The sequence below is a fragment of the uncultured Ruegeria sp. genome (genome assembly GCF_947504215.1).
In the GTDB taxonomy this organism is placed as follows: domain Bacteria; phylum Pseudomonadota; class Alphaproteobacteria; order Rhodobacterales; family Rhodobacteraceae; genus Ruegeria.
Genome location: NZ_CANNGO010000002.1, coordinates 112,610 through 225,717, shown reverse-complemented (window position 1 = coordinate 225,717; position 113,108 = coordinate 112,610). Strand labels below are relative to the sequence as shown.

117 protein-coding genes (2 of these 117 running past the window's edge) are annotated in these 113,108 nt (G+C 56.9%); 47 read left to right on the top strand and 70 right to left on the bottom strand.

The window, feature by feature from the left end:
* Nucleotides 1-61, top strand: the 3' end of a protein-coding gene (gene aqpZ, locus Q1B21_RS06430) for an aquaporin Z (RefSeq protein WP_299887296.1). Its footprint begins 629 nt before the window's first position; 61 of the gene's 690 nt are visible here — the last part of the coding sequence; its start codon lies beyond the left edge, outside the window; its stop codon occupies nt 59-61.
* A 208-nt stretch (nt 62-269) separates the two neighbouring features.
* Nucleotides 270-1,559, top strand: coding sequence for a hypothetical protein (locus Q1B21_RS06425; RefSeq protein ID WP_299887293.1), 1,290 nt, complete (start codon nt 270-272; stop codon nt 1,557-1,559).
* Between the two features lie 123 nt (nt 1,560-1,682).
* On the opposite strand, the gene Q1B21_RS06420 is transcribed toward Q1B21_RS06425, so the two are convergent.
* Together Q1B21_RS06420 and Q1B21_RS06415 are read right to left on the bottom strand one after the other, a co-directional pair.
* A complete protein-coding gene (locus tag Q1B21_RS06420; RefSeq protein WP_299887290.1) occupies nt 1,683-2,240 on the bottom strand; it encodes a peptidylprolyl isomerase in 558 nt (185 codons plus the stop codon).
* Nucleotides 2,233-2,739 (bottom strand): peptidylprolyl isomerase, encoded by a 507-nt coding sequence (locus tag Q1B21_RS06415; RefSeq protein WP_299887287.1) that lies wholly within the window; start codon nt 2,737-2,739, stop codon nt 2,233-2,235. The genes Q1B21_RS06420 and Q1B21_RS06415 overlap by 8 nt, the downstream gene beginning before the upstream one ends.
* 134 nt (nt 2,740-2,873) lie before the next feature.
* Here Q1B21_RS06415 and pgk point away from each other — a divergent pair, with 134 nt between their 5' ends.
* The 5 genes from pgk to Q1B21_RS06390 all read left to right on the top strand — a co-directional run bounded on the left by pgk (nt 2,874) and on the right by Q1B21_RS06390 (nt 8,396).
* The gene (pgk, locus tag Q1B21_RS06410; RefSeq protein ID WP_299076072.1) at nt 2,874-4,064 is read left to right on the top strand and encodes a phosphoglycerate kinase; all 1,191 of its coding nucleotides are present in this window, start codon (nt 2,874-2,876) and stop codon (nt 4,062-4,064) included.
* A 162-nt stretch (nt 4,065-4,226) separates the two neighbouring features.
* Entirely contained in the window at nt 4,227-4,526 is a 300-nt protein-coding gene (locus Q1B21_RS06405; RefSeq protein WP_299887283.1) for a septum formation initiator family protein, read from the top strand.
* Between the two features lie 175 nt (nt 4,527-4,701).
* Nucleotides 4,702-5,691: a pyruvate dehydrogenase (acetyl-transferring) E1 component subunit alpha gene (pdhA, locus tag Q1B21_RS06400; protein ID WP_299887280.1), complete on the top strand. Its 990-nt coding sequence runs from the start codon at nt 4,702-4,704 to the stop codon at nt 5,689-5,691.
* 15 nt (nt 5,692-5,706) lie between these two features.
* Nucleotides 5,707-7,077 carry a pyruvate dehydrogenase complex E1 component subunit beta gene (locus tag Q1B21_RS06395; RefSeq protein WP_299887277.1) on the top strand — a complete coding sequence of 457 codons (1,371 nt, stop codon included), beginning with the start codon at nt 5,707-5,709 and terminating at the stop codon, nt 7,075-7,077.
* Between the two features lie 14 nt (nt 7,078-7,091).
* Nucleotides 7,092-8,396 carry a pyruvate dehydrogenase complex dihydrolipoamide acetyltransferase gene (locus Q1B21_RS06390; RefSeq protein ID WP_299887274.1) on the top strand — a complete coding sequence of 435 codons (1,305 nt, stop codon included), beginning with the start codon at nt 7,092-7,094 and terminating at the stop codon, nt 8,394-8,396.
* Nucleotides 8,397-8,463: 67 nt separating this feature from the next.
* Here Q1B21_RS06390 and cysE read toward each other — a convergent pair whose 3' ends face one another.
* A complete protein-coding gene (cysE, locus tag Q1B21_RS06385; RefSeq protein WP_299076084.1) occupies nt 8,464-9,273 on the bottom strand; it encodes a serine O-acetyltransferase in 810 nt (269 codons plus the stop codon).
* Between the two features lie 84 nt (nt 9,274-9,357).
* Here cysE and Q1B21_RS06380 point away from each other — a divergent pair, with 84 nt between their 5' ends.
* On the top strand, nt 9,358-9,696 hold the full coding sequence (locus Q1B21_RS06380; protein WP_299887270.1) for a TraR/DksA C4-type zinc finger protein: 339 nt from the start codon (nt 9,358-9,360) through the stop codon (nt 9,694-9,696).
* Here Q1B21_RS06380 and Q1B21_RS06375 read toward each other — a convergent pair.
* The 16 genes from Q1B21_RS06375 to Q1B21_RS06300 form a co-directional block, all read right to left on the bottom strand.
* Nucleotides 9,677-9,973 (bottom strand): hypothetical protein, encoded by a 297-nt coding sequence (locus Q1B21_RS06375; RefSeq protein WP_298936067.1) that lies wholly within the window; start codon nt 9,971-9,973, stop codon nt 9,677-9,679. The genes Q1B21_RS06380 and Q1B21_RS06375 overlap by 20 nt on opposite strands.
* Before the next feature lie 8 nt (nt 9,974-9,981).
* Nucleotides 9,982-13,929, bottom strand: coding sequence for a glycoside hydrolase/phage tail family protein (locus Q1B21_RS06370; RefSeq protein ID WP_299887267.1), 3,948 nt, complete (start codon nt 13,927-13,929; stop codon nt 9,982-9,984).
* The gene (locus tag Q1B21_RS06365; protein WP_299887264.1) at nt 13,929-14,375 is read right to left on the bottom strand and encodes a peptidase; all 447 of its coding nucleotides are present in this window, start codon (nt 14,373-14,375) and stop codon (nt 13,929-13,931) included. The genes Q1B21_RS06370 and Q1B21_RS06365 overlap by 1 nt, the downstream gene beginning before the upstream one ends.
* On the bottom strand, nt 14,372-15,259 hold the full coding sequence (locus Q1B21_RS06360; protein ID WP_299887261.1) for a DUF2163 domain-containing protein: 888 nt from the start codon (nt 15,257-15,259) through the stop codon (nt 14,372-14,374). Before Q1B21_RS06360 ends, Q1B21_RS06365 begins: the two co-directional genes overlap by 4 nt.
* Complete coding sequence (locus Q1B21_RS06355) at nt 15,259-15,891, bottom strand: DUF2460 domain-containing protein (RefSeq protein WP_299887258.1); 633 nt, start codon at nt 15,889-15,891, stop codon at nt 15,259-15,261. Before Q1B21_RS06355 ends, Q1B21_RS06360 begins: the two co-directional genes overlap by 1 nt.
* 15 nt (nt 15,892-15,906) lie before the next feature.
* Nucleotides 15,907-16,569 (bottom strand): phage tail tape measure protein, encoded by a 663-nt coding sequence (locus Q1B21_RS06350; protein ID WP_299887255.1) that lies wholly within the window; start codon nt 16,567-16,569, stop codon nt 15,907-15,909.
* On the bottom strand, nt 16,556-16,765 hold the full coding sequence (locus Q1B21_RS06345) for a rcc01693 family protein (protein ID WP_299887252.1): 210 nt from the start codon (nt 16,763-16,765) through the stop codon (nt 16,556-16,558). Before Q1B21_RS06345 ends, Q1B21_RS06350 begins: the two co-directional genes overlap by 14 nt.
* Entirely contained in the window at nt 16,762-17,082 is a 321-nt protein-coding gene (locus Q1B21_RS06340; RefSeq protein WP_299076109.1) for a gene transfer agent family protein, read from the bottom strand. The genes Q1B21_RS06345 and Q1B21_RS06340 overlap by 4 nt, the downstream gene beginning before the upstream one ends.
* Nucleotides 17,083-17,087: 5 nt before the next feature.
* Nucleotides 17,088-17,501 (bottom strand): phage major tail protein, TP901-1 family, encoded by a 414-nt coding sequence (locus Q1B21_RS06335; protein ID WP_299887249.1) that lies wholly within the window; start codon nt 17,499-17,501, stop codon nt 17,088-17,090.
* A 20-nt stretch (nt 17,502-17,521) separates the two neighbouring features.
* Nucleotides 17,522-17,935, bottom strand: a complete 414-nt coding sequence (locus tag Q1B21_RS06330) for a DUF3168 domain-containing protein (RefSeq protein ID WP_299887246.1) — start codon at nt 17,933-17,935, stop codon at nt 17,522-17,524.
* Nucleotides 17,932-18,270 carry a phage head closure protein gene (locus tag Q1B21_RS06325; protein ID WP_299887243.1) on the bottom strand — a complete coding sequence of 113 codons (339 nt, stop codon included), beginning with the start codon at nt 18,268-18,270 and terminating at the stop codon, nt 17,932-17,934. The genes Q1B21_RS06330 and Q1B21_RS06325 overlap by 4 nt, the downstream gene beginning before the upstream one ends.
* A complete protein-coding gene (locus Q1B21_RS06320) occupies nt 18,267-18,866 on the bottom strand; it encodes a head-tail connector protein (RefSeq protein ID WP_299887241.1) in 600 nt (199 codons plus the stop codon). Before Q1B21_RS06320 ends, Q1B21_RS06325 begins: the two co-directional genes overlap by 4 nt.
* Before the next feature lie 170 nt (nt 18,867-19,036).
* On the bottom strand, nt 19,037-20,215 hold the full coding sequence (locus tag Q1B21_RS06315; RefSeq protein ID WP_299887238.1) for a phage major capsid protein: 1,179 nt from the start codon (nt 20,213-20,215) through the stop codon (nt 19,037-19,039).
* A gap of 35 nt (nt 20,216-20,250) precedes the next feature.
* Nucleotides 20,251-20,796 carry an HK97 family phage prohead protease gene (locus tag Q1B21_RS06310; RefSeq protein ID WP_299887235.1) on the bottom strand — a complete coding sequence of 182 codons (546 nt, stop codon included), beginning with the start codon at nt 20,794-20,796 and terminating at the stop codon, nt 20,251-20,253.
* A 26-nt stretch (nt 20,797-20,822) separates the two neighbouring features.
* Nucleotides 20,823-21,041, bottom strand: a complete 219-nt coding sequence (locus tag Q1B21_RS06305; RefSeq protein ID WP_299887232.1) for a hypothetical protein — start codon at nt 21,039-21,041, stop codon at nt 20,823-20,825.
* Complete coding sequence (locus Q1B21_RS06300) at nt 21,034-22,197, bottom strand: phage portal protein (RefSeq protein WP_299887229.1); 1,164 nt, start codon at nt 22,195-22,197, stop codon at nt 21,034-21,036. The genes Q1B21_RS06305 and Q1B21_RS06300 overlap by 8 nt, the downstream gene beginning before the upstream one ends.
* 227 nt (nt 22,198-22,424) lie before the next feature.
* On the opposite strand from Q1B21_RS06300, the gene Q1B21_RS06295 reads away from it, so the two are divergent.
* Entirely contained in the window at nt 22,425-23,453 is a 1,029-nt protein-coding gene (locus Q1B21_RS06295) for an adenylate/guanylate cyclase domain-containing protein (protein WP_299887226.1), read from the top strand.
* Between the two features lie 63 nt (nt 23,454-23,516).
* Here the strand turns inward: Q1B21_RS06295 and Q1B21_RS06290 are convergent, their stop codons facing one another.
* Nucleotides 23,517-24,860 carry a terminase family protein gene (locus Q1B21_RS06290; RefSeq protein ID WP_299887574.1) on the bottom strand — a complete coding sequence of 448 codons (1,344 nt, stop codon included), beginning with the start codon at nt 24,858-24,860 and terminating at the stop codon, nt 23,517-23,519.
* A gap of 495 nt (nt 24,861-25,355) precedes the next feature.
* On the bottom strand, nt 25,356-25,733 hold the full coding sequence (locus Q1B21_RS06285; protein WP_299076133.1) for a VOC family protein: 378 nt from the start codon (nt 25,731-25,733) through the stop codon (nt 25,356-25,358).
* 40 nt (nt 25,734-25,773) lie between these two features.
* Between Q1B21_RS06285 and Q1B21_RS06280 the strand changes: the two genes are divergently transcribed.
* Nucleotides 25,774-26,310 carry a winged helix-turn-helix transcriptional regulator gene (locus tag Q1B21_RS06280; RefSeq protein WP_299887222.1) on the top strand — a complete coding sequence of 179 codons (537 nt, stop codon included), beginning with the start codon at nt 25,774-25,776 and terminating at the stop codon, nt 26,308-26,310.
* A gap of 325 nt (nt 26,311-26,635) precedes the next feature.
* Entirely contained in the window at nt 26,636-27,898 is a 1,263-nt protein-coding gene (locus tag Q1B21_RS06275) for a DEAD/DEAH box helicase (RefSeq protein WP_299887219.1), read from the top strand.
* A gap of 85 nt (nt 27,899-27,983) precedes the next feature.
* Here the strand turns inward: Q1B21_RS06275 and mltG are convergent, their stop codons facing one another.
* The 7 genes from mltG to fabD all read right to left on the bottom strand — a co-directional run bounded on the left by mltG (nt 27,984) and on the right by fabD (nt 34,323).
* Nucleotides 27,984-29,144: an endolytic transglycosylase MltG gene (gene mltG / locus Q1B21_RS06270; RefSeq protein WP_299076142.1), complete on the bottom strand. Its 1,161-nt coding sequence runs from the start codon at nt 29,142-29,144 to the stop codon at nt 27,984-27,986.
* Nucleotides 29,145-30,410, bottom strand: coding sequence for a beta-ketoacyl-ACP synthase II (gene fabF, locus Q1B21_RS06265; protein ID WP_299887215.1), 1,266 nt, complete (start codon nt 30,408-30,410; stop codon nt 29,145-29,147). It lies immediately after the preceding gene.
* Nucleotides 30,411-30,616: 206 nt separating this feature from the next.
* Nucleotides 30,617-31,360, bottom strand: a complete 744-nt coding sequence (locus Q1B21_RS06260; protein WP_298936096.1) for a 1-(5-phosphoribosyl)-5-[(5-phosphoribosylamino)methylideneamino] imidazole-4-carboxamide isomerase — start codon at nt 31,358-31,360, stop codon at nt 30,617-30,619.
* A 122-nt stretch (nt 31,361-31,482) separates the two neighbouring features.
* Nucleotides 31,483-32,022 carry a GNAT family N-acetyltransferase gene (locus Q1B21_RS06255; RefSeq protein WP_299076150.1) on the bottom strand — a complete coding sequence of 180 codons (540 nt, stop codon included), beginning with the start codon at nt 32,020-32,022 and terminating at the stop codon, nt 31,483-31,485.
* A 138-nt stretch (nt 32,023-32,160) separates the two neighbouring features.
* Nucleotides 32,161-32,394, bottom strand: coding sequence for an acyl carrier protein (locus Q1B21_RS06250; protein WP_008756330.1), 234 nt, complete (start codon nt 32,392-32,394; stop codon nt 32,161-32,163).
* Nucleotides 32,395-32,604: 210 nt separating this feature from the next.
* Nucleotides 32,605-33,342, bottom strand: coding sequence for a 3-oxoacyl-[acyl-carrier-protein] reductase (fabG, locus tag Q1B21_RS06245; RefSeq protein WP_299887211.1), 738 nt, complete (start codon nt 33,340-33,342; stop codon nt 32,605-32,607).
* Nucleotides 33,343-33,384: 42 nt separating this feature from the next.
* Nucleotides 33,385-34,323 carry an ACP S-malonyltransferase gene (fabD, locus tag Q1B21_RS06240; protein ID WP_299887208.1) on the bottom strand — a complete coding sequence of 313 codons (939 nt, stop codon included), beginning with the start codon at nt 34,321-34,323 and terminating at the stop codon, nt 33,385-33,387.
* 175 nt (nt 34,324-34,498) lie between these two features.
* Between fabD and Q1B21_RS06235 the strand changes: the two genes are divergently transcribed.
* Entirely contained in the window at nt 34,499-35,725 is a 1,227-nt protein-coding gene (locus Q1B21_RS06235) for a cytochrome b/b6 domain-containing protein (protein ID WP_299887205.1), read from the top strand.
* A 66-nt stretch (nt 35,726-35,791) separates the two neighbouring features.
* Here the strand turns inward: Q1B21_RS06235 and Q1B21_RS06230 are convergent, their stop codons facing one another.
* Nucleotides 35,792-36,364, bottom strand: a complete 573-nt coding sequence (locus Q1B21_RS06230; RefSeq protein ID WP_298936106.1) for a YceI family protein — start codon at nt 36,362-36,364, stop codon at nt 35,792-35,794.
* A 126-nt stretch (nt 36,365-36,490) separates the two neighbouring features.
* Nucleotides 36,491-37,009 (bottom strand): hypothetical protein, encoded by a 519-nt coding sequence (locus Q1B21_RS06225; protein ID WP_298936107.1) that lies wholly within the window; start codon nt 37,007-37,009, stop codon nt 36,491-36,493.
* A gap of 286 nt (nt 37,010-37,295) precedes the next feature.
* On the opposite strand from Q1B21_RS06225, the gene rpsF reads away from it, so the two are divergent.
* The 6 genes from rpsF (at nt 37,296) to Q1B21_RS06195 (ending at nt 41,079) form a co-directional block, all read left to right on the top strand.
* Nucleotides 37,296-37,649 (top strand): 30S ribosomal protein S6, encoded by a 354-nt coding sequence (gene rpsF / locus Q1B21_RS06220; protein WP_298936108.1) that lies wholly within the window; start codon nt 37,296-37,298, stop codon nt 37,647-37,649.
* A gap of 28 nt (nt 37,650-37,677) precedes the next feature.
* Nucleotides 37,678-37,905 (top strand): 30S ribosomal protein S18, encoded by a 228-nt coding sequence (rpsR, locus tag Q1B21_RS06215; protein ID WP_058310770.1) that lies wholly within the window; start codon nt 37,678-37,680, stop codon nt 37,903-37,905.
* 12 nt (nt 37,906-37,917) lie between these two features.
* The gene (rplI, locus tag Q1B21_RS06210) at nt 37,918-38,538 is read left to right on the top strand and encodes a 50S ribosomal protein L9 (protein WP_299887200.1); all 621 of its coding nucleotides are present in this window, start codon (nt 37,918-37,920) and stop codon (nt 38,536-38,538) included.
* Between the two features lie 195 nt (nt 38,539-38,733).
* The gene (locus Q1B21_RS06205) at nt 38,734-39,177 is read left to right on the top strand and encodes a lytic transglycosylase domain-containing protein (RefSeq protein ID WP_299887571.1); all 444 of its coding nucleotides are present in this window, start codon (nt 38,734-38,736) and stop codon (nt 39,175-39,177) included.
* 237 nt (nt 39,178-39,414) lie between these two features.
* Nucleotides 39,415-40,116, top strand: a complete 702-nt coding sequence (locus Q1B21_RS06200) for a LuxR family transcriptional regulator (RefSeq protein ID WP_298936111.1) — start codon at nt 39,415-39,417, stop codon at nt 40,114-40,116.
* 108 nt (nt 40,117-40,224) lie between these two features.
* Nucleotides 40,225-41,079: an acyl-homoserine-lactone synthase gene (locus Q1B21_RS06195; protein ID WP_298936112.1), complete on the top strand. Its 855-nt coding sequence runs from the start codon at nt 40,225-40,227 to the stop codon at nt 41,077-41,079.
* A 95-nt stretch (nt 41,080-41,174) separates the two neighbouring features.
* Here Q1B21_RS06195 and tig read toward each other — a convergent pair whose 3' ends face one another.
* The 3 genes from tig to Q1B21_RS06180 all read right to left on the bottom strand — a co-directional run bounded on the left by tig (nt 41,175) and on the right by Q1B21_RS06180 (nt 45,736).
* On the bottom strand, nt 41,175-42,506 hold the full coding sequence (gene tig, locus Q1B21_RS06190; protein WP_298936168.1) for a trigger factor: 1,332 nt from the start codon (nt 42,504-42,506) through the stop codon (nt 41,175-41,177).
* A 183-nt stretch (nt 42,507-42,689) separates the two neighbouring features.
* The gene (locus Q1B21_RS06185; protein WP_299076165.1) at nt 42,690-43,814 is read right to left on the bottom strand and encodes a porin; all 1,125 of its coding nucleotides are present in this window, start codon (nt 43,812-43,814) and stop codon (nt 42,690-42,692) included.
* A gap of 305 nt (nt 43,815-44,119) precedes the next feature.
* On the bottom strand, nt 44,120-45,736 hold the full coding sequence (locus Q1B21_RS06180) for an NAD(P)H-hydrate dehydratase (RefSeq protein ID WP_299887194.1): 1,617 nt from the start codon (nt 45,734-45,736) through the stop codon (nt 44,120-44,122).
* Nucleotides 45,737-45,905: 169 nt separating this feature from the next.
* On the opposite strand from Q1B21_RS06180, the gene Q1B21_RS06175 reads away from it, so the two are divergent.
* From Q1B21_RS06175 to Q1B21_RS06155, 5 genes are all read left to right on the top strand, one after another.
* Nucleotides 45,906-46,244, top strand: a complete 339-nt coding sequence (locus tag Q1B21_RS06175; protein WP_050602105.1) for a P-II family nitrogen regulator — start codon at nt 45,906-45,908, stop codon at nt 46,242-46,244.
* A 32-nt stretch (nt 46,245-46,276) separates the two neighbouring features.
* Entirely contained in the window at nt 46,277-47,683 is a 1,407-nt protein-coding gene (glnA, locus tag Q1B21_RS06170; protein ID WP_298936115.1) for a type I glutamate--ammonia ligase, read from the top strand.
* A gap of 150 nt (nt 47,684-47,833) precedes the next feature.
* Nucleotides 47,834-48,112: a hypothetical protein gene (locus tag Q1B21_RS06165; protein ID WP_299076171.1), complete on the top strand. Its 279-nt coding sequence runs from the start codon at nt 47,834-47,836 to the stop codon at nt 48,110-48,112.
* 83 nt (nt 48,113-48,195) lie between these two features.
* Nucleotides 48,196-48,990, top strand: a complete 795-nt coding sequence (locus Q1B21_RS06160; RefSeq protein ID WP_299887189.1) for a lytic transglycosylase domain-containing protein — start codon at nt 48,196-48,198, stop codon at nt 48,988-48,990.
* Between the two features lie 198 nt (nt 48,991-49,188).
* Nucleotides 49,189-50,097 carry a hypothetical protein gene (locus Q1B21_RS06155; RefSeq protein WP_299887186.1) on the top strand — a complete coding sequence of 303 codons (909 nt, stop codon included), beginning with the start codon at nt 49,189-49,191 and terminating at the stop codon, nt 50,095-50,097.
* A gap of 36 nt (nt 50,098-50,133) precedes the next feature.
* On the opposite strand, the gene Q1B21_RS06150 is transcribed toward Q1B21_RS06155, so the two are convergent.
* The gene (locus Q1B21_RS06150) at nt 50,134-50,877 is read right to left on the bottom strand and encodes a DUF3445 domain-containing protein (RefSeq protein WP_299887183.1); all 744 of its coding nucleotides are present in this window, start codon (nt 50,875-50,877) and stop codon (nt 50,134-50,136) included.
* A 123-nt stretch (nt 50,878-51,000) separates the two neighbouring features.
* On the opposite strand from Q1B21_RS06150, the gene dddP reads away from it, so the two are divergent.
* Nucleotides 51,001-52,344, top strand: a complete 1,344-nt coding sequence (dddP, locus tag Q1B21_RS06145) for a dimethylsulfonioproprionate lyase DddP (protein ID WP_299887180.1) — start codon at nt 51,001-51,003, stop codon at nt 52,342-52,344.
* Nucleotides 52,345-52,354: 10 nt separating this feature from the next.
* Here the strand turns inward: dddP and Q1B21_RS06140 are convergent, their stop codons facing one another.
* On the bottom strand, nt 52,355-52,549 hold the full coding sequence (locus tag Q1B21_RS06140; RefSeq protein WP_298936123.1) for a hypothetical protein: 195 nt from the start codon (nt 52,547-52,549) through the stop codon (nt 52,355-52,357).
* A 284-nt stretch (nt 52,550-52,833) separates the two neighbouring features.
* Between Q1B21_RS06140 and Q1B21_RS06135 the strand changes: the two genes are divergently transcribed.
* On the top strand, nt 52,834-54,048 hold the full coding sequence (locus Q1B21_RS06135) for a bifunctional alpha/beta hydrolase/OsmC family protein (RefSeq protein WP_298936124.1): 1,215 nt from the start codon (nt 52,834-52,836) through the stop codon (nt 54,046-54,048).
* A gap of 172 nt (nt 54,049-54,220) precedes the next feature.
* Here Q1B21_RS06135 and Q1B21_RS06130 read toward each other — a convergent pair whose 3' ends face one another.
* The 3 genes from Q1B21_RS06130 to Q1B21_RS06120 all read right to left on the bottom strand — a co-directional run bounded on the left by Q1B21_RS06130 (nt 54,221) and on the right by Q1B21_RS06120 (nt 55,635).
* The gene (locus Q1B21_RS06130) at nt 54,221-54,808 is read right to left on the bottom strand and encodes a biotin transporter BioY (protein WP_298936125.1); all 588 of its coding nucleotides are present in this window, start codon (nt 54,806-54,808) and stop codon (nt 54,221-54,223) included.
* 75 nt (nt 54,809-54,883) lie between these two features.
* Complete coding sequence (locus Q1B21_RS06125; RefSeq protein WP_299887177.1) at nt 54,884-55,288, bottom strand: DUF6314 family protein; 405 nt, start codon at nt 55,286-55,288, stop codon at nt 54,884-54,886.
* 14 nt (nt 55,289-55,302) lie between these two features.
* Complete coding sequence (locus Q1B21_RS06120) at nt 55,303-55,635, bottom strand: hypothetical protein (RefSeq protein ID WP_299887174.1); 333 nt, start codon at nt 55,633-55,635, stop codon at nt 55,303-55,305.
* An 89-nt stretch (nt 55,636-55,724) separates the two neighbouring features.
* On the opposite strand from Q1B21_RS06120, the gene purB reads away from it, so the two are divergent.
* The 4 genes from purB (at nt 55,725) to Q1B21_RS06100 (ending at nt 60,168) form a co-directional block, all read left to right on the top strand.
* Nucleotides 55,725-57,029, top strand: coding sequence for an adenylosuccinate lyase (purB, locus tag Q1B21_RS06115; protein ID WP_299887173.1), 1,305 nt, complete (start codon nt 55,725-55,727; stop codon nt 57,027-57,029).
* Nucleotides 57,030-57,398: 369 nt separating this feature from the next.
* Nucleotides 57,399-57,938 carry a hypothetical protein gene (locus Q1B21_RS06110; protein ID WP_299887171.1) on the top strand — a complete coding sequence of 180 codons (540 nt, stop codon included), beginning with the start codon at nt 57,399-57,401 and terminating at the stop codon, nt 57,936-57,938.
* Nucleotides 57,939-58,005: 67 nt separating this feature from the next.
* On the top strand, nt 58,006-59,106 hold the full coding sequence (locus tag Q1B21_RS06105) for a FliG C-terminal domain-containing protein (protein WP_299887168.1): 1,101 nt from the start codon (nt 58,006-58,008) through the stop codon (nt 59,104-59,106).
* A 138-nt stretch (nt 59,107-59,244) separates the two neighbouring features.
* Nucleotides 59,245-60,168, top strand: coding sequence for a lysophospholipid acyltransferase family protein (locus Q1B21_RS06100; protein WP_299076205.1), 924 nt, complete (start codon nt 59,245-59,247; stop codon nt 60,166-60,168).
* On the opposite strand, the gene Q1B21_RS06095 is transcribed toward Q1B21_RS06100, so the two are convergent.
* Entirely contained in the window at nt 60,169-60,870 is a 702-nt protein-coding gene (locus Q1B21_RS06095; protein ID WP_299887165.1) for a thioredoxin family protein, read from the bottom strand.
* Nucleotides 60,871-61,095: 225 nt separating this feature from the next.
* Between Q1B21_RS06095 and acnA the strand changes: the two genes are divergently transcribed.
* On the top strand, nt 61,096-63,786 hold the full coding sequence (gene acnA, locus Q1B21_RS06090; protein WP_299887162.1) for an aconitate hydratase AcnA: 2,691 nt from the start codon (nt 61,096-61,098) through the stop codon (nt 63,784-63,786).
* Nucleotides 63,787-63,916: 130 nt separating this feature from the next.
* Nucleotides 63,917-64,618: an SDR family oxidoreductase gene (locus tag Q1B21_RS06085; RefSeq protein WP_299887159.1), complete on the top strand. Its 702-nt coding sequence runs from the start codon at nt 63,917-63,919 to the stop codon at nt 64,616-64,618.
* Nucleotides 64,619-64,632: 14 nt separating this feature from the next.
* On the opposite strand, the gene Q1B21_RS06080 is transcribed toward Q1B21_RS06085, so the two are convergent.
* The 10 genes from Q1B21_RS06080 to yajC all read right to left on the bottom strand — a co-directional run bounded on the left by Q1B21_RS06080 (nt 64,633) and on the right by yajC (nt 71,544).
* Nucleotides 64,633-65,172, bottom strand: coding sequence for a DsbE family thiol:disulfide interchange protein (locus Q1B21_RS06080; protein WP_299887156.1), 540 nt, complete (start codon nt 65,170-65,172; stop codon nt 64,633-64,635).
* Nucleotides 65,165-65,323: a heme exporter protein CcmD gene (gene ccmD, locus Q1B21_RS06075; protein ID WP_299887153.1), complete on the bottom strand. Its 159-nt coding sequence runs from the start codon at nt 65,321-65,323 to the stop codon at nt 65,165-65,167. Before ccmD ends, Q1B21_RS06080 begins: the two co-directional genes overlap by 8 nt.
* Nucleotides 65,320-66,093 (bottom strand): heme ABC transporter permease, encoded by a 774-nt coding sequence (locus tag Q1B21_RS06070; RefSeq protein WP_299076220.1) that lies wholly within the window; start codon nt 66,091-66,093, stop codon nt 65,320-65,322. Before Q1B21_RS06070 ends, ccmD begins: the two co-directional genes overlap by 4 nt.
* Before the next feature lie 61 nt (nt 66,094-66,154).
* Nucleotides 66,155-66,811, bottom strand: a complete 657-nt coding sequence (gene ccmB / locus Q1B21_RS06065) for a heme exporter protein CcmB (RefSeq protein WP_299887150.1) — start codon at nt 66,809-66,811, stop codon at nt 66,155-66,157.
* On the bottom strand, nt 66,808-67,422 hold the full coding sequence (ccmA, locus tag Q1B21_RS06060; RefSeq protein ID WP_299887147.1) for a heme ABC exporter ATP-binding protein CcmA: 615 nt from the start codon (nt 67,420-67,422) through the stop codon (nt 66,808-66,810). The genes ccmB and ccmA overlap by 4 nt, the downstream gene beginning before the upstream one ends.
* Before the next feature lie 67 nt (nt 67,423-67,489).
* Complete coding sequence (locus tag Q1B21_RS06055) at nt 67,490-67,843, bottom strand: Mth938-like domain-containing protein (protein ID WP_299076229.1); 354 nt, start codon at nt 67,841-67,843, stop codon at nt 67,490-67,492.
* A 9-nt stretch (nt 67,844-67,852) separates the two neighbouring features.
* Nucleotides 67,853-68,599, bottom strand: coding sequence for a sulfite exporter TauE/SafE family protein (locus tag Q1B21_RS06050; RefSeq protein WP_298936140.1), 747 nt, complete (start codon nt 68,597-68,599; stop codon nt 67,853-67,855).
* Nucleotides 68,592-69,560, bottom strand: a complete 969-nt coding sequence (secF, locus tag Q1B21_RS06045) for a protein translocase subunit SecF (RefSeq protein WP_299887143.1) — start codon at nt 69,558-69,560, stop codon at nt 68,592-68,594. Before secF ends, Q1B21_RS06050 begins: the two co-directional genes overlap by 8 nt.
* Nucleotide 69,561: 1 nt before the next feature.
* Nucleotides 69,562-71,223, bottom strand: coding sequence for a protein translocase subunit SecD (secD, locus tag Q1B21_RS06040; RefSeq protein WP_299887140.1), 1,662 nt, complete (start codon nt 71,221-71,223; stop codon nt 69,562-69,564).
* Between the two features lie 33 nt (nt 71,224-71,256).
* Complete coding sequence (gene yajC, locus Q1B21_RS06035) at nt 71,257-71,544, bottom strand: preprotein translocase subunit YajC (protein WP_298936143.1); 288 nt, start codon at nt 71,542-71,544, stop codon at nt 71,257-71,259.
* 201 nt (nt 71,545-71,745) lie between these two features.
* Here yajC and Q1B21_RS06030 point away from each other — a divergent pair, with 201 nt between their 5' ends.
* Nucleotides 71,746-73,413 carry a mechanosensitive ion channel domain-containing protein gene (locus Q1B21_RS06030; RefSeq protein WP_299887137.1) on the top strand — a complete coding sequence of 556 codons (1,668 nt, stop codon included), beginning with the start codon at nt 71,746-71,748 and terminating at the stop codon, nt 73,411-73,413.
* An 80-nt stretch (nt 73,414-73,493) separates the two neighbouring features.
* Nucleotides 73,494-74,786 carry a serine--tRNA ligase gene (gene serS / locus Q1B21_RS06025; protein WP_299887134.1) on the top strand — a complete coding sequence of 431 codons (1,293 nt, stop codon included), beginning with the start codon at nt 73,494-73,496 and terminating at the stop codon, nt 74,784-74,786.
* Between the two features lie 54 nt (nt 74,787-74,840).
* On the opposite strand, the gene Q1B21_RS06020 is transcribed toward serS, so the two are convergent.
* The 5 genes from Q1B21_RS06020 to Q1B21_RS06000 all read right to left on the bottom strand — a co-directional run bounded on the left by Q1B21_RS06020 (nt 74,841) and on the right by Q1B21_RS06000 (nt 80,230).
* Nucleotides 74,841-75,446 (bottom strand): helix-hairpin-helix domain-containing protein, encoded by a 606-nt coding sequence (locus Q1B21_RS06020; protein ID WP_299887131.1) that lies wholly within the window; start codon nt 75,444-75,446, stop codon nt 74,841-74,843.
* Between the two features lie 84 nt (nt 75,447-75,530).
* Nucleotides 75,531-76,517 (bottom strand): fatty acid desaturase, encoded by a 987-nt coding sequence (locus Q1B21_RS06015; RefSeq protein WP_299887128.1) that lies wholly within the window; start codon nt 76,515-76,517, stop codon nt 75,531-75,533.
* 164 nt (nt 76,518-76,681) lie between these two features.
* Nucleotides 76,682-78,145, bottom strand: coding sequence for a ribosome biogenesis GTPase Der (gene der / locus Q1B21_RS06010; RefSeq protein WP_299887125.1), 1,464 nt, complete (start codon nt 78,143-78,145; stop codon nt 76,682-76,684).
* A gap of 48 nt (nt 78,146-78,193) precedes the next feature.
* Nucleotides 78,194-79,516 (bottom strand): PQQ-like beta-propeller repeat protein, encoded by a 1,323-nt coding sequence (locus tag Q1B21_RS06005; protein ID WP_299076251.1) that lies wholly within the window; start codon nt 79,514-79,516, stop codon nt 78,194-78,196.
* A gap of 42 nt (nt 79,517-79,558) precedes the next feature.
* Entirely contained in the window at nt 79,559-80,230 is a 672-nt protein-coding gene (locus Q1B21_RS06000) for a hypothetical protein (RefSeq protein ID WP_298936150.1), read from the bottom strand.
* A 225-nt stretch (nt 80,231-80,455) separates the two neighbouring features.
* Between Q1B21_RS06000 and Q1B21_RS05995 the strand changes: the two genes are divergently transcribed.
* Nucleotides 80,456-81,688 (top strand): efflux RND transporter periplasmic adaptor subunit, encoded by a 1,233-nt coding sequence (locus Q1B21_RS05995; RefSeq protein ID WP_299887121.1) that lies wholly within the window; start codon nt 80,456-80,458, stop codon nt 81,686-81,688.
* The gene (locus Q1B21_RS05990; RefSeq protein WP_299887119.1) at nt 81,685-85,482 is read left to right on the top strand and encodes an efflux RND transporter permease subunit; all 3,798 of its coding nucleotides are present in this window, start codon (nt 81,685-81,687) and stop codon (nt 85,480-85,482) included. Before Q1B21_RS05995 ends, Q1B21_RS05990 begins: the two co-directional genes overlap by 4 nt.
* 41 nt (nt 85,483-85,523) lie before the next feature.
* Here Q1B21_RS05990 and Q1B21_RS05985 read toward each other — a convergent pair whose 3' ends face one another.
* The 3 genes from Q1B21_RS05985 to Q1B21_RS05975 form a co-directional block, all read right to left on the bottom strand.
* Nucleotides 85,524-85,922, bottom strand: a complete 399-nt coding sequence (locus tag Q1B21_RS05985) for a DUF2147 domain-containing protein (RefSeq protein ID WP_299887117.1) — start codon at nt 85,920-85,922, stop codon at nt 85,524-85,526.
* A 45-nt stretch (nt 85,923-85,967) separates the two neighbouring features.
* Nucleotides 85,968-87,767 carry an ABC transporter ATP-binding protein/permease gene (locus Q1B21_RS05980; protein WP_299887114.1) on the bottom strand — a complete coding sequence of 600 codons (1,800 nt, stop codon included), beginning with the start codon at nt 87,765-87,767 and terminating at the stop codon, nt 85,968-85,970.
* Nucleotides 87,768-87,842: 75 nt separating this feature from the next.
* A complete protein-coding gene (locus tag Q1B21_RS05975) occupies nt 87,843-89,204 on the bottom strand; it encodes a LysM peptidoglycan-binding domain-containing protein (RefSeq protein ID WP_299887112.1) in 1,362 nt (453 codons plus the stop codon).
* A 126-nt stretch (nt 89,205-89,330) separates the two neighbouring features.
* Here Q1B21_RS05975 and Q1B21_RS05970 point away from each other — a divergent pair, with 126 nt between their 5' ends.
* Nucleotides 89,331-89,882, top strand: a complete 552-nt coding sequence (locus Q1B21_RS05970; RefSeq protein ID WP_298936156.1) for a TIGR00730 family Rossman fold protein — start codon at nt 89,331-89,333, stop codon at nt 89,880-89,882.
* 42 nt (nt 89,883-89,924) lie between these two features.
* On the opposite strand, the gene Q1B21_RS05965 is transcribed toward Q1B21_RS05970, so the two are convergent.
* From Q1B21_RS05965 to Q1B21_RS05955, 3 genes are all read right to left on the bottom strand, one after another.
* Nucleotides 89,925-90,386 carry a host attachment family protein gene (locus Q1B21_RS05965; protein ID WP_298936157.1) on the bottom strand — a complete coding sequence of 154 codons (462 nt, stop codon included), beginning with the start codon at nt 90,384-90,386 and terminating at the stop codon, nt 89,925-89,927.
* 221 nt (nt 90,387-90,607) lie between these two features.
* Nucleotides 90,608-91,489 (bottom strand): metallophosphoesterase, encoded by an 882-nt coding sequence (locus Q1B21_RS05960; protein WP_299887107.1) that lies wholly within the window; start codon nt 91,487-91,489, stop codon nt 90,608-90,610.
* 4 nt (nt 91,490-91,493) lie between these two features.
* The gene (locus Q1B21_RS05955) at nt 91,494-92,093 is read right to left on the bottom strand and encodes a superoxide dismutase (RefSeq protein WP_299887104.1); all 600 of its coding nucleotides are present in this window, start codon (nt 92,091-92,093) and stop codon (nt 91,494-91,496) included.
* Nucleotides 92,094-92,190: 97 nt separating this feature from the next.
* On the opposite strand from Q1B21_RS05955, the gene Q1B21_RS05950 reads away from it, so the two are divergent.
* A complete protein-coding gene (locus Q1B21_RS05950) occupies nt 92,191-92,952 on the top strand; it encodes an FkbM family methyltransferase (RefSeq protein WP_299887101.1) in 762 nt (253 codons plus the stop codon).
* A gap of 100 nt (nt 92,953-93,052) precedes the next feature.
* Nucleotides 93,053-93,313 (top strand): hypothetical protein, encoded by a 261-nt coding sequence (locus Q1B21_RS05945; protein ID WP_299887098.1) that lies wholly within the window; start codon nt 93,053-93,055, stop codon nt 93,311-93,313.
* 230 nt (nt 93,314-93,543) lie between these two features.
* Here Q1B21_RS05945 and Q1B21_RS05940 read toward each other — a convergent pair whose 3' ends face one another.
* The 4 genes from Q1B21_RS05940 to Q1B21_RS05925 all read right to left on the bottom strand — a co-directional run bounded on the left by Q1B21_RS05940 (nt 93,544) and on the right by Q1B21_RS05925 (nt 98,683).
* Nucleotides 93,544-93,936, bottom strand: coding sequence for a hypothetical protein (locus tag Q1B21_RS05940; RefSeq protein WP_299887095.1), 393 nt, complete (start codon nt 93,934-93,936; stop codon nt 93,544-93,546).
* Nucleotides 93,937-94,712: 776 nt separating this feature from the next.
* Nucleotides 94,713-95,279 carry a sarcosine oxidase subunit gamma gene (locus tag Q1B21_RS05935; protein WP_299887092.1) on the bottom strand — a complete coding sequence of 189 codons (567 nt, stop codon included), beginning with the start codon at nt 95,277-95,279 and terminating at the stop codon, nt 94,713-94,715.
* Nucleotides 95,272-98,286, bottom strand: a complete 3,015-nt coding sequence (locus Q1B21_RS05930; RefSeq protein ID WP_299887089.1) for a sarcosine oxidase subunit alpha family protein — start codon at nt 98,284-98,286, stop codon at nt 95,272-95,274. The genes Q1B21_RS05935 and Q1B21_RS05930 overlap by 8 nt, the downstream gene beginning before the upstream one ends.
* 67 nt (nt 98,287-98,353) lie before the next feature.
* Nucleotides 98,354-98,683, bottom strand: coding sequence for a sarcosine oxidase subunit delta (locus Q1B21_RS05925; RefSeq protein WP_299887086.1), 330 nt, complete (start codon nt 98,681-98,683; stop codon nt 98,354-98,356).
* Between the two features lie 50 nt (nt 98,684-98,733).
* Between Q1B21_RS05925 and Q1B21_RS05920 the strand changes: the two genes are divergently transcribed.
* The gene (locus Q1B21_RS05920; protein ID WP_299887084.1) at nt 98,734-98,895 is read left to right on the top strand and encodes a hypothetical protein; all 162 of its coding nucleotides are present in this window, start codon (nt 98,734-98,736) and stop codon (nt 98,893-98,895) included.
* Between the two features lie 2 nt (nt 98,896-98,897).
* Here the strand turns inward: Q1B21_RS05920 and Q1B21_RS05915 are convergent, their stop codons facing one another.
* Nucleotides 98,898-100,142: a sarcosine oxidase subunit beta family protein gene (locus Q1B21_RS05915; protein ID WP_299887081.1), complete on the bottom strand. Its 1,245-nt coding sequence runs from the start codon at nt 100,140-100,142 to the stop codon at nt 98,898-98,900.
* Between the two features lie 176 nt (nt 100,143-100,318).
* Between Q1B21_RS05915 and ccmI the strand changes: the two genes are divergently transcribed.
* Genes ccmI through Q1B21_RS05900 form a run of 3 tightly spaced genes read left to right on the top strand, consistent with a single transcriptional unit; the run spans nt 100,319 to nt 102,259 of the window.
* Nucleotides 100,319-101,548 carry a c-type cytochrome biogenesis protein CcmI gene (gene ccmI, locus Q1B21_RS05910; protein ID WP_299887078.1) on the top strand — a complete coding sequence of 410 codons (1,230 nt, stop codon included), beginning with the start codon at nt 100,319-100,321 and terminating at the stop codon, nt 101,546-101,548.
* A complete protein-coding gene (gene ruvX / locus Q1B21_RS05905) occupies nt 101,545-102,009 on the top strand; it encodes a Holliday junction resolvase RuvX (protein WP_299887075.1) in 465 nt (154 codons plus the stop codon). Before ccmI ends, ruvX begins: the two co-directional genes overlap by 4 nt.
* A 16-nt stretch (nt 102,010-102,025) precedes the next feature.
* Nucleotides 102,026-102,259 (top strand): DUF1289 domain-containing protein, encoded by a 234-nt coding sequence (locus tag Q1B21_RS05900; RefSeq protein WP_298936673.1) that lies wholly within the window; start codon nt 102,026-102,028, stop codon nt 102,257-102,259.
* Nucleotides 102,260-102,869: 610 nt separating this feature from the next.
* Here Q1B21_RS05900 and Q1B21_RS05895 read toward each other — a convergent pair.
* The 5 genes from Q1B21_RS05895 to Q1B21_RS05875 form a co-directional block, all read right to left on the bottom strand.
* Nucleotides 102,870-103,598, bottom strand: a complete 729-nt coding sequence (locus Q1B21_RS05895; protein WP_299887072.1) for an STAS/SEC14 domain-containing protein — start codon at nt 103,596-103,598, stop codon at nt 102,870-102,872.
* A 36-nt stretch (nt 103,599-103,634) separates the two neighbouring features.
* Complete coding sequence (locus Q1B21_RS05890) at nt 103,635-104,420, bottom strand: hypothetical protein (protein ID WP_299887069.1); 786 nt, start codon at nt 104,418-104,420, stop codon at nt 103,635-103,637.
* Nucleotides 104,414-105,238, bottom strand: a complete 825-nt coding sequence (locus tag Q1B21_RS05885) for a sulfite exporter TauE/SafE family protein (protein WP_299887568.1) — start codon at nt 105,236-105,238, stop codon at nt 104,414-104,416. Before Q1B21_RS05885 ends, Q1B21_RS05890 begins: the two co-directional genes overlap by 7 nt.
* 39 nt (nt 105,239-105,277) lie before the next feature.
* Nucleotides 105,278-106,294, bottom strand: coding sequence for a tRNA dihydrouridine(20/20a) synthase DusA (gene dusA / locus Q1B21_RS05880; RefSeq protein ID WP_299076316.1), 1,017 nt, complete (start codon nt 106,292-106,294; stop codon nt 105,278-105,280).
* Between the two features lie 105 nt (nt 106,295-106,399).
* Nucleotides 106,400-107,023, bottom strand: a complete 624-nt coding sequence (locus tag Q1B21_RS05875) for a TetR/AcrR family transcriptional regulator (protein WP_299887066.1) — start codon at nt 107,021-107,023, stop codon at nt 106,400-106,402.
* Nucleotides 107,024-107,162: 139 nt separating this feature from the next.
* Here Q1B21_RS05875 and Q1B21_RS05870 point away from each other — a divergent pair, with 139 nt between their 5' ends.
* From Q1B21_RS05870 to Q1B21_RS05850, 5 genes are all read left to right on the top strand, one after another.
* Nucleotides 107,163-107,627, top strand: a complete 465-nt coding sequence (locus Q1B21_RS05870) for a (2Fe-2S)-binding protein (RefSeq protein WP_298936679.1) — start codon at nt 107,163-107,165, stop codon at nt 107,625-107,627.
* 3 nt (nt 107,628-107,630) lie between these two features.
* Nucleotides 107,631-109,817 (top strand): xanthine dehydrogenase family protein molybdopterin-binding subunit, encoded by a 2,187-nt coding sequence (locus Q1B21_RS05865; protein WP_299887062.1) that lies wholly within the window; start codon nt 107,631-107,633, stop codon nt 109,815-109,817.
* A 138-nt stretch (nt 109,818-109,955) separates the two neighbouring features.
* The gene (locus tag Q1B21_RS05860; protein WP_299887059.1) at nt 109,956-111,275 is read left to right on the top strand and encodes a glutamine synthetase family protein; all 1,320 of its coding nucleotides are present in this window, start codon (nt 109,956-109,958) and stop codon (nt 111,273-111,275) included.
* A 59-nt stretch (nt 111,276-111,334) separates the two neighbouring features.
* Nucleotides 111,335-112,015 (top strand): type 1 glutamine amidotransferase, encoded by a 681-nt coding sequence (locus tag Q1B21_RS05855; RefSeq protein WP_299887056.1) that lies wholly within the window; start codon nt 111,335-111,337, stop codon nt 112,013-112,015.
* On the top strand, nt 112,015-113,108 hold the 5' portion of the coding sequence (locus tag Q1B21_RS05850; protein ID WP_299076330.1) for a glutamine synthetase family protein. Its footprint extends 265 nt past the window's final position; 1,094 of the gene's 1,359 nt are visible here — the first part of the coding sequence; its start codon is at nt 112,015-112,017; its stop codon lies beyond the right edge, outside the window. The genes Q1B21_RS05855 and Q1B21_RS05850 overlap by 1 nt, the downstream gene beginning before the upstream one ends.

Sequence of the window (113,108 nt, the reverse complement as noted above, 5' to 3'; positions counted from 1 at the left end):
TCCGCTAATCGGTGGCGCCTTGGGCGCGATGATCTGGAAAATCATATCGGCAGACAAGTAAAACAGCCAATCAAAGGCGCAACTATGTCGGTTGCGTCGACTACCGTGTTTGTATTGCGTCGACCCGGCCGGTCCTTGTGCGGCCAAGGTTGCAACGTTCGAAATTCGCAGGTCACACATCGTGTAAGATTCCGGCACTGCTGAATTGGCCGGTTGAATTCCAGTAAAAAGCCACGAAAATCAGGCCATATGTATACGAGTTCGAATTCATGAAATCCCGCACCGGTTTCAAACGCCCCGCGTCCTCGATCCCGGCAACAACCGGTTTGGTGGCTGTGATCAGCATCCCGGTTCTTCACTACCTGTGGCCGGATATGCCGAGTGTTTCGGACCGGGATCAAACCGTGTTATTTGCCTTGTCGGTCTTCGGGCTGATGGCGTTGTCCGAATTCTACTTTGCCAAACTGCATCGATTGCCGGGCAGCGGTCTGGTCTACAGGTTGCGTAATTTTTCCGACCCCACCTATATTCGGGATTTTCAGATCAAGCTGGTTGGATTGATCACAAGCGCTGCCCTGTTGGCGCTGCTCTACTGGTCGGCTGATCTGTACCGGGGCGACTGGTACACGCCTTTCTTCTCGCTATTGGCAGACTATTGGGGGCTTATCCTGGGCGTCGTTTTGGCCGTTGTGACATCGGTTCATTTCATGATGCGTCACCCACGTGACGGGATGTGGCATCTTGGGCAGGTTGTCCTGACCATGGGCCGCCAATCCACCAAGGCGCGGGGTTTGAAAGTCTATCTGCTGGGCCTTGGCGTCAAAGGGTTCTTTCTGCCGCTGATGTTCTGTTATCTGGTTTATGACTGGACGTTTTTCCAGTCCAGATCGCTTTGGGATGCCTCGGGGTTTCCGGAAGTCTACGAATATCTTTTCAGGTTTTCGTTCTTTCTGGACCTGACCGTTGTTGTCATAGGATATGCAACTGCTACGCGCCTATTGATTTCCCATATCCGCTGGACCGAAACCACGGTTTCAGGGTGGCTGGTTTGCATAATCTGCTATTCCCCATTCTGGCAAGTCCTGTCCCGAGACTACTTCAACTATGTTCAGGACGATTTCGCCTGGGGCGCATGGCTTTGGAATTACCCGGTCGCCTATACGATCTGGGGCAGCACAATCCTGTTCTTTTTGGGGATGTATTGCCTGACGGCAGCTCGTATGGGCCTAAGGTTTTCGAACCTCACATATCGGGGGCTCGCCTGTGACTTCCCCTACAATATCAGCAAACATCCATCTTACATTAGCAAGAACATCAGCTGGTGGCTGGTTTCGATCCCCTTCATCGCGGTGGATTTCTGGGCGGGCGTTGCCAATTGCATCGCTTTGCTGGGTGTGAATGCCATCTATTTCCTGCGCGCGTGGCACGAGGAACGATGCCTGTCACAAGCGCCATCCTACCGCGCCTATCAGCGCTACATTAACGAAAATGGATTGCTGGCACGGATCAAAAACAGCGTGTCCAGATCAGAACCTCGGACATCAGAGAAGGTGAACTGACGCCGGGCTTTGGTCAACGTCGCTGGCTTTGGGTGGATCAATTCTACCGGAAAAGTGCGGTGACCATCAAGCAGGCAGACAAGTTAGAACCCGCCGCATCCATTGGCGCCGGGTTCTTAAAGTTTATTCTGTGACGGTGACCTTTTTCATCACATCCGGCTGACCGACAACCGCGCCGTTCTGACCTTCGCCACGTTTGATTGCGTCAACGACATCCATTCCGTCGGTGACCTGACCAACAACCGTGTATTGGCCGTCCAAGAACGGGCCCGGTTCGAACATGATGAAGAACTGCGAATTGGCGCTGTTGGGATCTTGCGACCGCGCCATCCCGACAACGCCCCGATCAAAGGTGACGTCCGAGAATTCAGCCGGCAAATCTGCACGAGCGGATCCGCCGCGACCAGCGTTGTTAATATTAAAGTTTTCAGCGGATTGATCGCCGAATTCCACATCCCCGGTCTGGGCCATGAAACCTTCGATCACACGGTGAAAGACGACGCCATCATACTGGCCTTCGGTTGCCAATGCCGAGATTTGCTCGACATGTTTCGGGGCGACGTCATCAAACAGGTCGATTGTGATCGTGCCGTTGGCGCCCTCACCCTCGACCTCGATCTGTAGACCCGTGGCCAGCGCGGGGCTGGCCAGCAGGGCAAAAACAGCGGCCAGCTTATGCATCTACGGCCACCTTGACGCTAATCATACGATCCGGGTTCGCTGGTGGCTCACCCTTAACGATGGCATCCACATGCTCCATCCCGTCGATCACACGACCATAGACCGTGTACTGACCATTCAGGAAATGGTTGTCCTTGAAGTTGATAAAGAACTGCGAATTGGCCGAATCCGGGTTTTGCGAGCGTGCGGCGCCCAATGTGCCCCGGTCATGTGGCAGCTTCGAGAACTCGGCCGGAACGTTTGGCAGTGACGATCCACCGGTGCCAGCCATGCGCAGATTGAACCCGTCTTCCATGTCGCCGTGCTGTACGTCACCGGTCTGCGCCATGAACCCGTCAATCACACGGTGAAACGCCACGTTGTCATATTCACCTGCACGTGCCAGCTCTTTCATCCGTGCACTGTGCTGCGGTGCTACATCCGGCAACAGTTCGATGATGACATTGCCACCACTCAGTTCGACGATGATTGTGTTTTCGGGATCCTTGATCTCGGCCATGAGGCCCTCCTGTCGTTTTATCTTGCGCAAATACCTATGACGCACGCGCACGAATGCCAAGTGACGCATTGACCTGAGGGCAAAATGCAGGAAAAGAACCGCCTAAATCAGTTTCAACACTTAAGGATCACGCGATGAGCTGGAAAACGCTGGACGATATCGACCTGAACGGCAAACGCGTGCTGGTGCGCGTCGACATTAATGTGCCGGTCGTGGATGGGGCTGTGACGGACGCCACCCGCATTCAGCGCATCGTGCCAACCGTGCGTGACATTCTTGCGGCGGACGGCAAACCGATCCTGCTGGCCCATTTTGGACGCCCCGGCGGCGAGCGGCGCGAGAGCCTGTCATTGAAGCAACTCGTGCCCACGCTGGAAAACGCCTTCAACGCCCAGGTTCTGTTTGCCGCTGATTGTGTCGGCGTCGAAGCGGAACTGGCAGCAGAAGAACTTCAACCGGGTCAGGTTTTGCTGCTGGAAAACACCCGCTTTCACGCAGCCGAGACGAAAAACGATCCTGATCTTGCCGCTGGCATGGCCCGGTTGGGCGATATCTACTGCAACGACGCCTTCTCGGCCGCGCACCGCGCCCACAGTTCGACCGAAGCCATTGCGCGCCTGTTGCCATCCTGTGCAGGCCGTTTGATGCAGGCCGAGTTGGAGGCGCTGGAAGGTGCGCTGAGTGCCCCTAAACGTCCGGTGACAGCGGTGGTTGGTGGGGCCAAGGTTTCAACCAAGCTGGAACTGCTGGGCAACCTGATCGACAAGGTCGACTATCTGGTGATCGGCGGCGGCATGGCAAACACCTTTCTGGTCGCCAAGGGCATCAACGTCGGCAACTCGCTGGCCGAGACCGCGATGAAAGATACGGCGGCAGATATTCTGACCAAAGCCGACAAAACCGGATGCAAAATCGTTCTGCCAAGTGACATCGTGGTCGCAGAAAAATTCGAGGCCAACGCCCCGCATCAAGTACTGCCTGCCGACCAATGTCCAGATAACGGCATGATCCTGGACGCCGGCCCAGACAGCGTTGCCGAGATCACCGAGGTTTTTGCCCAAAGCCAAACGCTGATTTGGAACGGCCCGCTGGGCGCGTTCGAGTTGGAGCCGTTTGACACCGCCACCAATGCCGCTGCCCTGAAAGCTGCGGCGCTGACCCGGTCCGGTCAACTTGTCTCGGTCGCTGGCGGAGGCGACACGGTCGCTGCCCTGAATGCCTCGGGCGCTGCGCATGATTTTTCCTACATCTCAACCGCCGGTGGCGCGTTTCTGGAATGGATGGAAGGCAAGACACTGCCGGGTGTTGCAGCACTTGAGCACTAACCCGGCCTGCTGATGCTTGCACATCACAACAAAGCGCCAAGACGCATTTCGGCGCTTTTTGCGAATCAGGGGATTCACATAGCGAATCACCTGTGACATAGTGCTGACAGATGCCCGCAAAGGGCACGTTTTTGAGGCAGATTTCATACGGCGGTAAACAGAGTGTCCCGTTCCCATCGGCCCGGTTTGGGCGCAGTTGTCTTTTTCTCGGTGGCTTTCATGCTGGGTGTGTATTTCACCTTTGCCGCCGTGCAGGGCGACTATGGCCTGTTCAGACGGGTCGAGATTGCTGCGGAACGGGATGCCCTGTCGCGCAACCTGGCTCAGCTTGATGCCGAGATCGCCGAAGTGGAAAACCTGACGCGTCGCTTGTCTGACACTTATCTGGATCTCGACCTGCTCGATCAGCAAGCCCGATCGATCCTGGGTATGATCCGCGCGGACGAGATCGTTATCCAATAGCCTCCTCCCGCCTGTTGATCTAAAGACACATCCTTCAAGACTTCCAACACCTTAAGCTCTGCCGGAAACCGCGGGGTTAGACGCTGCGTCACATTTCCACTCGCCAGATTGTCTCAAATACTCTATGAGATAGTTTAAAGCTAAACTATCTGTCCGGAAGGGGGAGATCGCCACGATGGCTGCGCGAAAAACCACAAAGAAACCAAACGTTTCTGCGGAAGAGCTAAAAACTTATTACCGCGAAATGCTACTGATCCGCCGATTCGAGGAGAAGGCAGGTCAGCTATATGGGATGGGTTTGATCGGCGGGTTCTGCCACCTATACATCGGACAGGAGGCAGTTGTTGTTGGCCTCGAGGCGGCCTCCCAGGAAGGCGACAAGCGCATTACGTCTTATCGCGATCATGGTCACATGTTGGCCTGCGGGATGGAGCCGGGCGGCGTTATGGCCGAATTGACCGGGCGCATTGGCGGTCTGTCCAAGGGCAAGGGCGGCTCGATGCACATGTTCTCGAAAGAGAAGCATTTCTACGGTGGCCACGGCATCGTCGGTGCGCAGGTCCCCTTGGGTGCGGGTCTGGCCTTTGCCGACAAATATAAAGAAAACGGTGGCGTTACCTTCACCTATTTCGGTGATGGCGCCGCCAACCAGGGTCAGGTCTATGAGACATTCAACATGGCCGCCCTTTGGCACCTGCCCGTGGTCTTCGTGATCGAAAACAACCAATACGCAATGGGCACGTCGCAGGAACGATCAACTTCGACCAAAGACATCTATCACCGTGGCGAGGCGTTCGGCATCCCGGGTGAGATCGTCAATGGTATGGATGTGCTGGCCGTCAAAGAAGCGGGCCAAAAGGCCGTTGCACATTGCCGCTCTGGCAAGGGCCCTTACATTCTGGAAATCAAAACCTACCGTTATCGCGGTCATTCAATGTCTGACCCGGCCAAGTATCGCACCCGCGAAGAGGTTCAGAAGGTCCGCGAACACAGCGACCCGATCGAACATGTGCGCGAACTGCTGCTGTCCGGCAAACATGCGACCGAGGATGATCTGAAGGCAATCGACAAAGAGATCAAAGAGGTCGTGAACCAGGCCGCCGAATTCTCGAAAGAAAGCCCCGAGCCGTCATTGGATGAGCTCTGGACAGATATCTACGCCTGAGAGGACGAATAAGACATGGCAACCGAAATTCTCATGCCCGCACTCTCACCCACTATGGAAGAGGGAACATTGGCCAAATGGCTGGTCAAAGAGGGCGACACCGTATCCTCGGGCGACATCATGGCCGAGATCGAAACCGACAAAGCCACGATGGAGTTCGAAGCGGTCGATGAAGGCATCGTTGGCAAAATCCTGATCGCCGAAGGCACCGAAGGGGTCAAGGTCAACACGCCCATCGCGGTTCTGGTTGAAGAAGGCGAAGACGCCTCGGCTCTGCCCGCGGCTGCACCCGCAGCCGCAGCGGTTGCCGATGCCGCCCCTGTGGCGGCTGAGGCCACCGCTCCTGCGTCGGCCCCTGCCGCGCCGGTCGTTGATCTGTCGCCCGATTGGCCTGCAGATGCCGAGATGGCTCAGCAGACCGTCCGCGAAGCCCTGCGCGACGCCATGGCCGAGGAAATGCGCAGTGACGAAGATGTCTACCTGATGGGTGAAGAAGTCGCCGAATATCAAGGTGCTTATAAAATCTCGCAAGGCTTGCTGGACGAATTCGGTGCAAAGCGCGTGATCGACACCCCGATTACCGAGCACGGCTTTACCGGCATCGCAGTTGGATCCGCAATGGCGGGGCTGAAACCGATTGTCGAGTTTATGACCTTCAACTTCGCCATGCAGGCGATGGACCAGATCATCAACTCAGCCGCCAAAACATTGTATATGTCCGGTGGTCAGATGGGCTGCCCGATCGTTTTCCGTGGCCCCAACGGTGCAGCGGCGCGCGTGGCGGCCCAGCATTCTCAGGATTACACCGCATGGTATATGCAGGTGCCAGGCCTCAAGGTGATATCGCCGTACTCGGCCGCTGACGCCAAAGGTCTTTTGAAATCTGCCATTCGTGACCCCAACCCGGTCATCTTTCTGGAAAATGAAATCCTATATGGCCGGTCTTTCGACATGCCACAGGTGGATGACTTGACGATCCCGCTGGGCAAGGCCCGCATCTGGCGCGAAGGGTCGGACGTGACTATTGTCAGCTTTGGCATCGGCATGCAGTTCGCTCTTGAGGCTGCCGACAAACTGGCCGAAGACGGGATCAGTGCCGAGGTGATCGACCTGCGCACCATCCGTCCGATGGATACCGGCGCGATCATCAGTTCGGTGATGAAAACCAACCGTCTGGTGACGGTCGAAGAAGGCTGGCCGCAAGGCTCGGTCGGCAGTTATATCTCATCCGTGGTGATGCAGGAAGCGTTTGACTATCTCGATGCCCCCGTCATCAACTGCACCGGCAAGGACGTGCCAATGCCCTATGCCGCAAACCTGGAAAAACTGGCTCTGGTGACCACTGATGAGGTGATCGCCGCAGTCAAACAAGTGACCTACCGGTAAGGAGCGACAGACAGATGCCTACTGAAATTCTGATGCCCGCACTGTCACCGACAATGGAAGAAGGCACGCTTGCCAAATGGCTGGTCAAGGAGGGCGACACCGTCTCGTCCGGTGACCTTCTGGCCGAGATCGAAACCGACAAGGCCACGATGGAGTTCGAGGCGGTTGACGAAGGCGTCGTCGGCAAGATCCTGATCCCCGAAGGTTCTGAAGGGGTCAAGGTCAACACTGCCATCGCAATCCTTCTGGAAGACGGCGAAAGCGCTGATGATATTGGCGCCGCACCTGCCAAAGCCCCTGCGGCTGCACCCGCAGCCGCCGCGGGCAACGAGGCTGCCGCGCCAGCGGTGTCCGAGGCGCCCGCCCCTGCCCCCGCCGCTCCGGTCAAAGCCGATGGCGGCCGTATCTTTGCTTCGCCTCTGGCGCGCCGAATTGCTGCCCAGAAAGGTCTCGACCTTGCTCAGATTGCTGGTTCGGGCCCACATGGCCGGATCGTCAAGGCCGATGTAGAGGGTGCAACAGCAACGACACCTGTTGCCACGCCTACACCCGTGGCAGCAGCACCCGCCGCGGCCGCGGCCCCGACTGGTCCTTCGGCGGATATGGTCGCGCGGATGTACGAAGGCCGAGAGTACGAAGAGGTCAAGCTGGACGGGATGCGCAAAACCATCGCCGCCCGTCTGGCCGAAGCCAAGCAAACCATCCCGCATTTCTACCTGCGCCGAGATATCAAGCTGGACGCGTTGCTGAAGTTCCGCAGCCAGTTGAACAAACAACTCGAAGCCCGCGGCGTGAAGCTGAGCGTCAATGACTTCATCATCAAGGCCGTCGCCAACGCGCTGCAACAGGTGCCCGAATGCAATGCCGTTTGGGCAGGCGACCGGGTGCTGCAACTGAAGCCCTCGGATGTGGCCGTCGCTGTAGCAATCGAGGGCGGTCTGTTCACTCCGGTCTTGCAGGACGCCGACACAAAATCGCTGTCTGCACTCTCAACCGAGATGAAAGACCTCGCAGGTCGCGCGCGCGAACGCAAACTGGCGCCGCATGAATATCAGGGCGGCACTTTCGCGATCTCAAACCTGGGCATGTTCGGCATCGACAATTTCGACGCCATTGTGAACCCACCACATGCGGGGATTCTGGCGGTCGGTACTGGCGCAAAGAAACCCGTTGTTGGCGACGATGGAGAATTGACTGTTGCAACCATCATGTCCGTGACAATGTCGGTCGATCACAGGGTCATCGACGGCGCGCTTGGCGCACAGCTTTTGCAGGCCATAGTCGACAATCTGGAAAACCCGATGGTCATGCTGGCCTAACCCGGCGAACACACACAAAAAAGCCGCCTCAAATTTCGAGGCGGCTTTTTTGTTCATTCAACTCAGGCTATTGGTCCTTGCCCAGCATATGATCCATAGAAATGGATGGCTGATCGCACCCCGCTTCCCCCACGATCTTGGCAGGGATACCAGCCACCGTCTTACAGGCCGGAACCTCTTGCAACACCACTGATCCGGCAGCGATACGGCTGCAGTGACCCACTTCGATATTGCCCAAAACCTTGGCCCCGGCCCCGATCAGAACACCGTCACCTATCGTCGGATGGCGCTGTTCCTCTTCCTTGCCGGTTCCGCCCAGCGTGACCGAATGCAGCATCGAGACATTGTCGCCCACCACAGCGGTCTCACCAATGACGATGGAATGAGCATGGTCGATCATGATGCCCTTGCCAATTTTCGCGGCCGGATGAATGTCGATCCCGAAGATCTCGGAGGACCGCATCTGGAAGAAATACGCGAGATCATAACGCCCTTTGCGCCACAGCCAATGCGCGACACGATAGGCCTGCATGGCCTGATAGCCTTTGAAATACAGGATCGGCTGTAGCAGTCGATGGCAGGCCGGATCGCGCTCATAGACGGCCATCAGGTCGGCACGAGCGGCTTCAAGCAAGCTGTGGTCGTCGACATAGGCTTCATCGACAATCTCGCGCAGAACCATCATCGACATCTCGTTCGAGCATAGCTTTGCCGCCACCCTGTAGGACAGGGCACGCTCCAAACTCCGGTGATGCAAGATACAGGCGTGCACCAAGCCACCCATCAGGGGTTCTTTCTCGACCGCTGCGTGGGCCTCAGAAGTGATACGATCCCAGACCGGGTCAACATTCGTCACTTGTCTGCGCGTTTCAAACATAGCTTTTGTTCCTTTGCTGCGCCTAGAATGCCATCTAGTGACAAAAACACCAAACGCAAACCTGTGAACGGCGATGCAACAAGAATGAATGAGTTAAAACGCGCCCATTTCGAAACAAAAATCCGCGCGCGTTTGGCGGAACTGGTACAGCTGTCCGCGTCAGGCCAGACGGCGCAGGCCGTTGTAGAACTAGACCAGCAGGCCGTTGGCCGCCTCAGCCGCATGGATGCATTACAAAATCAGGCGATGGCGAAGGCACAACAGGCCAACCGTGACCTCGAGACCTTTCGCCTCAGGGCTGCGTTAATCCGCATTCAACAGGACGAGTATGGGTATTGCGAGGATTGCGGTGATGATATTCTGGATGGGCGGCTGAACTTGGATCTGGCGGCGAGCAAATGCGTCAGCTGTGCCGCTGGCTGATTTGAAATCGGACAAGATGGCGCAGAACCGTTTCAAAACATTGACAATATCGCACGTCGTCAAAATCAGGCTCATCCGGCAACGACCTGTTTCGCGCAACCGCCATGAGCGAGCCATTACCATAGATCGGATGAAGTCGACCGGTTCTAAGGACATGCGCGTCGGCCAATTCAGCCTCAGCAATCATCCGAATGCAAAGACGCTCTCGGTCAATCTGCGGCACAGATAACAAAGCCCGTGCCGCAGAACTGACATCACCATGAAGAACAGGGCGCATCAAACAGCCTACCCGACAATCAGACGGGACGCAGCGCCCGGCCCGTAAACGGCGGAGACTTGCGCAACTTCCACCTCGAATGGCCCCGTCAGCGCATCGGTTGCTTGCATCGCAGTTGAATACAACCAATTGGGCTCGGTTGTGACGACTTCTCGCACCACCGTGCCGCCTTCCAATAGGCGCAGCAGGTAAGACTCGCTTTCTTCACCCAAGGGCACATCCAGGCCAGACCAATCATCGCCGTCCAGCCGGGTGCGCCGTATCCACGACATCTCGAACCCTACGGTGGTCGAATTTGCCCTTAGATGCACAGGTGCGTAGGGTCGCAAACCGTTGCCGCCGAACGCTTGGACCAGATGCTGGTATGACGGGTCATCGTATCCGCGCGTCGCCGGGCCGATACGGTAGTGCTTGGCGATGCGCCGCTCGGTCCGCAACAGGCTGGTCTGATAGACCCGGTCGTTCAGCAGCACGAACAACGATCCTTCGGGCCACATATCTGGCATCAATGCGTCAGTGCCTAGTTGCCCCCTCAGCCGGCCAGACAGGGCATAGGTGCCCGACGCCTCTAACGCTGCATCGGAGAACTGGAACACTTCCCAGTTATCGGGCGTGCCATCGCCAATTGCGGCAAGGTTAACACCGTTCAGCAATAGGTCGCGTGGGCGGGATTCCAATACCCCCCCGATCAAATTGACCCGCAAGGCCGGACCTTCGTCCCAAATCCCGGCACTCGCCCGCCTTAGAGGCGTTTCGGTACGGCCAATGATGGCCTGACCGGTGATCACATCGCTTAGAATGTACCCCTCGTCAGCGGCGGACGAATAAACCGCCGCGCTGCCGGGCCATGGGTCGGATGAAACCGCTAGGTATGGCGCGTGGGGCACTTCAGCACCGGTGATCAGCGGCAGGTCCAGGAAGACTGGCAGAACGGGAACAGGGGCCACATAAGGCTTTACGTTTACGGCATCCTCTTGCAATTCAGCGGCCTTGTAGACCCCCTGTTCTATCCGAACAGCGTCCGCCAATTGCAGATCAGCTGTTTCCAGACGGTCGATCCGATAAACCGCTCCACCATCCTCATCCGACAGGCGCACCAGATCACCGGCACCCAAATGCATCATCGAGGGCGGCAATGCGAAACGGGACGTATCGCGGGATACCCGTGCTTCGCTCAACCAGCGTTCTGCAGTCTGCCGTCCCTCGGCGCGTGTCATCGACAATGGCATTTCATTGACCGAAACCGAATGCGTACTGGTATCGGGCAAAACCGCTTCTTCCGCGACCACATCGTGATCTGCGTCCGATTGCACAAACCGAAGGCGCACGCGGCCAGTCATTTCGGCTTCGGCTTCCCGGCGATATTCGACCGTGCCGTCTAGATCAGAGCTGACGGCCAGATGATCGGGATCCAGTTGCACCGCCCCATAGCCATCTCGCATCTGAAACCGCAGCACCCCGTCGCGCTCGATGGCATCAAAACCATAGCGCAGCATCAGCGGTTGCAAGGCCGAACGCGCGTTTGTCACGTCCTCGATCACGTAGCCGCGCACAATGCCGTAGAGCCCCGACACATCAATGTCCGTAACGCCGGCCCCATGACAGATCTCGGTCACAACCGATGCCAGAGTTCGCGATCCGGAACGCCCATTCAACCAATGGCCACGCGCATAGTTCTCACCGTCACTCCACTGACTTCGCAAATTCGGAAACGTTGGGAATGGACGAGCATCCCAGGCCCAGACATAGGCGTTTGACAGATCCAGCATGGGACCGCCGTAAACGCTTGATACCGGATTGACCTGCGGATCATTCCAATAGCCCAGTGTCGCCTTAAGGTACTGCACCTGAATGAAATCATCGCGCAGCCCATTGGAGTACTTGGGCAAAAAGGATTCCGACGACTTTGGGTCCAGAAACTTGTTCGGCTGGTTCGTGCCTTTGTCGATTGCGGCGCATCCCAGTTCAGTGAACCAGATCGGCTTTGATCCCGGCACCCAATCGGTTGGGTTTGCCTGCCGGACACCGTCTATCCGCTCGTGATGCGGGTTCGACCACCAATTGCGCAAATCCTTGTAACGCCAGATCCACGGCTCATTGTGCGCATCATCCTCGATTGGCGCTCTGATCTGGGCCAATGCTTCTTCTGGCGACGCATAATACCAATCATATCCTTCTCCGCCTTCGATGTTTCCGCGCAAATAGTCCAGATCGTATATGGACGGCGCACCGGCCTCGGCATCCAGATGCTTTTCGCCGTCACGCCAATCCGAGAGCGGCATGTAATTGTCGATACCGACGAAGTCGATATTGTCATCGGCCCAAATCGGATCGAGATGAAAGAACCTGTCACCGCTTCCGGTCGGTTGGTAGCCGAAGTACTCGCTCCAATCCGCAGCATACCCGATCTTCGTGTTCGGCCCCAGTATCTGACGCACTTCAGCAGCCAGCGCACTCATTTGCCCGACAGCAGGAAACCCGGATGCGCCACGGATCTGTGTTAGACCGCGCATCTCGGACGCAATGCAGAACGAGGTCACGCCGCCTGCCGCCTTACACAACGCCGCATAGTGGAGAATGAACCGTCGCAAACCCCATTCTGCAGGACCGTGATAAGACACCGTGCCATTTCCAACAGAGAAGTCACTGGCCCGTGCGTGCCCAAAAAACGCGGCAACCTGAGCGTCGGCCGCTGCTGACTGATCCGGTGAGCCTGCGCGCGCCGGTGCGATATCCAGCGTGATCCGCCCACGCCATGGTAAATGGGGTTGTTCGAGCCGATCAGACCACGGGTCCGGCAAACTGTTTCCCCGCAATTGCTCCATCAGGATAAACGGATAGAACATGACGCGTTTTCCGGTGGCTTTCAAATGCCGGATAGCCTGCACCACCGCCGCATCCGCAGGCGTACCGCCATATATCGGGCGATCATCCAGTTGCTTAACAATCAGAGCACTGTCGCGGTTCAGTCCCGACACCGTCCAGGGCATGCCCTGACCGTCGATTTCCTTCTGTTCGACCTTTGGCCGGATCTGGCATGAACCGCAACGCAGATCATCTCCGAACCAGGATACGATCAACGATGCGGCGTCACAGCTCGGCACTTCTTTCTCGAGCGCTTGCGTCGATGTCACCAGATCAGGCTGGCCCGAAGCAGAATTCACATTGGCTGCCCGATGGTGACCAAACTGATTGGAGTAGTTCACCTGCGTGCTGGCCAGCGCGTATTCGCCGGTTCCCGGCATCAGCGCGACGCCGCGAACGATTTGAGGCAACGAGCTGTCATGATCCGGCATATCGGGCTGCGCAGGACGCACCACTTCAAATGAGAATTGCGGAACACGATTGCCAAAAGCGGCCAATTGGAAGTCTTCAATCACAACATAAGCCGTTCCGCGATACGCGGGCACGGTTCCTGCACCCTCGATGGACTCGATCAATGGGTCAGGCAATTGATCCTCGGTGCCATAGTAGATGCGCATATTCAGGCCGACGCGTTCCTGTTCTTCACCATCGGCCCAGATGCGCGCAACGTCGGCAATTTCACCCGCACCGACGGCAATAGCCAGAGAAACAGAGTAACTGTAAGTGACCGTCGTAACCTCGGGTGTTTTGGGCTTTCCCTTGCCTCCGCTGCCACCTTCGGTTGTGGTGCTTTGGGTTTCCAGAAAATCCGACGCCCAGATCACCTGACCGCCAACGCGCATGCGGCCAAAAACGGTCGTGACCGTTGCGCCTTCGCCGGTCTCGGTCAGCCGGAATCGATCCATCCGGCCAGTCTCAATAACCTCACTGCCATCTCCCATCACAGATTGACTCAGCAGCCTTTGGTCGATGATCCGACCCACCGTGGCACCCACCGCGCGCCCAATGATCGCGGTCGACAAACCGGCGACCGTGCCCCCGATTGAACCGCCCAGCGCAGCCCCTGCGGCAGAAAGAAGAATAGTAGCCATCAGAGATCCTCCAACGGGAATTCAAAACAGGCGACCACCCGGCGGCGCCAGGGATCGCTCAACGCGTTTTCGACAACGCCGTATCCGGAATATGCGTGGATAAAACGCGGCGCTTCGCCGGTTTCACTGACGATGCCAAGATGCTTGGCGACGCTTCGATCTCGCATTCGAAACAGCAGCACATCACCCACTTCCAACACGCATGTCGGCTTTTCAATCAGATGCCGCCGGGCGGCAGCCCACATGCGTTCTTCGCCCTGCGGTTCCGACCAGTCCTTGCTATAGGCTGGCACAGCTTCCGGTTCCCGCCCGACAAGCGCCCGCCAGACACCACGCAGCAGACCCAGACAATCCGTACCAGCCCCTTTGGCTGCCGCCTGATGTACATATGGCGTGCCCAACCAAGAGCGGGCCTCTGCGACAATGCCTTCTCTGCGCTCGCTCACCTGATGCTCCCCCCTTTGTTCGGCTTGTTTTTCTTAGGCACGGCCATCACCCAATCTTCGCCGGGAAGATCAGGAAAACCCTGAAAATTCAGCGTGTTGTTGAACTTCAGACGGCAGGTCTCCATACGCTTGTCGCATCCGGCAATGAGCTTAACCCTGTCCCCGATGGCAAGCCCGCCACCTATGCTGGACCACAGCGTAATCTCGCGGCCATCGTCTATGCGACTGTCCTGCTTTATCGACGCCCACAAACCGTTTGCCGGGCCAGACACCACATCCAACCTGCCGCGTTCGAACCAAGCCTCATCCGCGGTTTCTCCACCAACCAGGCGTAGCAGCGTTCCGCCGTCAAACCCAAGAATTTCGGCTTCTACCGAATACCCCGGTGTATCAGTGTTGAACCGGCATACCCGATCCCCCAACACAGCCGTACAAGGCTTTTGGTAGACCCGCCCCAATGGCCGATTCAGCAAATCAGTCAACCCGCGCAACTCGGCGTGAAACGCACCACCTGCGCGCCGCAATTCGCCGATCGAGCCTCGGAACTGCAGCATGCGCTGATCCAGGTTGGCCCAATTGACCAGCCAGGCACGCACCTCGGCCCCGTCAAAACGCCCCGCTTCAATATCTTCATCCCGCACTGAGGCGTCAGAAAGCGCGCCCATGGCCTCGGAATTGTCGATCGACAGACCAGTTGCCTGCTCAATCGCTGCGGCGGTCAGGCCGGTACTGGCCTTGAAGACCAGCCCGTCAAATCGCAGTTCCATGTCATGATCGGTAAACCCGTACTCCTGCCCATCGGTGCGCGTGATCGCCCAACATCGGCACACCGTAGTCAGCCCGCTTTGTAGATGAGCGTGCAAACCCTGCTTATCGCCCGCCATCAAACCCGTACCTCGACCACTGGAACACTTGGTGCATCGCCCGCTTGAAAGCTGGCGACACTGGTCTGGATCTTCTCGGTATCAAAGCGCACCGGCACGTCAAATTCGAACCCGGCCGTGATGTCGACCTCTTCGGGCGGCGGGTCAGCAAATGTGACCGTCCCGGTTGTCAGATCCACTTCAAAGTCGACCCCCTCCCGAACTTCGTCCTGATCCAAACCTAAACGCACCGTTCCCAGCACCGGTTTCGCAATCGGGCGGACATAGCTGACCCCGCCCGAGCTATAGGTTTTGACCAGTTGAAACCGGGTCTGCACCCCATCACCGCGCGCGATGACCTGGTCTTCGCCCGTGACCTCGGCGGTCGCCTTGCCGGACTTGAAGTCCGACCAGTCTTTCCAACGAAACCCGAACATCTGACCTTGGCGTGCTTCGAAAAAGGAAATCAGCGTTTCAATGTCATCAAGGGACCGCATTCCCAGACCCGCATCATAGCGCCGCCGCGAATGGGCCCAGGGCGTGTTGCGTTCCTCGAACCCATTGGCCAAAGTCACGACATCCGTACGCCGTTCCGGACCACCGACCGAGCCAAAACTCAGACTCGCCGGAAACCTTACCTCATGAAAACTCATGACCTGCTCCCTCGTTTATCTATTGCGATTGCCACGGCCCAGCGCCCTGCTCATCTGAGCCGCGATCTGACCTTGCGAGCGCCGGAAACCCTGCACATCCGGGGTGGAAATATTCATCACAACGTTCACGGGCTGCCCGCCGCCCGCGCTTCGCACGCCCAGTTTTCCGTCCGGCCCGCGTGCAAGCGGCATGATCGCCTCAGGCCCGGCCTCGCCCATCAAACCGGTTCCGCCACGCATCGGGAACGTCGTTGGTCCGCTGACCACACCACCATTGGCAAATGGCATCACCCGACCCTGGCTAAAGCTGCCGCCATCCGCGAAAGGCAACAGCCCTTGCACCAGCCCACCAATGCCACCCGCAAGCATGCCGCCGAAATGGTCCGTCACCGGTTTGATCGCCGCAGAATAAGCGGTGCGGATCATCGAATTCTTCAGTACATCCAACGCATCCGACAAGTTCATCCCATCCAGCACCACGCCATCAAAAGCCTTGCGCAACCCACCGGACATGCCGCGCTCCAGCGTGGCGACATCCTTGCCGGTTTCCTCAAAAGCGGCACTGATCCGCCTCATCTGCCCATCAAAAGCCGCTGCCATTGATGCAGCATCGCCCAGCGAGTCACCCAGCGCCTCGCCCCGTTCCTGCAAGTCGTCAAAGCCGTCACGATCCGTCATCACGCTCTCCTTGTGTCTTGTCCGGATAGGCCACTAGCAAGGCATCCAGACCAGCCTTGTTCATCGCCGGCAAACCTCCGCCGTGACCCAGCATCAGCCGCAACTCAACCGGCGTCAGGCGCCAGAATTGATCTGGAGGCAGCCTTAGGCCGACCAGCCCGGCCCTCATCAGGACGGGCCAGTCCAACCCGTTCATGCGTCACCCGGAACCATGAACGCCCGCGCCAGCAACTCGGCCGCTGCACGTGCGCCAGCCATCGGCCCGCCTTCAATTTCAGCACTCAACAGATCGTCCCGGCGCACATTCGCACCGCCCCCCCGCAGCCCGGCTACGATCAACGCCAGAACATCGCTACTGGAGTACACCCCGCCTTCGAAACGCTGTACCAGATCCACCAGCGACACTGTTTCCAGCTCTTGCTCCAATTCCGCCAATGCACCCAATGTCAGTTTGAGGAGCCGCCGCTCCCCATCGATGGTCAGTGCCACCTCTCCCGTCCATGGATTTGCCATCAGGGTTACAGCGCTGTGAAGGTCAAAGCACCAGCACTCGCCATGCTTATCTCATAGGTGGCCTCGCCATTATGTGATCCTGCATACTCGATCCCGGTCACCTGAAACGGCCCCTCGACAATGCCAAAATCGGGGATGATCACCTGAAATCCGGGCGTCTCGCTGTCAAAAAAAAGCTGCCGGGTGCGCTCATCAGTACCTTCGTCCTTGAACACTCCCGAGCCCGAAATCGCAGCAGATTTAACCCCCGCCCCGGACAATAACTCGCGCCAACCACCCTGACTTTCCAGACTGGTGACATCCACACTTTCGGCGTTGAAACTGACCCGTGTGGCGCGCAGCCCCGCGATGGTTTCGAACAGCCCCGAGCCGTTCATATCCAGTTTGACCAGCAGGTCCTTACCGTTCTGGGCACCCATATGCTCTCTCCAATGATTGCTTAATTGTCTTCCACGCGGGCGCGGAATCTCAGATCGATCTGGCGCACAGCACCTCCGGTTCCAGTGCGCTTGGCTGAGGCCCGTTCGAACCAAAGCCCAACCAGGCGGCCCCGGTCCAAGGTCAGTGGCGCATTCTCCAGCGCATCACATACCGCTCCCGCCAACGTCTTGGCCGCGCCAAACCCAGCGACCTCTGACACGACAGATACCGTGAACCGATGCACCGCCCCTGCACCTGACCTGTCTGAGGCCTCGCGCACATCTTCCGGGCCCAGCGTCACATAGGTTTGCGGCACTGCACCTGCCGGAACCGCGTCGTAAATGGCCCCACCAGACAACGTCACGACATCTGAATTCGCCGACAACTGCTGGTAAACCGCCGCCTGCAAAGCAGCCGAAACGCCATAACTCATGCCGCCACCTCCTCATCTGCAAAACAGGTCAGAAACTGTCCAAGCGGGTCGCGCTCGGCAATCGCCCGGATCACGAAGCGGCGGTTGCCCTCACGAAACCGCTGATCCGGCGCAGGCCGCATCGACGAGCCCTCGGGCGCACCCCGCACAACTATGCGATAGCCAACACGCGATACGGGGACACCCGCGATCTGCCGCTCGGCCCCGCTGCGCGCCTTGACCTCAGCCCAAAGCGTTCCCTGAGCTGCCCAGATCTCGGTATAGCCGCCTGCGCCATCGGCCACCCGCACTGGCGCTTCAAGCACCAGCTTTCGGTTCAAACGTGGCGTCTTCATTTCGCCACTCCTGCGCCGAACCGCACCATCCGATAGCGCTGGATCAGACTGGTTACACCGAAAGGCATGCAGCCGTCGCCCAACGCCGTTTCATCCCGGTATTCATAGTAATGCGCCGCTAACAACAGAACCGCCTGCCCCAAATCGGCTGGTAATCCATCCCAGTCCACAGCCATCCCTGCGGTGAAGGCGATCTTGACCGATCCACCGGTCGCAATCGCGGGCAGCGCGCCAGATACCGGTCGTATCCGAGGCCGCAGACTATCCCGCTCCAAACGGTAGGCGTCTTGGTCTATGACCGTCTCGGCCCCAGCCGTGTCGGTCACCATTACAGCATCAATCGCTGTGACCGGCGCCACCGGTAATACCTCGCCTGCCGGATCACGCCAGTTGTTCAGGCTCCACGAAAATTCATGCCCGATCAACACCTTGCCTGTACGCGCCTCAATCGCCGCAATCGCCGCCCGTAGAAAACCCTTCAGGACCTCGTCTTGTAGACTCGCCTCGGCAAAACCTGTGCCTAGCCGCAAATGCGCTTTGAACTGATCCACCGGCAGCGCCGCATCCGCGATGGCGGTTTCTTCGATCAACATCATCTATTCACTCCGCAATCTCGGACCCCTCCGGGGGCCTCGCTCAGGAAAATGACGGGCACGCGCCGCCCCACGTTGCTCGGACGGAGGGGAGCAGCTAGACAACGCGGGGGGTCTTACGCCAGCCCGCGCCCGCCGCCCGAGGGGCCAAGGCCCCCCGGATCCGTCACCGCTTAGGCGGTGCCGAATTTCAGCAACTTGATCGCCGCAAAGTCGCTGACGTCGCCGCCCACCCGCTTGGTCGCGTAGAACAAGACATGCGGTTTGGCGCTGAACGGATCGCGCAGAACACGCAGATCGGGACGCTCAGCAATGGTGTAACCGGACTGGAAGTCGCCAAACGCGATTGAGAAGCTGTCGGTCGCCGCGTCCGGCATATCCTCGGCGATCAGTACCGGATACCCCATCAGACGCGCGGGCTCACCCGCAGCCAGACCGTCCGACCACAGGAAGCGGCCATCGCTGTCTTTCAGCTTGCGGATAACACCGGCGGTTTTAGAGTTCATCACAAAGGTACCGTTGACGCGGTACTGCGCGCCCAGCGCGTAAACCACATCGACAATCGCATCTGCGTCAACGCCGCTGTCGATACCGGTTGGCACATACCCCAAGTTGCCCCAGATCCAGGCATCGTTCGCAGTGGTTCTGTGGGTCAGAATGCCCTTAGGCTTGTCCACACCATCGCCATTGATAAAGGCTGCCGCTTCGGCTCGCGCGAATTTGTCTGCAATACGACCGGCCAACCAGCCTTCCACGTCAAACGCGCTGTCATCCAGCAATCGTTGCGACGCCTTGGGCAAGGCGCTCAGCTCATGCAGCGGGATCGAGATGCGATCAATCATCGGTGTGGCCGTCTCGGTTGTGTCCGAACTTTCATCCGCCCAACCCGCGCCGACATCCGTATGGTCGACCAGAACATCGAACGAGTTCGCCTCGACATTCACCACCCCGGCAACCGAGCGGATCGAAGCGGTCGACTTCAAAACAGACTTGATGATCTCGGTGGTCTGGGGATCGACCAGATAACCACCGTCGCTGTTCACCGCGCTGGACAGAGACTTCGACTCCATCTCCAGCCCGCGCAGCCCGTCATCTTCACCGGAGCGCACATAGGCATCAAAGGCCTTCTGGTGCGGTGCGCCGTCCTCGATCGAGGCCGCAAGATGCGGACGCGCCGCCATGGTTGATTTACGATCCAGCATAGTCAGTCGCTCTTCTGTCTGTTGCATTTTGGTTTTAACTTCAGCCTTCAGGTCCTTGAATTCGTTTACGAAGCTGGCCACTGCCTGCTTCACCTCCTGAACCAGGGGCACACCCTCTCCGGTCAAGGCCGGGGTTTCGGTCTTCCTCATCAGCACTTCCTTTTTGGGGGTGAGGTTACGGCGCGCTAGGTTCGCGCCAGCTCCAGCCGGGCAGTGTTGAACACCTCGGCAATACTGCGCAGGATGTCTTCGGCATCCTGGGTCGTCCCCTTTGCCGCCACCCGCGCACTGGGCAGCATCGGGAACGTCACAAGCGACACCTCCCACAGCTCCAGTTCCGTCAGGACCCGCTGGCCCTTGTCATTCTTCACGGCCCGCTTGGTGCGATAGCCAATCGATAGCCCATCAATGGCACCCGCCCGGATCAGCTCGGCCGCTTCAAGACCTTTCTGCGTGCTCTCCAGCAAACGCCCCTTGACCCACAGACCCTGGTCATCCTCACGCACCTCGTCCCAAACGCCGATGGGTTGTACCGGATCGTGTTGCCACAGCATCTTGACCCGCTGACCCGCCTTGGCCAGCCCGTCAAGCGAGCCGCGATAGGCCCCGCGCTGCACCACATCGCTGCCCTGATCGACCTGACCAAACAGGCTGGCATAGCCTTCGATTACTGCGTCCTCAGAAACGGACAGCCCTTCGCCAAACCGCGTAAACTTGCGTTCCAAATCCATGAACAACTCCTCATAACCATCTGAATTCACGGCGTTGCTACCAGAATAGACTGGAACGCCTGCGCTAGGATCACCGCCGCCACGCCATAGACCGCCAGCCACAAACGCTTCTCCAACCGCTCCATCATCTCTTCGATCTGATCCAGCCGCCGACATAGATGTTCGTGCTGGATCTCGGCCACCCGCTCATGCGCAGCCAAACGCAGGCCCGGCGCGCATTCGAACGGCGGGTATCCCTCACTCATCGGCACGCTCCGGCAGCCCCAGCAGCGCACGTTTCTCGGCATCCGTTAGGAATTCGGCACGGCTCACCCGCGTCCATTGCGCATCGCGTTCAGCAGACAACGCGGGCACCTGATCCAGATCGGGCTTCAGCACCAGCTCCTCACCAGTGAAGCCCGCCAACCACTCCGACACCGCCGCCGCCACCCGCGTCACCAGGGGCAACACAGTCAGGCGATAAAACGCCCGGTTGGCCTCCTGATAGTTCGAATAGGTCGCGTCGCCTTGTATCCCCAGCAGCATCGGCGGGACCCCAAAGGCCAGCGCGATCTCGCGGGCGGCGGCTTCCTTGGTCTTTTGAAACTCCATGTCTGAGGGCGAGAAACCCATCGGTTTCCAATCCAGCCCCCCTTCCAGAACCATCGGACGGCCTGCATTGCGCGCCCCACGATAGTTCTGCTCGATCTCATCCGAGAGGCGACGGAACTGATCCTCAGCCATAACCCCATGGCCATCGCCGCCCTTCCACACCAGCGCGCCCGAAGGCCGCGCGGCATTGTCCAGCAGAGATTTCGACCACCGCGACGCGCTGTTATGCACATCAATCGCCATCGCCGCCGCCTGCATCGGCGAGAACCCATAGTGATCATCCTGCGGGTGGAACGACTTGATATGACAGATCGCATCAGCCGCAAACCGGTGTTTCTTACCACCCACCGAGTAATCATACGCCTTGGGCCAACCATCCGCCCCCGGCACCACGCTCATCCGGTCCGAGCGCAAAACGTGCAGTTCAACCGGCAAGCCTTCTTCAGCCTGCACAGCCTCGACATAGGCATTGCCCGACAGCAGCAACTGCCCGAACAGCGCCTCCATCAACTCCGCCCGCCCCTGCGCCGCATTCGGCCGGCGCATCAGGGATATGATCGGATGCACATCATAGCGCTGTCCCTGATCCTGCAGCACCAAAGGTAAGGCCGCCGCCGCCTCAGCAATCAGCTTGACCGAGCGGAACCCCACCGGGTTCCCCGAAAACCCCGTCCGCGTCAGCGAGACGGTATCTCTGGCGCTCCACGCCACACGCCCACCCGTCTGCCACGCCACCACGGGCCCCGCAGCACTTGCTTTTGCCTCAGGCGCCTCACCAGTCGATCCACGACGCAAGAAATCGAATACCATCTGTGCTCCTTTCAGCCGCCGCTCTGCCCGGCTTGTTGAAAGGAGTTATGATGGAGAGAAGTTTAAGCCTCGGGAACGGGGCGTGCGGGTGTTGGGCAACAACCACTCCCCCTTGAACAGAGGGAAAAAAACCCATCTCGCTTGCACCCAAGAAGGTTGGCCTTAGGATACGAGCGTATCCGCCGCTCTTACCTCACTTTTTAGTCTCCAGCCACGAAGGCCTATATATGCACCAAATGGGCGCGTTCTTCTCCCGATCCATAAATGTCTCGGCGAAAGTGATCGCTCTTTCCTCGTTGACTGGCGCAGTGATCGGTGCCGTGCGGGCGTCACCCGATACCTTGTGGAGTGACATCTGGACCGGCGCATTGACCGGTTTCGTCATTTCTCTGTGCTGTTTACTTGCCGAATATCAGGTTTTCTCGAACCCGAAACGCAGAATGACACGCCGATTGCGCCCTATTCTTCTGATGATCCTTAGGGGCGGTGCGTATAGCCTCTTTATCGTCTTCGGCCTGCTTGTTCCTGATATGTTGACCGACACCGATCAACCCTGGAAAGGCCCAGCCTTCGCGGAACTTTTTGCCATATCCGCTGCCATTGCCTTTGCCTTTTCGATCGGTATCGAGGTCACGCGCCTACTCGGAAAAGAGGCTACTGTCGCCCTCTTTACAGGGCGCTATACTAAAGCGCGGTTAGAGCAGCGTGTCATTCTTTTCGCCGATGTCATCGGGTCTACGGCGCTGGCAGAAACCATCGGTCAGCTCCGCTTTCATGACTTCCTGCGCGATGTGGCCCTGGATCTTGCGGATGCGGTAGAGATGACGCGCGGGGACGTACACAAATATGTCGGGGACTCGGTCATCGTGACATGGAAACTATCAAATGGGCTCGCGAACGCTACTTGCCTGACATGTGCCCGGGAAATGCACCGGATCCTGGCAAGCCGCGCTGAATTTTACAAAAAAAGATATAGCGCCGCGGCGCGCATACGAGTGGCAATCCACTGCGGCGAAGTCGCCGCCGGTGAGATTGGGGACTGGAAGAAAGAGATCGCACTTTTAGGTGATCCCATGAACACCGCCGCCCGCATCGAAGGTGCCGCAAAAATGTTCAATGCGGATATCGTCCTGTCGAACGACGTTGTGTGTCAACTGCCAATCGAACATCATCAAAGACTTACCCGGCTACCCTCATTCAAGGCACCGGGAAAGCAGGATGAACTGAGCCTGTGGTCAGCGGATTTTTATTCTTGATCAGAGTCTTATCTGAATTCGATGGATCTGGCCGAGGATCAGGTTTTATGTCCATCCTAGATCTCACACCACCCGCACCCTAGGCCGTCGATACGCCCCTGCAGGCCCCACCACCAACTCATGCAAGGCCCAGACCAGTGCGTCGACCCGGTCGGGCGAACCCTGCCCCTCAAACCCGCGCGCGGTCATCTGGCACATCTGCTCCTCCAGCGCGTCCAGCCCCGCCACATGCGCCACCCGCCCTTGCTCGTACAAAGCCGCCACAGGTTCTGCCCGCGCCACCTTGCCGCGTGAGGCCCGCACCGCCCGATAAGGCACCAGAGGGTCCACCTGCCGCACGACCTCTTCCACCAGTTGCCCGCCCTGGTTGACCTCGGCCACCAGTCGCTCACCCCCGAATTCATCCATCGCATCTATCGCCGCCTGCGCCCAGCCCACCGGGCCAACGCCCTGCACTGTCCGGTCTGCCAAAACAAACACCCGCCACTTCTCGGGCGGTCCTTGCACTTGCGCGCCGACCACCACGATCCCACAGGCATCCGCATCCGCCCCAGCCGTAACCGCTGGGTCCAATGCGACTACAATGCGATCCAGTTCCGGCACTTGATCAACCCGCGCCGCGTCCAACATCGAGCCCGTCCACAGCGCCCCTTCGGTATCAGAAAGCAGCATCCCATCCAACTCTTGCCGCCCCAGCCGTGTCCCCGCATAGCGCGCCCGCACCTCGTCCAGAAACGAGTCCGCTAGATTGGCCCGATTCGCCTCGGTCGGCGCATGGGTCTGCACAGTGGAGGGCGACGCCAGCAATTCCTTCAGAACTTTCACATTCCGCGGCGTGGTCGTCACACAGACCCGAGGGCGTTCCCCCAACCGCAACGCAAACTGCAGCATATCCCAGGTCTCACCGGCCTTCTTCCACTTGGCCAATTCATCAACCCAGGCCGCATCGAACTGCGGCCCGCGCAAACCTTCGGGATCATGCGCCGAAAACGCCTGTGCCTCGGCGCCGTTGGGCCAGATCAGCTTGCGTTCAGACGCCTTCCACGTGGGCCGTCGATCCGGAGGCGAACACTGCAAAATCCCGCTATCGCCAAAAATCATCACATCGCGCACCTGATCGAAGGTTTCACCTACCAAGGCCACGCGGCCCGCCTCACCCTTGTCCAACGGCAGCGACCCTTCGACCATTGATCGCACCCACTCAGCGCCGGCCCGCGTCTTACCTGCGCCGCGCCCCCCCATAATCACCCAGGATCGCCAGTCGCCTTCAGGCGGTAATTGGTGCGGCAGCGCCCAAAACTCGAATAGGAAAGGGAGGGCGCACAGCCCCCCCTCCCCGATTTCACTCAGAAACCTCTCCCGCACCGCAGCATCGGCGGAGGCGAGCCAACCTGCACCCGACTTCAAATCGAGCGCGCTCAAGGTCGAGTGCGTATCCACCTTGGGCAATTCCGGCTTGTCTATGATGTTGTTCGACAAAGCTTGTCTCCACTTTCTGACAACTTCGGATCAGCCCCTCTAACCGCCCGAGTTGCTTGGCTGAACCAGCAAGATCTGCATCCTCCCCGGTTCCGATCTGCCTGCGCAATTCTTCCGCTGCTTGGCGCAGACCGCGAATGGACGCCTCCAGTGACTGCAACAATTCTGCCGTCTGGGACATCCGCTCTTCCGGGGTAATCAAAGTCATGTTTGCGTATTGACCTCATGCGTGAGTGTTTCCGCACGAGAGAAACGAAAAACGGCCACCGGGTCACCCCGGGGCCGTTGCCCACTTCTTCTAGCATGACACAAACCATACGAAAAAAAGGACGCAAAGTCAATGTTTTGCGCAACATATACGCAACGGGGACCGAACGGTGATGGTTAATAAATTGCTATCATGTCACAAACTTCCGACCCGTCTCATCCACTGATGGTCAGATCCTGTGCCAACATCAACGCATTCATATCCGGATCATAAAACGTGGCCGTGCTGACCATTCCTTCGATTGTGTCAGTATCGCCGTCGAACTTCACACCCGCGGCCTCTAGGGTGCCGCGCGCCTTGGCGATGTCAGCGACTTCGAACACGGGAACGCTATTTCCCGGTGAAGGCTCCGACTGTTCGCCCAAACCCAATGTCACACCTTCAACATTGGTGTGCAATTCACTCCAGCCCGCTTCATCAATGTGATGGACCAGTTCAAATCCAAGTTTGTCGTTGTACCAATCCGCGCTGGCATGCCGATCCCGAACGGACATCGCGAGGGTGATTGTGTTTTTTAACGAAACAAGTGGCATTGAACTTCCCCATCTATTAAAAATAAAGTAACTATACTTTATGGACATTAATACACTTGTCAAGCTGACCTCTCGCGCATGGTCACTGAACATCCTGGCCCTACTGCATTCAGGGCATCCTGGTCGACAGGCGCCGCTACTGGCCGCCACCAACGCCAGCAGAACGGCCTTCACGTCCAGTCTCGCGCACCTTGTTCAGCTTGGCATGATCGAAAGAAACCCAGGTCACGGTCACCCGCTCCGCCCAGAGTTCCGTTTGACCACAACTGGGCGTGAGGCCGCTGAAATGGCTCACTCCTTCGTTAAGACAGTGCCTGATGAAAGGGAATTCGGGATACTTCGCAAAACATGGACTGTACCAATCCTGGCGCTGACCGGTTCCCCCTATCGGTTTTCAATGATCAAGTCGGATCTATCAGCGATCACAGATCGAGCCTTGTCGTCTTCCCTGCATCAGCTAGAGGCGCAAGATTGGATCCGGCGCGACATTGTAACCTCGGGTCGGATGCCATTTCCAACCTACCAAGCCGTGAATACAGGTGCCGCAATCAGTCGGGTTGTTGACCTTATTCTCTGAGGTAAGACCTTTGCCTTGGTGCATGTGTCATTTGCGGCCCAGCAACGCGTCCCGCCCAAGCCTGCGCTTGACATTTCTGGGTCAAGCCCTCATTTGGGCCCTAACACAGCGCTGACGCGTGAGCATCGGCGGGCCGTAACCAGCCCCACAGCGCCAAACCTATTTCCAGTTCCCATTCACGCAGGGTTCTTAACGCGACGGCCAGATGCGGCAGGAAACGCCTGCACGTCCCGAGGTCTCGCACAACCCCTGTCGGTTACGCGCTTTGCGTGGCCAGTCACGATATGCCTGCGGGCTGACCCCGTGGATCAAAAAGGAATATTAATTGTTCGACTTCGACATGCTGGGCCTCGCGCCCGCCCTGAACGACGCGCTGAAAAATGCCAAACTGACCCAACCGACACCGATCCAGAACAAGGCCATCCCTTTGGCGCTTGAGGGTCATGATATCCTAGGCCTCGCCCAAACCGGTACCGGCAAAACACTCGCCTTTGGCCTGCCACTTATCGATCACCTGCTGGCCCAGCCCGGCAAACCCGCGCCCAAAATGGCCAAATCGCTGATCCTTGCACCCACGCGCGAGCTGGTGAACCAGATCGCCGACAGCCTGCGCAACCTGACCAAGAACACGAAACTACGGGTCGCTACCGTTGTGGGCGGCCAGTCGATCAACAAACAGATCATGTTCCTATCGCGCGGCACCGACATCCTTGTCGCCACGCCGGGTCGCCTGATCGACCTGATGGATCGCCGCGCCGTTGATATGAGCTCGGTCAAGCATCTAGTGCTGGATGAGGCTGACCAGATGCTCGATATGGGCTTCATCCACGCTCTGCGCCGCATTGCGCCGGAACTGGGCACGCCGCGCCAGACCATGCTGTTCTCGGCCACCATGCCGAAACAGATGGAGGAACTCAGCCGCGCCTATCTGAATAACCCTCAGCGGGTTCAGGTCTCGCCTCCGGGCAAGGCCGCTGACAAGATCACGCAGTCGCTCCACTTCGTCAGCAAACCCGGAAAACCCATCAAATTGCGCGAGATCCTGTCGCAGGACAAGGATGCCCTAACCCTGGTCTTCTCACGCACAAAACACGGTGCCGAGAAACTGATGAAGGGACTGGTCGCTGATGGGTTTAATGCCGCCTCGATCCACGGCAACAAAAGCCAGGGTCAGCGCGACCGCGCGATCAAGGCCTTTCGTTCGGGCGAGATCAACATCCTCGTCGCCACTGACGTCGCCGCGCGCGGCATCGACATCCCCGGGGTGGCGTATGTGATCAACTATGACCTTCCCGAGGTGCCCGACAACTATGTCCACCGCATCGGCCGCACCGCCCGTGCCGGTCGCGAGGGCGAGGCAATCGCCTTCTGCTCGGGCGAAGAGGTCGAGCTGCTGCGTCAAATTCAAAAGCTGATGAAAGCCGACATTCCAGTCGCCAGCGGCACAATGCCGGAATACATCGAGACCAAGAAGCCTGCGCAGCGCCAAAATAGTCGTCGCCGCAACTTCAAGCCGAAGGCAGCCAATGGAAGCCCCAAGCCGGGCAATACAAAGCGCCGCCGCCCAAAGCGTCGGCCAGCAGCCTAGTGTAGCGGCCTAAATTTGGTTCGCGCTGGCGATACGCTCGCGCGAGCATATATTCTGAACCGGTCGGCAATTCTAACGGGTGGCTCTAGTTTCCAGAGCTTTGTTGTTCGGCTTCGATTTCACGCCACTTCGCAACGTTGCGGTTATGCTCTTGCAAAGTCTCGGCAAAGGCGTGACCACCGGTCCCATCCGCGACAAAGAACACGAAATTCGTCTGCTCCGGCGCGACAGCAGCTTCAAGGCTTGCCTGACCGGGGTTAGCAATCGGTGTTGGCGGCAACCCGTCGATAACATAAGTGTTCCAAGGCGTTGCACGGCGCAGCTCACTTCTGCGCAAACCGCGACCCAGCGACCCCTGACCTTTGGTGACGCCATAGATCACGGTTGGATCCGTTTGCAGCTTCATGCCTTGGTTCAGCCGGTTCACGAAGACACTGGCAACTTGTCCCCGCTCTTCCGGAACACCTGTCTCTTTCTCGATGATCGAGGCCAGGATCAACATCTCTTCTGGGCTTTCCAACGGTAAGCCATCCTGCCTGCTCTCCCAGGCGGCATTGATCCGCAGCTGTTGTTTGTCCTGCATCGCTTGCAGGACCGCAGCGCGATCCTGGCCAGACGTCACATCGTAGCTGTCGGGTGCCAACATACCTTCGGCCGGAATCTCAGACACCTCGCCGGTCAATGCATCAATTGCTTTCAACGCTTCGACCACCTGCCACGAGGTCACGCCTTCCGCCAGAGAGATGCGATATCGCGTATCAGCCTCTTCCCGTTTTTCAGTGTACGCTGCCGGAATTTCTTCCTCAGAGGCGTCAAACGACGCCACGTCCTCAAAATCCAGCGTTGCCGGGTTTAACTCACGAACCCGGATCTGGGCGCGTGTGACACCGATACGGTACTCAATTTCGGACCCGCATGTGCTGGCGCCACTACTAGTGATCTCGCCGATAATCTGTTCCATCGACGCGCCTTCACGCACCAGGAAACTGCCAGCTTTCAGCTGCTGTGATCTGTCCGTGTAATCTGCGGCCATGCGAAAGATCGTGGCATTGCTGATTGCGCCCTGATCCTCCAGCTCGCGGCTGACATTTGTCATGTTCGAGCCGCTTTTGACCTGCAAGCAGATCGCGGTTTCAAGCGGGCCCTCTTCTTTGTACTGCGTTTGACCCCAAAGGATCAGCCCGCCCGCCAGGAACAGGCCGACAACCAGAACGGTCAGCATATTAGAAGCAAGAGCCCGCCACATTTATCCAACCTTCCCAAAGATCACGCTGGCATTCGTACCGCCGAACCCGAACGAGTTTGACAAAGCCACATCGATCTTGCGCTCACGCTTTGCGTTGGGTGCCAGATCAAGTGCAGTCTCAACCGCCGGATTGTCCAGATTGATCGTTGGCGGCGCAACCTGATCGCGGATGGCAAGGATCGAGAATATTGCCTCGATCGCGCCCGCAGCCCCCAATAGGTGTCCGGTGGCAGATTTGGTCGACGACATCGTCGCCTCACTGGCGTGATCTCCCAACAAACGCTCTACCGCGCCCAGTTCGATCGTATCCGCCATTGTCGAGGTACCATGGGCGTTGATGTAATCCAGATCGGTCGGCTCCAACCCGGCGCTGCGCAGCGCGGCTTTCATTGAACGCTCAGCACCATCACCGTCTTCGCTTGGGGCCGTGATGTGATATGCATCACCAGACATGCCGTAACCTAACACCTCGGCATAGATCTTGGCACCGCGGGCCTTGGCGTGTTCGTAGTCCTCAAGAACCACGATGCCTGACCCTTCGCCCATGACAAAGCCGTCACGGTCGACGTCGTAAGGACGACTGGCGGCTTCGGGATTGTCAGCGTATTTCGTCGAGAGCGCTTTGCACGCATTGAACCCGGCAATTCCGATCTCGCAAATGCAGCCTTCACCACCGCCGGCGATCATCACATCAGCATCGCCTGCGCGGATAATACGGCTGGCATCTCCAATCGCGTGCGCGCCCGTCGAGCAGGCGGTTACGACTGAATGGTTCGGTCCCTTGAACCCGTGGCGGATCGACACCTGACCCGAGGCCAAGTTGATCAACGCGCCCGGAATAAAGAATGGCGATACTCGGCGCGGACCTTTGTCGCGGATCAAGTTCGCAGTGTTTGCAATCGATCCCAGCCCACCAATGCCTGAACCAATCAGAACGCCAGTGCGCAGGCGATCTTCTTCGTCCTCGGGCAGCCAGTCGGCATCTTTGCAAGCCATTTCTGCGGCAGCGATAGAATAAAGGATAAAATCCTCGATCTTGCGCTGCTCTTTCGGTGGCATCCAGTCATCCGGATTGAACGTGCCATTTGTGCCATCACCACGAGGGACTTCGCAGGCATAGGTCGTTGTGACCCCGCTTGCCTCGGCATCGAATTGCGTGATTGGTCCCGCGCCGGATTCTCCGTCCAGCAGCCGCGACCAGGTTTCCTCGACCCCGCTGGCCAAAGGAGTGACCAATCCAAGACCGGTTACAACGACTCTGCGCATGAAGTGCCTCTTGCCTGCTTCCTGTTATGAGAACCGCTCATACCCCGGCCCGGGGTCCGGGGGCAAGAGCAACGGCATGTTCCGCACCGGCATCCTGTCGCCGATGGCGGCGTACAAAACGGTCAATGCCTGTCTGCTCATGCCGATAGAACGAAAAAGCCGCCTCTCCATGAAACGGGAGAGGCAGATCGCAAACCGTTCAGGAGTTATTGAAACTGGGCCACGCGCTCGTGTGCAGCTGTTGCAACTTCCAGCGCTTCGGATAGGTCAACGGTTTTGCGGAACAAGGACCGCCCCACCAAAGCACCTGCGATATTAGGGATATAGGCAAGTCTCGAAATATCGTCAGATGTGCGCACCACACCGCTGGCGATCACTGGCGTGCGGGAGTGCTGCGCCAGACCCGAAATCAGGCCCAATTGCGCCTCGATGTCTTCCATATCGCTATCGATATCGGTGACCAGAATGGCCGCAAACGGCGTGTCGGCAAATGCATCAATGAATGCCTCAGGCGAAAACGCGCTTTGACTGCGCCACCCTTCGGTCATCACAAACCCCCGCCACACATCTACGGCAAGCACGATTTGATCCGGGTACAGCTTGGCCAATTCTTTGACCAGGTTCGGATCCCATGCCGCAAGCGTACCAATAACAATCCGCCCGGCTCCTTTGTCGATCCAGTGCTCCACCTGTTCACGGGTGCGCATCCCACCGGCCAGTTGCACGGGCATTTCCGCTGTGCGGATGATCTCTTCGACCAGCTCGACATTGGTATTCCGACCTTCGATCGCATCGAAATCCGTCAGGTGCATCCATTCGGCCCCGGCCGCAGACCAACTGCGCGCCGTTTCGGTTGGATTCACATGCCAGATCATCGCCTGTTCCAGACGGCCTTTGTCCAGCGTGACACACCGGCCGTTCTGCAATTCCATCGTGGGGTAAATCCTCATGAGCTTGTTCCTCCGCTCAATCGCTCTGAAAATCCAGCATACCATACACGTGAAAGATCATCCCGATTCTACAAGATCGGCACAGTTTGAGCATTTTGCGGCATGTCAGAGTAACGGCGGAATCACGCTCGGGCCGGCGGCCCGTTCCGCCGCAACAGATGCACGGCCGTGTTTTTGTATTCCGCTTCGCGCAACAGCACATAACCCAGCTTTTTCGCAAGCTTTTGCGACGCACCGTTGGTCGCGTCGACCATTGCAACCAGGGGCCCTGGCATGATCCGGTCGAACCAGTCATGCGCAGCCTGTGCTGCTTCATACCCCAAGCCCTGACCCTGCACCTCAGGCGCTAAAACCCATCCGGCCTCAGGGAACCCATCGAAATCATCACCCATGTCGCGGTTACCGTAGAAGAATCCGGCCTGCCCGATCAGCTTGCGATTCGATTGCTGCAGAACACCCCATTGCCCGAAACCCGCCATATGCCAATGGCCAGCATTCCGCAAAAAGGAATCCCAGGCCTCTCCGCGCGATCGCGGTAACCCACCGATATGGCGCACCACACAAGGGTCGCGCCAAATCTCGGCGAACCTGTCGAAATCTTCTGGCCGCATAGCGCATAGCGTCAAGCGGGCCGTGTTTATCATCGGGGTGGATCTTATCATGCCCTGCCCGCCTGGAATTATGCCTCAGGGGAAACAGTGCAAAGCGTCAAAGTATTGCGCAAGCATGAATTCAGAGCAGGCACAAAAAAACGGCGCTCCCGTTGCCCGGAAGCGCCGTTTTCTTTGACTTCGAAACGCTTAGGACGCTTCGCTGATGAATTTGACGGCGTCGCCAAAGGTCTGGATGGTCTCGGCGGCGTCGTCGGGGATCTCGATGCCGAACTCTTCTTCGAAGGCCATAACCAGTTCTACGGTGTCCAGGCTGTCTGCGCCCAGATCGTCGATGAAGGAAGCATTTTCAGCTACTTTGTCTTCTTCAACACCCAGGTGCTCAACAACGATCTTTTTAACGCGATCTGCGACGTCGCTCATGTCTATTCCTCATTCCATTTCAGGGCGATACGCCCGGTTCTGCCCTTGCCCGCTCGGGGTGGCTTTGGTTTGCCCGTTCCGGGCGGTTAGGGTCCCGGCTTTCCGGGAAAGTAGAAGGCCGACCTTAGCGACCGACCCCTGCATAGATGCGCCGCCTATAGCACAGTCGACGCAAGAGGCAAACGCTTTCGCACTTGCCCCTTACTGCGTTCACAACATGGCCATACCGCCATTCACATGCAAGGTGCTTCCGGTAACATAAGCAGCCTCAGGACTAGCCAGGTACACGACGGCGGCTGCAACTTCCAAGGGCTCACCCATACGTCCGGCAGGCACTTGCTGCAACAGGCCTGCTTTTTGTTCTTCTGTCAGCTTTTCGGTCATCGCCGTTGTGATAAAGCCTGGGGCGACTGCGTTCACGGTTATGCCTCGTGTGGCAACTTCATGTGCCAAAGCCTTGGAAAAGCCAACCATTCCAGCTTTGGACGCGGCATAGTTGGCCTGACCCGGGTTGCCAATCGCCCCCACAACGGACGAGATGTTCACAATCCGGCCCCAACGAGATTTCATCATCCCGCGGATCACGCCTTTACACAGTTTCATGGTGGCCGTCATGTTCACGTCAATGACGCTCTGCCATTCGTCGTCTGACATGCGCATAAACAGATTGTCCCGCGTGATGCCCGCATTGTTTACAAGAATGTCGACGGACCCCATGGCCTCGGCCGCTTGTTTTGGCAAAGCTGCAACCGCCTCAGAGTCACTCAGATTGCAAGGCAGTACATGGGCGCGTTCGCCCAGCTCATCCGCCAAAGCCTGCAGAGGTTCGACCCGTGTGCCGGACAATCCTACGGTCGCACCTGCATCATGCAGAGCGCGCGCGATATTGCCGCCGATACCGCCAGATGCACCGGTGACCAGCGCGTTCTTACCTGTCAAATCAAACATTCGGTTTTCCTCTTGGTTCGTCTTGTGTGACGAGTTTTGAGCTTACGATTCGGCCTCGATAGCCTTTTGTACGTCTTCCGGTGTGCCCACAGCCTTGCCCGCAATGGCACGGTCAATCTTTCGGATCATGCCCGACAGCGCCTTGCCCGCACCAATTTCCCATGTCTCGGTCACGCCTTGGGCCGCCATGTATTGCACGCTTTCGCGCCAGCGGACTGACCCGGTGACTTGCTCGACCAGCAAGTGCCGGATCAGGTCAGGGTCGCTGACTACGTCGGCACGCACATTTGCGATTAAGGGCACTGCAGGCGCCACTATCTCGACAGCCGACAAAGCTTCTGCCATCACATCTGCGGCAGGCTGCATCAATGCACAATGGAACGGCGCACTAACCGGCAGCATCACTGCGCGTTTTGCACCCTTGTTTTTGGCAATCTCAGCCGCGCGTTCAACCGCAGCCTTGGATCCGGACACCACGACTTGCGTCGGATCGTTGTCATTGGCGGCCTGACAGACCTCGCCTTGCGCTGCTTCATCTGCAACGGCGCGCACAGCCTCCAGATCCAGCCCCAAGATGGCCGCCATCGCACCTTCCCCGACCGGCACCGCGCTTTGCATCGCCTGACCACGTGTGCGCAACAAGCGCGCTGTGTCGGCCACGGTCAACGCCCCCGCTGCGGCCAGTGCCGAGTATTCACCCAGCGAGTGACCGGCCACAAATGATGCGTTGGTAACCGAAACGCCCTCAGCCTCCAGCGCGCGCATCGCGGCCATTGATGTGGCCATCAGTGCCGGCTGTGCGTTTTGGGTGAGTGTAAGATCGGCAATATCGCCTTCCCAGATTAAGCTGCTCAGCTTCTCCCCCAGCGCTTCGTCCACCTCATCGAATACAGCCTGTGCGGCAGGATATGCCTCAGCCAATGCTTTGCCCATTCCAATGGCCTGGGCGCCCTGCCCGGGAAAAACGAACGCAAGTGTCATTGCAACCTCATGGATGACGTCAAGTTGCGGCGGGGTGTAAACTGACATGGGTCGCGGCACAAGCATTGCGTTTGCCCTGCATTTTGGCACCCTGGCTGTGCATTTCCTCAGGCTTGTGCCTCAACTGGTTGGCATTAGTGTAGGCTCAACCAAGCAACCCCGGAGCAGTCAAGAAATGTCCTCGACCAATACATTCTCCAGCTACGGCAGCGTGACCAAAGCCTTCCATTGGCTGACCGCATTATTGATCTTCACCGCCCTACCCCTTGGCTGGATCTCCAATAACTTGGCGCACGCCATATATGACCCGACAATCCCGACAACCGAAGCAGACATCGCAGCGGCCTCTCAGTTGTTTTCGCTGCACAAGACGGTTGGCGTTACGGTGTTCGTTGTGGCACTTGCCCGAATTTTGTGGGCAATGACGCAAACCAAGCCAGGCCTTCTGAACGCAGAAAACAAACCCGAGGCTTTCGCCGCTGAGATCGTACATTGGATGCTGTATGCGTCATTGGTTCTGGTGCCGCTGACCGGTTGGACCCACCACGCCGCAGCCGAAGGTTTCGCTCCAATCTTGTGGCCCTTCGGACAAAATCTGCCATTTGTACCCAAATCCGCATATCTGGCCGAGGTAACCGCTGGCCTGCACTGGTTGTTCATTTGGGTATTGGTCGGCTCCTTGGCGCTACACATTATGGGCGCCCTCAAGCACCATGTAGTAGATAAAGATAGCACTCTGCGCCGGATGCTACCTGGTCGGTCCGAAGCACCCGAACCACCCAAGCAGAATCACTCTATTGTTCCAGCCGTTGCTGGTTTTGCCGTTTGGATAGCCGTTCTGGCAGGCGGTTGGAGCATGGGTATCTTCTCAGATCACTCCTCCCAAGGCATCGAATCTGCTGAACTGGAAGCGGTGCAATCAGACTGGCAGGTTCAGGAAGGCACCCTTTCGATAACCATCACTCAATTGGGCAGCCCGGTGACTGGCACATTTGCCGAGTGGACTGCTGCCATCACTTTTGACGATCCGCCCGAGCCTGGGCTTGCGGGTTCGGTCGACGTGGCAGTGGCCATCGGATCGCTTGCCTTGGGCACGGTCACTGATCAGGCCATGGGCGCCGATTTCTTCGACAGTGGTCAGTTTTCGACCGCGCGATTTGACGCCGATTTGTTCAAAACCGATGCCGGTTACGAAGCGCGCGGCCCTTTGACCATTCGCGACAAAACACTCGACGTGGTGTTGCCTTTTACACTCGAACTGCAGGACAACAGCGCAACGATGCTTGGTGAGCTTGAACTTAACCGTCTGGATTTTGACATCGGAGCTCAGATGCCCGCGGAGGATTCGCTTGCCTTCGCCGTGAATGTCGCAGTCGAATTGACAGCGACCCGAGGCGAATAGCTCCAATCATAAAAAACCGCCGGGGCGAAGGCCGCCGGCGGTCTTTGTGGTGTCTGAAAGGCAGGGTTAATCGGCCTTTTGCGCCTCAACCGAGATCTGGATCTGCACATCATCGCTGACAAAGGGCGCGAACTGGCCCAGATCAAACTCGCTGCGCGTAACGGTGGTGGTGGCATTGAAACCAGCCCAAGGCTTGTTGGCCATCGGGTGTTGATCAACCTTGTTGAGCTTGGCGTCCAGAACGACCGACTTCGTCACACCGTTCATGGTCAAATCGCCGGTGATATTGGCTGTGCCTTCACCGGTTACTTCGATACCCGTCGAAGCGAACGTGATCATGTCGCCCTCGGCCGCGCCGAAGAAATCTTCGGTCATGAAATGATCTTCGCGCGGCTTCCAACCCGTGAACATCTCAAGCACCGGCATGGATACGTTCACGGAAGATGCCGCAGGGTTTTCCTGATCAAACAGAATTTCGCCTTCAAACCCCGAGAACATGCCGGTGGTGGTCGAAAAACCAAGGTGGTCATAGCTGAAAACGACTTGGCTGTGGCTTGGGTCCAGAACGTATTTCTCGGCGCTGGCGAATGCCGACGTCGCCGATACGGCCAGTGCAGCAGCAAGAAGGGTGGATTTCATGACAATCTCCGCGTTTTTTGTGTTTGCAAACCGTTTGGGTTGCTCAAAAACAAAATGTGCCGCCTAACGGCGGCACACAAGTACTTTCGATTCACAGAGTCTGTTCCTTTTTGAACAGAATAGAATCTAGGCGAAAATTGTTACGCTCTGGCTCAGTTGCCCTTTCAGCGCTCGGCTGACATCCGCCGATTGCAGCGGTAGTTTCATCAGCAGGCTGCCGTCCACGTCATAAAGCTGCACCTCATCATCGTCGAAACGGGCACCGCCCAGGGTGTCATAGCTGCGGCGCAGTACAGTTTGCGGGCGCCCTTCCTCGTTCTTCTGCAACACCCGAACTTCTTGACGAATGGGATCGAAATAGGCGTCAGGACGAGGATCCAGAATTTCGATGGTCAGAAGACTGACACCAACAATCAGAAACAACATCGATGCCGCCAACTTCAGCGGCCAGACATCTGCACCAACCACCGATCCCGGCATCAGCCACATGGAAAACGCCGACAGGATCAGGAACGCGCCGAAAACACGCGACAGGATCAAGCGGGCTTTCCAGTTTGGTGCAAATGAAATCATCAAGGGCACAGAGTGGTCGAAACGCGTGCCTGACGCTTGTTCTTGGAATGTATTAGTGTTCATCGCGGTCATAACACTTCGCCCTATATAACGATACCGTCTCAGGTTTTTTGTCCGTCCGGGTCGTGCCCGGTATGCGAAACAACTTTGAGCCGAAAAGCGTCAGGAATTGGGCGGCCTAAAGGAAATTGGGCGGCGTCTCGAAGGCATCTGTGGCAGGGCTTGCTACGGACGTACAAAAGTGTATACGGGGCCATCCTTCGCACTATTTATGAATCGCGCAGCCTCTCGTGGCAGGGTCGCGAAGGACGAACTGGCCCCGCCTTTGAAATGCGCCTCGATATAAACAGGAGTGAACATGCCACTGTATGAGCATGTAATGATCGCGCGTCAGGACTTGTCCAACACGCAGGCAGAAAGCCTCGTCGAACATTTCGGCACCGTTCTGGCTGACAACGGCGGCAATGTCGTCGACAGCGAGTACTGGGGTGTCAAGACGATGGCCTACAAGATCAACAAGAACCGCAAAGGCCACTATGCCTTCCTGAAGACCGACGCCCCCGCTGGCGCCGTTCAGGAAATGGAGCGCCTGATGCGTCTGCATGATGACGTCATGCGTGTTCTGACCATCAAGGTCGACGGCCACGTCGAAGGCCCGTCGGTTCAGATGCAGAAACGTGACGAACGTGGCGACCGCCGCGAGCGTCGTTGATCAAAGCCTGAAGAAAGGACACTAAACCATGGCCGCAAAACCATTTTTCCGCCGCCGCAAGGTCTGCCCGTTCTCGGGCGATAACGCGCCAAAGATCGATTATAAAGACACCCGTCTGCTACAGCGCTATGTTTCCGAGCGCGGCAAGATCGTTCCCTCGCGTATCACTGCCGTTTCGGCAAAAAAGCAGCGTGAACTGGCCCGTGCTATCAAGCGCGCCCGCTTCCTCGCCCTGCTGCCCTACGCCGTGAAATAAGGAGAGACTGACATGCAAGTTATCCTTCTCGAACGTGTTGCTAAACTGGGCCAGATGGGCGACGTCGTTGACGTCAAGCCTGGCTTCGCCCGCAACTTCCTGCTGCCCCAAGGCAAAGCGCTGAGCGCGTCCGAGGCCAACATCGCCTCGTTCGAAGCCCAGAAAGCGCAGCTTGAGGCGCGCAACCTGGAAACCAAGAAAGAAGCTGATGCACTGGCTGAAAAGCTGGACGGTCAGCAGTTCATCGTGATTCGCTCGGCTTCAGATTCCGGCGCTCTGTACGGTTCGGTCACCCCGCGTGATGCAGCCGACGCCGCCACCGAAGCAGGGTTCTCCGTCGACAAAAAACAGGTCGCCCTGATTGCTCCGATCAAGGATCTGGGTCTGCATACTGTCGCGGTTCGTCTGCACCCCGAAGTTACAGTCGAAATCAGCATGAACGTCGCCCGTTCGCAAGAAGAAGCCGAACTGCAAGCGTCCGGAAAATCAATCCAGGAGCTGGCAGCTGAAGAAGAAGCTGCTGCTGAATTCGAGATCGCCGAACTGTTTGACGATATCGGCTCGGCCGCATCGGAAGACGAAGATCTGGCACCCGAAGCAACTCCGGCTGAAGAAGACGAAGCCAAGGCCTAATCGCCCTGACTTCTAGAATTTGAGGGTCGCGCAGCTTTTGCGCGACCTTTTTTATGAGTATTCGGGACGAGCAACATTTGGCCAGATTTTGACCATAAGCTTGCGGTTTGACATTCGATCCATATCATCATCTCGCGCAGCTTGGAGATCAACATGGCAGTATTCTCGCGTCGCCATCTTACGGCAATCTTGCTTATGGCCCCTTTGGCCGCCTGTGGCGGGGCAGAAGTGTCTCGCGGGGACCCGCAGACGTTTGATCCCCCACTCTATCCAAATGAAACTCCGGAATTGCGCGCCTCAATCAACAAATGGGCCGATCACTATGAGTTGCCGCGCGAATTGGTTCATAAACTGGCGATCCGTGAAAGCACGCATCGTCCTTGGGCCGTCAACCGCCCGTATTATGGCCTGCTGCAGATTTTGCCTGCTACTGCGCGCTCGATGGGCTACTCAGGCAATGCCGAGGGCCTGCTGAATGCAGATACAAACCTGGAATTTGCGGGAAAATACCTGCGTGGCGCATGGCTTTTGTCCGATGGAAACCAACAACGGGCGATCTTTCTTTATGCGAAAGGATTCTATCCCGAAGCTAAGGCCCGCGGCATGTTGGTGGAAACGGGTTTGAGGCCTGCGCCTTAGCGTTTTGAGCCCAAAACCTCTGGATTTGACCAGCAGCCAAGGCCACACAGTGATAAAAATGCTCTAATTACCTGATCCAGTATGGCGAAATGCATAGACAAATCGTGCGTCGCCTTGTCATGTTTTGAAAAGTGTGGTGTTCTCATCGCCGTGAGGTAAATGGGTTCCACTCTAAGGTAATGGCACGCTCGACGACACCATCGGGTTGCCGGATGGGCCGCAGCTGGTAGGCAACATATGGAAATTGTCGATCTAAGCACCCTACCGGATTCAGAAACTCGGTATACTGAGTTTCTGCGACAGATCTGTGAAAAACACGATATGGATCATGCGGCCTATGCTGGCATGAACCCAACTGCGGGCACCGTGGCTGGGTATGTGACCTATGGTGATGAGTGGAAAGATCACTACCAGTCGCAAGGTCTGATTATGATCGACCCGACCATTCACATGAGCCGCCGCAGCATTGCCCCTGTGGACTGGAGCCGACTGGAACGCAGCCCCGATTTTCAGCGTGTTTTCAGGGACGCACATGATTTTGGCCTTCCGAGCCAAGGTGTAACGATCCCGGTGCGCGGTCCTTATGGTGACATTGGATTACTTAGCGCCACACGTGACTGCAGCAAGGAAGAATGGCGTAAACTGTACACGCACGTCATAGGCGATCTGCAGTCGATGGCTGTGCACATTCACGACAACGTTGTTACCTCTGATGAGTTCACGAGCGCGCTTTATCATCCGACATTGTCCACCCGCGAAGCCGAGATTTTACAATGGGTGGCCGCTGGCAAGTCGCAACAGGATATCGGCGATATTCTGTCGATTTCGCACCGCACGGTAGAGGTTCATCTGCGTTCAAGCAGAGAGAAGCTAAGTGCCTTGACGACCCCGCAAGCAGTGGGTCGCGCAATAGCAATTGGCCTGATTACCCCAGGGTAACCTAAAAAATTTCTAAATTCCGCCTAAATACGGGAAACCCCCAATAGAAAAACCCCTTCAAAACGGTAACGTCTAGTTTACCGAACAACCACTCGAAGGGGGAAAGAAATGATCATCGTAGTTGATGGGCTGAACAGACACCTGTTTGGCGAGGTTCTTGACGAAATGTTTGAGTTGAGAGCAAGAGTATTTGGTGGGCGCCTGGGATGGGACGTCAAAATCGAAGATGGCAAAGAGATCGACGAATTCGATCATCTGGACCCGGCATATGTAATCGGACTCGACGACGGGGGGAATGTCGTCGCAGCCGTGCGTGCCCTACAGACCACTGGACCTCACATGTTGTCCGACGTGTTTTCCGCCATTCTGGACGGTGAAGCACCATTGCGCAGCGCAACCGTCTGGGAATCGACGCGCTTTTGTGTGGATACCCAACGCCTGAACCGCGGCAAGGACAAGAACTCGGTCGCTTATGCGACATCCGAGCTAATGATTGGGTCTCTGGAATATGCCAAGAATGCTGGCATTCAGGATATCATCACCGTGATTGATCCCGTGATGGATCGCGTTCTGAAAAGATCCGACAACGCACCCTACGACTATGTTGGGAAAAAAGTGCAGATGGGTAAAGTCCCGGCGCTCGCCGCGTTGCTAGATTGCTCAGACGAACGCATCTCACGAGTTAGAAACTTCGCTGACATTCACCACGATGTCTTCCTCGAAGAAGAACAGGCGTTGGAGCTGTTCGCAAGCCGGAAAGATGCAGAGCTTAGCCCTGCGAACCACGACCACAAACCACGAACAGACCTTGAGAAGTATTTCGTTGAGCAGATGAGTGCGGCGAAAAACGAAGCTGAAAGGCAAGATGTCTTAAAGCTGATCGAGGCACTGTCTCACACATTCACGCCAGAGCAAAAGACCGCTCTGCTAAAGACCCCCCGTGCTTTTGCTCATGAGGCTTGACCCCCTCACCTCATAGTACAAAGCCACCCATGCGGAGTCGCCTAATTTCAGGCGGCTCCGCTTCTATTTGCGCCCCTTGACGGGGAGGAAGAGGATTATTCCTCTTCCAAATCCTCAACGGCTTTTTGCAGATCGTCTTTGCTAACTTCTTTGTCAGCCACCTGAGCCAGTTCGAAGACATAATCGACAACTTTGTCTTCAAAGATTGGCGCACGCAGCTGCTGTTGCATTTGAGCGTTCTGCTGGACAAACTCGAAGAACTGACGTTCCTGGCCCGGGTACTGGCGGGCCTGGTTCATGATCGCCTGGGTCATCTCGGCATCGGTCACTTCAACTTCTGCTTTCTGACCCAACTCAGCAAGCAGCAGACCCAGACGCACACGGCGTTCTGCCAGTTTGTTGTGCTCATCCGTCGGCTCGATCGGATCGTGATCATGGCCTTCAACTTCGGGGTTTTCCTCGTGCCAGAGCTGATGTGCGATTTGCTTGGCTTCCGCCTCGACCAATGAGGGCGGCAGATCGAAGGACACTTTGGTGTCCAGCGCGTCCAGCAAGGCGCGCTTCATGACAGCGCGCGACGCACCTGCATATTCCGCTTCCAGCCGCTCCGAGATTTGCCCCTTCAGACCATCAAGGTCTTCAGCGCCAAACTTCTTGGCCAACTCGTCATTCAGCTCTGCCGCGACAGGCTCCTTGACCTCTTTGATCGTGCAGCTGAATACGGCGTCTTTACCAGCCAGATGCTCGGCCTGATAATCCTCGGGGAAGGATACGTTAACGTCTTTTTCTTCCTCGGCTTTCACACCAACCAGCTGCTCTTCGAAACCAGGGATAAAGCTGTTCGAGCCGAGAACCAGCGGGTAATCTTCGGCCGATCCACCTTCGAATTCTTCGCCGTCGACCTTACCAACAAAGTCAAACACGATCTGGTCGCCGTCCTTGGCTTTCGAGCCCTTGCGGCGCGCTTTGAAATCCTGAGCAGTTTCGGCCAGGTTGTTCAGCGCTTCTTCAACGGCTGCGTCGTCGGCTTTGACCACCAGCTTTTCCAACTCGACCGATTTCAGGTCAACTTCAGGGATCTCGGGCAGCGCCTCGTAGGACATCGCGACCTCAACGTCATCGCCTTCTTTCCAGTCCTCATTGGTCATCTTGACCTCGGGCTGCAGGGCCGGACGTTCGCCGCTGTCTTCGAAATGCTGGTTCATGGCACCGTCGATGGTTTCCTGCATCGCTTCGCCCAGAAGACGCTGGCCAAACTGCTTTTTCAGCAGCGCCATCGGCACCTTGCCTTTGCGAAAACCCTTCATCTCGACTTCAGGCTGTGCTTCGGTCAGTTTCTCGTTGACCTTATTGTCCAGCTCGGCCGCAGATACGGTGATGTTATAGCCGCGTTTCAGACCTTCGTTCAGCGTCTCGGTAACCTGCATTATGGTAGTCCCCATAGGATTCGGGGCGCGCAAAACGGCGCGCCAGGCAAATTTGACGCCTTCTATTTGTCCTGCCGTCTACGTGCAAGGGGCAACTGGCCAATCCGCCCTGTTTTAGTGGGGTGTCAGACAAAAAAACGCCCCGGAACTGGCCGGGGCGTGTCTATGCAATCCCAGCCAGGATCAGAACCTCCAGCGCGCGCCCAAAACCCAGGCCTCGTTCTTGTCGAAAGACGTACCGTCATCAAAATCATGAGTCCGGTACTTCAGGTAGGCATCGGTGTTGATGCTGTCGATCCGCTGAACAACCGCGACGCCCCAGGACTTGGTGCTGGAGCCGTCGCTTTCAAAGTCGGAGCCATCGTAATAGTCGACACCAACCCCGGTTTTGCCCCAAGACACCCAATCGCCTTCGTAAGCAATCTTGCCATACCAGAAACTCGGGTCAGAAACGCCGACCTCTTCCTCATCACGGGTGCCTGCCGCAAAGGTAAAGCTTAACCCGCTGGGCATCAGCACCGAAGCTGACCCGATGGTGTCCTTGCGATCCCCGGAGTTATCGTCACGCGAGCGAACTGCGTAAGCAAGCGATGCCGCGAATTCGATACCTCCAGCAAACGTGGTCTCATAGCCGACGCCGACGTCATAGTAGTCATCGTCATCACTGCTGGACAAGATATTCTGACCATAGGCGATGCCAGCTGAGAACCCATTTAAGTCTGGCGTGTCATACCGCACACGACCACGGCGCGAGCCGTCAAAGTTATCGCTGGAATCGCCGACTGTGATGTCACTCAAAACACCGTCCGTTCCGCGGTAGAAAAAGCCCGAGTTTTCATCGTTGGTAAATGAATACAGCGCCGTTCCAACATAAGACAGGTCGGTCTCGGCCGCCCCATCCGACACCATGCTGCCCTGGCCAGCCGAAACTTTACCCCAACTGCCTTTCAGACCGAAATCCACATGCCGAATATCCGAACGCGTCCAACCGCTAAAGTCGGTTCCCAATTGGTTCCATTCGGACGAGCTTGGCAACCCAAGCGCTGTTTCAAAACGGAATGTAAACTCATTGCTGCCAAACGGTTGCAACAGGCGCAAACCAACGCGGCTGTTCGAAATGGCATTGTCCAACAAACGGGTTTCTGTCTGCTGCCCGTCGTCGACGGATATGATTGCAGGGTTGAGCTGGCCGTATAACAGGACGTAGCCACCACTATTGTTTTCATATTTCAGCTCGGCCGCGGCGGGAAGTGCCGTTGTAGCGGCCAATACTGCGGTTATGGACGAGAGTTTTAGATTGAAGGTCATTTCACTCACCTTGAAAGATTCCGATTTCCGGTACTGCTCAGATGATTATAGATCGCGAGCGTTCCAGTGGTCGCTGATCCGTTCTAAGCTAGCATTGTATTTTCGCAACAAAAGAACGCGCAAGCTTTGGAAAAATGATTTCACTTACAGGTACTTATAACATCATACACGAGTCGGCGCAGAGTCGGACAAACAAATTGTGCCGTCGACCGAGATAACTGGTGAACACCTGCTATGCAGTAACGCACATAGGTGTCGCTTTCTGTTCAACGGGTTGAAGCCCAGACGTTTCTTGCTCAACGCGTTCAGGTACTTAACTGCTTGAAAACCTCTGGGAGTTGTTCCGGTATATCTTCCGCAATGAGACCCGGACCAAAAAGCCGAGCGCATTCGACATGTAACCAAGCACCCGTTTCGGCAGCCTGCATCGGTGCGAACCCGCGCGCCAGCAAGCCGGTGATGAACCCTGCCAACACGTCGCCCGACCCTGCCGTCGCCAGCCAAGGTGCAGCCCGGTCATAATGTGCCGAATTGATCACGCACCGCCCGTCCGGTGCGGCAATGATAGTATCCGGCCCTTTGAACAGGATCACACACCCTGCCCGCACAGCAGCCTCTCGCGTGGCATCAACCTTGGAATAGGCCGGACCCTTGGTCGGAGTTGCAAGCAACTTCTCTGAGATATCGGGGAACAGCCGCGCGAATTCACCGCCGTGTGGGGTCAACACGCAATTCTCGTGTAGTTGGGCAAACAGCTCCGCAGGGTAATCCGCAAAAGCGGTCAACGCATCCGCGTCCAGAACCGTCGCGCGCCCAGTTTCCAAAGCTACTGGCACGAGTTCGCGCGCACGTTCTACCCCCAGAGCGGGACCAAGGCAGAGGGCGTTCAGTCGTTCATCTTGCAATACAGCCGACAACGCGTCAGACCCTTCGACCTGCCGCAACATGATGGCCGTCACCTGCGCCGCGACTTCCGTCTGCGCGTTCGGGGGTACGCCCAAAGTTACCAACCCCGCCCCGATGCGCAGAGCCCCGCGCGCGGCCAGCCGCGCAGCACCGGTTTTTCCAGGATTACCAGAGAGGATCAGAGCGTGGCCGTTTGTGTATTTGTTGCCCCCCAAGAGTTTGTCAAATCGATTGATAGGGTTGGCAAGCGTTACGACTGCTCGATCTTCGGCCGCAGATTTTTCAGCTTCCTCCCTAATCTCTTCTCCAGTTTGTGGTTTTCGTTCTGGATCGTTCACATACCCGACAACGTCCGCAAACGTTGGAAAGGCTTTTACAGGCAAACCAATATCCTTGACCACGACTTTTCCTGATCTTTCAGAGCCATCCGAAAGGTAGTGACCGAGTTTCGACCGGTGAAATGAGACGGTCAGGTCGGCTTTGCCGGAAACCCCTAACGGTTGTCCGCTATCCGAGCATAATCCAGACGGTACATCCACAGCGACTGCAACAAAATGCGGATGGCGCTTGTGAAGATATGAGAGCGAGTATGAGGCACTCTTGGGAATTGGGCGTGTCAGGCCGGTTCCAAACAATGCATCGATGTGCAAGTCACAGTTTGGCAACCAAAATCCCTCGCGTACGGGTGCGACCGCCCCCAATTGACACCAAAGCTCGTAGTTCGTCCGTGCATCCGGTGGCAGCTTCTCGGGGTCTCCAAACAGAAAGACCTCAACCTCCCACCCCCACTGCTTGAGCAACCGCGCAACGACAAACCCATCGCCGCCATTGTTACCCGGTCCGCACAAAACAACTGCCTTACCGGAGGTTTTTGCCAACTCTGGCCATTCCTCGAAAATTGCTTCGACAACGCCCTGCCCGGCCCGTTCCATCAGTTCCAGACCTGTCACCTGGCCGGACCCGATTGCGGCCTGCTCAATCGCCCGCATCTGCGCCGCTGTCAGCAATTCTGTCATCTCAAACCCTAACCCGATTCAATTTCGATTACTTTTTGTGCAAACCGACTAAAATTTCACCTGCCGATTGATTTCAGTACTTCCACCGCTGATCAATTCGGCAATCGCATTGCTGCACGATCTTAGACGTGATCACTGCCATTCTGACAACCATGCGAGGTGAGCCGGGATGAAAAAGATCGAAGCGATCATCAAGCCGTTCAAACTGGACGAAGTGAAAGAGGCATTGCAGGACGTTGGTGTCCAGGGCCTCAGCGTGATCGAAGTCAAGGGCTTCGGTCGTCAAAAAGGCCACACCGAGTTGTATCGCGGTGCAGAATACGTGGTCGACTTCCTGCCCAAAGTAAAAGTCGAAGTCGTTCTGGACGACGATCAGGTGGATGCCGCAATCGAGGCAATTGTCTCGGCGGCCAAAACAGACAAAATCGGTGACGGCAAGATTTTTGTCTCGCCCGTTGAACAAGCCATCCGTATCCGCACCGGTGAGACCGGCTCGGACGCGCTGTAATCGAACAATCTCAAATCAGAGGAACCAAGAGAATGAGCAAGGACGCAGTTCTTCAGCTGATCAAGGACGAAGGCGCAGAATATGTCGACGTTCGTTTCACCGACCCGCGCGGCAAGCTGCAGCACGTGACCCTGATGGCCGATCAGGTTGACGAGGATTTTCTGGAAGAAGGCTTCATGTTCGATGGCTCGTCCATCGCCGGCTGGAAGTCGATCGAAGCATCCGACATGAAGCTGATGGTCGATACGGACAGCGCCTATGTCGATCCGTTTTATGCAGAAAAGACCATCTGCGTGCATTGCTCGGTCGTCGAACCCGACACCGGCGAAGCCTACGAACGTGACCCGCGCGGTACCGCACAGAAAGCCGAGGCATACCTGAAGTCCTCGGGTATCGGCGACGCAGCATACTTTGGTCCTGAAGCAGAATTCTTCCTGTTCGACGACGTCCGTTTCTCGAACAGTATCAACAAGGTATCCTACGAAGTTGATGCAACAGACGCATCGTGGAACACCGACACCGAATACGAGATGGGCAACATGGGTCACCGTCCGGGCGTCAAGGGCGGTTACTTCCCGGTCAACCCGATCGACGAAGCGCAAGACCTGCGTTCAGAAATGCTGTCAACCATGAAGCGCCTGGGCATGAAGGTTGACAAACACCACCACGAGGTCGCCTCGTGCCAGCACGAGCTGGGTCTGATCTTTGACAGTCTGACCAAACAGGCCGATGAGCTGCAGAAGTACAAGTACGTCATCCATAACGTCGCGCATGCTTACGGCAAATCGGCCACCTTCATGCCAAAGCCGATCGCAGGTGACAACGGCACCGGCATGCACGTCAACATGTCGATTTGGAAGGAAGGCAAGCCGCTGTTTGCGGGCGACAAATACGCTGATCTGTCGGATGAAGCCCTGTGGTTCATCGGTGGTGTTCTGAAACACGCCAAGACCCTGAATGCCTTCACCAATCCATCGACCAACAGCTACAAGCGCTTGATCCCTGGCTTCGAGGCCCCCGTTCTGCGCGCCTACTCGGCCCGTAACCGGTCGGGTTGTGTCCGTATTCCATGGACCGAAAGCCCCAAGGCCAAGCGCGTCGAGGCCCGTTTCCCCGATCCGGCCGCGAACCCTTACCTTGCGTTTGCTGCTCTGCTAATGGCCGGTCTGGACGGTATCAAGAACAAGATCGATCCGGGCGAAGCCATGGACAAGAATCTCTACGATCTGCCCGCCGAGGAATTGGCCGACATCCCAACCGTTTGCGGCAGCCTGCGCGAAGCTCTGGAAGCTCTGGCATCCGATCACGACTTCTTGCTGCAAGGCGACGTGTTCACCAAAGATCAGATCGACGGCTACATCGCATTGAAGATGGAAGAAGTCGAAACCTACGAGCACACACCGCACCCTGTAGAATACGGAATGTACTACAGCTGCTAAGCAATAGGCTTTTGAAGACTTGAATGGGCGCCGTTGGTTCGGCGCCCTTTTTCCGTTTGATAACAAGTCGAAAGCAATCACCTTGACTGGCACGCCCGAACGTCGGAGCCTTTACCCGAGAAACCGCGATCGAAACTCTGGGAGAGTTCCATGCGCCTGATGTTAAAATTCACAATCCCGGTCGAAAAGGGCAACCAAGCCGAAAAAGACGGAACCCTTGGGCAGGCGATTGCCGCCTTGGTTAAAGATGTTAACGCGGAAGCGGCCTATTTTGCGCTAGAGGGCGGCAAACGGATGGGCATCGTTATCTTCGAAGAAAACGACCAAGCCCGCATGCCCGTAATCAACGAACCGCTATTTGCGGCCCTTGACGCTTCGATCGAAATTCAACCTGTTCTAACGGCAGATGATTTGCAGCGTGGATTGTAAAGTTATCAATCCGTACCGGGCTGCGTCGGCTGGATGCAAACCGGCCAGTTGATCTGGGCTCGATGCTCAAAAGGAAAATGCTCATGCTACGTTTCGCCTCTCTCATTGCCTGTGCACTTGTACTGCCATTGGGCGCGCTGGCTGCCCCTTGCGGCAATACCAGCGCTGGCTTCGAGGCGTGGAAAGCCGATTTCGCCAAGCAAGCGCGCAGATCGGGTGTGAAAAAGAAAGGACTGCAGGCTCTTGCGCAAACCCAGTACGCAACACGCACGATTGCTGCCGACCGCAATCAAAAAAGCTTCAAGTACTCGCTGGACAAGTTCATGCAAGTGCGTGGGGCCAATACTATCGTAGCGCAAGGGCGCAAACGCAAAGCTCGGAACCCGCAATTCTACGCAGCTCTTGAACGGCAATATGGCGTCCCCGCGGGCGTGCTGATTGCCATTCACGGCATGGAAACCGGCTTTGGGAACTTCATGGGAGATAGTCAGGTTGTGTCAGCAATAACCACTCTGGCCTATGATTGTCGCCGATCCGAGTTCTTTGTTCCGCACGCGATTGGTGCCTTAAAGCTGGTCGATCAGGGCAGCATCACAATGGCAACAAAGGGGGCAAAACATGGCGAGCTGGGCCATACACAATTCCTGCCCGGCAACGCACTTACGTATGGAGTCGATGCCACCGGCGACCGGCAGGTGGACTTTTTCAACATGACCGACGCGCTGGCCTCGACCGCGAATTTCCTGCGTAAGAAGGGCTGGAAACCCGGTCGTGGCTATCAGCAGGGGCAGCCGAATTTCGCGGTGATTCAGCAGTGGAATGCGGCGACGGTTTACCAGCAATCCATCGCGATTATGGCCGCCCGAATCGACGGGTGAACGCGCCGTGGTTCTGAGCGCCCAAAAACTCAATTCAGCCACATTCTCGCCATAGTGGCGAACAAAGCCCTTAGTTTCATGGTTTCCAAAGCGTAATCAATCTTTGTATTTTTTGTTTTTTTGCATTTATTGCCAAATTCTCCCCCAGATCGACCGTTAGAATGATCTTCCAGACGAAATGCGATAAGGGACAAAGCAGTGGCTCGGAAGAACAGCTACCATGGCGGCCTGCAATTCGACGGCGACACTGAAGGCGCGATCGAGCGGTTCGGCACAATCGTCGCCGCAACGCTGGAAGATTACGGCCATCTGGTCGAGCGTAAAGCGTTGCTGAGCGAAACAGAGGCCAGCATCGTATCCAGCCAGTATATGGTGCGTTTGTCCCTGGATACTGATACCGGTGACGAAGAAGACCGTTATGAGCGTATGGACCGTGCCGCAGGATTGAAGACAATCGTAAGACCGTATGTCTCAAGCCCCCGAAACAGGATGGCTATCACGGTTACGCCCGTATCCCCGCTTATGGACGACGCCGAAGTGTCCGAACTGATGCTCGTGGTCATCCTCTACCGTATGGTTGATATCTGTTCGACCCGACGTGTCGAGTGGCTGTCGCCTCACACCGTTCTGACCATCGAACAGTTCATGAGCGCGTTTGACACCCTGGCTCCAAGCCGACAGCGTGACAGAAAGCAGATCTTTAGGTCGGTGACAGGTCAGTTCGCCGGATTGGACATCGCTGACCCTGATATTGAAGAAACCGATTCCCCGGAAACAGCACCTCGACCTATTCAATTGTCTGACGAGCAACTTCTGAGTATCGCCTTCCGGACGGAAGAGCAGGAGCCTTCCGCAGTCGACACCCACGCCACGACCGAGGAAGATGATCCCGAACGGCCAAGCGATGTGTTGCGGCTAAGCAGCTGGTGCGTGACAGGTGTTATTGCCAGCGTGTCGACCCCGATCGCAATGTCCATGGCCGCAGTCAATCTGATCCGCGGCGAAGATTTCCGCCTCAACACTCAAGTCCTGGTCTTTACGGTCGCCATCGTCGCATTGAACGCCAGCAATGCGTTTGCCGATGTTGCCGTTGTGCTGGGCATGTAAGCAAACTACCCAAGACCCTCCTAGGAGACCCCGCCGTCAGGCGGGGTTTTCCATTTCTGGCAGGCTGTCAGCGGCCAGAACATAAGTATGGATCGAAAACACAACTGCGCCTGTTTCTGGCAGGCGCAGCGATGTCTGCCGCTCGCTGCGCAGGTAAGATTTGGTGGCACGGTCGCGAGTTTTGCGCGGCTCACTGGCACTACGGGGCTGAAAAAGTTCAGGGTCCTCATACCATAAAACATTGAACCGCCAGAGCGGCCGATCCGGCCGAATACCGTCAAACAGTCGCTGTACCCGCCGGGCAATATCACCATCATAGCTGGCGACCGGCACATGAATATCAACAAGCGGTCGCATAAACTTCTCCGACAATCGCCAACTGGCTGGAAAGCAGAGGATCGCCCCTGTCAAAACATGTTCATCACCCTGCTTTTGCAGAATACAGAAATCCTCCTGCACCAATCTGCAGAGCGTTTCCAAAGGCTCAGTCCGATCGATACGAACCGTCACCCCATCTGGTCGCTGTGCATGATCGATGGCCCCCGGATAGGCTTGGGTCAAAACCAGATCCAAAAGCTCCCGCGCTGCGGGTTCTGCTTCTCGTCTCAACGCCAGAACTTCGTCGCGCCGTTCATCCAGTAATGCTGCTCGCCGCTGCATCTGCGCCGCAAAGGCATCATCCTGATGCAGCCACGTTTCCATTTGGGCCGGTTGAACGCCCGGCAAGGCACGCGGACTGAACGGGTCGTAGGGGATTTTTTCCTGCAAAATGATAGCCATAGACCTGATTTACCATGTGCTGAGCTTGGTGTCGGTCAAAAAGCGACAACCAGATCGTCGCATTTTTCTCAGACGGGGTATTGATGAATCCGCAGGCTTGACCAGCAAGCAGGGAGGCTAGCTGTGAACCATCACTATCGGGATACCCGCAAGATTGATCCAACCCAAGGCGACACATTGGGTGATGGCACTCCCAATGATAACGACCGGATCGAAATCGGGCCGCCTCAACTGGCCTTTGATGAATGGGCGGCTGCCGGGCTGGTGCTTCCCAACCTTGAACGGATGCGGGAATACCGTTGGAAACGGTTGACACAAGCCGTGGTTGATCGCGGCTATGGCGGGTTGCTGATGTTTGATCCCTTGAACATCAGATACGCCACAGACAGCACCAATATGCAGCTATGGAATACCCATAACCCATTCCGGGCGGTGCTGTTGTGCGCCGATGGCTATATGGTGATCTGGGACTACAAAAAGTCTCCGTTCCTTTCCACATTCAACCCTCTGGTGCGCGAGCAACGCTCGGGCGCTGATCTTTTCTATTTCGACCGGGGCGACAAAACGGATGTAGCGGCCGATGTATTCGCGAACGAGGTGCGTGCACTGATCGATACGCATGGCGGAGGCAACAAACGGCTGGCGGTGGACAAGATCATGCTGCACGGGTTGCGCGCGCTCGAGTCGCAAGGCTTTGAAATCATGGAAGGCGAAGAAGTTACCGAGAAGACACGCGCCGTGAAAGGTCAGGACGAAATTCTGGCAATGCGCTGCGCCAGCAACGCCTGTGAAACTGCGGTGGCCGAAATGGAGAGATTCGCACGCGCCAATGTCGGAGACGGTAGAACTTCCGAAGACGACATTTGGGCGATTTTGCATTCCGAAAACATCCGTCGTGGCGGCGAATGGATAGAAACCCGGTTGCTATCCTCGGGCCAGCGCACAAACCCATGGTTTCAGGAATGCGGCCCACGGATCACCCAGCAAAATGAAATCATTGCGTTTGATACGGACCTTATCGGCTCGTATGGAATTTGCGTCGACATTTCCCGCACGTGGTGGATTGGAGACCGAAAGCCCCGCCCAGACATGATCTACGCCATGCAACATGCACATGAACACATCATGACCAATATGGAGATGTTGAAACCCGGCGTGATGATCCCCGAACTGACGGCGAATACGCACAAACTTGACGACAAGTTTCAGGCACAGAAATACGGTTGCCTGATGCACGGTGTAGGCCTGTGCGATGAATGGCCGTTGGTGGCTTACCCCGACAAGGCAGTCGCTGGTGCCTATGATTATCCGTTGGTGCCGGGGATGGTGTTGTGCGTCGAGGCTGCTGTTGGCGAGGTCGGAGGGGACTTTTCGATCAAACTGGAAGATCAGGTCCTCATTACCGAGGATGGCTATGAGAACCTGTCCAAGTATCCGTTTGACGCCCAACTAATGGGTCTTGAGTAAGGCGGACACCTCAATTCGGCCAGTTAGACCGCCGGACATTGCCATGCCAGTCTTCGATGTCCACGCTTGTCTGGCTCGTCGTGTTGGAATCAGCGACAGGCCAAGCCTGACCAAGGGCAAATCCCAATGCGCCCGTCATCAATATCGCGATCAATGTTCCAAGACGCATCCGAGACGCTTGGGGCGCTAAAGCTGTATGTGTCATCTGAGCCTCCTAAGTAAATCGACTACAAAGCCAAGATGGGTTCGGGCGTTAAATTAGTGAAACGAATGTTTGTTAGAGAAAGCATCATATTTTGTGATATTTATCATGAAGCGGCTTTTGGCAACGGACGAGGCTAAGCTTTACTGTTACGCAGTTTCCAAGTCCCAACCAAAATTACCTTCACACTCCTCACCTTCCCGTTACGCCTTTGACATAAGGGTTGTGACACGCCGGGGTAGCCCACAGTATTGAGCGTGCTTCCCCCAGCAAACCAAGGAGCCGCTATGCCCACGGAACGCATTACTTTTGCCGGACATGACGGCAGCCAGCTGGCCGCGCGCCTTGACCTGCCCGACGGACCCGTGCTGGCCACAGCTTTGTTTGCACATTGCTTTACCTGTTCCAAAGACATCCCCGCCGCGCGGCGTATCTCTGCACGGTTGGCGGCCATGGGTATAGCTGTATTACGGTTCGATTTCACCGGACTCGGCCATTCCGGAGGCGAGTTTGCGAACACGACTTTCACATCAAACGTCGAAGACCTGATTTCAGCAGCTCAGTTTTTGGCAGGGCGAAACATGGCCCCTGCCCTTTTGATCGGTCATTCTCTGGGCGGCGCTGCTGTCTTGCGAGCGCGGGCCGGCATACCGTCGATCAAAGCCGTCGTAACCTTGGGTGCACCAGCTGATCCAGGTCATGTGTCCCATCATTTCGAAGCAGCGTTGCCGCAAATTCAAAAGGAAGGCAGCGCCGAGGTTGCACTTGGCGGGCGTCCTTTCCGAATTGGCAAGGCGTTTGTAGATGATATCTCAGAGGCCGCATTGACACCCGCAATCGAGGATCTCAAAGCCGCATTGCTGGTCTTACACGCCCCGCGCGATGAAACCGTAAGTATCGACAATGCCGCTGCGATTTTTATGGCCGCGAAACATCCCAAAAGCTTCGTCACCCTCGATGACGCCGATCACCTGATTACGCGTGCCGCTGACGCAGAGTATGCGGCAGATGTCATCACTGCGTGGGTGTCGCGTTACGTAAGCCTGTCGCCACCTGCCCCGCCGCCGGGCGCACCAGAAGGGGTCGTGCGGGTCACCGAAGCAGACCCAACCGGCTTCTTACAGGACATCCAAGCTGGCCCGAGCCATCACGCAGTCGCAGATGAACCCGTGTCTTATGGCGGAACGGACCGGGGCATGTCCCCCTATGGCTTTGTCTCGGCCGGACTGGGAGCCTGCACCTCGATGACCATCCGCATGTATGCCCGCCGCAAGCGCTGGCCTCTGAACAGCGTGAGCGTCGATGTGTGTCATGACAAAGTTCATGCACAGGATGCCGGACTGGCAAATGAAGGCAAAGTCGACCAGTTCCGCCGCAAAATTCGGCTGACCGGGCCACTGGATCAGGAACAGCGCGCACGCCTGTTAGAGATTGCGGACAAATGTCCTGTACACCGAACGCTGGAAGGGTCTGCGCATATTACAACCGAACTACTCCCCTGAGCGGACCACTGTTTGCGTTTCAAGAAGATTTCTCGTGCTCAGGGCGACGATCAACGGAGCGGCGGCGGTATCGATCCACAAGCGCGGCCCATGCCAACACAGCGTCCAGCGCAAAGAAAAACCCGCACCTGGATCACTCCAGGCGCGGGTTTGTTTTTGCAAAAATCAGGGATTATGTGCGGGCGTTACCTACCAATTTCCACAAACCCGGGATCAGCAGTGCAGCAAGGCCCAGCTTGATCGCATCACCGACGAGGAACGGCGTCAGACCCCATTCCAGGATCGGCTTGTCCCAGCCGTACAGCTGACCCAGCCACAAGAGGCCAGGTACGTAGATCAGTACGTTCGCCAGCACCAGCGCCAGTGCCATCTTACCGACCGAGCGGTCCCAACCGCGCGCGGCCAATGCGCCCAGCATTACGGTTGCCAGCACGTAGCCGACCAGATAGCCGCCCGTGCCACCCATCATATAGGTCAGGCCAAACTTCTCAGCTGATGAGCCTGCAAAGACGTCAAAGCCAAGCGCGCCGATCAGAAGGTAACCCATCATGGTGACCAGACCCAGACGTGCACCATAAGCGGTACCGATGGTCAAAACGGCAAAGGTGCCCATCGTAATCGGAACCGGCCACATCGGCACTTTGATTTTGGCAGCTACGGCCAGAGCGACAATGCCCAGTGCAACCAGAACCACCTGTTTGACGCGCAGCGCCGTTCCTTCACGCGGGCCAAATGCGTTGGCCAGTACGTTTGCATTCATGTTATTTCTCCCTAAACGGACCGAGATTCTGCGACAGGAATGCCCTGCCCGCGCCGCATCTGCAAGATGATTACGCTATCGCAGCATATATTCCGTGTGCATTTCGTAGGATTTTCGCGGCCCGGACACGGTCCAGCGCACATTCCAACGCGGCCATGTCGAGAAATCGTAGGCCGCATCGTAGCTGTCGGGCGGGCAATCATGGTGATCTTCGGCCGTTGCCACGCCCAGCTTCAGCGCATGGAAATACCGACCGTCGTCAAAGTGAATTTCGATTTGATCGCCCCCGTCACGCCATAGGTATCGACGTGTGCCGGTCATTTCCGGCTGTCCCGGAATGCGCAGCTTCACCTGTTCATCATAGATCAATCCACCATCTGTCTGGCGCAGATCTGCCTGACCTATAGCCTGCACGATCTGCCCAGCCCTTGCGTCCCGAATGGTGCGTGTCAGGTTCCAACGCTCTTCGAAATCAGACATTCGGCTTGGCAGGCTCACTTGTCGTAGGTTCCGTCAGTTGTCGCGCCGGCATCATCAACGAAACGTATGGTATCTCCGCTTTTCTGAACGTCGTAGCAGGCCCAAAGATCCGAAGGCGGCCAGAACGAGCAGTAGCGATCCTCGCGCACAGCCCACCGGCCCGAGCTGGGACGTCCCGAATAGTACTGCGTCAGCATAGTGTCGTCGAAGGTCTGCCAGATACCCTCGCCGTAGGTAAGCTTGTGGCCGGACAGTGCCTCAAGGATCTCATCGCCGGACAGTTTGCGAAACTCTTCCGCAGCCAGAAATCCGGGCCAGATCGCCAAAATCAGGGCAAACCGTCTCATTCGTGAACTCGCGCCTTGTTCCCTTGAGCGCGTGCGTTTAAACCCCGCGCCATCGCCTCATGCCAAATCACAAAAAGGTGCCGCTGCCAATGATTCCACGTTATTCCCGCCCCGACATGGTCGCCATCTGGTCGCCCGCGACCAAGTTCCGCATCTGGTACGAGATTGAGGCCCATGCCTGCGATGCGATGGCGGATCTGGGTGTCATCCCGCGCGAAAATGCCGATGCCGTGTGGAAGGCCAAGGACGTGGAATTCGACGTGGCGCGTATCGACGAGATTGAGGCCGTCACCAAACACGACGTCATCGCCTTCCTGACGCATCTGGCCGAGCATGTGGGCAGCGACGAGGCACGTTTCGTTCACCAGGGCATGACCAGCTCGGACGTGTTGGACACCTGCTTCAACGTGCAACTGACCCGCGCCGCTGACATTCTGATCGCCGATCTCGAAGGTCTGCTGGCTGCTCTGAAGCGCCGCGCAATCGAACACAAAGAAACGATACGCATCGGCCGAAGCCATGGTATCCACGCCGAACCCACCACCATGGGGCTTACGTTCGCCCGCTTTTACGCCGAGATGGATCGCAACCTGTCCCGCATGCGCGACGCCCGCTCCGAAATTGCAACTGGTGCGATCAGCGGTGCGGTCGGCACCTTCGCCAATATCGATCCGCGCGTCGAAGAACATGTCTGTGATCAACTGGGGCTGGTGCCCGAGCCAATCAGCACGCAGGTCATCCCGCGCGACCGGCATGCCGCCTTCTTTGCGACGTTGGGCGTTATCGCCAGCAGCATCGAAAACGTCGCCACCGAAATCCGCCACATGCAGCGGACCGAGGTTCTGGAGGCCGAAGAGTTCTTCTCAAAAGGTCAAAAGGGCTCGTCCGCAATGCCGCATAAGCGTAACCCGGTTCTGACCGAAAACCTGACCGGCCTGGCCCGTCTGGTGCGCATGGCCGTCGTGCCTGCGATGGAGAACGTGGCTCTCTGGCACGAGCGGGACATTTCGCATTCGTCAGTCGAGCGCAACATCGGCCCTGACGCGACCGTCACGCTGGATTTCGCCCTGTCGCGACTCACTAGTGTCATCGACAAGCTGGTCGTCTACCCCGACAACATGTTGGCTAACATGAACAAGTTCCGCGGTCTGGTCATGAGCCAGCGTGTGCTGCTGGCCCTGACCCAAGCGGGCGTCAGCCGCGAAGGCGCCTATCGTCTGGTTCAGCGCAACGCGATGAAAGTTTGGGAAGAAGGCAAGGATTTCAAAACCGAGCTTCTGGGTGATGCGGACGTGACCGCTGCGCTGAGCCCCGAGGAAATCGAAGAAAAATTCGACCTCGGCTATCACACCAAACATGTCGACACGATCTTCGCACGTGTATTCGGCGAATAGGCACCCTTTTTAAGCGTCCTGTCGCGTCCGAATGCTGTCCGGGCCCTGATCTTTTGCCAGGTCGGCAGAAGTGCGTTACCCTCAACCGGCATTTTCCTTGAGGGAGAACCACCATGGTCCGAACCATATTGTGCTCATTCGCGCTTGTGTGCTTGGCGTCCGCCAGCCTCGCCTGCAGTGGCCATTCCAAGCAAACGCAATCCTGCGCTCCGGGCGCTTCGTGGGACAGTGAATCCCAAAGCTGTCAAAAAACCGTCAATAGCTGACATTTTTTTGTCCGCATTGTGAATAGAATCCACCGATCCGGTGTTAGCTTTTTAGATGATCACACTATGATTTCTAAAGCAGCCCCGAGAACGGAGTAGGAAAATGCGCCTCGTATTAGTTTCAGCAATTGCACTTCAAGCCTTTGCCTTTGCCCCAGTTGTTCACGCCGCAGGTGGCGACAGCAACCCACCAAAACCGACCAACACAACCAAGAAATGCCTGTTTGGACGCGTCTTCGACGAAGCGGCAGGCCGGTGTGTCAAGCCGAACAAAAGCAATTTCACCGAAGATCAACTGTACGATGCAGTGCGCGAACTCGCCTATGACGGTCAGTACGTAAACGCCCAGGACATTCTGCGGGTCATGGACCAGGACGACGATCGCGTCCTGACGTATTGGGGTTTCACCTACCGTAAGATGGGCGAACTGGAACTGGCCAACGCATTCTACGAAAATGCCATCACGACCAATCCAGACAACATCCTTGCCCGCAGTTATATGGGGCAGGGCTTTGTTTCAGAAGGCAAAACCGAACTTGCGATTGAACAGTGGCGCGAAATCAAAGCGCGTGGTGGCGAAGGAAGCTGGGCCGAAGCGTCTCTGCGCGAAGCGATCCGGACCGGGCTGACATACAGCTACTAAGCTTTAGCCTTTCTTTACCCGACTCTCCGTATTCTGCCTGTGGAACTCATATTGGCACCGCAGGCAGATGCAGGACACAAACGCATTGGTACAAATGGCGCCGGGGGCAAAACCTCCGGCCGTCGATGGGGATGGCACCGCAGCCCAGGTTGTTCCCCGCACGCTCAACGCCCGGCAAAAGGCGGCAATTGTTGTGCGGCTTTTGTTGAACGAGGGCGCAGATATCCCATTGGAAGATCTGCCCGACGATTTGCAGGAAAAGCTGACACACCAATTGGGCGAGATGGGCCTTGTGGACCGCGTCACCTTGGACTCGGTGGCCCAAGAGTTCGGAGATGCCTTGGATAACATTGGTCTGTCGTTTCCGCATGGGCTTGCCGGCGCTTTGGACGCGATCAATGGCAAGATCGCTCCGGCGACCGCCGCCCGATTGCGCAAAGTTGCGGGAGTGCGCCAGATCGGTGACCCGTGGCAGCGCCTCCGCGAGATCCCGGCCGAGGATCTGGCGGCCATGGCACAGGCCGAAAGCACCGAAGTCGCGGCCGTGATATTGTCCAAACTGGAGACTGCGAAGGCCGCCAAATTGCTTGGCCTTCTGCCCGGGCCGGTCGCCCGTCGGATTACGTACGCCGTTGCCAAAACAACCAATGTGACGCCCGAAGCTGTCGAACGTATCGGCTGGTCGCTGGCAGCACAGCTGGATCAGCGGCCAGCGCAGGCGTTTACCGATGGCCCTGGGGCTCGCGTCGGGGCGATCCTTAATCAATCCGCCTCAACAACCCGCGATGGTCTGCTGACAGCGTTGGATGAAGAAGATTCAGAATTCGCCAGTGTCGTGCGGCAGTCGATCTTCACATTTTCTCATATCTCAAGCCGCATCGTGGCCCGCGACGTGCCCGCGATTCTCAGAGAGGTGGATCAACCCGTTCTGATGACCGCTTTGGCCGGGGCCGCGGCGGATGATGACAAGATATCGGTCGAGTTTTTGCTATCCAGCATGTCCTCGCGCATGGCCGACAACATTCGGGAAGAAATCGCTGAGCGCGGTCGTGTCAAGCAATCAGAAGCAGAAGATGCGATGACACAGATCGTAGGTGCCATTCGAGATATGGTTGACGAGGGGACAATTTCCTTGATTGAAACGGATAACGACGACGAGGAAAATTAAACTTGGCTACAGTGGTTTAGTGGGATTCGTCGCTTGCTTTGTAAGCTCAGAACTCACCCCGAAAGTGGGCGCTTGAGGTTGCGCGCGTCGGGCTATATGTCTGGTTCAGCAATTCGCAACACGCGGTGAGACGCCTCAATGCCCGTCGAAAAGTCGGAGCTCAGCAGGTTTGAGCTTGGTAAATACTATGTCGCCAGTTTGTTCCTCAAAGGGGTCATTGGCGCAATGCGGATGCTGCCGTATGAGCGGCGCGTCGCGACGATGGGGGCGATCATGCGTGGCCTTGCACCTGTCGTGGGATTTCGCACACGTGTGCGCCGAAACCTGAAACTGACCTGCCCGGATCTGACCGAAGCTGAAGTCAAACAGATTAGCCGTGATGTTCCAGACAATGCCGGTCGCGCGATCATGGAACATTTCTCACCCGAGGATTTCACAGAACGCCAAAAGACTGCAAAAATCTCTGGCCCGGGCATTGCCGCCTTTGACGCTGCCCTGGCCGAAGGCCGACCGGTCATGATGATCACCGCCCATTTCGGGCATTATCTTGCGGCGCGCATTGCGTTGCAGGCACACAGCGGTCAGCCCATTGGTTGCCTTTTCCGTCGGATGGCCAACCCGTATTTCAACGAAGCTTATGTCGAGGCGTTCTACAAAACCGGCGCGCCAATGTTCGAACAGGGACGTCGTGGCATGGTCGAAATGGTCCGGACGCTCAAAAAGAACGGTGTCATTGCGATCGTTTCGGACCTTCATGCGCAGGGCGGAGAAGAGCTGATGTTCTTCGGGAAACCGGCGGTGACATCTGTGCTAAATGCAGAGCTGGCGATCAAGTATAACGCAGTGATGATCCCGTGTTATGCCATTCGCCAGCCCAACGGTATCGATTTCGAGATCATGCTGCATGACCCCGTCGAACATAGTGATCCCAAAACAATGACGCAGTTCATCACTGACGATCTTGAAAAGATGGTTCGTCAGCATATGGGGCAATGGTTCTGGGTTCATCGTCGCTGGAAGAACTGGAATGGCCTTGGCGTGCAGCCCGAGGATATGCCCTGATCATTTCACGCGAGTCGCCGCCACAATTGGCCCGTGACCAGCCTCTTGAATCAGTACAACCGCAGGCATTTCCGTAGGAAGATCTGCTGAGAATTGCTGCACAGTCCGCCCATCCCATTGACCTGCGATCTGCCAGTTCTCAACGACATTGGCATAGTCCAACTCGTGCCCAGCCAGTTCACCACGTCTGATCGACGCATGGCGCATTGGGGAGTACTGAATGATCCGAACATCGTAAACCGCCCCTGCTGGCAGCTGGGCAGGCGTGACGTCCACAACCACTTCATTTTCTGTCCGAACGGCTGTCACTGACGCTTCAGGTTTGGACTTCTGATGAGTGTCAATCAACTGATTCAATTGGCGGAACTTGGCGCCCACGATGTCATGTTGGCCATTAACGACCATTTGCGGCGTGTAAATCATGGACCGACCGCCCTGCCGGGCATAGGCGCGCTGACGCAAGGTGTGATCTGGGTCTGCAAATTCGTCTTTCCACCCAATGTAGTCCCAATAGTCCACATGCAGCGCCAGTCCGATCACGTCATCGCGTTTGACCAGATCATGCATGATTCTGTCTGCTGGAGGGCAGGAGGAGCATCCTTGTGAGGTGAACAGCTCGATCACGACGGGATCATCTTCGGCTGCGGCGGACCAGGCAAGGAGGATGGAAAGGACGGCGGTCGTGGCGGCGGCTCTGAACATGATGTATCCCGAATGGAAGGGTTGAGTGACAGAAATAAACCCTTTGCCGCTCAACAACCAATCAAGGTTTCTTGAGGCTATGTTGCTCCGCCCCAACTGAAATGTGTGCAATGGTATACAAAAATTGCCGCAGTTTAGCTGTTCCTCCTTGAACCAGCGGCATTGGTGATGCAGATAACCTTCAGCGAATCCCAAAATCCAAGTCATTTGAGAGGGAGGCCACAGATGCCCATCAAAGTCGGACAGGATACCGCCAAAACACGCCGCAGCCTGAGCGTGAATGGCAAATCCGTTTCCTATTACTCGATCCCCGCCGCGCAAGAGGCCGGTCTCGGCGATTTCTCTAAACTGCCCGCCGCGCTGAAAGTGGTGCTGGAGAACATGCTGCGGTTCGAGGATGACGGCTTTTCCGTCTCGGTAGACGATATCAAGGCGTTCGCCGAATGGGGTGCCAAGGGCGGCAAGAACCCTCGCGAAATCGCCTATCGCCCTGCCCGTGTGCTTATGCAGGATTTCACCGGTGTTCCGGCGGTGGTCGATTTGGCAGCCATGCGCGACGGGATCAAAGGACTGGGCGGCGACGCGCAGAAGATCAACCCCTTGAATCCGGTCGATCTGGTTATCGACCATTCCGTCATGATCGACGAATTCGGCAACCCGCGCGCCTTCCAGATGAACGTGGACCGCGAGTATGAGCGCAACATGGAACGCTATCAGTTCCTGAAATGGGGCCAGAACGCGTTCAATAATTTCCGCGTTGTGCCCCCTGGCACCGGCATCTGCCATCAGGTGAACCTGGAGTATCTGGCCCAGACCGTCTGGACCGACACCGACCAGAACGGCGAAGAAGTCGCCTATCCCGATACGCTGGTCGGCACCGACAGCCATACCACTATGGTAAACGGCATGGCCGTTCTGGGTTGGGGTGTTGGCGGGATCGAGGCCGAGGCCGCGATGCTGGGTCAACCGATCTCGATGCTGATCCCAGAGGTTGTCGGCTTTGAACTGACCGGCGCGATGGTCGAAGGCACCACCGGGACTGACCTTGTCTTGAAGGTCGTTGAGATGTTGCGCGAGAAAGGCGTTGTCGGGAAATTCGTCGAATTCTACGGAAGTGGTCTGGATACTCTGCCGTTGGCTGACCGCGCAACCATCGCCAATATGGCGCCGGAATACGGCGCGACCTGCGGTTTCTTCCCGATCGACGGCGAAACGCTGCGCTACATGCGCAATACCGGCCGGGACGAAGATCGAATTGCTCTGGTTGAGGCCTATGCCAAGGAAAACGGGTTCTGGCGTGGCGCGGATTATGCGCCGATCTACACTGACACATTGTCGCTGGATATGGGCACCATCGTTCCAGCGATCTCGGGCCCTAAACGCCCTCAGGATTATGTGGCGCTGACAGACGCCAAGGCTGCTTTCACCAAAGAAATGGCCGAAACGTTCAAGCGTCCCATGGGCAAGGAAGTCGCTGTCAAAGGCGAAGACTACACCATAGATTCTGGCAAGGTCGTGATCGCGTCGATCACATCGTGTACGAATACCTCGAACCCATATGTGATGATCGGCGCCGGTCTGGTGGCGCGCAAAGCGGCTGCTTTGGGCCTCAACCGGCAACCCTGGGTGAAAACCTCGCTGGCGCCGGGTAGCCAGGTTGTGTCCGCCTATCTTGAGGCCGCTGGCCTGCAGGAAGATCTGGACAAGATCGGCTTCAACCTGGTCGGCTATGGCTGCACCACCTGCATCGGCAACTCAGGGCCCATTCAGACCGAGCTCTCTGAGGCAATTGCCGAGGGTGATCTGGTTGCCACCGCAGTTCTATCCGGCAACCGGAACTTCGAAGGACGTATCTCGCCTGATGTACGCGCCAACTATCTGGCCTCACCTCCGCTGGTCGTGGTTTACGCGCTGGCCGGAACACTGGACATCGATCTGACGTCGGAACCGATCGGTACCGATAAAAACGGCAATGATGTCTATATGAAAGACATCTGGCCGACCCAGAAGGAAATCGCAGATTTGGTCGAAGCGACCGTGACTCGCGAAGCGTTCCAAACGAAATATGCTGACGTCTTCAAAGGGGATGAAAAGTGGCAAGAGGTCGAGGTTCCCCAACAGGAAACCTATGACTGGCCGCCAACCTCGACCTACATCCAGAACCCACCCTATTTCCAGGGTATGGGCCCTGAGTCGGGCACGATCTCGAATATCGAGGGCGCCAAGGTTTTGTTGATTCTGGGTGACATGATCACCACCGACCATATCTCACCCGCGGGGTCCTTCGCGACGACAACTCCGGCGGGTAAATACCTGATCGACCGTCAGGTTCAGCCGCGCGAGTTCAACTCCTATGGGTCGCGCCGAGGCAATCACGAGATCATGATGCGCGGCACGTTCGCCAACATCCGCGTCAAAAACGAGATGCTGGACGGTGTCGAAGGTGGTTATACCAAAGGCCCCGACGGCAAGCAGACCTCGGTCTATGAGGCATCGATGGCCTACCAAGATCAGGGCACGCCTCTGGTGGTGTTTGGTGGCGAGCAGTATGGTGCGGGGTCGTCGCGTGACTGGGCGGCCAAGGGTACCGCGTTGTTGGGCGTCAAGGCCGTGATCGCCGAAAGCTTTGAGCGTATACACCGCTCGAATCTGGTTGGCATGGGCGTGATCCCGTTCGAATTCACCGGCGGGGATACCCGCAAATCTCTGGGTCTTACGGGGGACGAAACCGTTTCGATCCATGGTTTGGATTCGATCGAACCGCTGCAGGAAGTTCCGTGCACGATTACCTATGCCGACGGGGCAGAGACGACCATTCAACTGAAGTGCCGGATCGATACCGCACCCGAGATCGAGTACATCGAAAACGGCGGCGTGCTTCACTACGTTCTGCGCAATCTGGCCAAGGCCGGCTAACGCGATCAAAATTTGGCACAAAAAAGGGCGCTCAGGTGAGTGCCCTTTTTTAAGCGATGCGGCGCCTTACGAAACGCTTTTTCAACGTGGCGACATTGCCTTCCGGTCGAATTGACGGTTTGGTGCCCCTATGAAAAAAGTTGCTCTGATCACAGGTGGTGCTCGCGGCATCGGACGCGCAATTGTCGAAGACCTGAGCCGCGATCATCGCGTTGCCTTCACCTGGCTTTCGACCGAACCGGACAATTCTCTTGTTGGCGATGATCTTCTGGCCATCCAGTCCGATCTGACGGAAGCTGGTCAAGCTGAAAAGGTTGTCGATCATGTGATCGATCGTTTCGGCCAAGTGGATGTCATTGTGAACAATGCGGGCCTTGTGCGATCCACACCGAAAGAGGATTTCCGAGCCGAAGAACATAGGGCAATGCTCGACCTCAACCTGTTGGCACCGGCCGCCTTATTGGCGGCTGCATTGCCTCACCTGAAACGCGGTGCGTCGCTAGTCAGCATCTCGTCGATGAACGCCGTATTGCCACCCAAAGATGCCGTTACATATGGTGCCAGCAAAGCGGCCCTGAACCTTTGGACCCGCGGGATGGCCAAAGAACTCGGCCCGTCAGGCATCCGGGTGAACGCCATTGCTCCGGGCGCAATCAACATCCCCGAAGCGCCACGACCCGAGGAGCTGACCGCGCTGTTTGTGAAAGACACTGCGCTTGGTCGGGCCGGGACGCCCGAAGATATCGCCAAGGTCGTGCGCTTTCTCGCTTCAGATGCTGCTGGTTTTGTAACCGGAGAAGTCTTGGGCGTAACGGGTGGCTATCGGCTCTAGCGGCATTGCCATCGCTATCCGCCTGCGGCTTTTTCCAGCGCCGGGCGGATCGTGCTTTCGATAACGCGCTGAGTTATTGGCCCGGCAAACCGCAGCATAACTGTGCCTTCGCCGTCAATCACGTAGGTTTCCGGCACGCCATACAGGCCCCAATCCAGTGCCATGCGTCCCTGCTCATCCCGTCCGATGGCTTCATAGGGGTCGCCCAACTCGGTCAGGAAAGCCTCGGCATTGTCCAATTTGTCCTTATAGTTGATCCCGTAGACCGGAATGCCTTCCTGCGACAAAGCCTCAAGATTGGGGTGTTCGGCCCGGCACGGAGCGCACCAACTGGCCCAGTAGTTGACCAGCTTGACCTCTCCGTCGCGCAACGTTGTGTCATCGAACAACGGTTTGCCCGGAAACTCGGTCAGGACAACCGGCGGCGCGGCTTGACCTTCGCGGGCTGATGGCAGGGCATTTGGATCGTCGCGGAACATGCCAATCCCTGCCAGCACGGCAAAGGCGCCAAAAATCAGCGGCGGCGCAACCATCAGGGGCGAGATTTTAGCCATTTCGCGTCATCCTTTGTTCAACCTTTTCCATCTCGGCCCGCACTTTACGACCGCGCAGCACGCTGAACACGATCAGTGCCGCCAATAACACAATCGATGCCGCATAAGATGTCAGAACTGTATCAGTGTATTTTCCAAGATCAGGGATCATCCGCCTACCCTCTCCCGTGCCAGCAACGCCTTTATCCGACGCGCCCGAATTTCCGTGCCTGTGCGATACAGAACCAAAGCCACAAACAGCAGCACAAACCCAATGATGCAGACCAGCAGCGGGTAGAAAAAGATGTTGCTGACCTTCTCTTCGGTATCTGTGCCGGTAACGGCCCCCGCCCGAAGAACCGAAGCCCCCTGATGCAGACCCTGGTTCCAGAAATTCACGGCATAGCGGCTAAGGATCGCAAAGACCGATCCCACCAGACACAGGACCGAGGTCAGATCAGCCGCCGTATCGGGATCTTCGATTGCCTCCCATAGCGCAACGTAGCCCAGATAGAACAAAAACAGGATCAGGAATGAGGTCAGCCGTGGATCCCAGGCCCACCAGGTGCCCCACATCGGCTGTCCCCAGATCGCTCCTGTGACCAGAGCGATCAAGGTCATCACGATCCCAATCGGGGCCGCTGCCCGCGCCGCCAGCGCACTGACATGGTGTCGGCGCACCAGCCAGATCAGCGAGGTTACCAGCATCATCAGCCAGCAATTGATCGCCATCAGTGCTGCGGGGACATGCAGATAGATGATCTTGACCGTCGACCCTTGCTTGTAATCGTCCGGTGTGAAGAAAAACCCCCAAACCAGCCCTAAGGCGATACAAAACATCGAGGTGATCCAGAAAAACGGCAAGACACGCTCGCTGGTCGCAAGGAATTTTCGCGGGTTGGCGTATTCCCAAAGGGCGTTAGCTTTGGCTGCGATAGACATGGGTTTTATCTAGTCCAAATCCGAGTTGTTCTCAATTGACATCGGTCAAAACTGTGGCGGTTCACCGCAGATTGATCCGCAATACGGCTGCGCTGGCGAAAGGCAGCAAAGCGATGGTTGCAGCCGTGATCCCGGCTAGCATCAGCAGTGGTGTTTGCGTCTCCATTCCGAGTGCACCGCGGCGGGCAACCTCGGCCCCAAAAATCAGCGTCGGCACGTAAAGCGGAAGCACTAGAAGCGACAGCAACAAACCGCCCCGTTTCAGGCCCACGGTCAGGGCCGCGCCGAACGTCCCGATCACGCTCAGGGCCGGCGTGCCGACCAACAGTGAAATGACTAGCCAAAAGAACCCCGGAGCAGGCAGGTTCAACAGTACTCCCAGGATCGGAGCCACCAGAACCAAGGGCAATCCAGTGGTCAACCAATGAGCCAGTGCCTTGACTGTAACGACGGCCTCAAGCGGCAAAGGCGCCGTGGCCAACAGATCCAGCGACCCGTCTTCCCAATCCAACGCAAGCAGTCGATCCAGCGATAACAGGCACGCCAAAAGCGCGCCCAGCCACAACACCCCCGCCGCGATAGTGGCCAGCAGTGAAGACTGAGGACCGACCGCAAACGGCACCATAACAGTTACGATCAGAAAAAAGGCCAGACCCAAACCAAAACCACCACCAGCCCGAAAGGCCAGTTTCAGATCACGCAGCAACAGGGCGATCATAAAAAGCCTCCGTCAAAATCATCCAGTGGGCCGGACTTGGCCTTGTTGGCACCGACATCCAGAATGTCCCCATCCAGACCAAGGTCGATATGGGTGGCAATCAGCGCCGAACCGCCCTCTGCAAGATGCGCTCGGACAGCATCGGCAAACATCTGAACTGCATCCTTGTCCAGAGACACCGTTGGTTCATCCAGCATCCAGATCGAGCGCCCAGTGACCAACATGCGCGCCAGCCCAAGCCGGCGTTTTTGCCCGGCGGACAGGTTACCGGCGTGACGGTCGGCCAACTCATTCAACGCAAAAGCATCCAGCGCAGGCTGAATACTGTCAGTGCCGAAAACTGAGGCCCAAAAAGCCAGGTTCTCAGTCACCGTCAGGGTCGGCTTCAAGCCGTCCGAATGCGACGCATATGCGATCTGATCCTCTGCGCCCTTAATCGTTCCCACAAGCGGTGGCTGCAACCCGGCCAGCGTTCGCAGCAATGTGGTCTTCCCGATCCCATTTGGGCCTCGCAGAATAAGGGCCCTGCCCGTTTCCAGCGCGAAGTTCAGACCCTCCAGCACGGGGACGCCGCCTCGGGTGATGGTCAGATCGGTTACGGTCAATGTCATGGGGCCCGCCTATCGCATTGCCGTTGGGGGCAAAAGGCGGGATTTGCCACAGGTCACTGACGCGATCTCAGACCGGCAACAGGGCCAGCGCGACGCGGCGGCCCTCGGACAACAAGACGTTATAGGTGCGGCATGCGGCCGGAGAGTTCATGTTCTCAACCCCCATTCCGGCGGCTTCCAGCGCGTTTCGCAATGCAGGCGGAATGTGCGCCAACTCGGCACCGGTGCCGATAAACACCACGTCTACCTTATCCGCCAGCGCCAATAGCGACGCCTGATCCGCATATCCGCCCCAAACGCTTGTGCCTTCAGGTCCAGTCAAGACGGCACCTTCGTATGCCTTGCCGCCAATGCGAAAAAAGCCAGGTCCGTAGCCGTCAATCGGTACTGCGTTGCTATATGTGATTTCGTTCAACCGCATAGATGCGTTCTAGCCCCAAAGCGGCAGGCCCGACAAGGCCGCCAATGCAATCGCAAGGTACGCTGCGGCCCGGTACAGCTGCTCTCGGTCCGGACGGAACAGCCAGCCACCCAACCAGTTGCCAATCAGATTTGGCACCGCCAGGGCCAGCCCAAGACCGGCGGTCGCCAGCGTCACACGATCCATCCCCGTCAGATATCCAAGGATCAGGAAATCAAAACCGAACAGGAACAGCAAAATTGTCGCCCGTATCGTTTCGATTTGCAAAGGGCGGGACATGTAAAACAGAATGACGGCGGGACCGGGCAGACCGGCAACACCACCCAGAAACCCGGCGGCCCCACCGATAGCAGTGACCATGGTTCGGCTGACCCTGCCTCGATACCGCACCCCAAGGATCAAGACTGCAAGCATGAACAGGGCAACGAAGCTGACCGCATAGCGAAACACCTCGGGTTCGACCTGCGTCAGCAGCCAAAGGCCCAATGGCAAGACCAGGGCGCAGCCCAGAACAAGCCGGGTCAAATCGCCCTTGTCCACCACCAACCATGCGCGACGCAGATTGGGCAGAGGACCAAAGATGTCCATGATCGTCAGCCCGATCAGTGCACCAAACGGACCAAGATGAGGTGTTGCGAGTGGAAGGAATATCAGAGCCGTACCAAACCCTGAAAAGCCCCGCACTATGCCGCCCATAAAAGCTGCAAATAGAATAATGGCCAGCCCCTGTGGGGACTGACCAAAAATCTCAGGCATCGACGTTGGCAAATTGATTGCCAGAGGTGTTTGGCGGTTTGGACCAGTCGCGCTTTACGCCTAGCCACAACAGGATGGTCGACGCCACAAAGACCGAGGAATAGGTTCCCACGATCACACCCCAGATCATCGCAAAGACAAATCCGCGGATCACATCACCGCCCAGCACATAAAGCGAGATCAGAGCCAGCAGCGTGGTGACCGAGGTCATCACTGTCCGGCTAAGCGTTTCATTGATCGAGATGTTCAGAACCTCTTTGAGGTCCTTCTTCTTGTATTTCCTCAGGTTCTCTCGCACTCGGTCAAACACGACCACAGTGTCATTCAGCGAGTAACCCACGATGGTCAGAAGCGCCGCGATAATGGCCAGATCGAACCGAATTTGCAGTTCCGAGAAGATGCCGATTGTCAGGATTACATCGTGCACCAACGCAGCCACAGCGCCCAATGCAAACTGCCATTCGAACCGCAGCCAGATATAGACGAGCACTGCTCCGATAGCCAAAACGACCGCGATAACAGCAGTTTGGATCAATTCGCCGGAAACTTTGGGACCAACGGATTCAACAGACACGAATTTAACGTCGGGCACGGCACCCGCCAACGCCGCTTCGACGGCGCTGATCGTTGATGCTTCGACCGCTTCGGCATCTTCCTGTGCCTGAATGCGGATCATTGCGACATTCTCATTCGGACCAAAAGTCGGATCAAAAATCTCGGTGATTGTGACGTCACCCAGTTCCAGTGGTGCAATCGCATCACGATACATGCCTACATCGATCTCTTGCGCGCTTTGCGTTCGGATCGTTGTGCCACCGCGGAAGTCGATACCAAAGTTCAGGCCTTGCAGCATAAAAGATGTGAAAGCGATCACCATCATAAGGCCGGAGATGCCCAGCCACAGCTTCCAGCGGCTGAAGAAATCGAACGAGGTGCTCTGGGGTACGAGTTTCAGTCTCATGTCAAACCTCGATCGTTTTCGGACGGCGGCGCTCGAACCACATGACAATCATCAGGCGGGTCACGAAGATCGCAGTGAAGACCGATGTCAAAATGCCCAAGCCCAGAGTGATGGCGAAGCCGCGCACAGGACCGCTGCCCATGGCGAATAGAATGACGGCGGTGATGAACGTGGTCACGTTGGCGTCAAGAATGGCTGACAAAGCCTTCTCATAACCCAGTTCGATCGCGCGCGCAGGGCCTTTGGCGGATTTCAGTTCTTCGCGGACACGTTCAAAGATCAGCACGTTGGCATCCACCGCCATACCCACCGTCAGAACAATCCCCGCAATGCCCGGCAACGTCAGTGTCGCCCCAATCAGGGACAAAAGACCAAACAGCAGCCCGACATTTATGATCAACGCAATATTGGCGAACAGGCCAAACAAACCATAGCTGAGCGCCATAAAGACCAGCACGGCAACGAATGCCACAATGGTCGCAACTTTACCGGCGTCAATGCTGTCTTGACCCAGCTCGGGGCCAATGGTGCGTTCTTCGAGAAACTCCAAGCCCGCAGGCAACGCGCCAGCACGCAACAAAACCGCCAGATTGGTGCTTTCTTCGACAGTGAAGTTTCCGGTGATGATACCAGACCCCCCCGGAATATGGCTTTGGATGACCGGGGCTGAAATGACTTCGTCATCCAGAACAATGGCGAAGGGTGAGCCGACATTATCGCGGGTGTAGTCACCAAACTTGCGGGCACCAGACGTGTTGAAGCGGAAGCTCACCGCCGGGCGGCCGTTTTGGTCAAACGCCGGTTGCGCGTCCACCAATTCTTCGCCAGTCACAACCGGGGCGGACTCGATCATGTAGAACAGTCCCTGTTCGTCCAACGAAGGCACAAGACTTTCACCGATCCCAGGCACGGCGTCCGCGTCTGTTCCGCGATTCACCACCGGATTGAACGTCAGCTGAGCGGTCGTCCCGATGATCTCTTTCAGCTCACCCGCACTACCGATACCCGGCACTTGAATCAGAATACGATCGGTACCTTGGCGCTGAATTGTCGGTTCACGTGTGCCGACCTCATCAATTCTGCGGCGCACAATCTCCAACGACTGGCGAACGGTGCGATCATCCGAGGCCAGCTTTTCGGCATCGGACAGTTGCACAACAATCGTGTCACCCTCGGCACGCGCCTCGATATCCGTGGCGCCCACACCGGTCAGGGTCTGCACCTGACGGGCCAGACCGCGCACAACCTCAAGCGCGCGGGGCATACCTGCGGGCTCGCTGATACGAACACGAATCTCATCAGGGTCGGACGGTTGTTTGCGGATTGTTCCAATCGTTGCCCGTTCATCCCGCAACGCATCCCGGATCTCGGGCCACATGGCCTCCATACGGGATTCGTAGACGTCACCAACCTGTACTTCGGCCAGCAGATGCGCACCCCCGCGCAGATCAAGGCCCAGATTGACCAGAGACGACGGCATCCAGTTCGGCCACTGCTCGGCATCGGCCTGCATCTCGGGTGTGTCGATGCCCAGCTCAATAGCGGCTTTGGCATCGTTCGATTGTTCGACACGCGTATAAAACGCATTCGGCAGGGCCATCAGCAGGCCAGTCACGCAGACCAGCCAGATCAGAACCCGCTTCCAGGTATCAATTTGCAGCATTACCCTGCCTTTTCAAGGAACTGTGGCGCGAAATTACTTCGCCGGTTCGGTCTTGTTCAGCACCTGAGCGATTGTCGACTTGACCACACGAACCTTAACACCGTCGGCGATTTCGACTTCAATCTCGTTGTCGCCTTCCTTGACCTTGGACACTTTGCCAATCAGACCGCCTTGGGTAACGACCTGATCGCCCCGGCGCACAGCCTCGACCATAGCCTGATGTTCCTTCATTTTCTTCTGCTGCGGACGGATCAGCAGGAAATACATGATCGCAAAAATCAGGATCAGCGGGAGAAATTGGGCGATTGCGCCACCATCCATGGGATATTCCTTTGTTCAGATGTTGCGGCGTGTTTCCGCAAATTTGGCGCGAACCTATGCTTTGATTTAAGCGTTTGCAAGCAAACGCGGCGCTGCAACCCACCCGAATATCGCACCAAACACAAAAGATGATCGCGAACGTTGCAGATATGTCCTAGGAACGCAGACGCACTTGGATATAGTCGGCCCGCAGGAGGACCGATGCCCCATCTTTTCAAACGCTTCCAGTTGCTGGTTCATTTCCTGCTTGCTGTTTTTCTGATCATCCGATTGGTCGGGCCGGTTCACGCACAAGAAGACGCGTCTGACAATGCGGAAACCGACGCCACACAATCGGATGTTTTCCAGGCTCCTGTGGTCGTAGATGGTGAGGCGCTGTTCCACCTGCGCGGCACAAGCGCCCTGCCCGCCAGCGAACGGGCAGAAAGGGTTCAAAACCAGATCATCAACGCCGCCGAAGCGTCAGAAGCGCCGAGTGTCACAATCACCTATGAACAGACCGAGCTGGGCACAGCCATCCTAGTTGATGGCATTCAGGTTTCGGTTGTCACGGCGGCGGATGCTGAGCTGGAACAAGTTGAACTGAGCGTTCTCAGTCAGTTGCATGGCGATGTCATCGGGGCGGCGATTGCCAGCTACCGGGCGAACCGAACTGATCAGGCCCGTGTATCCGGCGCAATCGAGGCCGGGGCATGGACCATTGGTTTCATACTTTTCGTCACCCTGATCATGTGGCTATATCGCAGGATTAAACGGCGCACCTTCCAGATCGTACAGCGCTATCTGAAAGGCGTTGAAACTGCGACTGCCGAACATGTCCAGGCCGAAGCCATCGCGGGTTTGATCCGCTATGGCCTGAATTTCGTTCTGTTGGTTGTCTTTTTTCTGGGGTTTTATTACTACCTGTCCTTTGTCCTGCTGTCCTTTGCAGAAACCAGATACATCGCCGAAGTTCTGCTGACCTATCTCACTGACCCGGTGCTGGTGATCGTCAAAGGCATCGTCAGTTATGTCCCCAATCTGATCATGCTGGCCCTGATCACATGGGTGACGTTGTACATTATCAAAGGGATGCGCGTGTTTTTTGATGCTGTCGAAGCTGGTACGTTTGAGATGCGCGATTTCGACAAGCACTGGATTGGGCCGACCTTCAACATTGCGCGTGTCGTTGTGGTTTTGATCGCGCTTGTCTTTGCTGTGCCCTACATTCCGGGCTCGGATTCAGCGGCCTTTCAGGGCCTGACCATTCTGGTGGGGGCGATGCTGTCGCTGGGCGCGAATTCGGTTGTATCCAACATGCTGGCAGGGCTGTTCGTGATTTATCGGCGGTCCACCTCAATCGGGGATCGCATTCAGATTGGCGAGCATATCGGCGATGTTGTGCGGATCAAACTGATGGAGACACACCTGAAATCCATCAAGAACGAGCTGATCTCGATCCCCAACGCACAGCTGATGAACTCAGATGTGATCAATTTTTCAAAAAAGACCGACGGCAGCGGCCTGCTTTTGCACACGACGGTTGGCATTGGCTATGAAGAACCTCCCGCCAAGGTCGAGGCCATGTTGATCGAGGCCGCCCATCGGACCAAAAGCATCAAAACCAAGCCGGAACCCTTTGTGTTGTGGACCGCCCTGGCAGACTACGCGATCGACTATCAGATCAACGGGTATACCACCCGTGGCAGCATCATTCCCCGGATCAAATCGGACCTGCATCGCAACATTGTCGCCGTGTTCAACGAGAACAATGTACAGATCATGACCCCATCCTATATGGCCGATCCACCGGAACCTAAAATCCCTTCAGAAGCCTGGGATGGGCACCTTGCACATGAAGACGATCAGGATGATGCAAACAAGGCGTAATTTCCTACGCCAGCGCTACACCCTGCCCGCGAGATAGTGCATAAGCGCCTTTAGTGATTCACGCATTAAGGACATGACTCATGCACGACATCCGCGCCATTCGCGAAAACCCCGCCGCCTTTGACGCCGCCCTTGCGCGCCGTGGGGACGCGCCGGTGTCGTCAGACCTGCTGCGCCTAGACGAGAGCCGCCGTGCCAAGATTCTGGCTGCGGAAACGGCTCAGGCTGAACAGAACAAGGCGTCCAAAGAAGTTGGCGCCGCCAAAGGGCGCGGCGATGAGGTCGAGTTCGAACGCCTGCGCGCGCTGGTCGCCGAGAAAAAGGCGGAAATCGCCCAGATGCAGACTGAGGCTAAGGACCTGGACGCGCTGCTGACCGATCAGCTGGCGCGCATCGCCAACCTGCCCGCCGATGACGTCCCGCAAGGCGCAGACGAAAACGACAATGTCGAGGTCAATCGCTGGGGTGCGCCGCGCAACTTCGATTTCGATCCCAAAGAGCATTATGAAATCCCGGCCGTCGCGGCGGCGATGGATTTTGAAACCGCCGCTAAAACCAGCGGCAGCCGGTTTGTGAACCTGTCCAAGGGCGTGGCCCGCATCCACCGGGCCCTGGCCCAGTTCATGCTGGACACGCATATCGACAAAAACGGCCTGACCGAGATGCAAACACCGGTTCTGGTACGCGACGAGGCTATGTATGGCACAGACAAGCTGCCTAAGTTCGGCGATGACAGCTATCAGACAACAAATGGCTGGTGGTTGATCCCAACATCTGAGGTCACTCTGACCTACTCGGTGTCAGGCGATATTCTGGATCAAGCCGCCCTGCCCATCCGCATGACCGCGCATACCGCCTGTTTCCGGTCCGAGGCTGGAAGCGCGGGCAAAGACACAGCAGGCATGCTGCGTCAGCACCAGTTCGAAAAGGTCGAGATGGTCTCGATTACCCATCCGAACAATTCGGATGAAGAACAGAAACGCATGCTCCGCTGCGCCGAGGCCTTGTTGGAGCAATTGGGCATTCCCTATCGGACCGTTGTCCTGTGCACCGGCGATATGGGCTTTGGTGCACGCCGTACGTTCGACATCGAGGCCTGGTTGCCCGGACAGGACGCGTATCGCGAAATCAGCTCGGTATCGACCACGGGTGCATTTCAGGCACGTCGAATGAACGCCCGGTTCCGTCCTGAAGGCGGTGGCAAACCGGAATATGTCCATACGTTGAACGGGTCGGGCCTTGCCGTCGGGCGCTGCCTGATCGCGGTTCTGGAAAATGGACAAAACGAGGACGGCACCGTATCGCTGCCGCAGCCTTTGGGCCCCTATCTGGGTGAAAAGCTGACGCTGCAAACTGACGGCACACTAAGCTAACAAAAAACCGACGCCCAAGACGCCGGTTCAGCGAGCGTAACAAGGCGAAGAAGATTACTTCTTCGCCTTTTTTCCATCCTTTTTCTTGCCGTCCTTCTTGGACTTTTTGTCTTTCTTTTTGTCGGCCTTCTTTTTGTTATCCTTCTTGGACTTTTTGTCCTTTTTGGATTTGGCTTTCACCTTATCCTTGGCTTTGGTGAATGCGGCCTCCATCTCCTTGCGTTTTTTGGCAGCTTTTTCGGCCTTGGCCTTGGCTTTGGCTTTTTTCTTGGCCTCGGCTGCGGCCAACTCGGCCTCAGCTTTTTCCTTGGCCGCCTTGCGCGCGGCATCTTCAGCCCGTTTTTCAGCAGCAGCGGCAGCAACGGTCTTACGTGCCGCAGGCTTTCGGGTGGCAGGTTTCCGGGTCGCCGGTTTTCGCGCCGGTGCACGACGCGCCGCCGGTTTGGCAGCTGCTTTAGTAGCGGCTGCAGGTTTGGAGGCGATGGCGTCCTTTGCCGCAGAAATCAACACAAGCGCACGAGCAGCACCAATGCGAGGAACCTTGACCAAATCCGCAGGATTTGCCTTGGCAATCGCTTCTGCGGTTCTGAAACCGTTGGAATTCAACGCCTTGCCCAGCGTTTCTCCTACACCTTTAACATCGGTCACTGCGGTCATCATTGGTCCCTTCTTTTGCTCCCTGCACATTCGTATATACGCAAGATATACGAACCTACAAGCTTTTCAAAACTTCAGCCTGCAGTCCTAGCTGCTGTGAGCCAGATCCGATTTAGGCTCGTTCTTTGGGAACGGCACAAGCCGTTTCGCTTCCTCATCCCAAAGCTTGAGGTTCAAAGCCGCCACTGCCTCGGGAAATTTGATCCGTCTAGGGGTGAATTCGGGCGGCAGGTTGTAATGACAGGCGCGTAGCCGATAAGACGGGATACGCGCATTGAAGTGGTGAATGTCGTGCAGCGTGATACAGGCCACAGCATTGTCGAACCACCAGCCGAAATCCAAAGCCGATGACCCTTCCAGGGCCGCCAACTGCGGGTTCAGGTCCGGACGGCGGTCCCAATACGTATCTTCGAAGTTATGCTGCAAATACACAAGGAATACGCCCAGCATCCCCCCCAGAAAAGAGAATACCAGCCAAACAAGAATGCCGGTAGTGCCGGCAATCATGTAAAGCAAGCCCAGAAAAACCACGATCGAGACATTGTGGAGCAAAACGCCCGTGACCCCGAACTGCACAGTGTTCTTGGGCCAACGGTAGCGAATGAAATACGTGAACAGCGCACCAAGCGGTACAAGGATGAACGGATTACGGTACAGCCGGTAATACAGCCGGGTTTTCCAATCCGCCGCGCGCCACTCGCGCAGGGTCATCGTGTGGATTTCGCCGGTCTCTCTATGCTCCAGATTTCCGATACCGCTGTGGTGCAGATTGTGGTTCTGTTTCATCACTTCGAACGGCGCAAATGTAAAAGGCGACAGGCCATGCCCGGCCCATTCGTTTTGCTCGCGTGTTACAAACAACGAGTGATGTCCGCAATCATGTTGCAGCACGTATAAACGAACGGCAGAAAAGGCAAATACTATCCCCGCCGGCACCATAACGTACCAGCGGTCAACATAAGTAATCGCCAGGGCCAGCGATGCAAAATACACCGCAAATGTGCCGAAATAGCTTAGCGCAGCAAGCCGGTTGTCCTGAACTGCGTATTGTCGAGTATATTCCCTCAGATCCATCCAGCCCGCTCCCCACGATGGTCCGGTTCAAACTGTTCCAAAACTATGCACGGATCACCCGTGTACAAGCAGCGCACACGAAAACATATGCACGCAAGCAAATGCTAGCGCGCCGAAAACAGACTGTCACGCCCTGACAGTAAAAGTGCTGAAAATTGGCGCAGTTACGCCTTACCCTTGAGATGTTTGGCCAATGCACCAGCGTTTTTCTTGCGCCGCCCTTTGTAGGGGTTCTTATCCCCTTGCCCGCGCAGCGTCAGGCGGATCGGCGAGCCGGGCATATCAAAGTCTTCGCGCAGACCATTCACCAGGTACCGGGAATAGCTGGCCGGCATCTTGTCGGGGTGGGAACACATAACCACAAATCCCGGCGGCCGAGTTTTGGCCTGGGTCATGTAGCGCAGTTTGATCCGTCGTCCCTGCGGCGCTGGTGGCGGGTGCTGCTCCAGCATGGCCGTCAGCCAGCGGTTTAGTGCAGCCGTCGGTACCCGTCGGTTCCACACATCATGAGCGCGCAAGATGGCATCACGAAGCCGCTCAAGCCCCCGACCTGTTTTTGCAGAGACGGTAATCAGCGGCGCGCCACGTAGCTGTGGCAGCAGCCGATCGAAAGATTCTTTGAGATCGCGCAGCTTTTCCTGCTTGTCCTCCTCGATGTCCCATTTGTTGACGGCAACGACAACAGCACGGCCTTCGCGTTCGGCAAGATCTGCGATGCGCAGGTCCTGCTGTTCGAAGGGAATCGCCGCGTCCAGAAGAACAACCACAACCTCGGCGAACTTGACGGCCCGCAGCCCGTCCGAAACTGAAAGCTTTTCCAGCTTTTCCTGAACCTTGGCTTTCTTGCGCATGCCTGCGGTATCAAAGATACGCATCGGTGTGCTGTTCCCGTCAGGGTCCGCCCAGTCGACACGCAAGCTGATGGCGTCGCGCGTGATCCCGGCCTCGGGCCCCGTCAGCAAGCGGTCTTCGCCCATGATCTTGTTGATCAGCGTGGATTTTCCGGCATTCGGACGACCAACAACAGCCACCTGCAATGGTTTTTCTGCCGTGATCAGAGGCGTCTCGCCCTCGCCATCCTCATCCAGTTCAATGTTCGTTATGGGGGTGTCATCCACCGCCCGTTCTTCGGCCGCATCCGCCAAAGGCATGAGCTGATCATATAGGTCAGCCATCCCTTCACCATGCTCGCCTGAAAGACGAACCGGTTCGCCGAGACCTAGGTTGTAGGCCTCTAGCACCCCTGCATCAGCCGCGTTGCCTTCGGCTTTGTTGGCCGCAAGGATCACGTGTCTTGACCGCTTGCGCAGAATTTCGGCAAACATCTCATCGGTGGGGGTCAGCCCCACGCGCGCATCAATCATAAACAGGCAGACATCGGCCATGTCGACGGCGCGTTCGGTCAGGCGGCGCATGCGCCCCTCAAGGCTATCGTCGGTTGCGTCCTCAAGCCCCGCCGTGTCGATCACGGTAAACCGCAGATCGCCCAGTCGCCCTTCGCCTTCGCGCAAGTCACGCGTCACGCCAGGCTGGTCATCGACCAAGGCCAGTCGTTTGCCCACAAGGCGGTTGAACAGTGTGGATTTGCCCACATTGGGGCGCCCCACGATGGCGAGGGTCAGCGACATGATACTCAACTTTCAAGACTCAGACGCGCCCTTTAGCGCATCTTGTCGTCAACGGAAAGCGTGCAGTTGGCCCTTGGTCGAAACCACATAAAGGGTCTGACCTGCGACGACAGGTGCTGTCGTCGCGCCACCCGGCACTTCAACGCGATGCACAAGCGATCCATCCACCGGATTGAAGAAACGCAGATATCCGTCATTCGACGCGACAACAATGCGCCCGCCAGCCAGGATTGGGCCGTAATGGGCAAAGATCGGGCCGCGCCGCTTAGGCTTGTCCTTGACGAAACCCGGCAGATCCTGTGCCCAGACGACAGTGCCATCCGACGCGTTCAGACGCACCAATTGGCTGCGGTCGCTAATCAAGTAGATGCTGTTCCCCGCTGGCCAAACCGTATCGACGGCGCCTTCGTCAGCAGTCCAGCGACGCTCACCCGATGCGGCATCAAATGCTACAGTACGACCCGAATGGTTGCCGATATATATTGTGTCACCTGCAACTATAGGGCCCCCGGTCACATCAACGATCTGTGCTGCAGCGCGCCCCCGGCGCCCACCTGCGACCGAAGCGTTCCAACGGCGAATGCCACCCTTGCGGAACGTCGCCGTAATATCACCGGACCCAAAGGCAAAAACCGAAAGATCCGACGTCAGGACAGGCGCTGGTGCCCCGAGAACATTGCCGACGCTCGGCGTGCTTTCGATTTGCCACGCGATACGGCCATCTTTGGTATCCACAGTCCAACCGGTTTCATCACCGGCGACAAGGTACAACAATCCGTCGCTGACCAACGGCGCGCCGCTGCCAGTTGCGTTCAAGCGCTTTTGCCAGCGGATCGTGCCCGATTTGGCATCAAGAGCTGTCAGCCGTCCAAAACCGGACGAGACATAGAGGACGCCATTGGAATAGGCCATTCCGCCGCCCGTGGCATCCGAGTCTCCGTCACTGGCCGGGATCAGGTTGGTGTTCCAAACCAGCTGTCCCTGCGGCGACACAGCTGAAACCGTAGCACCGGAATCAAGCGTATAGATCAACCCTCCAGCGACCACCGGCTCGGCCGTGATGCGCTGCTTGCGCGAGTCGCCGTTGCCGATCGACGTCGACCACGTCAGCTGCGGGGTGCCGCGCAATGCAGCATTGGTTGTGCGAAAGGCCGCCGTACCGGGGCTTTGAGGCCAGCTTGCATTCGCATTTTGCGCTGGGAGACTGACGGGTTGCGATCCACGGGTTTCCACCGTTTCGGTGTCAGATGCCGGGCGAATATCTTCGCGCGCACCTGGCAGAATGATCTCGGGCTCCTGACAGGCGGCCAGTGTCGTCAGCGCAACGGCAGCTGCTGGCACTCCCAAACGGGAAAAAAATCTTGTTACCATATTCTTCTGAACTCGCCTGTCATAGTTTGTTGTCCCGCCAGATCAGCCCTGCTGCGCCACAAGCGGTTCAGGTTCGCCGCCCAACGCCACAATCAATTGGGCCGCACGCTGCTGCAGATCGACGCCCACTTCGGCATCCTGACGCAAAGCTTGCAACCGGTCGAGCGCGGCGTCGATATTGCCTTCGGACACGTCAATCAACGCCAACTGTTCTTCGGCCAACAGGCGCAACGGCGCCCCCGGCACGGCCAAAGCTTCGAATTGCAGGCGGCGATCAGCGGCTGGCAAGGTATCACTCTGCAACAGCAGCGCCTTAAAACTTGCAATCGCGCGGTAGATCTCGGGCAATTCACCCTGAACGGCAACGCTGTTGAGGCTGTTGACCGCGTCTTCTTGGGATCCGGCGTCTATCTGAGAGGCCGAGAGTAGCATGTTCAACACCGCATCACCGCCCGGGGATTGCGCCTGAACGCCATCTAGGCTTGCTGCACGCGCTGCGGAATCATTCTCATCCAAAGCCGCGAGAATCGAGTCGCCCAGCTCTTGCGCCTGAGAGGTGTCGCGCGCTTTCTGGTATTCGTTATAGGCCGCTCCACCAACGATCAGGATGACAGCCACAACACCAATCCAGCCCCACCGGCGCAAAAGCAGATACATCCGGTCGCGGCGCACCTCTTCTGTGACCTCATCAATGAAACTGTCGGTATCGCTCATTCCTGCCCCCAGGCTGTGTATCTTGCTATCGTGCGCCATGTCATACCCCGGCACCACGGCCAAGCCAAGGGTCCGATTTTGCACAAATACGCCGCGTCGATCCGGTCTTGCGAAAAAAAATAAACCGAACTATTCAGTTTAGTGTGGAAAAGATACATGCCCGGCCCCATTTTGAGGCATGCACGTCAAATAATTTTGGCGCATTGTTCTTAGGAGAAGCACTGCATGCGTTTGATTTCTTTCATCAACGCCATTTTGGTCATTGTCGCCCTGTATTTCCTTGTTTTTGAACGCGACGCGCTATTTGCCTTCGCTGGTCGCGGCGAGGCAGACGTACCCGCCACAGAAGGTGGCGAGGCAACCGAAGAAACGAGTGTCAGCGAAACCGCCGTTGGTGTCATCGCTTTCCGCTCAGAGGCGCGCGAAATCGACAGCGCCGTCTTGCTGCGTGGGCAAACCAAAGCAAACCGACAAGTCGAAGTTCTGGCGGAAACCACGTCAACGGTCATTTCAGAACCCAAACGCCGCGGTGCATTTGTCGAGGCTGGCGACCTGCTGTGCCAGTTAGACCCCGGAACCCGCCCCGCCAGCCTCGCAGAGGCGATGGCTGGCAAACTTGAAGCTGCAAGCCGCGTCCCCGAGGCAGAGGCACGTTTGGAAGAAGCGCATGCGCTGGTAGCAGAAGCCGACATCAATCTGACGGCTGCCCGTAAACTGTCCGATTCAGGGTTCGGGTCTGAAACCCGGCGCATCTCAAGCGAGGCCGCAATGAGCACCGCCGAGGCTGGTATTAAGTCGGCCGAAGCTGGCCTTGAAGCCACTCGGGCCGGTATCGAAGCCGCCGCAGCCGAGGTTGAAGCAGCCCAGCGTGAAATCGACCGACTGACCATTGAGGCGCCTTTCAAAGGCCTGCTGGAAAGCGACACTGCTGAGTTAGGTAGCTTGTTGCAGCCCGGTGCCTTGTGCGCGACCGTGATCCAATTGGACCCGATCAAATTGGTTGGCTTTGTACCAGAAACCGAAGTGAACCGCGTTCTTGTCGGCTCTGAGGCCGAAGCGCAGCTGGTCACGGGTCGGCAGGTTACGGGTAGGGTTACCTTTCTCAGCCGGTCTGCAGATGAAACCACCCGCACATTCGAAGTCGAGATCACGGTACCGAACGCTGACCTGACCATCCGCGATGGTCAAACGGCAACGATCCGGATTGCCGCCGAAGGGGCCAAAGCGCATCTGTTGCCACAATCTGCCCTGACCCTGAACAACGAAGGACAGCTGGGTGTTCGCACCGTCGGAACCGGCAATGTTGTAGACTTTGTGCCCGTCCGTATTTTGCGCGACACATCAAAAGGCGTCTGGATCGACGGTTTGGCTGAAACTGTTGACGTCATTGTAGTCGGTCAGGAATTCGTGACACGTGGCGTGACGGTTGCGCCGACATATCGGGAAGCTTCGCAATGACGGGTATTGTAAGCTGGGCTTCCGAACGGGCCCGAATGGTTCTGGCATTTATCGCGATCTCGCTGGTCATTGGCGGGTTTGCGTATGTAAGCCTGCCGAAGGAAGGTGAGCCGGACATTGAAATCCCTGCGTTGTTCGTCTCGGTCCAGTTCCCGGGAATTTCCGCTGAAGATTCGGAAAACCTTCTGGTCAAGCCGATGGAAACCGAACTTGCGGATCTGGATGGCCTGAAAGAAATGTCCTCGACTGCCGCCGAAGGCTATGGCGGTGTCGCGCTCGAGTTTGATTTTGGCTGGGACAAAACGGCCATCATGGCGGATGTGCGTGATGCCATGAATACGGCGCAGGCAGAATTCCCCGAAGGCGCTGAACAATACTCCCTGTACGAAATCAACTTCTCGGAGTTTCCCATCGTCATCGTGAACCTGACTGGTTCGGTACCCGAACGAACCATGGCCCGCGTGGCCAAGGACCTTCAGGACGATTTGGAAGCGCTGGATTCCGTGTTGGAGGCCGGGATTGCCGGCAATCGCGATGAGTTGCTGGAGGTCATAATCGATCCTCTGCGACTGGAAGCGTATAACGTAACGGCTGCGGAGCTAATCAGCGTTGTGCAAAACAACAACCAATTGATTGCTGCGGGTGAGGTTGAAACCGAACAAGGCACGTTCTCGGTCAAGATCCCATCATCCTTCAAAACCGCGCAAGACGTTTACGAGTTACCGATCAAGGTCAACGGCGACCGCGTCGTGACCTTGGGAGAGCTCGCCGAGATCAACTACACCTTTGAAGACCGCGAAGGCACAGCCCGTTTTGACGGCGCACCAACCGTGGCGCTGCAGGTGGTCAAGCGCAAGGGTTTCAACCTGATCGACACAGTTGAACAGGTCAAAGCCACCATTGCCGATGCTCAGACCAAATGGCCAGCTGAATTGCAGGCCGCTGTCGACGTCGGCACCTCAAACGACCAAAGCCGGATTGTCGGATCGATGGTCAGCCAGCTTGAAGGGTCAGTACTGACCGCGATTGCGCTGGTGATGATCGTGGTGCTTGCCTCGTTGGGGTCGCGCGCCGCTTTGCTGGTGGGATTTGCTATCCCGACCTCCTTCCTTTTGTGTTTTGCGTTTTTGGCCGTCATGGGTATTAGCATTTCGAACATCGTGATGTTCGGTTTGATCCTTGCGGTGGGCATGCTGGTTGATGGCGCCATCGTCGTGGTGGAATACGCGGACAAACGTATCAAGGACGGCGTCGGCCCAATGCACGCCTACGTCGAGGCAGCCCAGCGGATGTTCTGGCCTATCGTGTCATCAACGGCAACGACGCTATGTGCCTTCCTTCCAATGCTGTTCTGGCCTGGCGTACCGGGTGAGTTCATGGGGATGCTGCCCGTCACGCTGATCTTTGTTCTGTCAGCGTCTCTGATCGTCGCGCTGATCTACCTGCCTGTCATGGGCGGTGTGTCCGGACGGCTCAGCCGTGTTTTTGACCGCTCCTCCGACTGGTTGAGGGCACGAACACCCTGGTGGCTGCGGGCGGTTCTGGTGCCCCCTTCGTTCTACCTCGTGTTTCTTGGGGCGATGCAGGTGTTGAACCCAACTTATCTTTTGCCCGCAGGCACGCCGGGCAGTGTCGTGTTCGGTGCAATTCTTGTGATCGCAGGCGCTTTTGCCGGATCGGTCACTTTGGGTGCTGCGAGACTAGAACGCGCGCCGGAAACACGCGTACATACAGCCAAGGAACACACACCATTCGGCTATGTCATTAAATTCCTGGTCGGCAATCCAATCATGCCGATCGTGTCGATCGTTGCCATTGGCTTCGCGGTCATGATGGTCATGTCCGCTTATGGAGCGAACAATCGCGGCGTCGAGTTCTTTGTCGAGAGCGAGCCGGAACAGGCGACTGCTTATGTGCGCGCGCGCGGCAACATCTCGCTGACCGAGATGGACGCTATGGTCTACGAGGCCGAGCAGGTGATCGCATCACACCCGGCCGTGATCAACGTCTTTTCGTTTGCTGGCGAAGGCGGGTTGAACCAGAACACCGGTGGCGCATCCGCCCCGGCCGATACGGTAGGACGGGTCCAGTTCGAAATCATCCCTTGGGAAGATCGTCCGAATATCTCTGAGCCTATTGCTGGCGGTCTGTTTGACCGGCACGTGGTTGCGCCGGAATATGACGGCGACTTTGTGCTTGAAGAATTGAACGTCGAGCTGGCAAAAATTCCCGGCTTCGTGGTCGAGATTCTGCCGTTGGAACAAGGCCCGGCCTCGGCCAAACCCGTCCACCTGCGCATCAAAGGAAACGGGTGGGATGACCTGACCTCGGCCACGGTTGCCGCGCGAGAGGCGTTTGAAACCACCCCCGGTCTGATCAAGATCGAAGACACCCTGCCCCTGCCTGGTATCGACTGGCAAATCGACGTTGATGTGGCGAAGGCGGGCCGTTTTGGGGCTGACGTCGCAACCGTTGGTGCCATGGTTCAGTTGGTGACCCGAGGCATTCTATTGGGCGAAATGCGCCCGGATACCACGGATGAAGAAATCGAAATCCGTGTCCGCCTGCCGGAAGAAGACCGCGTGCTGTCCACATTGGACGTTCTCAAGGTCCGGACGCAGGACGGGCTGGTACCGCTGTCCAACTTCGTGACCCGGCAACCGGTGGCTAAGCTGGCCGAGATCAATCGCGTGGATCAGGAACGCTATTATGACGTCAAAGCGGATGTTGAACCGGGCCTGAGTAAAGCTGTGACCGACGGCCCCGATGGCACCGAGCAGCGATTGGCCGTTGTTCGGGAACTGGAAGACGGCGTTGCGTCTACAAGCGCGACCCTGACCACCACGGATGGTAAACGGTTCGATCTGGTTCAGTTGACAGGCGCGGACAGCGTGGAAAGCCTGCGGTCAGCCATGGAAAATGGTGACGCCCAGGTAATCCTGATTAACCCGAACGAACGGATTGCAGTTCTAACCGAGTGGCTGGACACCGAACCCTTCGCCAAAACGATCAGTTGGGAATGGACCGGTGATCAGGAAGATCAGGCCGAATCCGGCGCGTTTCTGGTAAACGCTTTTGCAGGTGCCCTGGGTTTGATGTTTGTCATCCTACTGGCCCAGTTCAACTCGTTCTACAACTCGGTTCTGGTTCTGTTGGCCGTGGTTCTTTCGACCACAGGCGTGCTGATCGGGATGATGGTCATGCAGCAGCCTTTCTCGATCATCATGACCGGAACGGGGATCGTTGCCTTGGCGGGTATCGTGGTGAACAACAACATTGTTCTTATTGATACCTATCAGGAATACAGCCGCTATATGCCCCGGATCGATGCAATTGTCCGCACGGCCGAGGCTCGTATTCGTCCGGTTCTGCTGACTACTTTGACTACGATGGCTGGTCTGACACCGATGATGTTCGGCCTCTCTTTGGACTTCATCAATGGCGGTTACAGCATCGACAGCCCGACGGCCCTGTGGTGGAAACAGCTGGCGACGGCGGTTGTGTTCGGCCTGGGCATCGCCACCGTGCTGACGTTGATAGTGACGCCTTCCTTCCTGGCCTTGCGCGTGTGGGTCGCGACCTATGCCGTTTGGATTGCCAGACTTCTCGCCCGGGTGACGGCCGGTCGTTCCAGTCAGATCGCGCAAGATATGGCTATCGGACGCAGCGCCCGCGCAATGCAATCAACCGAGATTGTCTGGAGCGACATTCCGGGATCCGTTCCGGATCAGGCAGATCAGCAAGACGACAGATCGGAACATCAACCCGGCGCCCCACTGAAAGCTGCGGAATAATAAGACAGGGGCCGGATTTTCCGGCCCTTTTTGTTTGCCGTCTATAGGCGGGTCCAAGTTTGATGAGCACACACCAGATGCTCGCACCCTTTGACCATCAGTTGATCCCCCTGCAAGGTCATCTGAGGGACAGCATCGACATCAATCAAAGGGACCCAAAATTCCCCTCCGCCGTATTTGCCATCGCCTTCACTGGCCACATCCCAAAACAGCTTTTTACCGATGTTCGGAGTTTGAACTTCTTTGCCAGCGGCGTCATAGGCTGACTGGATTTTGCCGCAAAAATTATCTCCGCAAGCTGTGATCTTGATGTGAGAGATCAAGTTCTTCCGGTCGGGTTCTGTTTTCCAAACCCCAACAATAGGATCAGCCATAGCCATAGCCGGAAACAGCAGAACCGCCACAGTTGGCCCGAGAGCTTTCAATAAAGTGCTACGCATTAAAATGCCTCCACATATCGGTGTTTCGTCCTAAACAATTTGCGATCAGGCCGCCTGAGTATCCGATTGCTGCCGGTTCCACAGCTGCGCATAACGACCCTCGCGCATAAGCAGTTCATCATGGGTGCCTTGTTCGACAATCTCACCGCTTTCCAGAACCACAATCTGATCGGCCTCGGCAATGGTGCTAAGGCGATGGGCGATGGTGATCACAGTCCGCCCCTCACCCGCACGTGCCAACGCATCTTTGATGTCTTGTTCCGTGTCGGTGTCCAATGCCGAGGTCGCCTCGTCCAGCAACAGGATTGGCGGGTTTTTGAGAAGTGTCCGCGCGATGCCCACACGCTGTTTTTCGCCACCCGACAGTTTCAGACCACGTTCGCCGACCTTGGTGTCATAGCCCTCTGGCAGTGTTGCGATGAAATCATGGATCTGGGCGGCCTTGGCCGCATCCTCAACATCGTCCTGCGTCGCCCCATCCCGGCCATAAGCGATATTGTAGCGGATCGTGTCATTGAAGAGAACCGTGTCCTGCGGCACCACACCAATGGACGCGTGCAGGCTGTTCTGCGTCACATCCCGCACGTCTTGCCCGTCAATCTTCAAAGCCCCACCCGTCACGTCATAGAAACGGAACAACAACCGCCCAATCGTCGACTTGCCCGACCCGGTCGCGCCAACAATGGCCACGGTCTGACCAGCTGGAACGGACAGTGACACCCCTTTGAGAATCTCGCGATCCGGGTCATAGCCGAAATGGACGTTGTCCAAGGTTACCTCTCCGCCATTGACCTGCAACGGCGTTGCATCCGGCCTGTCGGTCACCTCGGCGGGTTGCTCCAGCAGATCGAACATCTGACCCATATCAACCAGCGACTGGCGGATTTCACGATACACGGTGCCCAAAAAGTTCAGCGGTACAGTGATCTGAATCATATAGGCGTTGACCATCACGAAATCGCCAACGGTAAGCGATCCGCTCTGCACTCCGATTGCCGCCAGAACCATAACGCCGATCAGACCACAGGTGATCAGGAAGGACTGGCCGAAGTTCAAGAAGGCAAGCGAATAGGCCGTTTTCAGTGCTGCGCCGGCATAAGCCTTCATCGACACGTCATATCGTTCAGCTTCGCGCGTTTCTGCATTGAAATATTTGACGGTTTCGAAATTCAGCAGACTGTCGATGGCGCGCTGATTGGCCTCGGTATCCTGATCATTCATCTCGCGCCGCAGTTTCACGCGCCATTCGGTCACCGCAAAAGTAAACCAGATGTAGAAAGCGATCGTAACAGCCACGACAACCAGGTACCAGACGTCGAACAACCACATCAGGATAATGCCGACCAACAGCAATTCCAGGATCAGCGGACCAATCGAGAACAGCAAGAAGCGCAGCAAAAACTCAACGCCTTTAACGCCACGCTCGATGATACGGCTCAGACCGCCGGTGCGCCGCGTGACGTGGTAGCGCATCGAAAGCTGATGTATATGTCCGAACGTCTCCAATGCCAGCGCCCGTAAAGCACGCTGGCCCACCGGCGCAAAGGCTGCATCCCGCAACTGCTGAAAGCCAACGGTCATAAGCCGGGCTACACCATAAGCAACGGTCAACCCAACCGCGCCCAGCGCAAGCGGCGGAACTCCCTCGCCCGCCAGGCCGTCAACTGCGCCTTTGTACAAAATCGGAGTGTAAACTGCGATCAACTTGGCCAGGACCAGCATTGCCATCGCAATCATCACCCGGCGCTTTACCCATGGCTCGTCATCGGGCCACAAATACGGCGCAACCTTTCGGATTGTACGCCAGCCGGACTGGCGGTCGTCGGTATCGTCATCCGATTGCATAGGTGTTCCGTCTCATCACGTGCCTTGTCTGCGGTCAGAGATAGACCCTGGCCCATGATAGGCCAGAGGCGTTTTTTACCGAGGGACTGTAAAGACCTGCCCGGGATAGATCAGATCCGGGTCACGGATCAACTCGCGATTGGCATCAAACAGCTTTACGTACAGGACTCCGTCACCAAACCTGTCACGTGAGATGGCCCAAAGCGTGTCGCCCTTTTGCACGGTCACCGAACGGATCGGTGGTGTTTCATCCGATGTCTGAGGTCGATCCTCGGCTTCAGCGGCCTGCAGAACCTCAACCGGTTCGCGCTTAAAGGGGGTTTCGACGCGGCTGAGTACGGTTCCGTCCGATGTCACCTCATCCACCCGCAAGGTATAGACCCCAGGGTCAATCCCTTCGAGCTCACCACGCCAATTGCCGTCTTCTCCAGGTGACAGATCGGCCACTAGTTCGTTGTTCAGATACAGGCGCACGGCAGACCCATCCTGTACGCGCCCTGTCAGTTGTACGTCACCAGTGTCCGAATACCCGATGGTGTCCAATGCCACCTGCTCAGGGTCCGTGTCTGGTGTCGATCGGGGTTGCACCAATTCGACCCCTTCCTCACCCGATCGCAGGACGGCAACTTGTTGGTCATCACTGGTATCTTCGGCAGGCGCCGCGGATGGCAGTTCGGTGCTCGCAGCTTCGGCGACATCTTCGGATTGGTCTGGCGTATCCCCGACATCTGCGGTTGCAGGCTGTTCTGGCGTCTCAGTCGTCGTCGCCTCGGGTTGAGCGGGGGTTTCTGCGCTGGCGACCTTTTCCTCGGCGGGTTCAGGCAGCGCCGCAATCAGGTAGTCATCCGATTTCGCCGTCTGATCGCCCTGCATTGTCTGCAACACAAGACCCTGCGCATCGTCGCTAAAGGGGATCGAGACAAATTCAGCAAACTGACCGCTGCTGTCTGCCGTAAACTCGTGAACCGGTTCACCGTCCAACAGAACCTGTATCTGGCTACCTGGTTCAGCCGAGCCGGACAACAGCGCATTGCCATCTGTTTCAACGAAGATTTGGTCCAAAACGGGCGGGTTGGCCACTTGCTCTGCGCTGTCCGCCGGCGCGGTTTCGGACCCTGGTTCGGTGGGTTCACCAGATTCTGCATTCGTCGGATCTGCGGGCTCAGTTGCAGGCTGTACGGCCGGCGTTTCTGCAGTCTGTTCGTCAGTTTCCGTCGCGCTTCCGTCAGCCTCGGCGGGTGCAGAGCTTTGTTCCGGCTGTTCGGTCTCCTGCGCAGGCGCGGACACGGTTTGCTCCTGCGGTGCGTCTTCTGGCTCTGGCGCGCTGGTAAAAGCGCCAGAGAGGTACAATCCACCCGCTCCCAGGATCGCGATGAGACCCGCAATGACACCCCAGATGAAATTGCCCGAGTTTCCGTTTCCCGATTTGGCGTCCATTCTTTTCCTTTCGCTCCGCGCAGCGAACATCTTGAGTCAAAAGCGTTCCGGCGGACAGTTGAGCCAATCTATCAATCCCGCTATCACGGGTCAAAACTTCTGACACAACCCCGGAGAGCCCCTTTGATGTCTCAGAAATCCGTCTGTGTGTATTGCGGGTCACGCAATGGCGCGAATAAGGCTTATTCCGAAGCCGCCCATGAGTTCGGGACGCTTCTGGCCCACGAAGGCTGGAGGCTGGTCTACGGTGCCGGAGATGTTGGGTTGATGGGAGAGGTCGCGCGCGCCGCCCAAGCGGCCGGAGGCGACACGTTTGGCGTCATTCCGGTGCATCTACTGCAACGTGAGGTCGGCAAGACTGACCTGACACGCTTCGTGGTCACAGAGACAATGCATGAGCGCAAAAAGGTCATGATCATGAACGCCGATGCTGTTGTTGTTCTGCCCGGCGGCCCGGGCTCGTTGGACGAACTGTTCGAGGCGCTGACATGGCGGCAGTTGGGCCTGCACGACAAACCCATTCTGATTGTGAATGTGGGTGGATATTGGGACGCGCTGCATACGCTTCTGGATCAAGTAATTGGCCAGGGCTTTGCTGATGCGTCTATGGCCGACTTCGTTTCCTGGGTCGATGACGCTGAAGCGGCGATGGCGGTCTTACGGGAAAAGCTGGCCTGACACTGTGGCAAAACGGGCAGCCTGAGCCGCCCGTTTGAAAGATCAGGCTGGTCGTCTGGCCGGTTGCAGACTTTTCCTGAGAACTTGTTCGACTTTGTGAAGCGGGTGATTGGTCAGGGTCTTATCCACTTCAGCCACAACTTTGGTCAGGACTTCACTGTGCAGCCGGCGTCTGAGCAGGCCCAGGACATGTGGGCTGGCGACCAGTACCAAGCGTTTATACGCACCCTTCAGCCCCTTGCGGTTCAAAAGATCTGCCAGATCCTGCACGAACAAGGATTTTGCATGGTCCTTCCAAGTTGCTTCTTCAATCGCTGATTTCTGCTTTGGCCCACCGTCGTTGCGCCGACCTGCACGGTCTGATGGTCTGGATACCGGTTTGTCTTGTTCTTCGACTGAGACGACAACCAGATTAGGATCTTCGGCGTCTGTTATGTTTTCCATAAACAGCGCCTTTTCCCCGTCTGCAATGATAACCCATGTTCCCTGTGCAAGTGCGACCATAGTGATCTCCTGATACGGTTAATATGTGGATATCCCTCGACTATCGGGCACAGTTGTTCTGTCACGCGCCCTTGGTTTTGGCACGCTGCCCGGCTGTTTTATATTGATTGGCGGTTCTCTCCTCCCGCACAGTATAGGTATGTATTGAGGGCGTTCTTACAATGGGTACTCATGCCGATTGTTGACAGGTTGGCAGCTTTCCACCGACAAAAAACACCGATCTAAGTCGACACTTCAACCACCGTGATTTCGGGAACAACGCCGAAGCGAACCGGCAGGATCGAACACCCTATTCCGCCAGAGATCACAAGATCGCGCCCGCCTTCGCGAACATGGCCATATGCATACCGGTTGCCGAATCGCGACGGCACAACTGGTGACCAGCCAAACAAACGCACCTGGCCGCCATGTGTATGCCCCGACAGGGTCAGTGCCACGCGGTCGGGAACGGTGGGAAATACGTCCGGTTCGTGCGCCATCATCACAATCGGTGCATCATCGGTAACATGCGAAAGCGTTGCAGGAAGATCATCCAATCCCTGAAACTCCTGACCACCTCGTTTCAGGGCAAGCTGATCCTCCAGTCCGGCCAACCAGATCCCCAACGATTCCAGTTTGATTGCCGCGTTAGACAGCACTGGTATCCCGTTCTGCTCAAGTGCCTGTGCATAGACGTTAGGGCCTCCACCGCGCTTTTGCGCGTTTTGGTCATCCCACCAATCGTGGTTGCCCAACACGGCATAGACGCCGTGTTTCGCATGCAGACCGACCAGTAGGCGGGCCAGGTCCGCAATTGGCACTGCGCGGGACACCATCTTGTGCCCTGCGGCGTAGTCTCCAAGCAACAATACCAAATCGGGCGATAACGCATTTGTGCGCCGCACAATTTGCTGAATTTTGCGCAATCCGACATGGGGCTCACCCACATGCAGATCGGCCAGAACAGCAATACGCACAGGTGCCGCGGCCCAGTCCGGACGCTTCAACCGCCATTTCCGCACGCGCAACCGCAAAGCCGGTTCAATGAAAAACCCATACAGGGACGCAAAAAGGCCTGCCAGCGTCACCGCTAGCAGGCCTTTGATGAACCCTCGTCGGGTCAAAGGATCACATCCGCGAAGCGACGTTTTCCCAGTTCACCAGATTGTCGAGGAAGTTCGACAGATAAGCCGGACGCTTGTTGCGGAAATCGATGTAGTAAGAGTGTTCCCAAACGTCACAGCCCAACAGCGCGGTCTGGCCAAAGCACAGTGGGTTCACACCGTTCTCGGTCTTGGTCACAGCCAACGACCCGTCAGCGTTCTTGACCAGCCATGCCCAGCCCGAGCCAAACTGACCGGCGCCAGCAGCGCTGAACTGCGACTTAAACTCGTCGACCGAACCGAAGCTTTCGGTCAAAGCTTTTTCCAGCTCACCGGGCATCGCGTAGCCACCAGGGCCCATCATTTCCCAAAACTGGTTGTGGTTCCAAAGCTGGCTGATGTTATTGAAGATACCGTTCTGCGCGACGGCGTTTGCGTCGTAGGTGCCAACGATGATGTCTTCCAGCGACTTGCCGTCCCATTCGGTTCCAGAGATCAGTTTGTTGCCGTTGTCGACATAGGCCTTGTGGTGAAGATCGTGGTGATATTCCAGCGTTTCCGCGGACATGCCCTTGGCTGCCAGCGCGTCATGTGCATAAGGAAGATCAGGAAGTTCAAAAGCCATGTCGGCCCCCTGTAAATGTAAGTTGCGGTTCCAAAGGTTAAATGCTTTGGCAACCGTCACAGGTCAAGGGCTGAGACAAGAAAACCCGGAGGCGGCAATGCTGACACAGGCGCGCAAGATGTTCTACCGCGCCCGCGGATATTATGCGGGCACCCTGAACGGCGAGCCGTTCCGCCTAGATCCTTATCATTCAAAATTCTGGCGCAAGGCGGCGGCTGGCCACTGGGAGCCCGAGACCTTTTCCGTGCTCGACAGGTATCTGTCCCCAACCAGCGATTATCTGGACATAGGTGCGTGGATCGGCCCGACCGTGCTGTATGGTGCCCGCAAAGCCCGACACGTCTGGTGTTTCGAACCGGATCCAACGGGGTTTCGACATCTTGCGTGGAACCTGGAGCTGAACGAGATCCAGAACGTTTCGGCTTTTGGGGTGGCACTTTCGGACCAGTTCGGCGTAGCGCGCATGGCTTCGGTCAGGGGTGAACCAGGGGATTCCACCAGCTCACTGCTGCATGACGGCGCACACGGCAGCGATGCATTGACGATTGCATGGGATCAATTCGAAGCCGCAAGTGATCTGTCTGCCGTATCGCTGGTCAAGATGGATATCGAAGGAGCCGAGTTCTTTGTGTTACCAACACTATTGCCCTGGTTACAAAAAAAACGACCAACCCTGTACCTGTCGTTACATTCCCCTCTTTTGGCCGAACAGGACAGGTTGGAACGCACCAAAACGCTGCTGGAGCAACTGAGTTTCTACCCCAATATCACCACCGACAAGCTGCAACCTCTTCAGGTCGAGATGCTATTGGAGCCCGAGGCGCTTGCACAATACCGGACGATTTTGTTGCACGGTTGATTTAGTGCCGGAAATTTAATCACTGAACGGGTTTTTACCATTGCGCTTACTCGGATTAATTGATCAGTCTTACACGCTAAATCAATGAGTATCGGAAAAAATGAAGTATCTTACGTTAGCTTTTATCACCACATTTTTTGCGCAAGGCGCGCTCGCTGAAACCGTAAATTATAGCTGCACGATGACCAAGCAGGACAGCCACGGCTGGATTGCGAAGGAATACGGGTTTCAGATTGATAAAGCTGCGAAGACAGCAAAGGCAGCAAGCAGCTTTCAAGACTGGGCCGAAGCCCGTTTCAAAAACCGCGGGTCCAAAGGCTATCGCTTGTCTTGGAATCTAACCGAGCGCATGGCTGCCTGAGGAGATATGCGTGTCCGGTATCAGGCAAACCTGAAGACATCCGACAATACGGTCACGGTGAGAATGGCCTTTGTTCACGCGGATTTCGCGAACAAGCCATTTGGCTCAGGTGTTTGCACGATCAAATAAAAAGATAACCCCGGTCTGACACCGGGGCATTTTTTCATGTCATTTGAAAATTCTACGTTCCTGATCTTCACGAACCGTACAAAGACTCCGTTTTTCCCGCGTTACACTGGGCCATCGCCTCTTGGGCGGTTGGTCGCATTCACCTGTCGGAACCGTGCTAGTAGATTCAGCTTTTGCGTTTTAGGATTCAGCGTCGCGGTATAACTGACATAAGCAGTCCCGCCTTGGCTCATGAGAATATTCATTTTCCATGTCATTCTGTACTCACCCTTGCGGGTAGTTTTGAATTTGGTGTCCCTGGGCTGTCCATCCAGTTCGTGGATATAGACATCGTGCACACGGGCGCGCTTGTTTTCGACATCCACGCTCAAGATGACCCGTTCAGAAATCCAGCCCTGCTCAAGGTCATGCAAGCTACAATCGTAGGTTATGACTTCGGCTTGGGAGTCCCCGACAAACAATCCAGCAACCAGTGCTGTGATAGCAAACTTCATGATTTAGCCCCCCTCGAAATGCTTATGAATTTACTTTGGCGTTGCGACCGCTACCCATTTTCCGGCGGCGTAGCCATCCCGAGGTAAATAGGCACTGGGTGACGACGACCGAGCTGTAGCTTTCATTGTCTTCCGGTCCAAAAAGACTGAGAATTCCTGAGTTTTCAGGTCAATGGCATCAATAACAGACTCATTCGACGCAATGCTGCGTCCGTTCGCAGAATAAACGTAGTTCTCACCGACCCATCCAATCGAAAGACGTCGGATACTGTCGCGCTTGACCCGGCCGGGTCCGGAGTGAGTGTTGATGTCAGAAATATCGACCTCATGGATGAGTGCCGAGCGGCCAAATTCGTCGATCGAAAACAGAACGCGCGTTGGCGTTGGGCGGTTTCGGGCCCCTTTACCAAACGTACATTCAAATGTCTCTGTGTACGTCTCTGCAACCAAAGGTGCAGTTTGAGCGTACAGGGCTATCAAGCAAGCAGTATTCTGGTCATTTTTTCTTTGAAATTGTTATGCGTGGGTCAAGAAGGCCATCAGAAAGGCCTCATTCTTCTTTACAAAAAAATTATCTTAACAATAGGTTAATCCATATTCATTGACAAACTTCTTGCTTTACGTTGGGGCGAGAGTTCTACGCACCTACGTCGGTTTCGATATTGATCAACTAAAACCCTAGATGTTTCCTTGATGAGACCGCAACATCAAAAGAAAATGGGCGCCCTAGTGTAGTAAGGCGGCCACAATTCAATCAGTGAATGTTTCTGGAGTGCCTAGTAAACCCCAACCTCGCTGCCGGGCTGTGCCGCAACTTTCAGCAGGTTGAACACGTACTCTGCAGCCGACCGGAAGCAGACCACGCGGAAGGTATCGGCATCGTCCATCCAGAAAGCACCGGCAACCTGCGCAAGGCGCGAGCGGCGGATCTGGCCGGGCTGAAAGGCCGCGACCGACAGTTCGACCGGGGCCAGTTTTCCCAGGACCTCGCGCCCGCTTGCGCCCGATATCCGGAAGACCGCGCGCGCATCCGAAACGTTGGCGGCCAAAGCGTGGACACCGCCGAGTGCATTATTCATCGCCGCCAGTTTGGCCTCAACCTCGGCATAAGGAACCAGAACCAGCAGCTCATCCGATGACATCCAGCAGACGCCCGTGTCTCCGTCGACATTGGCCTCGCGCTGACCCGGCATCTTCTGGCCGGTCGCGTCCTTCACGGCCTTGATCAGAACCTTGTCGGACAGGTTGCCGCGCAAAGTGATCATACCCTGCAGGCCGCATTCTTCGACCCGGGCGATACCGTCATAGCTGGCGTGATTCAGTGCGCTGATGGGTTCAGACATTCTGCTTCTCCCCGTCCTTGTCGAAGAAGATCGGATCCACGATCTTTGCCTTGTAGATTATGCCATCGGTGCCCGGGAATTCGACAATCTCGCCCATGCGATCAGGACCGTGTTTGATCAGCCCCATGGCGATGCCTTTACCCAGATTGGCCGAGTAATAGGTCGAAGTTACACGCCCGATCATGTTGCGCTGACCGTTGGCATTGACGCCCTCACCCACCGCATAAGCCCCGTCAGGGATAACCGATCCATCCACAGTCTCGAGACCGACCAGTTTCCAACGTTCGGGATCGGCCATATGGCTGCGCGAATGGGCGCGTTTGCCTAGGTAATCCTCTTTCTTTTTCGACAGCGCCCAGTGCAGCCCCAGATCCTGCGGGATCACGGTGCCGTCGGTCTCGTCACCGATCATGATAAAGCCTTTTTCGGCTCGCAAGATGTGCAAACACTCTGTGCCGTACGGCATCACGCCAAACTCTTTGCCCGCGTCCATCAGAGTATCCCAGAACGCTTGACCCCGGCTAGCAGGCACCGCGATCTCATAGGACAATTCACCTGAGAAAGAGATACGATAGGCGCGACAATCGAACTCACCGATCTTGCCATCGCGCCACTCCATAAAGGGCAGCGCCTCTTTCGAGACATCCATGCCGCCCAGCTTTTCCAGAACCTTACGTGCGTTGGGGCCAACCACGGCGACCTGCGCGTATTGCTCGGTCACGTTAGCGACATAGACTTTCCAGTCCCACCACTCGGTTTGCAACCATTCTTCCATGTGACCATGGATGCGTTCAGCGCCGCCCGTAGTAGTGTGGCAGAGCCACGTGTCTTCGTCGATACGGGCAACAACGCCGTCATCGATCAGGAAGCCGTTTTCTGAACACATCAGGCCATAGCGGCATTTGCCGACCTTCAGCGTGGACATCATGTTGGTATACATCATGTCCAGAAACTTGCCCGCATCCGGACCTTTGACGATCAACTTGCCGAGCGTCGAAGCATCCAGCAGACCGAGTTTCTCGCGGGTGTTCGTCACTTCGCGGTTTACGGCGTCATGCACGGACTCACCGGGACGAACATAGGCATAAGTCCGGCGCCAATGGCCGACCGGTTCCCAATCTGCCCCGTTCTTGTCGTGCCAGCTGTGCATTGGTGTTTGGCGGATGGGTTGGAATGTATCACCGCGTGCCTCACCGCCAATCGCACCCATCGAAATAGGCGTGTAAGGCGGGCGGAAGGTGGTGGTGCCGACCTTAGGAATCTCGGAGTCTAAAGCATCAGCAAGGATCGCCAGACCGTTGATATTGCTCAACTTACCTTGGTCCGTCGCCATACCCAGCGTGGTGTAGCGCTTGGTATGTTCAACGCTTTCGTATCCTTCGCGCGCTGCCAGCTGAACGTCGGACACTTTGACGTCGTTCTGGAAATCCAGCCAGGACTTCATGCGCAGCTGAATCTCGGCATTCGCTGGCATCAGCCAGACCGCTTCCATTGGCGCTTCGGCAGTCGCCTCGCCAGTGGGCGCTTTGGTGTTCTTGGGCTTAAAACCCGCCGCTTTAGCGGCCGCCTTGCCTGCCGCATGCGCATCGGTCAGCACGTCCCCCAGCGCCAGCGGTCCGTTTGAAGCGCCGGCGGCTACGACAAACCCTGCGCCATCTGCGCCCAAAGGCGGGCGTTTTGGATCAGGACGGAAATGAGCGTTTGCGTCATCCCAGATCAGCTTGCCGCCGCAATGGGACCACATGTGAACGACTGGAGACCAGCCGCCTGACATGGCAACCGCATCGCACTCGACCTCTTCACGGGCACCGCCAACACCTTCCTGATTGCAGATCGCGACTTTCTTGACGCGCTTGCCGCCTTTGACCTTGGCAATGGCTTTGCCCGGATCCACCCGGATGCCAAGCTGACGCGCTTCTTCTGCCAGCGGACCTGCGGCGGCGCGCGCGTCAACGACCCGCAGCACATCAACACCTGCTTGCTTCAGAATGATAGCTGTACGATAAGCGTCATCATTGTTCGTTGCGACAATCACACGTTCGCCAGGTGTCACACCCCAGTTCACCGTATAGTCCCGCATGGCAGAAGCAAGCATTACGCCGGGAACGTCATTTCCGGCAAATGACAGCGGGCGCTCAATTGCCCCTGTCGCTGTGACAACCTGCTTGGCGCGGATACGCCATAAGCGGTGACGAGGACCTTGTTTGCCCGGTTTGTGATCGTTCAGACGCTCGTAGCCCAGCACATAGCAGTGGTCATATACACCTGCCCCCATGCAGCGCGCGCGCATGGTTACGTTATCCATTGTTTCCAGTTCGGAGACCAATTGTTCCACGAACTTATCCACAGGCTCGCCATTGATCGCGCCGCCGTCAACCGGAGCGCGACCGCCCCAATGGGCGCCTTGCTCGATCAGCAGGACCTTGGCGCCAGATTGCGCGGCAGCCTTGGCGGCCTGCAGCCCTGCGACACCTCCGCCGATGACCAGAACATCGGTGAAGGCGTAGAAGTGCTCATAGGTGTCGGCGTCCTTGGTTTCCTTGTCCGGCGCTTTGCCAAGACCGGCCGACTGCCGGATGAAGGGTTCGTACACATGTTTCCAGAATGGCTTGGGGTGGATGAACATCTTGTAGTAGAAACCCGCCGGCAGGAACCGGGACAGATAAGTATTCACCGAACCGATATCGAACTCCAGGTTCGGCCAGTGGTTCTGCGACACAGAGGTCAGACCGTTGAACAGCTCGGTCGTTGTGGCGCGTTGGTTCGGCTCGAACCGGCTACCCTGCCCCAGACCGACAAGCGCGTTTGGCTCTTCCGCACCGCTGGCGACCACGCCACGTGGGCGGTGATACTTGAACGACCGGCCCATCATCATCTGGTCATTGGCCAGCAAGGCCGAAGCAAGCGTGTCGCCCTCGTACCCCTGCATAGCGGTGCCGTTGAAGGTAAAGGTGACCTTTTTCGACCGGTCAATCAGCCGGCCTTGATTTGCGAGACGGGTGCTCATGATGCGGACCTTTCGCAGATGGAGGCGTCGGAGCCTCCGGCGGGAGTATTTTTAAAAAGATGAAGCATCAGTCGAGCTCTCTCCACGTCCAGCCAGGGCGTTTGGCTGTGATGCTATCCTTGATCTCTTTCGGCGGCTCAAATACCTGCGCAGTGTAAGTGCCAAAGACTTCGAGTGTTTGCGTGCAACGGGCCGCGTGGAACCACTTGCCGCAGCCGTTGGCATGGCGCCAGCGTTCGAAATGAACGCCTTTGGGGTTTTCACGCATGAACAGATAGTCGTGGAAATCGTCATCCGATGAGTCTGGGCCGAACCGTTTCAGGTGCGCCTCGCCACCTGCGGCCAGTTCTGTTTCTTCGGCATCGACGCCGCAATAGGGGCAATTCAGGATCAGCATGAGGCTACTCCTCGCTTGAATTCTCTTAGCCACACGCGCAGAGTGTACGCATGCATATTTTGACCATTGTTCTGACCACCGTAGGTACGTTCGTATTCTTTGGCTTGATCGCTATTTTCATTTTCAGATCTGAGGAAAAGAAAACCATCAAGCCAAATTCGGACAGCCCGAATAGTTCCGATACCATTCACGGGGCACATTTTGGAGACTGACATCAGTGCGCCACCCCGGCGGCAACGCTTTCGTCGATAAAGCGGCCCTCTTTGAAGCGGTCCAGCGTGAAGGCTTCGGTCAGCGGTGAGTGCCCCGTGGCCATCAGTTGCGCCATGCCCCAGCCGGAACCCGGGATGGCCTTGAAGCCACCAGTGCCCCAACCGCAGTTGATAAAGCACCCGCCCAAAGGTGTTTTCGACAGAATCGGGGACCGGTCGCCGGTCATGTCCACGATCCCGCCCCACTGACGCAGCATCTTCAGGCGTGAGATCATCGGGAACGTCTCGACCAAAGCCCGCACGGTTTCTTCGATGTGATGGAAAGATCCACGTTGGGTGTAATTGTTGTAACCATCAGTCCCTCCGCCGATCACCATCTCGCCCTTGTCGGATTGCGACATATAGCCGTGCACGGTGTTGGCCATCACGACGACATCCATGCAGGGCTTGATCGGCTCGGACACAAGCGCCTGCAGCGAAATCGCTTCGAGTGGCAGACGGAAACCCGCCATTTCGGCCAGCTGACCGGAATGACCTGCGACGATCATGCCCAGCTTGTCACAATCGATGGCGCCTTTCGTGGTGTCGACCCCAACAACACGACCGTTTTCGGACCGAACGCCAGTCACTTCGCATTGCTGGATAATGTCCATGCCCATGGCTGAACATGCGCGGGCATAGCCCCAGGCCACAGCATCGTGGCGCGCGGTGCCGCCGCGGTCCTGCCACAGCGCGCCCAGAACCGGATAGCGCGGGCCGTCGAGGTTTATGATCGGCACCAGTTCCTTGACACGCTCAGGCGTGATCCACTCGGTCTTGACGCCTTGCAGTGCGTTGGCATGGGCGGTGCGCTGATAGCCACGGATTTCGTGCTGGGTCTGCGCCAGCATCATCACACCGCGCGGGCTGAACATGACGTTGTAGTTCAGGTCCTGGCTTAGGTCCTCGTAGAGGCTGCGGGCTTTTTCATAAATCGCCGCCGACGGGTCCTGAAGATAGTTTGACCGGATGATGGTGGTGTTCCGCCCGGTGTTGCCGCCGCCCAGCCAGCCTTTTTCAATCACTGCAACGTTTTGGATGCCATAATTCTTGCCCAGGTAATAGGCGGTCGCAAGACCATGCCCACCAGCACCGACGATGATGACGTCATACCGCTTTTTTGGTTCGGGCGAACGCCAGGCGCGCTCCCATCCGGTGTGATGGCGCAGCGCTTCCCGCGCCACAGCAAAGGCTGAATAGTGTTTCATATGCGAATCCATCCGGTTCGGTGATTGGGCGCAGATATGCCGTGTACCGACAGTTTACCCCTGCCGTGCAACGCCGCAATAACGCACTATTGCGACATGTGCGCCATTCGCGGCCATTTGTCCCTTTTGTCGGACGGCTTGCGGGTCTAAGTCAGAGCAGCCACTTCGGAGGGGCCATGACGTTCTGGGTTCTGATATTTCTTGTCGCGCTGCTGATTGCGGCTTTCCTAAGCTACACGCTGTTGCGCAACCGGCGCAGCGATGAGCCAGCGGCCGCCTACGACCTGCGGGTTTATCGTGAGCAGCTTGCGAGCGTTGACCGCGACCTGGCTCGCGGCGTGATTGGTGAGGCCGATGCCGATCGTGTTCGCACCGAAATCTCGCGTCGCATTCTGGCAGCTGACGCCCAAATGAAAGACGAAGGCAAAAGCGGTGGCCCAACACGATCTGTATCGGTCGTTGCAATTGCGCTACTTACGCTGGTTCTGATCGGTGGTGCCATGGCGATGTACCACCGGATGGGGGCGGTGGGACTACCAGACATGCCTCTGACCGCTAGGGTGGACATGGCCAAAGAGGTCCGAGCCAATCGGCCCTCTCAAACCGCCGCTGAAGAATTGGCGCCCCCACCTGTGCCTCGGCAGTTGGAAGATAGCTATGCCCGTCTTTTGAAGCAATTGCGCGACACGGTTGCCGCACGCCCCGACGATCTGCAGGGCCATATGCTACTGGCCCAGCACGAAACCAACGCAGGCAATTTCACGGCAGGATACACGGCCCAGAAGAAAGTGGTTGAGTTATCCGGCGAAGCGGCGACAGCGGACGCTTACTCGGATCTAGCCGAGATGATGATCCTTGCGGCAGGTGGATATGTCTCGCCCGAGGCCGAACAGGCCCTGGACCAGGCGCTTAAGCGTGATCCCCGGCATGGCCCGGCCCGGTATTATTGGGGCCAGATGCTGGCACAGGTTGGGCGACCGGATATTGCTTACCGCGTGTGGATAGAAACCGTGCAGGACGCCCCGCCTGGCGCGCCATGGGCGGATGCCATTCGCGGACAGATTGAAGAACTGGCCTTCCGGGCCGGTGTTTTCAACGCTCCCGATCTAAGTGCCGCAACAGCCCAACCCGGCCCAAGTCAGGGTGACGTTGCTGCCGCAGCCGAATTGAGCCCTGAAGAGCGGCAAGAGATGATTCAGGGGATGGTGAACCAACTGTCCGACCGTCTGGCCACCGAAGGTGGATCGCCCGAGGAATGGGCCCGTCTGATTGCGGCGCTTGGTGTTTTGGGTCAGGCCCAGCGCGCCATAGACATCCGCGATGAAGCTGTGATCGTGTTTGCTGACAACGCCGCCGCGCTGGACATGATCGACGCAGCAGCACTTCAGGCCGGGATTGCCCAATGATTCACGATGAATTTGAAGTCTTTGCCGCAGCCCTATCCCCGATGTCTGCGCTGATGGGTCTGGATTTGGGTGAAAAGACCATCGGTGTTGCCGTTTCGGACCGAATGCGCACGGTCGCCAGCCCCTTGGAAACGGTGAGACGCAAGAAATTCACGCTGGATTCCGCCCGTTTACTAGAGCTTGTGGATGACCGTGAAATTGGCGGCATCCTGTTGGGCCTTCCCAAGAATATGGACGGCACCGAAGGGTCGCGCTGCCAATCCACTCGTGCATTTGCCCGCAATCTGTCACGGTTGACCGAATTGCCAATCGGGTTTTGGGACGAACGGCTCAGCACGGTTGCGGCAGAAAAGGCACTGCTTGAGGCGGATACGACACGAAAACGTCGCGGACAGGTTATCGATCACGTTGCTGCCGGTTATATCTTGCAGGGGGCGCTCGACAGGATGCGCTTTTTGTAACGGTCGGAGACCACTGATGACAAATATGGTTTGGAAACGGAACGAGGTCGAAAGCCCTTGCATCCAGATCTGCGTCGTCCATCCGACCGAAAAGATCTGTACAGGTTGCTATCGGACCATCGACGAGATCTCCAGGTGGTCCAAAATGGACTGTACCGAGCGGGCCGAGGTGATGGCAGATCTGCCAGAGCGCAAACCAAGGCTTGGCAAGCGGCGTGGCGGACGAGCGGCCAGATTGAACCAGCCCTAAGGCCTTTGTTCTAAATAGTTACTTGTGTGTTTTCTTAGCCGCATGAAACCTGCATGCAGTCGAATGGTATGCAAATTGTTCTCCCCCAAGCTTGGGTCGAAGCAGCTCGACTATCTCGGATTGATTTGTAGTTAGCGTCTGAGCCTGAGCCTCGGGTCTGAACGTAGAGCACCAGAGATGGACAAGCTCAACGTACGTATCCGAATTATGCTTTTTTGCAAACGGCATAACCCGCCTTTCGGATACTCCGACTTGGTTTGTCCTGCGTCACTGTAGATCTGGTCTGAACTCCGAGGGGGGGGGAAAGAGTTCGAAGACAACGGCTTGAGTGAGTGGCGATCCACAGCGACGCAATGCGAGTTATCAGAATTCCCGCTGGTTTGGAGGGAATACCCTCGCTCTTTTATTTTTTTGACCAATCAGTCAAGAAATAAACTCAAAAATCATACCTTCCGTAACGTCCTCGACGCCAAAATTTGCCTTGAGGTCTTAATGTGACTTCTCCGGTGCGCATGGATCGACAGTTTGGCGTCAAGACTCTTGCCGTTTGATTCGCGTTTCGAAGAGGTCCGACCGGTGCAGGCCCCCGGTCGAAATGTCGGAAACGAGATTACCCGATCGCCAACCAGTTCTTGGCATTTTCATAATCTTCAGACCCGAAAAACTGCGTTCGGGTCCCCAGTACATGGCTGGCCACCCTTTGCGCCATGTGTTGCCAGGATTTGTCTCCGACAATGGCCGCGCGGTCTAGCATCTCGATATGCCGGCTGGCCAACCTGAAATGAGCCGCAAGGGCCGACAACCCCTGCCAACCATCGAAATCCCTCAGATCGATCAACAGGCGGAAGCCCGACCGGTCCTGCAACAGCGCGTCCAAGTCCTTTTCCGCTTGCTTGTATTCCTCGGGATCTAGCTTGCCCAATAGGCTTACCTGAACACAAGGATCACCCAGATCGGTGACATGAATTGAACCGAGTGACTCGCGCATCCAGCGGCGGGCTGCCTCTAGTTCTGCCATTTCGAATACCTGAACAGGGCATGGCAGAATCGGAGCGGCAAGACGAATACTTGTCTGAACCCATCCCTGATCCGCCACAACGCCAATCCGTTCGAACCCGCGCCAATGACTTAGGCCCAGCTTGGTATCTGACCACGCAGCACCCAGATCGTAGCCTTTGAATTCAGGCTGTACGATTGCCAGCAGCCGCACCGCGTTATGTTCGGCCAAGGCCGCCTCGATCGCAGGAACCAGAGTGTTGGTGTAATCCGAGCTGGTGACCTGACCGGAAAGCTCAACCTCGATCAGTGCGCCATCAGAATTTGTATGAACCGTAATCATGGATCAAATCCCTCAATGTCAATGAATGACAAGAGGTTAGGGAAGTTTGATCCATTCGGCTACACCCCCGGCAAATTCCGGTCGAAAATAGGCGATCATCCGTCCATCGGGGCTCGCAGTCGCAGTTGCCCCCCAAGGTGCCACCCCGTGCAGACAATGGCGATGCAATAGATACGCCTCGCCGGGTTTGGCAGGCAATTCTATCCGACTGCAGGTCTCAAATATCTCACGACGTGTCGCCTGATAAACCTCGGTGATGTCGACCTCGTGCAAGGTTTCATGCGGGTGACCTGCAAGAGCGAGTTCAAACGCATCGCGGATGAGGATATGGCTCCCTTCCCACAAGACCATCGGCGCGGCGTCCTCGCTTGCTTCGGTGAGCGGAATGCCCAGAATCCAGGCATGTGGTTCGTCGATCCTGCGGCGCCGATCTGGCCCGATAGGACGCAACCCATCGACATGGGCCGCATCGCGGTTTCGGCGATACCGACCCGCCGCCTCGCTTTCCCCACAGCGCGGACGCGGATAGCCGGGATAGATGACCGAGACCTGCCCCTTGTGCAAAGGCAATTTGCCATAATGCTCGGCCAGAAAACCAATAGCCGGGCCAGACAGTGGCTGGGATTGTGCCACCCTGCCCTCGGTATCATTGGGCAAGGCATCCACGCCAACAAACCAAGTGCCTTCGCAATCCATCCATTCGGCAAATGCAGGATTGGAGACGGATTCGCAGGCGACAGGCAGAGCATGGTTCACCCATTCAGCCACAGTCGGATCGTAGGGAAACTTTAGCCATCCCTTGGACCAGAAATCTTTCACCACCCCAATGCCTTGCGTAACATGTTTAACGCCACCAGCGTCAGGAACACAGCGAAGACGCGCTTTAGCGGTTTCGGGTCCATCGCATGGGCCAGTCTAACCCCCCAAGGCGCGGTGATCATTGTCATCGCCACGACGATTCCAAAGGCCACAAGGTTTACAGCCCCAATAGTCCAAGGTGGTCGATGGTCCGCATCAATAGCCAGAAACAGAAAGCCGAAAACAGACGGCACTGCAATGATCACACCAAACCCGGCCGCCGTCGCCACCGCCCGGTGAATGGGCGTGTTGTATAAGCTCATCAACGGGACGCCAAAACTGCCACCACCGATCCCCATCAGGACGGACAGAAACCCAACAGATGGCGACAGCGCAGCGCGCCTGACGCCTTTGGGCATTGCGTCACCCAGTCGCCAGTCCGAGCGGCCAAGCCCTAGATAGGCCCCGATCACCATACCCAAAACACCAAACAACGCCTGCAACGCCTCGGTCCTCAAGGCGGAGGCCACCAAAACACCAAAGACGGCCCCAATTGCAATGCCGGGGCCCCAACCGCGCAGGATATCCCAATCCACTGCGCCCTTTTTGTTATGGGCAAGAACGGATCGGATCGAGGTGACGATGATCGTGGCAAGGGATGTGGCCAGGCACAATTGCATCAGCTGTGGACCACCATATCCAAGCGTCTGGAACGCATAGAAAAAAGCGGGCACCAAAACGATACCACCACCTACCCCCAAAAGACCGGCCAGCACGCCGGCCAGAGCCCCGATCACAAGCAAAAGGCCCAGCATCTGGGCCAGCAACATCGTCTCGGGCATCATTCCCCCAGTCCGGCTTTGAACCGGAGTTTCCTTCGATCAAACCTCGGCCAAAGGCGCCACGCGATCAAGCGCCTGCAACATAACCTCGGGTCCTGCCCCGTCATGCACTGCCCCTTCGGACAACGCCCGTCGCCAAGCCCGCGCGCCGGGCCGTCCCGCAAATAGCCCGAGCATATGACGCGTGATTTGGTGCAGTCGCCCGCCATTGGCAATATGCCGTTCGACATAAGGAACCATTTGTCGAACAATGGCAATCGGATCACGGGCAGTCCCCGTCTTGAATATGCGTGTGTCAGCCTCGGACAGGATATCTGTTGGCTGGTGATAGGCGGCTCGTCCTATCATCACGCCGTCAAGGCCCGCATCCAAATGCGCCGTCGCCTCATCCAATGACGTGACACCCCCATTTAGGGAAATGTGAAGATCCGGGAAATCCGCTTTCATCTGGTGGACCAGATCATAGTCCAAGGGCGGAATGTCCCGATTCTCCTTGGGGCTGAGGCCTTGAAGCCAGGCCTTGCGCGCATGAATCGTGACACGCTCGCATCCAGCAGTGCGAATTTGGTCTAGAAACGCGGGCAAAACATCCCTCGGCTCTTGCGCGTCAACACCAATCCGGCACTTGACGGTCACGTCCACATTCACAGCTTCACCCATCGCCGCGACACATTCAGCGACTCGCATTGGGTCTTTCATCAGCACAGCACCAAAGGTGCCCGACTGAACCCTGTCCGATGGGCAGCCGCAATTCAGGTTGATCTCATCATATCCCGCATCCGCCCCAATTCGGGCAGCCCGCGCCAACTCTTCCGGATCCGATCCGCCGAGTTGCAGTGCAACCGGGTGTTCGGCATCATTGTACTCCAACAAATGCAGGGCACCGCCACGGACCAGAGCCGGAGCTGTTACCATCTCGGTATACAACAGCGTTTCCGAACTCAGCAGCCGGTGCAGGTACCGGCAATTGCGGTCCGTCCAGTCCATCATCGGCGCCACGCTTAAACGTGCGGCTTTGTTGGCCTTGCCAGTCACAGCAACGACTCCGTCATACAAGGGTTTGCAATCCTGTTTGCCTGTCTCGAGATATCGGTAGTCCGAATCGGGCCGCAGAGGATTAACACATTCTCGCCCGACCTTCCCACCGGGGACATGTCAGATTCATACACCAGCTTTCTCGGCTGCGATGCCATATCGGCTGATCATCATTTCGACACTATTTTCAATCGTCTCTGCCATTTCCGGTTGGCTGAGAACTTCGCCCGTGAACAGCATAGGCCAGAACGCGCGGGCCTTGATCAGACCAATAAACTCGCGCCCGGCCTGTTCCGGGTTGTCGATCCGCAACTGACCGTCCTCAGACGCATCGCGAAGCATGTCGATAAACCTAGCCGTCTTGTCCAGTTTGCCCTGTGCCTCAGCCGCGAGCGCCGGGTTGCGCAAGGTTTCGCTTATCACCATGCGCGACATCGCGATGACGTCTGGCAGCATGAGAATACGCCCTTCAGCCCAGGCCAATTCAGTCAATTGCTCACGAATACCGCGTCCTTTTTCGTATCGGATCTCCAATACTTCGGCAAACCGGCTCGACAGCTCGATCACAATCGAGCGGAACAGATTTTCTTTACTTTCGAAATATTTGTACAGCGTCCGCTTGGACACCTCGGCCCGGGCCGAGATGCGATCCATGCTCGAAGCGGCAAAGCCCTTTTCCTGAAATTCGGCCACGGCAGCTTCGATAATCTGTGCGCGCTTTGACGCGTTTGGTGCACTGCATTCGTTCATGTCAGAGCTATAGACCTATTGACGGGCTTGGGTCAAACGCTACGTAAACTCTGCAGTTTACACCCGTGAAGATTTGTGTAACTTGTAAACCCGCCAGTTTACCGATTCAGGAAACCAGCGCGAACAGGAGAGTCCCCCTATGGCTTTGACTTTGAAATTGAACGGCGAAACCCACACGGTTGACGCCGAACCCGGCACGCCCTTGCTGTGGGTGATCCGGGATGAGCTTAAGCTGACCGGAACCAAATTCGGTTGCGGCGTCGCCTCATGCGGCGCCTGCACCGTGCATGTGAATGGAGAGCCAACACGCTCGTGCCAGACCTATGTTGAAGACGTTGAAGATGCCGAAATCACCACGATCGAAGCCATCGGCGATGATAAGATCGGTGCTGCGGTACAGCAGGCCTGGGTCGAACTGGATGTGGTTCAATGCGGCTATTGCCAGTCGGGTCAGGTAATGTCAGCGGTTGGGCTGCTGTCCGAGAATCCAAAACCATCTGCCGATGAAATCGACGCATACATGCATGGCAATGCCTGCAGATGCGCCACCTATCAACGCATCCGCGCCGGCATTCAGCGCGCATCTGACATTCTGGAGGCCTGATCCATGACCATCAACACCTCCCGCCGTGGATTCTTAAAGGGCGCTGCAGCTGCTGGTGCCGTCTTGCTGGTCGGTGCACGCACGGACGGCGCGCTGGCGGCAGCTTCAACTGACTCCGCACAGTTCAACCCGTTTGTGAAAATTGACGCGGATGGCACAGTTACTGCTATCGTCAAGCATTTTGAAAAGGGCCAGGGTCCTGCAACCGGCCTACCAACGTTGATCGCCGAAGAAATCGGTCTGCGCATGGACCAGATCGAATACGAATTCGCCCCGTCCGACCCGCAGGTCTACAATAACCTTTTGTTTGGTCCATTTCAGGGAACAGGTGGATCCACCGCGATGGCAAACTCGTGGATGCAGTATCGTCAAGCTGGTGCCGCCGCGCGTGAAATGCTGATCAACGCCGCCGCACAAGACTGGGGTGTAGACGCGTCTTCCGTCACTATCGAAGAAGGCATCGTCAAAGCTGGTGACAAATCTGCCCCGATCAGCGAATTCGTTGCCGCAGCATCTCAGCTGGAAGTTCCGGCTGAACCACGCCTGAAAGATCCTGCAGAATTCCGCCTGATCGGCAACGAGGCCGTAAGACGCAAGGATTCGGCCATCAAAGGGAACGGGCAAGCGATGTATGCGATGGACGTGCATCTGCCCAACCAGATGATCGCCATGATCAAGCGCCCTGAAGCCAAAGGCGGGCTTGCCGTCAGCTTTGATGACAGCGGGTCGAAAGAAGTGAAAGGCTATATCAACGCGGCGGTCCTGCCGAACCAGGCAGGCGTTGCGGTGTATGCTGAAAACACATGGGCCGCGATGCAAGCACGTGATGCGCTTGAGGTCGAATGGGATATGTCTGCGGCCGAGACCCGTCACTCGGATCAGATCAAGGCCGAGATCATGGCGGCATTGGACTCTGAACCTACCTACAATGTGAACAAAGCCGATGCGGCGGCAATTGCTGCGGCGATTGATGGCGCTGACAAGGTGATTGAAAAGACCTTTTACTTCCCCCTGTTGGCCCATGCAGCAATGGAGCCGCTGAACTGCACCATCGAACAAACCGCAGACGGCAACATCGTTCTGCATGATGGCAGTCAGATGCCCACAGGCCCGCATATGGCCTACCAGCAAATCTTTGAAATGCCTGCCGAAAAGATTCAGATCAAAACAATGCTGGCTGGTGGATCTTTCGGACGACGTGCCACGCCGGACGCGGATTACCAGGTTGAGGCGGGTCTGGCCTTTGTGGTCACCGACCGGTCACGCCCGGTCAAGCTGGTCTGGACGCGGGAAGACGACATGCGCAGCGGATACTACCGCCCCGCGTTTGGTCACAAAGTCCGTGTTGGGCTGGATGCTGGCGGCAACATTATCGGGTGGCACCATCAGGTGGCCGGACAATCGATCATGAAGGGCACGGCATTCGAATCCTTCGCGGTTCATGACGGTGTCGATCACAGCTCGATCGAGGGTATTGCGGACAGCCCCTACACTATCCCCGGTATGGCCTTGGGTTTGACTGATACACCAAAGGCAACATCGGTTTTGTGGTGGCGGTCCGTGGGCCATACTCACACTGCCTACACGATGGAAACGATGATGGATCTCGCAGCGCAAGCTGCAGGACGCGATCCTGTCGAATTTCGGCTGGCGCACCTGGCGGATGCTGGTGATGTCGATCAGAAACGAAAGGCGGGCGTGCTGAAACTGGTTGCCGAAAAAGCCGGATGGGGCAACGCGCCAGCTGGTAGGGCGCAAGGCATCGCGGTGCATAAGTCCTTCGGATCCTACGCCGCTCAGGTTGTCGAAGTGTCAGGCGATCCGGAAAACGGTGTTCGGATCGAAAGGGTCACCTGCGCCGTTGACTGCGGCATCGCAGTGAACCCCGACGTGGTTCGCGCCCAGATGGAAGGCGGGATCGGTTATGGTATCGGTCACGTGATGCGCGATCAGATCACGCTGACAAGTGGCGCTGTGGATCAGTTCAACTTCCCCGACTATGAACCACTTCGGATCGGGGACATCGCGGCAATCGATGTGCATATCGTACCCTCTGCCGAGGCCCCGACCGGCGTGGGTGAACCTGGCACGCCGCCGTCGGCCCCTGCCCTGGCAAACGCGATCAGCGCGCTGTCAGGTGTCCACGTCGCGGAACTGCCGATGGTCGAAAATGGGGTCAACTTCTTCTGACTTGAACTCCCGCGCCGGTCCCCTCGTGGGCCGGCGCGGGGAACCTTTATTCTCCGCCATAAAATAATTTGATCAAATTTCGTGACAAGTCAGAGCACCTCCAGTACATCTCGGATAACGAGAGGAACGGAGGCCCCGATGGACCTGAGCGCCCTGCACAATATTCGCGTCACCGCCTGTGACCTGAACGGACAGATGCGCGGCAAACGCGTGCCGCCTGAATATGCCAGCAAGCTGAACAAAGGTTCGGTGCGCATGCCATTTTCCGCCCTGAACGTCGATCTGTGGGGAGCCGATATCGAAGGCAGCCCACTGGTGTTTGAAACTGGTGACGCCGACGGGATTTTGCTGCCGACCGGGCGTGGCCCTGTGCCGATGCCCTGGCTCAACTCTGAAACGGCTTTGGTGCCGATGTGCCTTTACGATGACGATGGCACGCCGTTTGCAGGCGACCCCCGCCATGCGCTTTCTACTGTGTTGTCGCGTTATGCCAAGCGGGATTGGTCTGTTGTTGCGGCGACGGAGTTGGAATTCACGCTGATTGATGCATCCGGCCCGCGCCCGCAACCACCGACCAACCCAATGACCGGGCGCCGACTGTCCGAGGAAGCCGTTTTATCAGTCGTCGAAATGGACGCGTTTGAAGCCTTCTTCACCGACCTTTATGATGGCTGCGCGGCCATGGGCATTCCTGCTCAGACCGCGATTTCCGAAAGTGGGATTGGCCAGTTTGAAATCAACCTGAACCATCAAGACGCCATGCGATGCGCCGACGATACATGGCTTTTCAAAGCGTTGACGCGCGGCTTGGCCAGAAAGCACGGGTTTGCAGCTACCTTCATGTCCAAGCCTTACGCAGACGATGCGGGCAACGGCATGCACATTCATTTCTCGGTCATCGACAGCAAGGGGCGCAATGTATTCAACGATGGTGGGCTGGACGGGACCGATATCCTGCGCGCAGCTGTCGCCGGTTGCCTTCAGGCCATGCCCGGTAGCACGTTGATCTTTGCGCCACACGGCAATTCCTACACCCGTCTGGTGCCCGGCGCCCACGCCCCAACCGGCGCAAGCTGGGCCTATGAAAACAGAACCGCTGCCATCCGCATTCCTGGCGGCGCGCCCGAAGCGCGGCGTATTGAACATCGAGTAGCCGGCGGAGACATCAACCCGTACTTGATGCTGGCAGCCGTGTTGGGCGCAGCTCTGCTCGGAATCGAGGATAGCCTGCAACCACCGGACCCGATTTCAGGGAACGCCTACGAAATCGCAGGCCTGCCGCAACTGGCCTCCGACTGGGCATCAGCTATCGACGCCTTCGAAACCGACCCGCTGGTTGCGCGTATTTTTCCAGGCGACCTGATCCGATACATGGCGATGACAAAACGGCAGGAAATTGCGCGGTTCGCAGACCGCCCCGAAGACCAGCACTGGCTGAGTTACCTCGAGGCGGTTTGACCCCTCTTGCCCAGCGCTTCCGAGTCCGCTAGATTTAATTTGATCAAATTCGGTGACCCATGAAAATCGGTATTCTACAAACCGGCCATACCCCTGACGTTCTGAAAAGCGAATTCGGGGATTACGATTCTCTGTTTCCGGCCCTTCTGGATGGAAACGGGTTTGAGTTTCAGACGTTTGCGGTCGTGGACGGGATTTTTCCAGCAGGCGCGCAAGACGCAGATGGCTGGTTGATCACAGGATCGCGCCACGGCGCCTATGAAGATCTGCCGTGGATCCCCAAACTTGAAGAACTGGTGCGTGACATTCACGGCAGCGACAAACCGTTGATAGGCGTGTGCTTTGGCCACCAGATCATTGCGCAGGCCCTTGGGGGCACCGTCGAGAAGTTTTCGGGGGGGTGGGCTGTTGGCCGCACGAACTATGACCTTGGTGGCAAAAACGTGTGTCTAAACGCCTGGCACCAGGATCAGGTGACTGTCTTGCCCGAAGGTGCGCAAGTTCAGGGGCAAAACGAGTTCTGCCAGTATGCAATGTTGTCCTATGGCGACCAGATATGGACGGTGCAAGCGCATCCAGAATTTTCCAACGAATTCGTTGCAGGTCTGATGCGCACACGTGGCAAAGGTGTTGTCCCGGAAAACCTGATGCAGGACGCCGCAAACCGACAAACCGCCCCGGACGACAATCCCGAAATCGCACGATACATGGCGGACTTCCTTAAGAAAGCGAGGGCCTGATGGCCGATTGGACAGACGAACTGCCTCAGGCGGCAACGAATTACCTCGAAGGCCGCCGACTGGACGAAGTTGAGTGTATCATTTCCGATTTGCCCGGCATCGCGCGCGGCAAGGCGGTTCCTGCGTCCAAATTCGCGCGGCAATCCTACTTTTATCTGCCCGACAGTATCTATTACCAGACGATCACGGGCGACTGGGGCGAAGCCGCGGGCGAAGACGGGTTCATCGAACGGGACATGATCCTAAAGCCGGATTTCTCAACTGCCAGCGCCGCGCCCTGGACTGGCGATTGGACGTTACAGGTCATTCATGACGCTTATGACCGAGAGGGCGAACCGGTTCCCTTCAGCCCACGCAACGTGCTGAAACGCGTTGTACAACTCTATCATGATCGGGGCTGGGACCCGATCGTCGCGCCCGAGATGGAGTTCTTCCTGGTTGCTCCCAACGTCGATCCCGCACAGGGGATCAAGCCCATGATGGGCCGCTCGGGCCGACCCGCAGCGGCGCGACAGGCCTATTCGATGACGGCCGTGGACGAATTCGGTCCGGTGATCGACGACATCTACGACTTTGCCGAACATCAAGGCTTTGAGATCGATGGCATCACGCAGGAAGGCGGCGCCGGACAGTTAGAGATCAACCTGCGTCACGGCGACCCCGTCAAGCTGGCCGATGAGGTGTTCTATTTCAAACGCCTGATCCGCGAAGCCGCCTTGCGCCACAATTGCTTCGCCACCTTCATGGCAAAACCGATCGAGGACGAGCCCGGCTCGGCCATGCATATCCATCACTCGATCATCGATATGGAAAACGGCCAGAACATCTTCTCCGGCCCTCAGGGTGGAGAGACAGACGCGTTTTACCACTTCATTGCCGGGCTGCAGAACCACCTGCCCGCTGGCTTGGCAGTGATGGCGCCCTATGTGAATTCCTATCGTCGTTATGTCAAAGATCACGCGGCCCCAATCAATCTGGAATGGGCGCGCGACAACCGAACCACCGGCATTCGCGTCCCCCTGTCCGGTCCCGAGGCACGACGGGTTGAGAATCGCATCGCTGGAATGGACTGCAACCCGTATCTGGGTATCGC

Coding starts and splice junctions, on each gene's coding strand:
- Q1B21_RS06055 (WP_299076229.1), bottom strand. CDS start 67,843: ATGCGGTTGAACGAAATCACATATAGCAACGCAGTACCGATTGACGGC.
- Q1B21_RS06325 (WP_299887243.1), bottom strand. CDS start 18,270: ATGAAGACGCCACGTTTGAACCGAAAGCTGGTGCTTGAAGCGCCAGTG.
- Q1B21_RS06105 (WP_299887168.1), top strand. CDS start 58,006: ATGCAGGACACAAACGCATTGGTACAAATGGCGCCGGGGGCAAAACCT.
- Q1B21_RS06000 (WP_298936150.1), bottom strand. CDS start 80,230: ATGAGCGATACCGACAGTTTCATTGATGAGGTCACAGAAGAGGTGCGC.
- Q1B21_RS06140 (WP_298936123.1), bottom strand. CDS start 52,549: ATGACACATACAGCTTTAGCGCCCCAAGCGTCTCGGATGCGTCTTGGA.
- Q1B21_RS06230 (WP_298936106.1), bottom strand. CDS start 36,364: ATGAAATCCACCCTTCTTGCTGCTGCACTGGCCGTATCGGCGACGTCG.
- Q1B21_RS06310 (WP_299887235.1), bottom strand. CDS start 20,796: ATGGATTTGGAACGCAAGTTTACGCGGTTTGGCGAAGGGCTGTCCGTT.
- Q1B21_RS05875 (WP_299887066.1), bottom strand. CDS start 107,023: ATGAACGAATGCAGTGCACCAAACGCGTCAAAGCGCGCACAGATTATC.
- der (WP_299887125.1), bottom strand. CDS start 78,145: ATGTCGCTGACCCTCGCCATCGTGGGGCGCCCCAATGTGGGCAAATCC.
- rplI (WP_299887200.1), top strand. CDS start 37,918: ATGCAAGTTATCCTTCTCGAACGTGTTGCTAAACTGGGCCAGATGGGC.
- Q1B21_RS05920 (WP_299887084.1), top strand. CDS start 98,734: ATGCATATTTTGACCATTGTTCTGACCACCGTAGGTACGTTCGTATTC.
- ccmI (WP_299887078.1), top strand. CDS start 100,319: ATGACGTTCTGGGTTCTGATATTTCTTGTCGCGCTGCTGATTGCGGCT.
- tig (WP_298936168.1), bottom strand. CDS start 42,506: ATGCAGGTTACCGAGACGCTGAACGAAGGTCTGAAACGCGGCTATAAC.
- Q1B21_RS06320 (WP_299887241.1), bottom strand. CDS start 18,866: ATGATGTTGATCGAAGAAACCGCCATCGCGGATGCGGCGCTGCCGGTG.
- Q1B21_RS06205 (WP_299887571.1), top strand. CDS start 38,734: ATGGCCCCTTTGGCCGCCTGTGGCGGGGCAGAAGTGTCTCGCGGGGAC.
- Q1B21_RS06165 (WP_299076171.1), top strand. CDS start 47,834: ATGCGCCTGATGTTAAAATTCACAATCCCGGTCGAAAAGGGCAACCAA.
- Q1B21_RS06085 (WP_299887159.1), top strand. CDS start 63,917: ATGAAAAAAGTTGCTCTGATCACAGGTGGTGCTCGCGGCATCGGACGC.
- Q1B21_RS06370 (WP_299887267.1), bottom strand. CDS start 13,929: ATGGCTACTATTCTTCTTTCTGCCGCAGGGGCTGCGCTGGGCGGTTCA.
- mltG (WP_299076142.1), bottom strand. CDS start 29,144: ATGTGGCGGGCTCTTGCTTCTAATATGCTGACCGTTCTGGTTGTCGGC.
- Q1B21_RS05865 (WP_299887062.1), top strand. CDS start 107,631: ATGACCATCAACACCTCCCGCCGTGGATTCTTAAAGGGCGCTGCAGCT.
- Q1B21_RS06185 (WP_299076165.1), bottom strand. CDS start 43,814: ATGACCTTCAATCTAAAACTCTCGTCCATAACCGCAGTATTGGCCGCT.
- Q1B21_RS05935 (WP_299887092.1), bottom strand. CDS start 95,279: ATGTCTGAACCCATCAGCGCACTGAATCACGCCAGCTATGACGGTATC.
- Q1B21_RS05915 (WP_299887081.1), bottom strand. CDS start 100,142: ATGAAACACTATTCAGCCTTTGCTGTGGCGCGGGAAGCGCTGCGCCAT.
- ccmB (WP_299887150.1), bottom strand. CDS start 66,811: ATGATCGCCCTGTTGCTGCGTGATCTGAAACTGGCCTTTCGGGCTGGT.
- purB (WP_299887173.1), top strand. CDS start 55,725: ATGATTCCACGTTATTCCCGCCCCGACATGGTCGCCATCTGGTCGCCC.
- Q1B21_RS06250 (WP_008756330.1), bottom strand. CDS start 32,394: ATGAGCGACGTCGCAGATCGCGTTAAAAAGATCGTTGTTGAGCACCTG.
- ccmA (WP_299887147.1), bottom strand. CDS start 67,422: ATGACATTGACCGTAACCGATCTGACCATCACCCGAGGCGGCGTCCCC.
- Q1B21_RS06130 (WP_298936125.1), bottom strand. CDS start 54,808: ATGAATGCAAACGTACTGGCCAACGCATTTGGCCCGCGTGAAGGAACG.
- Q1B21_RS05950 (WP_299887101.1), top strand. CDS start 92,191: ATGCTGACACAGGCGCGCAAGATGTTCTACCGCGCCCGCGGATATTAT.
- Q1B21_RS06030 (WP_299887137.1), top strand. CDS start 71,746: ATGCCCCATCTTTTCAAACGCTTCCAGTTGCTGGTTCATTTCCTGCTT.
- secD (WP_299887140.1), bottom strand. CDS start 71,223: ATGCTGCAAATTGATACCTGGAAGCGGGTTCTGATCTGGCTGGTCTGC.
- acnA (WP_299887162.1), top strand. CDS start 61,096: ATGCCCATCAAAGTCGGACAGGATACCGCCAAAACACGCCGCAGCCTG.
- Q1B21_RS05870 (WP_298936679.1), top strand. CDS start 107,163: ATGGCTTTGACTTTGAAATTGAACGGCGAAACCCACACGGTTGACGCC.
- Q1B21_RS06020 (WP_299887131.1), bottom strand. CDS start 75,446: ATGATGACCGCAGTGACCGATGTTAAAGGTGTAGGAGAAACGCTGGGC.
- cysE (WP_299076084.1), bottom strand. CDS start 9,273: ATGTTTGAAACGCGCAGACAAGTGACGAATGTTGACCCGGTCTGGGAT.
- Q1B21_RS06375 (WP_298936067.1), bottom strand. CDS start 9,973: ATGCGCCCTGTTCTTCATGGTGATGTCAGTTCTGCGGCACGGGCTTTG.
- pdhA (WP_299887280.1), top strand. CDS start 4,702: ATGGCTGCGCGAAAAACCACAAAGAAACCAAACGTTTCTGCGGAAGAG.
- Q1B21_RS06295 (WP_299887226.1), top strand. CDS start 22,425: ATGCACCAAATGGGCGCGTTCTTCTCCCGATCCATAAATGTCTCGGCG.
- ruvX (WP_299887075.1), top strand. CDS start 101,545: ATGATTCACGATGAATTTGAAGTCTTTGCCGCAGCCCTATCCCCGATG.
- Q1B21_RS05985 (WP_299887117.1), bottom strand. CDS start 85,922: ATGCGTAGCACTTTATTGAAAGCTCTCGGGCCAACTGTGGCGGTTCTG.
- Q1B21_RS05895 (WP_299887072.1), bottom strand. CDS start 103,598: ATGATTACGGTTCATACAAATTCTGATGGCGCACTGATCGAGGTTGAG.
- Q1B21_RS06200 (WP_298936111.1), top strand. CDS start 39,415: ATGGAAATTGTCGATCTAAGCACCCTACCGGATTCAGAAACTCGGTAT.
- Q1B21_RS06110 (WP_299887171.1), top strand. CDS start 57,399: ATGCGCCTCGTATTAGTTTCAGCAATTGCACTTCAAGCCTTTGCCTTT.
- Q1B21_RS06415 (WP_299887287.1), bottom strand. CDS start 2,739: ATGGCCGAGATCAAGGATCCCGAAAACACAATCATCGTCGAACTGAGT.
- yajC (WP_298936143.1), bottom strand. CDS start 71,544: ATGGATGGTGGCGCAATCGCCCAATTTCTCCCGCTGATCCTGATTTTT.
- Q1B21_RS05900 (WP_298936673.1), top strand. CDS start 102,026: ATGACAAATATGGTTTGGAAACGGAACGAGGTCGAAAGCCCTTGCATC.
- glnA (WP_298936115.1), top strand. CDS start 46,277: ATGAGCAAGGACGCAGTTCTTCAGCTGATCAAGGACGAAGGCGCAGAA.
- Q1B21_RS06335 (WP_299887249.1), bottom strand. CDS start 17,501: ATGGGTGCCCAGAACGGTAAGGACCTGCTGGTCAAACTGGATATGAAC.
- Q1B21_RS06395 (WP_299887277.1), top strand. CDS start 5,707: ATGGCAACCGAAATTCTCATGCCCGCACTCTCACCCACTATGGAAGAG.
- rpsR (WP_058310770.1), top strand. CDS start 37,678: ATGGCCGCAAAACCATTTTTCCGCCGCCGCAAGGTCTGCCCGTTCTCG.
- Q1B21_RS05885 (WP_299887568.1), bottom strand. CDS start 105,238: ATGCCCGAGACGATGTTGCTGGCCCAGATGCTGGGCCTTTTGCTTGTG.
- Q1B21_RS05860 (WP_299887059.1), top strand. CDS start 109,956: ATGGACCTGAGCGCCCTGCACAATATTCGCGTCACCGCCTGTGACCTG.
- Q1B21_RS06005 (WP_299076251.1), bottom strand. CDS start 79,516: ATGGTAACAAGATTTTTTTCCCGTTTGGGAGTGCCAGCAGCTGCCGTT.
- Q1B21_RS06225 (WP_298936107.1), bottom strand. CDS start 37,009: ATGACCGCGATGAACACTAATACATTCCAAGAACAAGCGTCAGGCACG.
- secF (WP_299887143.1), bottom strand. CDS start 69,560: ATGAGACTGAAACTCGTACCCCAGAGCACCTCGTTCGATTTCTTCAGC.
- Q1B21_RS06015 (WP_299887128.1), bottom strand. CDS start 76,517: ATGGATCTGAGGGAATATACTCGACAATACGCAGTTCAGGACAACCGG.
- rpsF (WP_298936108.1), top strand. CDS start 37,296: ATGCCACTGTATGAGCATGTAATGATCGCGCGTCAGGACTTGTCCAAC.
- Q1B21_RS06070 (WP_299076220.1), bottom strand. CDS start 66,093: ATGTCTATCGCAGCCAAAGCTAACGCCCTTTGGGAATACGCCAACCCG.
- Q1B21_RS06340 (WP_299076109.1), bottom strand. CDS start 17,082: ATGGCAAATCCATGGACGGGAGAGGTGGCACTGACCATCGATGGGGAG.
- fabD (WP_299887208.1), bottom strand. CDS start 34,323: ATGACACTTGCGTTCGTTTTTCCCGGGCAGGGCGCCCAGGCCATTGGA.
- Q1B21_RS06095 (WP_299887165.1), bottom strand. CDS start 60,870: ATGTTCAGAGCCGCCGCCACGACCGCCGTCCTTTCCATCCTCCTTGCC.
- pgk (WP_299076072.1), top strand. CDS start 2,874: ATGAGCTGGAAAACGCTGGACGATATCGACCTGAACGGCAAACGCGTG.
- Q1B21_RS05990 (WP_299887119.1), top strand. CDS start 81,685: ATGACGGGTATTGTAAGCTGGGCTTCCGAACGGGCCCGAATGGTTCTG.
- Q1B21_RS06350 (WP_299887255.1), bottom strand. CDS start 16,569: ATGACGGATCGTGACGGCTTTGACGACTTGCAGGAACGGGGCGAGGCG.
- Q1B21_RS06175 (WP_050602105.1), top strand. CDS start 45,906: ATGAAAAAGATCGAAGCGATCATCAAGCCGTTCAAACTGGACGAAGTG.
- Q1B21_RS06315 (WP_299887238.1), bottom strand. CDS start 20,215: ATGAGGAAGACCGAAACCCCGGCCTTGACCGGAGAGGGTGTGCCCCTG.
- Q1B21_RS05855 (WP_299887056.1), top strand. CDS start 111,335: ATGAAAATCGGTATTCTACAAACCGGCCATACCCCTGACGTTCTGAAA.
- Q1B21_RS06260 (WP_298936096.1), bottom strand. CDS start 31,360: ATGAGGATTTACCCCACGATGGAATTGCAGAACGGCCGGTGTGTCACG.
- Q1B21_RS06195 (WP_298936112.1), top strand. CDS start 40,225: ATGATCATCGTAGTTGATGGGCTGAACAGACACCTGTTTGGCGAGGTT.
- Q1B21_RS06425 (WP_299887293.1), top strand. CDS start 270: ATGAAATCCCGCACCGGTTTCAAACGCCCCGCGTCCTCGATCCCGGCA.
- Q1B21_RS05925 (WP_299887086.1), bottom strand. CDS start 98,683: ATGCTGATCCTGAATTGCCCCTATTGCGGCGTCGATGCCGAAGAAACA.
- serS (WP_299887134.1), top strand. CDS start 73,494: ATGCACGACATCCGCGCCATTCGCGAAAACCCCGCCGCCTTTGACGCC.
- Q1B21_RS05940 (WP_299887095.1), bottom strand. CDS start 93,936: ATGAAGTTTGCTATCACAGCACTGGTTGCTGGATTGTTTGTCGGGGAC.
- Q1B21_RS06135 (WP_298936124.1), top strand. CDS start 52,834: ATGCCCACGGAACGCATTACTTTTGCCGGACATGACGGCAGCCAGCTG.
- Q1B21_RS05955 (WP_299887104.1), bottom strand. CDS start 92,093: ATGGCTTTTGAACTTCCTGATCTTCCTTATGCACATGACGCGCTGGCA.
- Q1B21_RS06300 (WP_299887229.1), bottom strand. CDS start 22,197: ATGGTATTCGATTTCTTGCGTCGTGGATCGACTGGTGAGGCGCCTGAG.
- fabG (WP_299887211.1), bottom strand. CDS start 33,342: ATGTTTGATTTGACAGGTAAGAACGCGCTGGTCACCGGTGCATCTGGC.
- Q1B21_RS06285 (WP_299076133.1), bottom strand. CDS start 25,733: ATGCCACTTGTTTCGTTAAAAAACACAATCACCCTCGCGATGTCCGTT.
- Q1B21_RS06355 (WP_299887258.1), bottom strand. CDS start 15,891: ATGAGTTTTCATGAGGTAAGGTTTCCGGCGAGTCTGAGTTTTGGCTCG.
- ccmD (WP_299887153.1), bottom strand. CDS start 65,323: ATGATCCCTGATCTTGGAAAATACACTGATACAGTTCTGACATCTTAT.
- Q1B21_RS06150 (WP_299887183.1), bottom strand. CDS start 50,877: ATGGCTATCATTTTGCAGGAAAAAATCCCCTACGACCCGTTCAGTCCG.
- Q1B21_RS06120 (WP_299887174.1), bottom strand. CDS start 55,635: ATGAGACGGTTTGCCCTGATTTTGGCGATCTGGCCCGGATTTCTGGCT.
- Q1B21_RS06125 (WP_299887177.1), bottom strand. CDS start 55,288: ATGTCTGATTTCGAAGAGCGTTGGAACCTGACACGCACCATTCGGGAC.
- Q1B21_RS06305 (WP_299887232.1), bottom strand. CDS start 21,041: ATGAGTGAGGGATACCCGCCGTTCGAATGCGCGCCGGGCCTGCGTTTG.
- Q1B21_RS06280 (WP_299887222.1), top strand. CDS start 25,774: ATGGACATTAATACACTTGTCAAGCTGACCTCTCGCGCATGGTCACTG.
- Q1B21_RS06050 (WP_298936140.1), bottom strand. CDS start 68,599: ATGCCTGAGATTTTTGGTCAGTCCCCACAGGGGCTGGCCATTATTCTA.
- Q1B21_RS06100 (WP_299076205.1), top strand. CDS start 59,245: ATGCCCGTCGAAAAGTCGGAGCTCAGCAGGTTTGAGCTTGGTAAATAC.
- Q1B21_RS06390 (WP_299887274.1), top strand. CDS start 7,092: ATGCCTACTGAAATTCTGATGCCCGCACTGTCACCGACAATGGAAGAA.
- Q1B21_RS05975 (WP_299887112.1), bottom strand. CDS start 89,204: ATGGACGCCAAATCGGGAAACGGAAACTCGGGCAATTTCATCTGGGGT.
- Q1B21_RS06160 (WP_299887189.1), top strand. CDS start 48,196: ATGCTACGTTTCGCCTCTCTCATTGCCTGTGCACTTGTACTGCCATTG.
- Q1B21_RS06255 (WP_299076150.1), bottom strand. CDS start 32,022: ATGATAAGATCCACCCCGATGATAAACACGGCCCGCTTGACGCTATGC.
- Q1B21_RS05945 (WP_299887098.1), top strand. CDS start 93,053: ATGAAGTATCTTACGTTAGCTTTTATCACCACATTTTTTGCGCAAGGC.
- Q1B21_RS06080 (WP_299887156.1), bottom strand. CDS start 65,172: ATGGCTAAAATCTCGCCCCTGATGGTTGCGCCGCCGCTGATTTTTGGC.
- Q1B21_RS06235 (WP_299887205.1), top strand. CDS start 34,499: ATGTCCTCGACCAATACATTCTCCAGCTACGGCAGCGTGACCAAAGCC.
- Q1B21_RS06360 (WP_299887261.1), bottom strand. CDS start 15,259: ATGGCGGGCGATAAGCAGGGTTTGCACGCTCATCTACAAAGCGGGCTG.
- Q1B21_RS05970 (WP_298936156.1), top strand. CDS start 89,331: ATGTCTCAGAAATCCGTCTGTGTGTATTGCGGGTCACGCAATGGCGCG.
- Q1B21_RS06345 (WP_299887252.1), bottom strand. CDS start 16,765: ATGAACGGGTTGGACTGGCCCGTCCTGATGAGGGCCGGGCTGGTCGGC.
- Q1B21_RS06180 (WP_299887194.1), bottom strand. CDS start 45,736: ATGACAGAATTGCTGACAGCGGCGCAGATGCGGGCGATTGAGCAGGCC.
- Q1B21_RS05980 (WP_299887114.1), bottom strand. CDS start 87,767: ATGCAATCGGATGACGATACCGACGACCGCCAGTCCGGCTGGCGTACA.
- Q1B21_RS06420 (WP_299887290.1), bottom strand. CDS start 2,240: ATGCATAAGCTGGCCGCTGTTTTTGCCCTGCTGGCCAGCCCCGCGCTG.
- Q1B21_RS05930 (WP_299887089.1), bottom strand. CDS start 98,286: ATGAGCACCCGTCTCGCAAATCAAGGCCGGCTGATTGACCGGTCGAAA.
- fabF (WP_299887215.1), bottom strand. CDS start 30,410: ATGCGCAGAGTCGTTGTAACCGGTCTTGGATTGGTCACTCCTTTGGCC.
- Q1B21_RS05965 (WP_298936157.1), bottom strand. CDS start 90,386: ATGGTCGCACTTGCACAGGGAACATGGGTTATCATTGCAGACGGGGAA.
- Q1B21_RS05995 (WP_299887121.1), top strand. CDS start 80,456: ATGCGTTTGATTTCTTTCATCAACGCCATTTTGGTCATTGTCGCCCTG.
- Q1B21_RS06330 (WP_299887246.1), bottom strand. CDS start 17,935: ATGAGTTATGGCGTTTCGGCTGCTTTGCAGGCGGCGGTTTACCAGCAG.
- Q1B21_RS06380 (WP_299887270.1), top strand. CDS start 9,358: ATGAATGAGTTAAAACGCGCCCATTTCGAAACAAAAATCCGCGCGCGT.